The organism is Actinoplanes sp. NPDC023801, from assembly GCF_040639655.1.
GTDB lineage: Bacteria > Actinomycetota > Actinomycetes > Mycobacteriales > Micromonosporaceae > Actinoplanes.
Map to the genome: position 1 here is coordinate 1 of NZ_JBFAAI010000036.1, position 92042 is coordinate 92042.

The window sequence follows — 92042 nt, forward strand, 5'->3', positions numbered from 1 at the left end:
TGTCTGAGGTTCCTCCAGGACGGCCGCGCCGGGCCCGATCAACGGTCCCGCTCGCTCGCCCGTCTCCCTGGCGGCTCGGTAAACATTACTCGTCCCTCTCAGCAACGCCAAACCGGGGTCCCGCGACGCCCGTCACACCGAAATATCCGGCAAACTACTCAGATCAGGCGACTCAGAAGCCGCCCTGACCTGCCAGCCGTACCCCAGGAATAGCGGCCCAACTACCTGTTCCGGGTACGGTCGGCATCCCTCAGCCCCAGCCATCCTCACGCGTGGACGCGTGGACGCGTGGACGCGAGGACGCGAGGACGCGAGGACGCGAGGACGCGAGGACGCGAGGACGCGAGGACGCGAGGACGCGAGGAGGGGCTGCCGGGAGTGCGCCGAGGGCCTATAACGGACGCATGCGCACTGATGAGCTGGCCGACCTGATCAGCGAGATTCCCGGTACTCAGGTGAGCGCGGCTCCCGGTGTGGTGACGGTCCAGGTGCCGGCGATCGGGGACACCGCACGGATTCTGTTCCGGGACGTGCTCGACGCCTATGAGGTGATGGTGCCGACCGGGGCTCCCGCCGTGCAGGTCGACATCAAGCGCAAGCGCGAGTCACTGCCGCTCATCTTCACCGTCGATGACGTGGTCTTCGCGCCCGCGTACGCCGATGATCTGGTTGATCCGGAGGATGAGCTGCTGGTTCCGGCGATGCCGGGCATGATCGGGTACTCGGAGATGCACCGGGACGTCCGCGCGCTGGGCCGGGCCATCGACGATCCGCAGGTGGAGCTGGAACCGGAGATGCTGGCGGCCACTCTGCTCGCGCATCGTTGCTTCCTCGCCGGCGCGGTCCGGGTCGGTTTGTGGCCGGTGCGGGTGGCGGCCTGGTGGGAGTACACGTCGGCGCGGGCGGAGAAGAGCATCCGGCTGGCCCGGTTCCGCCCGGACGAGAAGTGGGATCAGTTGATGGCGGATGTGACGGAGGCCAGGCGCCGGACCGCCCCGGCCGAGCTGTGAACGGTATCGGACTCCGGGGCGTTTTCGACCTTGAGGCGGAGCGGTACGACCGGGCCCGCCCCGGCTACCCGTCCGCGATCTTCGACGATCTCGCCGCTGCGGGCGCGCTGCCTCCGGCGTCGGTGCTGGAGATCGGTCCGGGCACCGGCAAGGCGACTCTGCCGCTGGCAGAGCGCGGCTACCGGGTCACGGCCGTGGAACTGGGCCCTGCCCTGGCCGGGGTGGCCCGCCGCAACCTGACGTCGTTCCCGCGGGTCGAGGTGGTGACGGCGGTGTTCGAGGAGTGGCCGCTGCCGGCGGAACCGTTCGACGTGGTGTTCGCGGCGACGGCGTTCCACTGGGTCGATCCGGCGGTCCGGGTGTCCCGGTCGGCGGCGGCGCTGCGGCCCGGCGGACTGCTGGCCACGGTGTCGACCCATCATGTCGCGGGCGGCACCGGCGAGTTCTTCGTCCGGGCGCAGGAGCACTACGAGCGGTGGGATCCGTCGGCGCAGCCTGGGTTCCGGCAGCCGCGGGCCGAGGAGGTCCGCTCGACGACGCGAAGGTGCTGGCGTCGGCGGAGTTCGAGGCGCCGGTGTTCACCGGTATGAGTGGGACGCCACGTACCGCACGGCGGAGTACCTGGATCTGCTGCTCACCTACTCCTCGACCCGGTCGTTGCCGGCTGAGCCGAGAGAGCGGCTGCTGGACGCGATCGGCCGGTTGATCGACGACGGGTTCGGCGGCCGGATCGTCAAGCGGTACCTGTCGGAGCTGCGGCTGGCTCGCCGGCGACGGTGACCGGGCGGGGTACCCGCAGGGCACAGAGCAGGGCGCCGGCCAGGGCGGCGGCGTAGAGGAGCAACACGGTCACATAGGACGAATTGCCCGATGACCAGGTGAGCACCGAGCCGCCGACCGCGGTGCCGAGGCTGCCGCCGACCGTACGCATGACGGTGTTGACGGCGGCCGAGACACCGGTCTGTTCGCTCGGGACCGCCTCGACCACGAGGGCTCCGACGGCGCTGAAGGCGAGGCCGATGCCGGCGCCCATGACGAGGATGCCTAGGCAGACCTGCAGGAGCGTGTCGTGCCGGACGGCGAGGCCGAGGTAGGACAGTCCCGCGGCACCGATGCCGGCGGCGAGTGCGGCGCGCGGGCCCTGCCGGGCGGTGAGCCGCTGGTTCACCGGCATGACCAGCAGATTGCCGATGGCGGTGGGCAGCATCGCGAGGCCTACGACGGTGGGCGTGACCGCGAACCGGTCGACGATCAGCAGCGGGATCACCATCCACGAACCGAACATGCCGAAGCCGAGCAGGAGTGTGGCGGCGTTGGTGGCGCGGACCGTGGGCAGCGCGAGGGTGCGCAGGTCGATGAGCGGTTGCGCGGCGCGGCGCTGGCCACGCCACCAGAGCGGGGCGAGGACGGCGACGGCGATCAGGGGCCAGGACCAGCCGGTGCCGGGGAACCGGCTGATGGCGAGGAGCAGGAGTCCGAGCCAGGTGGAGAGCAGCGCGGCCCCGTACCAATCGATGGTGGTGTTGATGGCAGTGGGCCGCGGCGGCGGCAGGAGCAGAACCACCGGAATGATCGCGAGGGCGGAGACCAGCGCGGGGATCAGAAACAGCCAGCGCGAGGACAGCAGGGTGAGGACGGGGCCGGCCGTGATGGTTCCGGCGGCACCACCGACGCTCATCACAGTCGATATGACCACGAAGGCGCGCGGACGTCGTTCGGCTGGTAGATGGTCCCTGACCAGGGCGAAGCAGAGCGGGAAGACGGCGCCGCCGAGGCCCTGCACGACTCGTCCGGCGACCATGACGGGAAGGGTCGAGGCGATGGCGGAGGTGAGGGCGCCGAGACTCATCGCGGTCAGGGCGACGAGCAGGATGCGGCGTTTGCCGTAGGCGTCGGCGAGCCGGCCGAGCACCGGTGTGGAGATCGACGCGCTCAGCAGGAAGGCGGTGAGCAACCAGCCGGCGCCGGACGGTGTGGTGCCGAGTTCGCGCTGGAACACGCCGAGCGCCGGGACGACGAGCGACTGCAGGACCGAGTAGGCGGTGGTGGCGAGGCAGAGTCCGCCGAGCGCGGCCGTCCCGGGGCGATTCAAAAGATCAGGACCTTTCTTCCGGTACGAGCCACCACCACCACAACCGCACCCGCACAGTCCCGCGATGGCACCACCCGCCTGGCGTCCCGTGCTGCCCAACCCCGAACCCCCCGGCTGTCGCGGACGGCCGGGACCGACGGACGGCCGGGGTCTGCGGACAGGCGGGGGTCCGGGGGCCCGTTATGCGACGGGGACCGCGTCGCGGACCGTGTTGCGGTTGGCCGGGCGTGGCAGACCGTAGTGTTCGCGCAGCGTGCGGCCGGTGTACTCGGTGCGGAAGCGGCCGCGTTCCTGCAGGATCGGTACGACCTGGTCGACGAAGGCTTCGAGCCCGGACGGCAGAACCGGCGCCATGATGTTGAAGCCGTCAGCGGCGCCGCCGGAGTACCACTGCTCGATCGTGTCGGCGACCTGGACCGCGGTGCCGGTGAAGGTGAGGTGACCACGGCCGCCGCCGAGGCGCGCGATCAGCTCGCGGACCGTGAGGTTCTCCCGGCGGCCGAGGTTGACGACCAGGGTGCGCCGGCTCTTGGCGCCCTCGATCTGTGCCTCCTCCGGCAGGTTCGCCGGCAGCGGCGCGTCGAGCGACAGTTCCGACGCGTCGATGCCGAGGAGGTCGGCGAGATGGGCGAGCGCGTACTCGGGGCGGATCAGCCGCTCCAGTTCCGCCGCCAGCGCCTGCGCCTCGGCGACGGTCCGGCCGATGATCGGCACGATGCCCGGCAGGATCTTGATGTGGTCCGGGTCGCGGCCGAACTCGGCGGTCCGGCGCTTGAGGTCGTCGTAGAACTCCTGCGCGTCGGCGAGTGTCTGGTGGGCGGTGAAGACGGCTTCCGCGTACTTGGCGGCGAAGTTGCGGCCGTTCTCCGACGAGCCGGCCTGGACGAGCACGGGGTGACCCTGCTCGGAGCGCGGGACGTTGAGTGCCCCGGCGACCGAGTAGTAGTGCCCCTTGTGCCGCGGCGGGTAGATCCTGGTGTCGTCGCCCCAGACCCCGCTCTCCTTGTCGGCGACGATGACGTCGTCGTCCCAGGAGTCCCAGAGCTTGAGGGACACGTCGACGAACTCGGCGGCCCGCTCGTAGCGCTCCTTGTGGGCGGGCAGGTGGTCGAGGTTGAAGTTGCGGGCCGCGTCGAGCCCGGCCGTGGTGACGATGTTCCAGCCGGCCCGGCCACCGCTGATGATGTCCAGCGATCCGAAGCGGCGGGCCAGGTTGTACGGCTCGTTGTAGGTGGTCGACGCGGTGGCGATCAGCCCGATCCGTGACGTCGCCCCGGCCAGGGCGGTGAGCAGCAGGGTCGGTTCGAGCACGCCGGACGGGCGGCGGCCGACCTGGTCCCAGAGAACCGGCCCGTCGGCCAGGAAGAGAGAGTCGAGCTTGCCGCGCTCGGCGATCCGGGCGAGGTTCTTGAAGTGTTCGACGTCGAGGTCGGCGTACGGGTCGCTCTCCGGCAGCCGCCAGGAGGCCTCGTGGTGCCCGACGCTCATCAGGAACGCGTTGAGGTGCAGCTGCCCCGGCCGGTTTGTGAAAGAACCCATCACTGCACCTGCGGGGTGTAGTGGGTGGCCTCGTCGCCCTCGAGGATCCGCGACTTCTCGCCGCTGACACCGACCGGGACGTCGCCGGCGACGGTGACGCGGTGCAGTTTGCGGGCCAGGTCGCCGTAGTCGTCGGCGGCGTAGTGCTGGGTGGACCGGTTGTCCCAGACGACGATGTCACCGACCTGCCACTTGTGGCGCAGGGTGTTCTCCGGGCGGGTCACGTAATGCTGCAGCAGCCGCAGGATGTCGCGGCCCTCGGTCCTGGACAGGCCGATGATGCCGGTGACGAAGTTGCCGATGAACAGGTTCGGCACGCCCGAGTCGGGGTTGACGCGGACCACCGGGTGCGCGGTGCGGTAGCGGGTGGAGGCGAAGACCTTCTGGTACTCCTCGACCTCGGTGGAGCGGAACTGCGGGTGCTCGGCGTAGTCGTACTCGTTGGAGTGTTCGGCCCACAGCCGGTCGGCCAGGACGCGCAGGTGCTCGGGCAGGTCGGCGTAGGCGGCGGCGGTGTTGGAGAACAGGGTGTCGCCGCCGTACGGCGGGATGACGAGGCTGCGCAGCGTGGTGGCCTTGGGCGGCGCGACCACGAACGTGACGTCGGTGTGCCAGGCGTTGGCGCGGGCGCCCTCCCCGCCGGCCACCTCGAGCACGTTGGCCTGGCCGTCGACGGACGGGACGGTCGGGTGCGCCAGGGTGAGCGGGCCGAAGATCGACGCGAAGCGCTGGTGCTGCTCGTCGTCGAGGTGCTGGCCGCGGAAGACGAGCACCTTGTGCTCGACCAGTGCCTCGTGGATCTCCTTGGCGGTGACGTCGTCCACCGGGCCGCGAAGGTCGACGCCGGAGATCTCGGCTCCGATCCGGCCACCGATGCGCGTGATGTCGATGCTCATTTGTCGGTCCTCTCTAACGGAATCAGTTGGTGCGCCAGGTCGAGAAGCGGCGCTCGGTGACGATGAGGAGCTGGTTCACCAGCAGGCCGATCGCGGAGATCGTGATGATCCCGGCGTACATGTCGGGGACCGCGAAGTTGTACTGCGCGTAGTTGATGAGGTAGCCGAGGCCGGCCTTGGCGCCGACCATCTCGGCGGCGATCAGGATCAGGATCGAGGCGGCGCCGGCGAGCCGGATCCCGGTGAAGATGGTCGGCACCGCGGCGGGCAGGACGACCTTCTGGAAGAGCCGGAGCGGTCCCAGGCCCAGCGATCGGGCCGATTTGATCAGGAGCGGATCGACGGTACGGACGCCGCTCACCGTGTTCAGCAGGATCGGCCACGTGCAGCCGTACAGGATGATCGAGATCTTGGAGGTTTCGCCGAGTCCCAGGATCAGCACGAAGACCGGCAGGATGGCCAGGGCCGCGGTGTTGCGGAACACCTCGAGCAGCGGGTTCAGCAGGTTGGCGACCGGGCTGTACCAGCCGATCAGCAGGCCGAGCGGCACGGCGACGAGGATCGCGAGCCCGAAGCCGGCCGCCGAGCGGGTCAGGCTGGCCTCGGTGTGGCTCCACAGCTGACCGGAGATCGCCAGGTCCCACCAGGCGACCAGGACCTCGGACAGCGGCGGCAGGAAGGTCGCGTCGACCAGGCCGAGCCTCGGGAAGATCTCCCAGACGGCGGCCAGGATCCCGATGGCGACGGTACGGGTGGCGACCGCGCCCAGGATGTGGCCGGCCCGGCGGACCACGCCGGGTCCACGGACGGCGACGACCGGTTCCGCCCGGGTGGTCAGCAGCGGGGCAACGGCGGTGTTCTGCAGCTCGATCGTGCTAGACATTGATCTTCAACTCCTCATTGCGGGCGCGGTCGACCTCGTCGCGCAGCAGGCTCCAGATCTCATGCCGGTAATGGGTGAACTCCGGATCGGAACGCAGGTCCTCGGTGGCCGACCGGGCGTCGATCGGCACGTCCACGACCTGCTTGATCCGGCCGGGCCGGGAGGTCAGGACGGCGACCCGCTGGCCGAGGTAGACGGCCTCCTCGATGCCGTGGGTGATGAAGACGATCGTCTTGCCGGTCTTCTCCCAGATCCGCAGCAGTTCGTCCTGCAGGCCGTCGCGGGTCTGCGCGTCCAGTGCCGCGAACGGCTCGTCCATGAGCAGCACCTCCGGGTCGTACGCCAGGCTGCGGGCGATCGCCACGCGCTGCTTCATGCCGCCGGAGAGTTCGTGCGGGTAGCGGTCGTGGAAGCCGGTCAGTCCGACCAGGTCGAGGTATTCACGGGCCCTCTCGGTACGTTCGCGGCGGCCGACGCCCTTGGCTTCGAGACCGAACTCGACGTTGCCCTGGGCGGTGCGCCACGGCAGCAGCGCGTACTGCTGGAAGACGATGCCGCGGTCCAGGCCGGGGCCGGTGACCGGCTTGCCGTCGACCAGGATCCGGCCGCTGGAGATCTCGCTGAGACCGCCGAGCAGGTCGAGCAGGGTGGACTTGCCGCAGCCGCTGGGGCCGACGATGACCAGGAACTCGCCGTCGCGTACGTCCAGATTGATGTCCTGCAGCGCGACGACCGTACGGCCGCGGGCCTGGAAGGTCTTGCCGACGTTCTCGAAGCGGATCTTGGCGGTCATGCGGCACCGCCGGTGGCGTACGCGTTGTAGTCGTTGCTGTAGATGTCGCCGGCCTTGATGTCCTTCTTCAGCTCGCCGGACCGGTCCAGCCACTCGATCCAGGTGGTGAACTCGCGCTCCTCGATGACGCCGCCCTTGCCGTTGACGCCGTAGCTCTTCCAGAACTTGGTCTGGCTGTCGTCCTCGTCGCGGCCCCGCTTCTTGATGATCTCCTGGAGTTTTGCGATGACCTGCTCGCGCGGGGTGGTGCGGGACCATTCGATGGCCTTGCCGACGCCGGAGACGAAGGTCTTCACGGTGTCCGGGTTCTTCCTGATGAAGTCGTCGCGGAAGATGTAGCTGCCGGCGGTGAACTTTCCGAGCAGGTCGTAGTCGGTGTACAGCGGGTGGATGCCTCCGCGTTCGAGCGCCTTGTCGCGCAGTGTCCCGCCGAGGGCGGCGACGTCGATCTGGCCGGCCCGCAGGGACTGTTCGGTGTTGACCGGGGGTACGACGATCAGCTCGACCTGCTTGATCTCGTCGTCGGTGAGACCTGCCTTGGCCAGGTACGTCTTGGTGATGGCCTCGGAGTGGGCGCCGAGCGTGTTGACGCCGATCTTCTTGCCGATCAGGTCGCGGGCGCTCTTGATCGGGCTGTCGTCGAGGACGTAGAAGCCGTTGAAGTTGACGTCGTCGACGCCGTAGTAGCCGATCACCGCGGTGATCGGAGCACCCGAGGAGGCGAGCTTGACGATCGCGCCGTTGAACGCGCCGCCGAAGTCGGTGTCGCCGGTGGTGGCGGCCTGAATGTCCTGAGGGCCGCTGATCGTGTTGCCGATCCAGTCGAGTTTGAGGTCGCCGAGGTAGCCGAGGTCGGCGGCGAGCTCCGGCAGGCTCACCGCGCCGACGTTGCCCTGGTAGCGCAGCTCCTTGACCTGCTCGCCGGGTGCGGCCGGTTCGTCGGATCCACCGCAGGCGGCGAGCGTCGTGACGGCCAGGACCCCGGCCAGGGCGGCGGCTATGGCGGATCTGCGGGTTGTCATCTCGGAACTCCTCGGAGGATTCGGCCGCGGGGTGTGTGTCATCGGCCGGACGGCCGCGTTGGGCCGTCGGCGCTCTTAGGCAGGAATCAGTGCGCCGGCATGCGGGCCGGCGGATTCAGTCAGGGGTGCCTGGAAGGGCCGGGCGACGATGCCCGGCGGTGGCTGCTGGTGCGGGCGGCGGGCTTCGCCGTCGGACTCAACAGGCGCAGGTACACACCCGGAGGTAGTCGACGAAGCGGCGCCGCGTCAGACGCTTGCTCCGGTTCATGTCAGCAACGTAAGTCGCCGTGCACGCTACGTCAGCCACTTTGTGAGCCACGACACATACATTTCCCATAGAGTGAGTAGAGATTGGCGCACGAAAAAGGGCGAGAGCCGAAGCCCTCGCCCTTGTGAACTGCCTCTTTACTCGTCGAAGCCCTCGAAGGCGTCACCGATCTCGTCGATCGCCTCGCCCGCCACGTAACCGGCCGCCAAGCCGCCCGCGACGCCCATCGCCGCACCGCCCATTCCCGAGCCGTGGTGACCGCGCCGGTAGTGGCCGTGGTGACCGTATCCCTGCTGCGGATGACCGTAACCCGGCTGCGGGTGACCGTAACCCGGCTGCGGGTGGCCGAAGCCCGGCATCGACTTGCGCTTGTCCACCGCCTGGCGGACCCAGCCGTCGACGACCTGACGCCAGTCGGTGGTGTCGGCGTCGGCGTGCGAGACGGTGTAGCGGCTGTACGTGTCGTGGCCCTGGGTGAACAGACCGCCGCGCTTGTCGAACTCCAGCACCACCTCGACCTGGTGCGGGCTGGTCACGAAGGTCAGCTCGACCTCGTTGATGGCGCCGGCGTACTGCTGGGGCGGGAAGTACTCGATCTCCTGGTAGAACGGCAGCGTCTGGTGGACGCCGTAGATCTGGCCGTACTCCAGGTCGGCGGACTTGAAGCGGAAACCCAGCTGGGCGAACGCGTCGAGGATGCGCTGATGGATCGGCAGCGGGTGCACGTGCACCGCGTCGAGGTCGCCCTTGTCGATCGCCCGGGCGATGGCCAGCTCGGTGCGCACGCCCATCACCATGCCGCGCAGGGTCTGCCCGTAGACGGTGGTGATCGGCGTCTCCCACGGCATGTCGATGCGGAACGGGATCGACAGCTGCTGACCGGGGGCCAGACGCATCGGACCGGTGACCGGGACCCGCAGGAAGTCGGCGACGGCGGAGTAGTCACCGCCGCCACCCTCCACCTCCATCCGGGTCACGAGACCGAGGGTGACGTGCTCGATGTTCGCGTCCTGCGTGCCGCCGACGAGGTTGACATTGCCGGTCAGCGCAGCGCCCGGATAGGTGCTCGGGTTCGACAGCACAGTGTCGACGCTCGGCCCGCCCACGCCGAGGGCACCGAGCAACTTCTTGAAGACCACGATGTTCTCCCGCTAGATGATGTGCCTCGCGAAACTAGCAACGCCCGCTGTATGAACGCTGAGAAAGCGCTGGTCGCGCGCCATCCAACAACAGACGGTACGACGATCGTGCAAGGTCATGGAGGCGGTCGCGGGGTCTGTCGCGGGAATTCCGCCTGAACGAAGTCGCGCGGCCCGGACATTCCAGGGCCGCGACCGGCGGGAAGGTGCTCCCGGCCGTGGCCCGATGCCATCCACTCAGGACAGCGGCTCTTCCGCCGTGGTCCGCGCCGGGCATATTCTGCCGGGGCCATGGCCACCATCGCTCCGCCGTATCGGCCCTCCTCGCCCGGGTTCCCGCCGGTCGACACGTCGCGCCACAGCGACGGGTCGGCGATCGCGGTGACCCTGCGGTTCGCGCCGTTCGCGTTCATTCTCGGGCTCTGCACCCCGGTGCTGGAGATCGACGGCGAGAGCATCCCGGCGTACTGGGGCCGCGTCGTGCAGTCGGTCAACCTCGGCGAGCACCACGTGCACGTCCACCTGCCGTACCTGTTCCCGTCCCGGATCGGCGCCGCCGAGACCACCGTCGTGGCGGTGCCCGGCCGGACCGTCGAACTGGAGTACCGGGCTCCGCTGCTGTCGTTCCTGCCCGGAGCTCTCGGCACTCCGCCGCAGCGCTACCCGGGCGCCGTCGCGGCCGCCGCGCTGCTGGCGGTGGCGGTCACCCTGGTGATCTGCGGTTGCGTCGGATTCGTGCTGAACGCCGGCGGGTGAGCCGCTCCTACTGCAGCTCGTCGTGCAGGGCGCGCATCAGTTCGGCGCTGGTGAACGGCTTCTCCAGCAGGTGGACGTCGGCCGCGAGGGTGCCGTGCGTGGTGAGGACCGGCTGGGCGTACCCGGACATGAAAAGAACCTTGGTGCCGGGCCACCGGGACCGGACCGCGTCGGCAAGGTCCTTACCCAGCATGTTGGGCATGATCACGTCGGTGAGCAGCACGTCGACGGCATTCTCGGCGGCCAGCCGGAGAGCCTCCTCACCGCCGCCGGCGGCCAGTACGGTGTAGCCACCGCGCCGCAGGATCCGGGACGTCACCTCGCGCAGCGCGTCCTCGTCCTCGACCACCAGCACGGTCGCGCCGTGGCCGGTGAGGCCGGCCACCGAGTCCTCCGGCGCGTTCCGGTACTCCTCGACGTCGGTCGCCGGCAGCAGCAGCGTGAACGTGGTGCCGATGCCGGGCTCGGAGTAGATCTGCACAGTCCCGCCGGCCTGGGTGATGATGCCGTAGACGGTGGCCAGGCCCAGTCCGGTGCCCTGGCCGCTCGGTTTGGTGGTGAAGAACGGCTCGAACGCCTTGTCGATCACTTCCTTCGGCATTCCGGTGCCGGTGTCCGACACGCGCAGCCGCACGTAGCGGCCGAGCGGCAGGCCGGCCCGCCCCGCGGCGTGCTCGGCGTCGACCTTGACCGGCGCGGTGTCGATGGTGAGACGGCCGCCGGTGGGCATCGCGTCACGGGCGTTGACGGCCAGGTTGACCAGCACCTGTTCCAGCTGGCCGGGGTCGGCCATCACCGACGGCAGGCCGGCCGTGGTGCGCACCGTCAGCGTGATGTGCTCACCCAGCGACCGCTCCAGCATCTGGTGCACCTCGGTGACCACCGTGTTCAGGTTGAGCGGCCGGGGGCGGATCACCTCCCGGCGGGCGAAGGCGAGCAGTTGATGGGTCAGGTCGCTGCCGCGGCGGGCGGCGCGGGCGATCTGCTCGGCATCGGCGGCCGCCGGCGTCCCGGCGGCGTCCTCGACGATGAACGACGCGTAGTTCAGGATCACCGCGAGCAGGTTGTTGAAGTCGTGGGCGATTCCGCCGGCCAGCTGTCCCAGACTCTCCAGACGCTGCGCCTGCTGCATCCGGGCCTCCAGTCGTTGCTTGTCGGCCTCCTCGTGCAGCCGGCGGCGTTCCTCCTCGGCGGCCAGCCGCTCGGTGATGTCCCGGACCACCGCCACGATCACCACGCCGCTGTCGGTGTGCAGGGAACTGCACGCGATGTCGACCGAGATCTCGGCACCGCCCCGCCGGATCGCCCGGCGGGTGGCCCACCGCTGGTCGGCGCCGTCGGCGGTCCGCTCCGAGTCCAGCGGTGTGGTGTCGCCGCCGGTACGCAGCACGGCCGAGACCGCGGGCAGGCCGTCGGGCAGCAGCAGCCGCACCGGCATGTGCAGCAGGTCGTACCGGGGATGCCCGAACAGGCGCTCGGCCTCGGCGTTGACCAGCACCACCTCGCCGGACTCGGAGACGCCGAGCATCGCGTCCGGGGCGGCGTTGAGGATCGCCTGCACCCGTGCCTCGGCCCGTTCGCGGTCGCTGATGTCGCGGCAGATCGTGGTGGTGCCGACGATGCGGCCGCGCTCGTCCAGCAGTGGTGAGACCAGTGCGGAGACCGCGACGGTGTCGCCCTTGGCGTCGACCCGGATGCTGCGGTACCGGTCCACCCGGCCGCCGAGACGGACCAGCATGCGGACCTGCTCCTCGTCGGAACGCCGCTCGGGCGGGACGATCCCGTCGATGTGCCGGCCGATGATGTCCGAGGCCGGGTGGCCGAAGAGAGCCTCGGCACCGGGGTTCCAGGACAGCACCCGGCCGTCCAGGTCGGTGGTCATGATCGCGTCGTGCGAGGACTGCACGATCGAGGCGAGCAGGGAGCGGGTACGGGCGGCCTCCCGCTGGGCCGTGTCGTCGCGCAGGACCGCGGTCACGTACGTCTCGCCGTCCGGCGCGGCCGTCACGGCCAGCGAGATCTCGACCGGGAAGACGCTGCCGTCGCGGCGCAGGCCACGCAGCGGCAGGCGCCGGAGGGGCTGATGGATGCCGGAGAGGTAGGCCTCGCGGTGCCCCCGGTGCCGGTGGCGCACGTCCCCGGGTACCAGGTCGTCGACGGGCCGGCCGACCAGCTTTTCACCGGTGTATCCGAACATGTCGTGGGCACGGCGGTTGGCCACGGTGATGACGCCGTCCGACCGGCTCACGATGATCGCGTCCGGGGCGGAGTCGATCAGCAGCCCCGGGATCCCGGTTGACTCCACCTGTGCCTCCCACCCCTAAAGTACTTCTGTACCGATATTTCGGTATGAGGTTGGGAGATTCGGGAAAAGGGCGTGGCGTGAGTACCACCTACCCGCCGATCGACCCGAACCGGCCCAGCGCGGCCCGCATCTACGACGCCTACCTCGGCGGCACCCACAACTTCGACGCCGACCGAGCCGTTGCCGCCCGCGCCGTCGAGTTGGTGCCCGATACGCCGCTGATCGCCCGCGCCAATCGGGCCTTCCTGCGACGAGCCGTCCGGTACGCGACCGCCCGCGGTATCCGCCAGTTCCTTGACCTGGGCTCCGGTATCCCGACCGAGCAGAACGTGCACGAGGTGGCGCAGAGCGAGGCGCCGGACGCGCGGGTCGTCTACGTCGACGTGGACCCCACCGCCGTGCTCTACGGCCGGCACCTGATCGGTGACGACCCGCGCACCGCGGTGGTGCACGGCGATCTGCAGCAACCGGCGCTGGTCCTGGACGCTCCCGAGGTCCGCGACCTGCTCGACCTCAGCCGGCCGGTCGGGATCCTGATGATCGCGGTGCTGCACTTCCTGCCGGACGGGCCGGCCCTCGACGCGGCACTGGCCGCCTACCGGGACGCCGCGGCGCCCGGCAGCGTGCTGGCCGTCTCGCACCTGACCCCTAGCAGCGCGCCCGAGCAGGTGGAACGGGTGACCGACCTCTACAACCGCACCGGCACGCCTCTGGTGCCCCGCGACGCCGCCCGGGTGGCCGGGTTCTTCGACGGGTGGCGGCTGGTCGAGCCGGGCCTCGTCCACGGGCCGCAGTGGCGCCCGGACTCCGAGCCGGTCAGCGACCCGGCCCGATACCTGACCCTGGCCGGCGTCGGCGAGCGATAGCGATCCCGGAGTCCGCGGGCCGGTCGAAGCCGTCGCAGCTGTCCTCCGGCTCGACCTCGATCAGGTCCAGCAGATCCGGGCCGGAATGGCCGGTGTCTATCGTGCCGCCGATCAGTCCGAGAATGGCGGCACAGTTGCGCCCGTACCCCTGCACCATGCGCTCCACCCGCGTCGGGTGGCCGCAGCGGCGGCACGGGCGCATCCGCTCCGGTCGAGGCTCGCCCACCTGACCAGTATCCGGCCGGAGATCAGGATTCGCCGACCGCCTCCGCCAGTTCCTGCTTGCTCATCCGGGAACGCCCGGCGATGTCCTGCTCCTTGGCCTTCTCGTAGAGCTCCCGGCGGGTGGCCGCGTGGTCCGCCTCATCCGGCAGCGAGCCGGTGGTCGCCTCGGCGAACCGGCGGCCCATCTCCTCACGCTGCGCATCGTCGAGACGCTCGGCGAGGATCGGCAGGAGGTCTTCCTCCTCTTCCTGCACGTGGTGCCGCAGCTCTCCGGCGATCGCGGCGACCGTGCCGTCGTAGCCGGGGTCGTCCGGGTTGCCGCGCAGCAGGTTCTTCAGCATCTCCTCGACCTGGTGGTGCTCGACCACACCGTCCTTGACCTCGTCGCCCTCCTCGGCCGCCAGATCCCGGATCGCCGGGTAGACGAAGGCCTCCTCGGCCTCGGAGTGCGGCAGGAGCAGCCGGGCGACCTCCTCCATCAGGGACGCGAGGTCGTCACCACCCTCCTCGGCCCGGGCCAGCAGGTCTTCGACCTGGCGGTGCTGCTCTTTGATGATCTCCACGATGTCCGGCACGATTCCCCCTTGATCTTTCCGACATGGGGCGGGATACCCCAAAACGGGCGGATCATCCTTCAGGAAACGCACATCTTCCCGGCCGTACGCTGCGGGAGGACCATGTGAGGGGAGAGCCATGCGGGGTGAGAGCCATGCGGGGTGAGAGCACGGTGCAACCGTTCCGGATCTTCAGGATCACCGCGATCGCCGAGGCGTTCTCGTGGACCGGGCTGCTGGTCGGGATGTTCCTGAAGTACGTCACGGAGACCACCGAGGCGGGCGTGTGGCTGTTCGGCCGGCTGCACGGCGCCCTGTTCATCGCCTACCTGGCCGCGACGCTGTGGGTGGCGTGGGCGGAGCGCTGGTCGCTGTGGCGGACGCTGTTCGGGCTGGCCGCCTCCATCCCGCCGCTCACCACGCTGATCTTCGAACGCTGGGTGGCCAGGCGCCGTCCGGCGGCGGAACCGGCGGCCGCCACCGCTTGAGTTCCGCCGGTCGATGGGGGCGTGCCCACGGGTACGCCCCCATCGCTCATTTGACGGCGATCGGGTTGACCGGAGAACCGACCGCGCCGGTGATCGGCAGCGGGGCCGCGGTCAGCCAGAACTCGAAGACACCGTCCTTCGCGCAGTCCGCCGCCAGGGCGTCCAGGTCCCACATCTCGCCCAGGAACAACCCGATGTGCGGGATCGCCACCTGGTGCAGCGGCTGGAACGCGTCGTCGAACTCGTTGGGCCGCACCTCGAAACCCCAGGTGTCGGTGGCGATCGCGGCGATCTCGGTGCGGCGCAGCCAGTCGGCGGTGGTGAACGACAGCCCGGGAGCCGGTCCCCCGGCGTAGTCGCCCCACCCGTCGCGCCGGGCCCGGGCCAGCTGTCCCGTGCGGACCAGGACGATGTCGCCCCGGCCGATCTCGACGCCCTGCCGCGCGGCAAGCGTGACGAGATGCTCCTCGGTGATGGCGAAGCCGTCCGGCAGGTCCCCGAAGTCGAGCAGCACCCCGCGGCCGGCGATCACGTCGGCGACCGTCTCGATGCCGGTCACCGCGTCGCCGAGGCTGGTCACCACCTCCCCCGCGGGCCGGCCGTTCCAGGCCATCCCGTGGTCGAAGATGTGGCCCAGCCCGTCCCACTGGGTGGAGCACTGCAGCGGCATGGCGATGACGTCGTCGGCGCCGCCGATGCCGTGCGGGAAGCCCTGGATCCCGGCGGCCGCGTCGGTGCCGGTGTCCAGCATGGTGTGCACCGGGTTGGTCCGGCGGCGCCAGCCCTTCTGCGGGCCGTTCGCGTCGAACGACTGCGACAGCGAGAACGAGACTCCGCGCCGCACCAGCGATGCAGCCTGCCTCCGCTTGTCCGGGGTCAGGAAGTTCATGGTGCCGCGTACGTCGTCAGCACCCCACCGCCCCCAGTTGGAGCACCGCTTCGCGGCCGCGGCGATGGCACCCTCGGGGTCACTTCTGGAAAACATCGAGAACCCAGTCGGCGATGTACGCCTGGACGTGCGCGAAGTGGTCGAGCCCGATGTGCTCGGCCCCGCCCTCCTCCGCCGTGAAGATCCGCAGCTCGCGCCGGGGTGAGTTGACGGCCTGCTCGTAGGAGCGGTGCGCGTACCGCAGCGGGATCTGCCGGTCGTTCTCGCCGTGACAGATCAGGAACGGCACGGTGATCTGCTCGACGACGCCGTCGAGGTTGACCGCCTCGGCCTTCTTGATGAACGTGTCCAGGTCGTTCTCGCCCCACACCCAGAGCACGTGGTCCCAGTAGTGCGGCACCGGGTTCTCCCCCTCGCGCTCCAGCCGGCGCTTCTGCACCGCACCCCAGTCGTGGTTCGCTCCCCAGGCGACGCAGAGCGCGAGCCGCTTCTCGAACGCGGCCGCCCGGGGTGCGTAGTAGCCACCGAGCGACCAGCCGGTCAGCCCGATCTTCCCGGCGTCGACGTCGTCGCGGGTGAGCAGGTAGTCGACGCAGGCCGCGGCCCAGTCCTCGGTCTCGACCCGGGATCTGAGGTCGTGGAAGCGCAGCGCCTCCCCACTGCCGGGGCAGTCGACCATCAGCGTGTGGATACCGCGGGCTGCCAGCTCGTGCGCGAACCCGGAGGCGTACATGTGCTCCTTGGTGGAGTCGAGCCCGTTCCACAGGATGATCACCGGCGCCGGCCCGTCAACCGGTGCCTTCTTGAAGTACGCCGGCAGCAGCGCCCCTTCGAACGGGATCGCCACCCGCGTGGTCGCCGGGTCGATTCTGTCGAACGCCTTCTGCTGAAGGTCGAGGAGCCGCTGGTAGAACGCTTTCCGGTCGGGCGACTTGGCGCTCTGCATCCGCTCGGCCTGCGCCAGATAGTTGGTGGCCCGCTGATACTTCTGCCCGGCGGTGCGCGGGTGCCCGGCGGCCTCGTCGGCGGCCGCCTGGGATGCCAGGTCCTCCGCCACGGCGGCCCACGACGCCATGAACTCCCTGGTGCCGACGTCGGCACCCCGGGTGGCCAGTTCCCTGATCGGGCGGCACGCGCGGTCCACCTCGTCGATCAGGCCGCCGCTGTTCAGGGTGGCGACGACGCCCAGGTTCCAGACGTAGTTGCCCGGGAAGTACTCGAACATTCAGTGCTGCCTTTCTGCTCGCGCCCGTGCGGCGTCACGGCGCCGGACGCGGGGAAGATCGTCGGTGGGAGGTGCGGAGGTCACGCGGTTCTTCAGGCTGCCGATGCCCTCGACGGTCAGCGTCACCACGTCGCCGTCGCGGAGCGGCGGCGGAGTCCGCTCGCCGTTACGGCCCCACAGCTCGGCGAGACAGCCGCCGTTGCCGACGGTGCCGGATCCCAGCAGGTCACCGGGCTGCACCACGGAGTCCCGGGCGGCGTACGCGATCATCGTCTCGAACGTCCAGCCCATGTTGCCGAGCAGATCGCGGCCGACCTCCACGCCGTTGACCGCGGCCGTGCACCACAGGTCGAGGAAGCCGTCGGAGTCCTTGGCGTGCTCCAGTTCGTCGGCCGTGACGATCCACGGGCCGATGCTGCTCGCGAAGTCCTTGCCCTTGGCCGGGCCGAGCCGTACCTGCATCTCACGGCTCTGCAGGTCGCGGGCCGACCAGTCGTTGAAGACGGTGTAACCGAAGACGCTCCGGCCGGGACCGGCGACCGCGGCGACCTCCAGCTCGAAGTCGCGGGCCACCGACGCGGCCGGGAACGGGATGTCGTCGTCCGGGCCGTAGATCGCATGCGGGTTGGTGAAGTAGAAGGTGGGCGCGTCGTACCAGGCCTCCGGTACGCCGGCGGTGCCGTCCACGCTACGGCGGACACCGTCGACGTGTTCCTCGAACGCGACGAAGTCCCGGAACGAGGCCGGTCGGAGGGGCGCGAGCAGGCGCACCGCGGAGAGCGGCACGGCCGCCGCGGTCACGGTCTCCGCGCCGCCGATGATCTCCAGCATGGTGGGGTCACCGGTGAACGGATGCACCAGGTCCCCGTCGATCCGGCCCGTTCGTTCCCGGCCCTCGTGCCGGAACGTCGCCAGTCTCATACCGGCGGGGCGACGAAGATGCCGCGGTCGACGTCGTTGAACGACTGCTTGGCGACGAACTCGTTCATCGGGTTCGCCGTCCCCCACTGGTCACTCACCGTGGGGTCGGAGAAGTCGTACAGGTGCGGGTGCCAGGTGTCCTCGTCCAGCTCCTCGAGCTCGGTGGTGTACTCGACGGTGTTGCCGTGCGGGTCGAGGAAGTAACTGAAAGTGTTGTTCCCGGCCATGTGCCGGCCGGGGCCCCACACCTTCTCGATGCCGCCGCGCAGCAGCCGCCCGGTGCCCCGCATGTACTCGTCGATGCCGCGCATCTCGAACGACGCGTGGTGCAGCGAGACGTGCGGGCCGCGGGCGATCGCCAGGCTGTGGTGCCAGCGGTTGGTCCGCAGGAACCACATCATCGATCCCATCCGCGGGTGCATCAGGGTGTCCGAGAGCGCGAAGTTGAGGTGCTGGTCGTAGAAGGCGACGGTCGCCTCCGGGTTCGGCGAGTTGATCACCACGTGCGAGAGCTTGACCGGGACTGACTCTCCCTCCTCCAGCTTGCGGTGCTGCCGGACGGCCACGCCGGACGACACCTCGACGGTACGGCCGTCGATGTCGAAGAAGCGGAAGCCGTACCCGCCGCCCGGGGTCCGCAGTTGATCCGGCTCGTTGACGAGCGTGACCCCGGCGCGCCCGAGTCGTTCGGCCAGGGCGTTCACATCGGCCTCGTTCGCGGCGCCGAAGGCGATCAGGTCGAGCCGCTTCTCCGCCGCCTGACGGAGCCGTACCGAGTACTGCTCGGGCGAGCCGGCCGCGGCCAGGAACGCGAGGCCCTCGTCGGTGGTCTCGGCGTCCAGGCCCCACATGTTCGTGTAGAACTCCAGCTGCCGGTCGTAGTCCGGCACCGCCAGGTCGACGTGGCGCAGGTGGGTGATCAGTCGTTCGTCGTTCATGTCTCTTCCTTGTGCTCAGGCGGGCGCGGTGCTCAGGCGGGCGCGGCGCTCAGGCCGGTTCGGCGACGAGGTGCGCGATCCGCGCCATCAGGCCGGGAACGTCGCCGCGCTCGTGGGCGAGCTGCCAGCGGGCGAGTTGCAGGGAGGCCTCGACGACCGTCTTCGCACGGTCGAGGCGGCGGGCGGTGAACTCACCCCACAGGTCGTCGGTGAGCGCGTCCTCCCGCAGCAGGAGTTCGGCCAGTACCGACGCGTCCTCGAGCGCCTGGGCGGCACCCTGCGCGAGGGTCGGCGGGCAGCTGTGCGCGGCGTCGCCGATCAGCACGACGGCGCCGCGGTTCCAGGGGCCGTCGATGACGTGGCTCTCGAAGGCGGTGTAGTTGACCCGGGCCGGGTCGGTGAGCTGCTCGCGAATCTCGTCCCACGGCCCGTGGTACGCCCCGGCCAGCTCCCGCATCGTGGCGAGCGCCTCCTCGGGCGACAGGCCGGACCGGTCCCGCACATCCTCGACCAGATACGCGTAGAGGGTGTCCGCGCCGGTCGGGCAGTACCCGGCGATGTAGGCGGGCCCGCCGTAGTACAGGTCGGTCCGGGTCACGCTCGCCGGCCGCTTCGTGAACGTACGCCAGATGCCCATGCCGACCGGCTGCGGCTCGACGCCGATGCCGAGCCGGCGGCGCGTCCACGACCGGAGCCCGTCAGCGCCGATCACCAGGTCGTACGTGGCCGCCGAGCCGTCGTCGAAGGTGACGGTCGTGCCGTCCAGCGTCACCGGTGTCACCCCGAACCGGACCTTCGCGCCCACCGCGGTGGCCCGGTCGATCAGGATCCTCGCGAGTGCCGGCCGGTACATGCCCAGCGTGGCGGGCAGGTCCGGACCGCCGGTGCGGATGTCGGTGAGCTCGGCGATCAGCGTGCCGGCCGGGTCCGGGGCGCGCAGGCCGAGCGTGTCGAACTCGTAGCCCTCGGCCTTGACCCGCTCCCAGACCCCGAGTTGCCGCAGCACCCGCAGCGCGTTGCCCTGCAGCGTGATGCCGGAGCCGAGCGCCGCCACATCGGGTTTCAGGTCGACCAGGTCGACCGAGACACCGCCCTCGGCGAGCAGGATCGCCGTGGCGGCACCGGCGGCGCCGCCACCGACGACCAGAACATTACGAACTGCTGGCACGGCGGTTTCCTTCCTGTTTCCCTGTGACGGGTCCCACTGTCCCGTGCGGTAAGGCCATCAGGGAACCTCGACTTGGTGATCGGGGTCATAGGCGTGGCTTATAGTGACGCCCATGGCGGTCGACCGGGTGCTGGCTAACCTCGATCTCAATCTGCTGCTCACCCTGGACACCCTGCTCAGGGAACGGAACGTGACCCGCACCGCCGAACGGCTCGGGGTCAGCCAGCCCGCGGTGAGCGGGGCGCTCGGGCGGCTGCGCCGGCACTTCGGCGATCAGCTGCTGGTCCGGGTCGGCAACCGGTACGACCTGACTCCGCTCGCCACCCGGGTCGCCGCGCTCACCGGACCCGCCCTGGCCGGGGTACGCCGGGTCTTCGACGCCACCGCCGAGTTCGACCCGACCGGGCTGGACCGGGAGTTCACGATCGTCAGCTCCGACTACGCGGCGACGATCCTCGGGCCGCTGATCGCCCGGCGGTTCGCGGCCCAGGCACCCGGCGCCCGGCTGCGGCTGCAGCAGACGACGCCGTACGCGGTGGATCACGCCGCCGACACGCTGCGCAGCGCCGACGGGCTGATCATCCCGCACGGATTCGTCACCGGGCTGCCGTACCTGGACCTCTACAGCGACCGATGGGTGTGCGTGGTCTCCGGCGACCATCCCGACGTCGGTGACACGCTCACCATGGAACTGCTCGCCGAGCTGCCGTGGGTGGTCATCTTCGACCGGCCCACCGCGTTCGCCCCCGCCTCACGGCAGTTGCGGATGCTCGGCATCGAGGCCCGCGTCGAGGTCGTCGTCGACGGGTTCGCGCAGATGCCGTTCCTGGTCGCCGGCACCCGCCGGGTCGCGCTGCTGCAGGAACGCCTGGCCCGGCTGGTCGCCCCGGTCGCCGGCATCCGGATGCTCGACTGCCCGTTCGAGGTGGTGCCGGTCGCCGAGGCGTTCTGGTGGAACCCGCTGTACCGCAACGACCCGGCCCACATGTGGCTGCGCGACGTGCTCGTCTCCGCCGCCGCCGAACTGCGCCCCACCCACCGGCCGTAGCCCGGGCCGGTGATCCGGCGTGCGGAACGTGTGCGGCGTACGGCTCATCAGCCGCGGTTATGGCGGTCATCAGCGGAACCCTCTTCCGCTGATGACGGCCGTCCGCCCATAGTCAGGGCCACCGCGTGTGACCTGGACCACCGGCAACCCTGACTCATTCTCATGAAGGGCCCTCCATGCCCGAAGTTCTTACGCGACGAGCCGGACTACCGCAGCTCGTCCTGCTGCTCGCCGGCAGCTGCCTGTCCGTGCTCGGCGCCGTGCTGATCGCGCCCGTCCTCCCGCAGATGACCGACCACTTCGCCGGCGTACCCGGCGCCGACGTGCTGGTGCCGATCGTCCTCACCGTCCCGGCGCTGATCATCGGCCTCACGGCACCGTTCGCCGGATTCATCGCCGACCGGATCGACCGCAAGCGGGTGCTGATCATCGCGATGGCCGGGTACACGATCTTCGGGACCGCGCCGCTCTACCTCGACACCCTCGGATCGATCATCGGCAGCCGGGTCCTCGTCGGACTCTGCGAGGCAGCGATCATGACGTGCTGCACGACACTGATCGCCGACTACTGGTCCGGCCCGCAGCGCAGCCGCTACCTCGGCCTGCAGACGTTGCTCGCCTCCGTGTCGGCGACCGTGTTCCTCGGGCTCGGCGGGGCGCTCGGCTCGTCCGGGTGGCGTACGCCGTTCTGGCTCTATCTGGTGGCGGCCGTGCTAGCCGTACCGATGGCGCTGTTCATCTGGCAGCCGGCGTCCCCCGGCTCGCCGACGCGTGAACTCCCGCCCATCCCGTGGCGCCGGTTGCGGGTGCCGTGCCTGGTCACCCTGGCCGGGGGCGTGATCTTCTACGCTTTGATCGTCGAACTGTCGTTCGTTCTCGACGAGGCGGGCGTCACCGCCACGGCCACCATCGGCGCCCTGAGCGCCCTCATGTCACTGGCTACGGCGATCGCCGCGGGATCATTCGCGAAACTCTCCGGTCGTACGCCGCGCGAGCTCCTGCCGATCGCCTTCGGCCTGTCCGCCGCCGGATTCCTGATCATCTGGTCCAGCGGTTCCGTCGCCGTGATCACCGTGGGCGCGGTCGTCACCGGCGCCGGCACCGGCCTTCTGCTGCCCGTGCTGGTCACGTGGGCCACCAACGGGCTGACGTTCGCCGAACGCGGCCGGGGCACCGGACTCTGGACCGGGACCCTGTTCGTCGGCCAGTTCCTCTCACCGGTGCTGATCATGGGAATGGCCGGCGCGGTCGGTGGCCTGCGCCCGGCCCTCGGCGTTCTCGGCATCGTCGCCGCGATCCTGGCGGTCGGCTCGCTCGCCCTGGTCCCCCGCAGCGCCGCCCCGCTCAACATCACCCACGACTGACGGCACGCCACTCCGGCGTGGTGTCCCGCGGCCCGGACCGCGCCGCAGGTCACCACTCGACGAGGGTCAGGCCCGGGCCGCTGCCGCGGTCCGGGCGGAACCGTAGGAGGTGCCGGCCCGGTCGCGTTCGAGCCAGCCGGACTCGACAAGCATGCGGCGGACGGCGGCCACGTCGTCGGCGGCCGGCGCGATCCGCTGGTTGATCTCGGCCTCGGTGAGGACCCCGTCGACCGCGATGAAACGGGCGAACAGTTCGGCCATCTGCTGGGCGCGCTCGCTCAGTGTGGGCGGCAGGCTCACCAGGCGGCCGTGCGAGAAGTACGACTTGAGCTGCGGGAACTCCGCGAGCAGCGGGCTGATCGGCTGCACCCGGTCGAGGGCCTGGGCCGCCTCGCGCAGGACCCCGTCCCGGACCCGGTAGGTCCCGTTGCCGGTGCCGGTCGCCACTCCCGCGCCGACGAGCCGGCCGAGCAGTTCACCGACCTCGGGCTCTGGCAGGTCCAGGTGGAGCGACATCTCGAAGATGGTGGCGCCGTCCTTCCCGTGCCGGGCCAGCTCGGCGAAGGCCCGCAGACGGACCGGGTGGGACAGGAGCATCAGCAGGCCGGAGGCGTGCGCGGCTTCGACGGACATCCCCACACCGTAGGCGGCACCCCGGCCGGGAGCACCCGATTTTGTCATTGACTTCTCTCGATCAATGCGTGAGGGTGTGGGCAGCACTGCCGCCGGAGCCACGCGGCGCGCGCGAGCCTGGGCAGCTTGCGCGCAGTTCACCGCCGGCGGGCCGTCATGTCCTGATGACGACGGCCACAGCTCAGGAGTGCTGAGTTCACATGCTCAAACCCGTACGCATCAAGATTCTGATCTCCGGTGTGGTGGCGGCCCTCGCCGCGACCATCGCCGTCCTCGCCGTGCACACCGGCCCCGCTGCCGCGCACGGCAACGTCGTCGGCCCGGCCTCCCGCAACTACGGCTGCTTCGAGCGCTGGGGCTCCCGCTTCCAGGACCCGGCGATGCAGACCGAGGACCCGATGTGCTGGCAGGCCTGGCAGGCCAACCCGAACGCCATGTGGAACTGGAACGGCCTGTTCCGGGAAGGTGTGGCGGGCCGCCACGAGACTGCCATCCCGGACGGGCAGCTGTGCAGCGGCGGGCGTACCGAGACCGGCCGCTACAACGCCATGGACGCGATCGGTGACTGGAAGGCCACGTCGATCGGCAACTCGTTCACGGTCTCGCTCTTCGACGGCGCGCGGCACGGCGCCGACTACATCCGGGTCTACGTCACCAGGCCGGGCTTCAACCCGCTGACGACCGCGCTCAAGTGGTCGGACCTGGAACTGGTCAAGTCGGTGCCGAACACACCGGCGGCACAGTGGACCCGGCAGATGTCCAACGGTGTTCAGATCGACATCCCGGCGAGCGTGGCGGGCCGGTCCGGACGCGCCATGGTCTACACGATCTGGCAGGCCAGCCACGCCGACCAGTCCTACTACTTCTGCAGCGATGTGAACTTCGGCGGTACGACACAGCCGTCGCCGTCCACGTCGGCGTCCCCGTCCAGCCCCACGTCGCCGTCGGCGTCCGCCTCGGTCTCGCCGAGCACCTCGACGCCCCCGGTGACCGGCAACTGCGCCGCCACCCACACGGTGACGTCCCAGTGGCAGGGCGGCTACCAGGGTGAGGTGAAGGTGACCGCGGGCAGTGCCGCGATCAAGAGTTGGACGGTGACCCTCACCTACCCCGGCACACCGCCGGTCCAGCAGGCATGGAGTGCGAACCTGACCACGAACGGCAACTCGGTGCAGGCCACCAACGTGTCGTACAACGGCGGTCTCGCCGCGGGCGGGAACGCGACCTTCGGTTTCCTGGGCTCGGGCAGCCCGGTCGCGCCCACGCTCACCTGCGCGGCCGCCTGACCTTCCCCGGAGCCGTTCACCTTGTTACAGTGGCGTTAAGTGGGAGCGCTCCCAAGCTCCCTCGCCGTCCCCCATGCAGAAACGGAGGCAACCGCACCTCCGCGTGGCAAAGCTCCGGTCATGCAGTGCCGTTCGCTCCCGGAACGAGGCAGCCCCAGCCCGTTCCCCACCTCCGCTCCGCGGAGGCGCACCACCCCGGCCGTGGTCCCCGCCGCGGTTGAGAGCACCAACAGCGGCCCCGGGCTGTCGATCACGACAGCCGGGGCCGCTGCCCCGCCCCCACGTCAGGCTCCGCGTCAGCGATCGGGTTCCGCGTTGACGATCGGGCTCCGCGTCAGCGATCGGGCTCCGCGTCAACGATCGTCGGAGAGCCGGCCGTTCCGCGAACTTGCGGGACGGCGTGACAGGCGCTCGGTCCCTGAGAATGCGTCCATGCGAATCCACGGGGAGCTGAGGAACACGGCCGACGTCATCGCCCGATCCGGAACGCCGCCGCCGTCGCGGCGGGCCGTCCGGGCCGCCTGGGTCGCGGCGCTCGCCGCCACCGCCGGGTTCATGCCCCTGCACGTGGTGTGGGCGGCCGGGATTCCGCTGTTCGCCGACGCGCAGCGGTTCGAGGTGTGGCACGCCGACGGTGGCGGGACGTACCTCTGGGTGCTGAACGCGCTCGCCCTGCTGCCCGCGGTACTGGCGTTCGCGCTGATCAGCCCGTGGGGCCTCGAGTTCCCCCGATGGGTCCCGTGGGTCGCGGGCCGGCCGGTCCCCCGGCTGCTGCTTGTCGTCCCCGGATACGCGCTCGTGGTGGCGCTGTCCGCGTACACGATGCTGGCCGTGGTCCTGTCGGTGGCGCAGTGGAACTCGCCGGAGGTCATCTTCAGCCCCTGGACCGGCGTCTACGGTGTCGCGCAATTCGCCGTCTGGATCACCGCGCTGGCTCTGGCGACCCGTTCCTACGCGGTACGCACCCGCGGCTGACGGCACCGGCCGCCTCCGGGACGCCACCGGGCGCTCACCGCGGCCCGTGGTCGAGATCGGCGAGCACGCGCTGGGCGATCCGGAACGCGGTGTTGGCGGCCGGCACGCCGCAGTAGATCGCGGTCTGCAGGATGAGTTCCTTGATCTCGTCGTCGGTCAGGCCGTTGGTGCGGGCCGCCCGGACATGCATCGCCAGTTCCTCGTCGTGGCCGAGAGCGATCAGGGCGGTCAGGGTGATCAGGGACCGTTCGCGGCGCTGCAGGCCGGGACGGGTCCAGATCTCGCCCCAGGCGTACCGGGTGATCATGTCCTGGAAATCGCGGGTGAAGGCGGTGGTCCCGGCGATGGCCCGGTCGACGTGGGCGGGGCCGAGCACCTCGCGGCGGACCCGGATGCCGGCCGCCCGTGCCTCGTCGAGATGCTGGTCGAGCAGGAACGCCACCACCTCGGGATTCTCGGCGGGGGCCTGGTGACCGACGCCGTCGAGGACGACCAGGCGGCCGTCGCCCACGCCGCGGGCGATGGTTTCGAGGGCGGCGGGCGGAGTCGGCTTGTCGTCGGCGCCGGCGACGGCCAGGACCGGGGTGGTGATCGCGGCCAGCCGGTCACGGACATCGAATCCGGCCAACGCCTCGCAGGCTCGGGCGTAACTTTCCCCGTCGGTGGCGCGCAGTGCCGCGATCAGCGGTTCCGCCCCGGTGAAGCCCGGTGCGAACCAGCGTTCCAGCGAGCCGGCGACCACGGACTCGATGCCCTCGGCCCGGACCAGTTCCGCGCGGTCGTGCCACATCGGCGGGTCGCCGAATTTCGCCGCGGTGCAGAGCAGCACGGCCGCGGTCACCCGGTCCGGCGCGTCGAGCAGCAGCTGCAGGCCGACCGCGCCACCGATCGAGTCGCCGGCGTAGCCGAACGTCTCACCGGGCCGGATCCGGTCGGCCAGCGCCAGCACCTCGGCCGCCAGGCCGGCCACCGTGAACGGGCCGGCCGCCGGGGCGCTGCGGCCGTGTCCGGGAAGGTCCCAGCCGATCACGTGGTAACGGCCGCGCAGCCGGCTCGCGCAGTCAGTCCACAGCGTCTCGGCGCTGGTGCCGATCGACGGGCCGAGCAGCAGCAACGGCTGATCGGACGCCTCGATGAAGGTGGTGGGGGTCAGCACGGGGACTCTCCGGGACGAGCGAGCGATCGGGCGATGACGGCGTCGATGATCTGGTCGGTGGCACCGAGATAGGGCTCGCCGGGGGCGGCGTCCGGGGCGATCGAACGCTGCTCAGCGTCGATGCCGGGCCGGGCCGCCGCCAGGTTGGCGGTCATCCACGAGCGTTCCACCCGCAGCCCGGCCAGCAGTTCAGCGGTCTGTGCGCCGGCTGTCACGGTGCGGCGGGCCAGCGTACGCAGGGTGGCCCACTCGACGTGCCAGCCGCCGTCGGGGCGTTCGTCGACGGCGGCGGCCGCGCCCGCGTGCACGGTGGCGGCCAGGAACGGCGCGGCCAGGGCGGCCCGGCGGATCAGGATGGACAGAACCGGGTTCTGCTTGTTCGGCATGGCCGACGACCCGCCGCGGCCGGGCACCGTGCCCTCGGACAGCTCGTGCACCTCGGGCCGGGCGCCGACGAGCACGTCGTTGGCGATCCGGCCCCAGGCGTCGGTGCACGTCACCAGGGCGTCGGCGAGACCGGTGAGCGGGGCCCGGGCGGTGTGCCAGGGATCGCGGACCGGCAGGCCGAGGCTCGCCGCGGTGGTCTCGATCAGGTCGCGCACCACCGCCGGGGAACCGGTCAGCGCCACCGGGGCGGCCAGGCTGCCGGCGGCGCCGCCGACCTGCGCGGGCAGGGTCGCGGCGGTGTCGAGCCGGTCCCGGGCGTCCAGGACACCGGTCAGCCAGGAGGCGGCTTTGAGACCGAAGGTGATCGGTACGGCGTACTGCGTCAGAGTCCGGCCGGGCATCGCCGTCTGCCGGTGCTCCCCGGCCAGCCGGGCCAGCGCGGTGATCTGGGCGGCCAGGTCGGCGCGGATCCGGGCGGCCGTGTCCGACAGACACAGCACCAGACCGGTGTCGACGACGTCCTGGCTGGTCAGGCCTTGGTGCAGCCAGTGCGCGGCCGCCTCGTTGCGGTCCTGCAGGCGGGTACGCAGCAGCTTGAGCAGCGGGATGAGCGGGTTGCCGCCGGCCTCGGCACCGGCCGCCACGAACGGCACGTCGCCGGGACCGATCAGCCCGGCCAGGTCGTCGCGGGCCTCGGCGGGTGCGACAGCGTGCAGGACGAGCGCGTCCAGCCAGGCGGCCTCGACCCGGACCATCGCCGTGAGCACGGCCGCGTCGTTGAACAGGTCGCCGGCACGGTCGTCGCCGGGCCACAGGAGGTCACTCAACGCCGCTCAGGCCCATGCGTCGCGCAGGCGCGGGTAGGTGAGGAAGACCGTCTCGCCGTCACCTTGCAGACGCACGTCGAACACCAGGCCGCCGGGCTCGCGGGTGGTGATCAGTGTGGACCGGCGGGCCGGGTCGACCTGGCTCAGCAGCGTGTCGCCGGCCAGCACGTCCTCGTCGTCCGGCAGGTACGCGCGGGTGAACTGCCGGTCGAGCAGGCCCCGGGCGAAAACCGTGACGGCGAAGAACGGCGCCTTGCCGGTCTCGGTGGCACCCGGCTCCAGGGTGGCGAACTGGTAGTGGCCGTCCGGGTCGGTCGCGGCCCGGCCCCAGCCGGTGAAGGTCCAGCCGTCGCGCCGCAGCGAGCCGGGCCGGCGCGGGATGTGGCCCTGCGGGTCGGCCTGCCAGATCTCCAGGACGGCGTCCGGGACCGGGTGGCCGTCGCCGTCGCGGACGTGCCCGTGCAGACGGATCGCCTTCGGGTGGCTCGGCGGGACCAGCTCGTTCATGGCCGGGTATTCCAGGCCGAGGTGGAAGAAGGGGCCGACGGTCTGGCCGGGGACGGCGCTCATGGGTTCTCATCCTCGATATCGGCTTCGAGCGGGGTGCGGTGGGTGCCGGTGAGCACGATGTCCCAGCGGTAACCGGTGCTCCATTCCGGGGTGGTCACGTCGTGGTCGTACCGGGCGACCAGCAGGTCCCGCGCCTTCGGGTCGGTGATCGACTGGTAGATCGGGTCCAGCGGGAACAGCGGGTCGCCGGGAAAGTACATCTGGGTGACGACCCGCTGGGTGAAGTCGGTGCCGAAGACCGAGAAGTGGATGTGCGCGGGCCGCCACGCGTTGATGTGGTTCCGCCACGGGTACGGGCCCGGCTTGATCGTCTGGAAGCGGTACGTCCCGTCCGTTCCGGTGAGCATCCGGCCGACCCCGGTGAAGTTCGGGTCGTGCGGCGCCGGGTGCTGGTCCCGCTGGTGCCGGTACCGGCCCGCGGCGTTCGCCTGCCACACCTCGACCAGCTGATTCGCGACCGGGCGGCCGTCGCCGTCGAGGACCCGCCCGGTGACCACGATCCGCTCCCCGATCGGGGTGCCGGAGTGCTGGATGGTCAGGTCGGCCTCGTCGTCGGCGACGTCCCGGTGCCCGAAGACCGGCGCCCACAGCTCGACGGCCTCCGGGTCGATCAGGTGGGCCGGCTGCTTGGGATGCCGCAGCACGCTGCTGCGGTACGGGGCGTAGTCGATCCTCGGCTGCGGACCGCCGGGCTGCTGGGCGGCCGCCTCGATCTCCCGGTTGATGTCAGCTTGTGACAACTCCATGTTCACGCTCCGGACGCTAGGCGGTCGTACCGGCTTCGGCGATAAAGTTCTTCCACTGGATGGAAGGAGTCTCCGGTGGGCGCCACCGTCACCTCGCGTGCGCTGGACATTCTCGGTGCCTTCGACGGGGAGCATCGCAGCCTCTCCCTGACCGAACTGGCCCGCCGCGCCGGACTGCCGCTGGCGACCGCGCATCGCCTGGTCGGCGAACTGCAGCGGTGGGGCGCGCTGGCCCGCGAACCCGGCGGCGAATACGTGATCGGCCGCCGGATCTGGCAACTCGGCCTGCTCGCCCCGGTGCAGAGCGGCCTGCGCCAGGCCGCATCACCATTTTTGCATGATCTGTACGGGACCACGCTGGCCACGGTCCACCTGGCGGTGCGGGACGCGCTCGAGGTGCTGTACGTCGAACGCCTGGCCGGGCACGTGTCGGTGCCCGTGGTGAGCCGGGTCGGGTCACGGCTGCCGATGCACGCGACCGGGGTCGGGAAGGTGCTGCTCGCCTACGCCCCCGAGGAGGTTCGCCTGGAGGTCCTGCAGAACCTGACCAGGATCACCGCCTACACCGTCACGCAGCCGGCCCGCCTGCTCGAACAGCTGCGCCGGGTCCGGGCCGAGGGGTACGCCACCACCGGTGAGGAGATGAGCCTCGGCGCCTGCTCGGTGGCCGTGCCGGTCCGTAACGGCGACACCGTGGTGGCGGCCCTCGGGATGGTGGTGCCCGACCTGCGCCGGCAGCTGCCCCGCCTCGTCTCGGCGCTGCAGGTGGCCGCCCACGGGATCAGCCGCACCCTGGCCGGCCCCGCTTCCGTCCAGTGGAAATAGGGTCTTGTGTCCCGGCGGCCCCCTGCCCAAGTCTGAACGGCATGCGTACCCAGGTCGCCATCATCGGCGCCGGCCCGGCCGGTCTGCTTCTCTCCCACCTCCTCGCTCAGGGCGGGGTCGAGTCCGTCGTTCTGGAGACCCGCTCGGAGGAGTACGTCGCGGCACGGATCCGGGCCGGCATCCTGGAGCACTCGAGCGTCGAACTGCTCGCGGCGGCCGGACTCGGATCCCGGATCCGGGCCGAGGGTGACGAGCACCGGGGCATCTACCTGCAGTGGCCGGGCGAGCGGCACCACCTGGACTTCGTCGACCTGACCGGGCGCAGTGTGTGGGTGTACGGCCAGACCGAGGTGCAGAAGGATCTGATCGCGGCCCGTCGCGCGGGTGGCCAGGAGATTCATTACGAGGTCGCCGACGTGGCCCTGCACGACGTGGATTCCTCTCCCTACGTCACCTTCACCGACAGCGAAGGACATCATCGGCGGCTGGAGGCTGCCGCTGTCGCCGGGTGCGACGGCTCCTTCGGGCCCAGCCGGCACGCCGTCCCCGCCGATCAGGCCTTCGAGCGCGTGTACCCGTACTCCTGGTTCGGGATCCTTGCCGATGTCGCCCCGTCCACCGACGAGCTGATCTACGCCTGGCACCCGGACGGGTTCGCCCTGCACTCGATGCGCTCGGCCAGCGTGAGCCGCCTCTACCTGCAGGTTCCCAACGGCACCGATCCGCAGTCGTGGTCCGACGACCGAATCTGGGACGAACTCTCGAAGCGTCTCGGGCACGGGCAGAACGGCTGGAAGCTGAACCCCGGGCCGATCACCGACCGGAGCGTGCTGCCGATGCGCAGTTACGTGCGGACGCCGATGCGGCACGGCAACCTGTTCCTCGCCGGCGACGCCGCGCACATCGTGCCGCCGACCGGTGCCAAGGGCCTCAACCTCGCGATCGCCGACGTGGCACTGCTCAGCCGGGCACTGATCTCCAAGATCAAGGACCACGATCCGTCGTACGCCGACGCGTACTCCGGTGACGCGCAGCGCCGGGTCTGGCGGTGCACGCACTTCTCCTGGTGGATGACGACCATGCTGCACGCCTCGGGCGATCCGTTCGACGCCGAGCTGCAGCTCTCCCAGTTACGGTGGGTCGCCGGCAGCCGGGCGGGTGCCACCGGACTCGCCGAGAACTACGCCGGGCTGCCCATCGGGTACTGACGCCCCGTCCGGCGGGTTGGTGGCCTCGATCGTCGGAGGCGGCGGCCCGTGGTCGACCGCCTCCCGATAGGTGCCGGTCGGCAGGGTGGACGGGCTGGCGCCGGGCGGGACCTGACCGTTCGGCGCGGCCGGCTCCCGCGCCAGCAGACCCTTGGCAAGCGACGCGCCGGTCGCCAGGAAGGCGACGTTGAGGGCGCTCTCCCAGTCGAACGTGGTGACGTCGAAGGCTCCGGCCACCATCGAACCGGACAGCGACGCGAGGAAGGTCTTGGCCAGCCGGGTCAGCAGGTCGGGCCAGAACGCCAGGTTCGTCAGCCGGGAGAGGTACTGCACGGCGGTGAGCATCAGCGACGCGACGAACGCGCTGACCGCCAGGGTCAGCGAATACCGCCACGGCAGGTCGATGACCGAGCCGACACCGCCGGCCAGCAACGTCGCGAGGAACACCTGGCCGGCCGACCAGCCGGCCCGCTCCACGAAATCCAGGACGACCGCACGCCACTTCGGGACAACCTGCGCCATGCCATCGACGTTCCCCGTTCTGAAGATCATCGATAATCGCCCGAACGTATCAGTTCCCGGAGCGCGTCGCCGATCCCCGGCGGCACCTGGTAACGCTTGCTCAGCCAGGCGAACGTGAATCGGGCCGCCGCCACGTTCCCGGCGTACCCGGGGACCATCGAGGCGAGCGGCAGCACCTCCACCGGGTAGGCCCGTTCCACCCGCCGGGCCGGTTCGAACGGATCCCGGTACGGCGGCTCGCCGCCGCCCAGCCGGAGCAGCGCGATCACCCCGTCGACCGCGCGGTGCTGGATCATCCGGGTAGCGGCCAGCCGTTCGCCGCGCAGCTCCCGGTGCAGCCCGGAGTAGAGGCTGACCAGCGCGTCGTTGAGGTGGTACTCCTCGGTGTCGAACGGTGGCCGGGGCACCGGCGCGCCCGAGGTGGCCAGGTCGGCGGGCGCGTCCGGCCGGCGCCAGATCGTCCGGGCCCCGGCGAACGGCAACCTTGCCAGTTCGGCGGCGGTCAGGACCGTGTACTCGACGAACACGCCGTCGGCATAGAGGGCGCGCCGTCCACCGCGCCGGTGGGCGAACAGGTAGGTGACCGGCGCCGGTTCCTCGAGCCAATCGGTCCGGTCCAGGTAACGCCACGCCGCCCCGTCCTCGACGATCACGAAGAAGTCGAGGTCGGAGTGCTCGTCGAGGCGGGCCGGCTGGGCCCCGCACGAGCCGAGGCCGAGCAACGCCACCGTGTCGTCCCGGGCCTTGAGCACCTCGGCGAGTTCGTCCAGCCTGCGCATGACGGGTCTCATCGCACCTCCCCTCCCCTGAGCATCACCGATCCGGGCCCTCCACCCAAGACCCCGGGGCCGCCGGGTGCGAGGATCGGCCGGTGAGCCGGGTTCATGTCGTGTACGCGCATCCGTCGCCGCACAGCTTCACCCGCGAGGTGCTCGACGCTTTTCTGAGCGGCGTGGCGTCGTACACCCTGTCGGATCTGTATGCGTCGGGTTTCCCGGCGGTGATGACGGCGGCCGAGTACGCCCGCGCCCCGGACGATCCGGTTCCCGCCGACGTGGCCACCGAGCAGGCGTCCCTTGCGGCGGCCGAGGTGTGGGCGTTCGTCTACCCGGTGTGGTGGGCGGACTGCCCGGCCGTGCTCAAAGGCTGGTTCGACCGGGTGTGGACGACGGGGTGGGCGTACCGGCCGATGCGCCTGCGGCCGGTACGGCGGGCGATCGTGCTGTGCACCGCCGGTTACGAGATCGCCGACCTGGAGGCGACCGGCCACTACCAGGCGATGCGCGCGGTCATGCTCGGTGACCGCATCGGCGGGCGCGCCGAGTCCTCGGAGTTCGTGCTGCTCGGCGGCTCGGTGCTGGCCGGCACTGATCGGGACGGATGGGCCGCCCGTAAGGCCGCCCACCTGGAGCACGCCGCCGAACTCGGCCGTTCCACCCGCGCCGGCTAGGAACAGCCGGCGCCGGCGCGGGGGACGGTCGGCAGGATGGTCCGGCTGCGGCCTGGCCGTGGGTAGGCACTGGCAACGGAAGCCAGGCGGGCAACGGGGTCGCGCTGCTTCCGCCAGTGGCCGTAGAGGGCACCACGCCGCCAGAGCCGGTCAACCTCACGGATTGTCTCGGGATCGACGTCGCCGGGCGGAGCGTCCGCCAGGGGGTCGAGGACCGATCGCACGGTGCACATGTCGATCCCGTCCGGCGGCCGTCGGGCAGGTATCGTGGTCGGCACGAAGGGCTGTGGCCGGCTTCGGGAATCGCAGAGGGGGCACGGTGAGCGCTCAAGCCTCGGCGCGAAGATGCCGGCGCACGTGACCCTGGACGACGTCGCCAGCATGGCAGCTGCCGACGAGAACCACCGATACGAGCTGAGTCCCGAGGGAGTGCTTTCGATCAGGCCCCCCGCGGACCCGGAACACACGTTGCTGGTGATGCGCCTGATTCTCTGGCTCGCCGGTCACGGCTACGAAGCCGAACAGCTCGCCGCCGACTGCGGCATCGACGTCGGCGGTGGCCGCGTTCCCGACCTGACTGTGTGGGCCAAAGGCATGCCCCCGCGTCGCGCCCGCTCAAGCTACGCGGGCACGTCCGGGCTGCTCCTCGCCGTCGAAGTCGTCTCCGGCGGGTCCGAGGTCACTGACAGGATCATCAAGAAGGCCGAGTACGCCAAAGCCGGCATTCCACGCTACTGGGTCGTCGAGCGCGACGGTGGAGCGACCGTACACCGGCACGTTTTGAACGACGTCGGCGAGTACGAACCCGATCCTGCGGGGCCTCAGCCTCTCACCTGGCTCCTGACCTCCAGCCCTGACATGGAATGAATTGATTTTCGCTGCCGCGGAGCTGGTCTGTAGCCGCCGCGTGGGTCCGGTGCACCAAACCTCGCCGCCGAGTCCGTTTCGAATCATTTTGATCTAACTTCCCGGCCCGCGCGGCGGCAGGCCCGCGTTGAATTTGTCCTACTTGTGGCGAAGCCCGGGAAGTAGTGGAGATCGCGCTGCTTCGCCTTGCCTGTCCGCCTGTCGACACCTGGGCTCTCTCGCCGGAGCGCACCTCGTAGCCCGTGTCAGCCGCCTGCCCGGTCGGTCGGCCGGGCAGGCGGCTGGTGGCGGCTCGTCAGGACCGGTAGCGCAGGGTGAGCGAGAAGGTTCCCTCGCCGACGCCGGTGAGCGTGCGGGTGTACTGCCTCAGGTAGGTGTCGAGGAACGGCGACCGGTCACCCTGGGCCGGCACATCGAGCCGGGGGTCCTGCAGCGCGAGGTTCAGCCGGGCGCGGGTGATCTCGATCGTGTTGCCGCTCGGGGTGTCGCGCCAGCTCCCGCTGCCGATCGTTCCGATCTGCACACCCAGTTGGTGGCCCGCCTCGAGGGTCCAGTCCGTGGATTTCAGGTCGAACGCGACGCGGCCCGCTCGTTCGATCAGCGCCACGTTCTCGTCGAACATCACCGCGGTGCCGTCCGGGGCGACGTCCCACAGCCGCACCATGACGTTGCCCAGCGCGCTCGCGTGCAACGTGATCCGCGGGGTGGCAGTGATCCGCAGCCGGGACTCGACCGGCGTGGACCAGGTGAAAAAGCTGTGCGTGTCGGCGGCCGCCGGCGTCGGCGCGAGACCCTTGGCGGCAGGCGGAGCGGGATCCGTGTAGTGCTCCATGTCCCACTTCTGGCCGGCGGGCGCGGCCAGTGCCGAGGCGATGCCGTCGTCGACGTACTGTCCGTCGGCCAGGTTCGCGCTGGTGTAGGAGGACGGCGCCGGCCACGTCGGCTGTGCGCGCCACGCGCCGCTGTTGTCCTCGATGGCGTAGGCGGGGTCACGCACCGCCGGCCGGGCGCCCAGCAGGTAGCGGTCGTAGAAGCGCATGACCTCGTCGAAGAACCCGGCGCGGCCCATGAGCAGCTGGCCCTGATCGTTGGTCTCGTTGCCGCGGACGTGCTCCCACTGCCCCAGCCAGCCCCGCTCGACGCCGTGGTGGTTGTCGAGGAACTGCTGCATGTCCTCGGGCTTGGTGTTGTTCTCGATGAAGCCCTGCGTGACGAAGAGCGGGGTGTTCGTGCCCCTGGCCTGGGCGGCGAGGTTGCGGGCGCGCCAGTAGGGCGAGTCGAGATCGGGATTGTTGTTGTTCGTGAGGTTGTCGGCGAGGCACTCGGGGTGGCTCTGCTCGTACGCCGCGTTGGCCCGGTAGCGGCTGGTGTCGTCGGGCAGCGGCGCCATCGTGGCGATGCCGTTGTAGGCGTTCGGAGTACCGGTCACGTTGGGACGGGGAACCCCGTTGCTGAACAGGTAGTTGTACATGTTCCACACCGGCTCCTGCGCCACGACGGCTTTCAGGGCCGGCAGGCGCAGATTGTTGCCGATGAGCCCGGTGACGGCGTCGTACGACTTGCCGTACATGCCCACCTTGCCCGTCGACCATGGTCGGGTCGCGGCCCACTGGATCGCGGCCTTGACGTCGGCCTGCTCCCCCGGGCCCGCCCAGTCGAGGCAGCCGGTGCTTCCGCCGAAGCCACGCAGGTCGACCATGACGTAGGTGTAGCCGCGGGCGAAGAGGCCGGTGCCGCTGGTGAAGTCCGCGAACCGGCTGGACGGGCCGGTACGGGTCCACCCCTCCGGTCCGGTCTGGCCGGCGTGGCTGAAGTACGAGCCGACGGCGAGGATCACCGGCGTCCGGGCGCGCGACGGCAGGTGCGCCGGCCGCAGGACGTCGGCGTGGAGCTCGACGCCGCTGTTGTCGGCGGACGGGAAGTAGGCTTCCGTCCACACCGCGCCCTCCGGTACGCGGGGGTTCTCCTCGTGGGTGACCCCCGGCGGCGAGTCATGGGTGACCGCCGGTGGCGAGGCAGCGACGGCGGTCACCGGACTCCCTACCGCGAGAGCGGCAACCGTGATCAGTGCGCCGGCAGCGGCTGCCGCCCGTCTGCGTGAACTCATCCGACCTCCGAACATCGAACATCATCTGTGCCGCCCCTGACGCTAGCGTGCCGGCGTGCCGGATCGGCCCATTGAGAGGCGTCGATTCATTTGCCAGGATGGCGCCATGACGACGGCGCGACGGTTGTTCTCGGCACTGTCCGTAGCGGCACTTGTGGTGGCCGGCGCCTTCGACGCCGCACCGGCGACGGCCGCGCCGCCGCCCGGGGATCCGGACACGCCGTGGCGCATGCGGCACTGGCCGCAGACGCAGCCCTGGCAGCTCGACGAGGCCGTCACCCTGGGCGCCCCGGCCGGCACGCCGCAGCCGATCGATCCCCAGCGGTACGAGCTGCCGGACACGATGACCTGGGACGACTACCGGGCTGTGCCGGGCACTGACTGGGCCGACCCGGCGGTGCGCGGCTCGGAACGCACCTTCAACGGCGCGCTCGTACTGGTCGACTACTCGAACCAGCCGTTCGTGGTCACTCAGCCGGCGAACTCGACGATCTACGGGAACCCGTCCGGCGTACAGAATGTCGCCCGTTCCGAAGTGCCGGCGTTCTACCGGGACTTTCTGAACAAGCCGGGGACGCTCAACCGGGGCCACACCATCCACGAATATTGGATGGAGGACTCGAACGGGCGCTTCGGCATCGACCTGAGCGCGTTCGGTGTGTACCGGATGCCGCACGCGAGCCACGAGTACGGCATCGAGAACTCCATGCAGCGCGGACTGGGCTGCCCGGCCGACGACGTGTGCGGGCGTGACCTGCGTGCCGACGCACGCGCCGCCTGGATCGCGGCGGTCGGCGAGCAGGAGGCGGCCTCGTACGACTTCGTCTTCTTCCTCTCGGCCGGCCAGGACGAGTCGGCCACCTGGCAGGAGTTCGGCCCGATGAAGTTCACCACCAGACAGGACGTGAGCGAGGAGTTCGGCCCGCCGGACGAGTCGCTGCCGAACTGGAACGCGACCCGTTACGTCGAGTGGACCTCCTGGCAGGCCTCGGCGAACATCTGGCCGAACGCCACCCAGGGCAGCTCCCTGCAGGCCGAGAGCTCGGGCATGTCGACGTACGCGCACGAGTTCAGCCACATCCTCGGCATCGGCGACAACTACAACAACCCGTACTCCGTGCCGGCTCGCCGCGATTACAGCGGACCGTGGGAAATGCTGAGCCGCGGCACGTTCAACGGCCCTGGCGGACCGCACAGCCGGTGGCTGATCCCGGGAACCGCGGGCTCGTCGATGGGCGCGCAGCACATGCTGCGCAACAAGATGAAGCTCGGCATCGTCGACGACACCGCGGTGCTGAAGCTCTCTCGCGCAGGCTTGGCCGAGTCCGGTGTCGTGGTGACACGGGTGACGGCGCGCGCGGTCGATCCCGGCCCTCGCCGGCTGGCCGGCATCAACGTCACCCTGGACGGCGGCGACCGCAGCCCCGCCTGCAACACCGCGACGGACCCCTACTGCGACGGCGGCGGATACGACAACTACACCCTCGAAGTCGTCGACCGGATGGGCTTCGACTCGTTCACCCCGGACTCCGGCGTGCTGCTGGCCAAGACGAAGAACGCGGACTCCGCGCCGTTCATCTGGACCGTCGACGCCAATCCGCAGGACATCGACAAGGTCGACTTCGTGCTGCCGGACGGCACGCCGCAGAAGATGACGATCGGCGACTACCGGCAGCTCTCCGACGCGTTGTTCCACGCCGGCACCGGGTCGGGCAGCCTCTTCGAGTACGCGGACACGGCCAACCGGCTGCACTTCTACGTTCTGGACCGGAAGCGGGACCGGCATGGCGTGCTCTCGTACGAGGTCGCGGTCCGCTCCCTCGACGGCGCCGGGCCGTCGGTCCGCGGTGTGAAGGCGCAGCCGGACACCGCCCGCCCCGGGCCGTCCGGCTGGGCCCGGTGCACGATTCCGATCCGCAACACCGGCCGGGACGCCGACGTCTTCCGGATCTCCGCGCCGGGAGCGGTCCTGCCCCGGGCTGTCGTCGGGGTGGCCGGCCGTCAGTCGGCCACGGTCGAGGTCTACGTCAAGGGTGCGCCGGCGGTGACGGTCGAGGTCAGGTCGGAGAGCGACCCGGCGGCGGCCGCCGTGACCTCGTGCACCGGACGACGATGACGCCCTGGACATCGAGGCGGGCGGCGGCGGGCGTGTCGTAGGGTGACGACGATGTGGGGACTGGGAACCGCGTACGAGGCCTATGTGGGGCGCTGGAGCCGGCGGGTGGCCGAGGTCTTCGTGTCCTGGCTGGACGTGCCGCCGGACCGGGCGTGGCTCGACGCGGGCTCCGGCACCGGGGCGCTGACCTCGGCGATCGTGGCGGCCGCCAGACCTGTTTCGGTGACCGGTGTCGACCCTTCGGTTCCCTTCCTCACCGCGGCCCGCGCTGCCGGGCCGGCCCTGCTCTGCGCCGGTGACGCCGCCGCGCTGCCCCTGGCGAGTGGCAGCTTCCACGCCGTGGTCTCCGGGCTCGCGCTCAACTTCGTGCCCCGCCCCGAAGCCGCGGTCCGGGAGTTCGCCCGGGTGGCGGCGCCGGGCGGTGTGACGGCCGCCTACGTCTGGGACTACCGCAACGGCATGGCCATGATGCGCGAGTTCTGGACCGCGGCGGCCGACCTGGATCCGGCGGCCGCCGCCCTGGACGAGAGTCGTCGCTTCGCCTTCTGCCGGGAGGACGTGCTGGCCGGCTGGTGGGCCTCGGCCGGTTTCCGGGACGTGTCGACGCGCCGGATCGAGATCCCGACCGTGTTCACCGGCTTCGACGATTTCTGGCAGCCGTTCCTCGGCGGCCAGGGACCGGCGCCCGCCTACGTGGCGTCGCTGCCCGCCGAGCGCCGTGACGCGCTGCGCGAACTGCTCCGCGACCGCCTCCCGGCGGCCGCGGACGGGTCGATCGCCATGACCGCGGCGGCCTGGGCGGTCCGGGGCACCGCCTGACCGGTCAGTGCGGCGGGCGCCAGCCGGCGTAGCGGGCCATCGAACGCAGCGCCAGCCGGGGCGGGACCGCTCGGATCAGCGCGTTGCGGGCAGCGACCGCCACGGGGTTGTCCAGCTGCTGGCCGTACCGCCCCATCATCCGGGAGGCCCTGGCCACCTGCTGGCTGCGCGGCCGTCGCTGCCGGTCGTAGGCGGCCGGCCCGTCCGGCCGGCCGGCGACGGAGGCCAGGACGACGGCGTCCTCGAGCGCCTGGTTGGCGCCCTGGCCGAGGTGCGGCGTCATGGCGTGGGCGGCGTCGCCGAGGAGGACGACCCGGCCCCGGACGTACGTCGGCAGTGGCTCGTCGAGACAGGCGAGGTCGTCCTGCAGCACCGTGTCGGTCGCGGCGATCAGTTCCGGGATCGGGTCGTGCCAGCGCTGGAATCTGGGGTCGACCGGGGCGGGCGGTGCACCGGGTGCGGCGTTGACGGCGGCGTACCAGTAGACCCGGCCGTCGGCCAGCGGCACGATGCCGAACTCGGCGCCGCGGTCCCAGCTGATGGCCACGACCAGATCGCCGTGCCAGACCGGTGTCACCCCGCGCCAGGCGGTCACCCCGATGGGCGCCGCGCCGGAGGCTTCGGGCCACAGCTTCTTCCGTACGGTGCTGCGGATGCCGTCCGCGGCGACGACCAGGTCGGCCTCGGCATGTACGTCTCCGTCGTCGCCCCGGTGGACCACCTCGCCGTCGGTGGTCACGTCGATGACCTGGGCGCCGGTCCGCACGGTCACGTCGGCCGGGAGGGCGTCGAGAAGAATCTGGTGCAGGGCGGCGCGGTGGATGCCGTACGCCGGTGTGCCGAGCGTGCGCTCCAGCCGGCCGGCTTCGATGCGTGCCAGCCAGCGACCGTCGGCCCGGCGGGTGCCTCCGGACATGTCGGGCCGGCCGCCCTGCCGCACGGCGTCGCCGACGCCGAGTTCGTCGAGGCAGCGCAACCCGTTGGCCTGCAGCACCACGCCCGCCCCGACCGGACGGAACGCCGCGGCCCGTTCGAGCACGGTCACCCGCCAGCCCGCACGGCGCAGGCCGAGGGCCGCGCTCAGTCCACCGATGCCGCCGCCGACAACCACCGCACTGGGGGCCATCTCCACACTCCTTCTACAGATGTAGAAACCATACTACAGATGTAGAAAGAAGGTGATGCCACAGTGCCGGCCGACCGCTTCGCGCTGCTGACCGACGCCGCGATCGACGTCCTCGCCGAGGAGGGCATGCGCGGACTGACCCATCGGGCCGTCGACCGCCGGACCGGCCTGCCGGAGGGGACGACCTCCGCTTACTTCCGCACGCGCAAGACGCTCATCGAAGCTGTCGTACGGCGCATCGCCGACCTGGACCGGGCGGATCTACGGGCCGGCCAGCTGCCCGCCGACGCCGACAGCCCGGTAGCCGACCTCACCGACATCGCCACGATGGCAGCCGTCATGGCCCGGGTGCTCGACGGATGGATGAGCAGCGGGCGCAACCGCACGCTGGCTCGTTACGCCTGCCTGCTGGAAGCCACCCACCACCCGGAGATCCGGACGATCCTCGCGTACGGCGACGCGTCCCGCGCCCAGGCCCGCGCCATGCTCGCGGCCGCCGGTGCACCGAACCCCGAACAGGCCGGCGACCATCTCGTCGCCTGCGTCGACGGCCTCCTGTTCGACCGCCTGGCCGGCGCCGGCGCCCGGAGCGCCCCGCCGCCCGGCACCGAGGCCAACCGCGCCGACCTGACCGACGCCCTGACCGCAGTACTTCGCGGGTTCACCACGTAGACCCGCACGGCCGGGCCCGGGACGTGCCCACCGGCGCAGCGCCGGTCCACTGTAGATTCGATCTCTCCGATGCCGCGCCAAGGGGAGGCGACTCGTCATGGGTGAGGTCTCGATCCGGACACTCGAGGGAGAGCCGGACGCCGGCACACTTCGCAGGTTGTACGACACGGTATTCGCGCCGAGCTTCGCGCCGGCCGAACGCGAGCCCTTCGACAAGCTGCGGCGGGTGCTGGCGGCCGACGAGCTGCGCGGGGCGATCGCGGTGACGCCGGACGGCGAACCGGTGGGCGCGCTCTTCCTCGAATGGTTCGCCGACATCCGGGCCGCGCTGCTCTGCTATTTCGCCATCCGGCCCGACCTGCGCGGCCAGGGCATCGGCCGTCGGCTCGCCGCCGCCGCCACACCGCGATGGCGGACGGAGCTCAAGCCGCACGTCGTCTTCGCCGAGGCCGGTGATCCGCACCTGCACGGCACGGACGGGACCGGCGGGGGCGACTACGGCGACGGCGACGCGCGCCTGCGGCTCTACGGCGGCTTCGGTGCCCGCCGCCTGCCGATCCCCTACCTGATGCCCGAGCTGGCACCGGGTGCGGGACGCCTGCACAACCTGCTGCTGCTCGTGATGGAGGCCGACGAGACGGTGAGCCCGGCGCCGGACCGGATCCGCGCCGCGATCGTCGAGGACTTCCTGCTGCGCTACTTCGACCGGCAGGAGGGCGCGGTCCGCGACGACGACGGCCGGCTGGGACAGCTGCTGACCGCATGCCGCCGGACCGAATTCCTGCCGCTGCTGCCCCTGACCACCTGAACGCATCGCCGGTCAGCCGGCGGCCAGGCCCGCCTCACGGGCGAGAAGGCCGGCCTGCGTACGGTTCGCGCAGTCCAGTTTCACCAGCAGCCGGGACACGTGTCCCTTGACGGTGGCCTCGGTGAGACTCAGCCGCGAACCGATCCCCGCGTTCGACAGCCCCTCGCCGAGGCAGGTCAGGACCTCGACCTCGCGCGGGGTCAGTTCGCCGAGCAGACGGCGTGCCCGGTCCCGGCCGGCCTCCTCCCGGCTCGCGGCGCTCACCAGCCGCTGCGTCGCCTGCGGGGAGAGGACCGTGTGACCGTCGGCCGCGACGCGGACCAGGCCGATCAGGTCCTCCGGCCGGGTCGACTTGAGCAGGAAACCGGCGGCGCCGGCCCGTAGTGCGCGCAGCACGTACTCGTCGGCGTCGAAGGTGGTCAGCACCACGACGGCGGGGCGGTGGGCGAGCCGCGCGATCCGGCCCAGCGCGGTCAGCCCGTCGACGCCGGGCATGCGCAGGTCGAGCAGGACGACGTCGGGCCGGTGCCGGATGACCGCCTCGACTGCGGCGGCGCCGTCGAGCGCCTCGTCGACGACCCGCACGTCGTCGGCCGAGCCCAGGATCGTACGCAGGTGGGCGCAGACCATCGGCTCGTCGTCGGCCACCACGACCCGGATCACAGGGTTCCCTCCGTAGGTACGTACACCGGCAGGTTCGCGGCCACCCGGTAGCCGCCGCCGGGCCGCGGGCCGGTGGTCAGCTCGCCACGGACAAGCTCCACCCGCTGCCGCAGGCCGGTCAGGCCACTGCCGGAGCCCGTCGCCGCCAGCGCCGGATCGGTTGTCCCGGCCGGTCCGGTGTCGGTCACGCTCAGCCGGATCCGGTCGGCACTGTAGTGGAGTTCGACCACCACCGTCGCGCCCGGCGCGTGTTTGCGGACGTTGGTGAGCGCTTCCTGGACGAGCCGGTACGCGGTCCGCCCGACCACCGGGGAGACGGCCACCGGTACACCTTCCTCGACCATCTCCACGGCGACCCCGACCGACCGCGACTGTGCGAGCAGCTCCGAGAGGTCCGGAACCGCGACGGGAGCCGGCTCGGGGCGGGCCGTCGCGCGCTCACCGGCTGGGGCACGCAACACGCCGACCAGGTCGCGAAGCTCCTCGAGCGCCTGGCAGCCGGCAGTACGGAGCTCCTCGGCGATCTTGCGGGTGTCCTCGTCGACGGCCGACATCCCGAGGGCGCCGGCCTGCAGCACCATCAGCGTCACCCGGTGGGTCACCACATCGTGCATCTCGCGGGCCAGCCCGGCCCGTTCCTCGGCGCGGGCCTGCGCGGCCAGCAGGTGCCGTTCCCGTTCGGCGCGTTCGGCGCGTTCGGCCAGGGCGAGCAGAAGCCGCTGGCGGCCGGCCGCCCACAGGCCGAGCAACGCCGGCATCACGGTCATCAGGATTCCGAGGGTCACCACGGTGACGTGCGGCTGCCAGGGCCGGACCGCCAGCAAGGTGACGGCGGCTATCAGCGCCCAGCCGAGCCGCGGGCGGCGCCCGTAGACGACGGTGGCATAGATGGCGTACGGGCTGGCCAGTGGCGCGACGACCCAGATCGGATCGACGTCGGGTGCCCAGATGAGGCCGGGCACGAGCAGTTGCGGCACCAGTTGCAGCAGCGCCACCACGCCGAGGGCGCCGAGCAACGCCTCCGGGGCCCGGCGGCGCAGAACCAGTCCGAGCTGGACAACCGTCTGCACCACCAGCAGAGTCCAGCCGTACGTGGTGTCGAGGTGCCAGTGCCGTACCGCGAGCCACGTGTCCGCCGCCGCCACGCTCACCGCGAGCACGGCGTCCAGGGCCAGGTGACGCGACGATCTCACGGGCAGGGACGGCATGGTCCACACGGTAGCGACACGGTGGATCGCGCCGGGACCGACCAAAGTAGGGACCGGGGCCGCGCGGCACTACTTTCGTCGCCCCGGCGCCGACGTTCCGGGCTTACGCGGCGGAGCACCTCCGGGATGGGATGCCGGGCATGACCGTTCTCTCGGAGGCAGCCGGCACCACGCCCACGGCCGGCAGCCGCATTCAGCTGCTGGACGTACTGCGCGGGGTGGCGATCCTCGGCACTCTCGGCACCAACATCTGGATCTTCACCGATCCACGCGGCCCGGCCGGGGCTCTGGTTCCGCCCGGCGGCGCCGGTGTGGTGGAGGTGCTGTTGCGAATGCTCAGCAACGGCAAGTTCCTCGCCCTGCTCACGCTGTTGTTCGGGGTGGGGCTGGAGCTGCAGTACCGCTCGGCGGTCCGCCGCGGCCGGCGCTGGCCCGGCTGGTACCTGTGGCGGGCGGTGCTGCTGCTGGCCGAGGGGGCACTGCATTACCTGCTCATCTTCGAGTGGGACGTGCTCATGGCGTACGCCCTGGTCTCCCTTCTGGTGGCCGGCATGGTGGGACGCAGCGACCGGGCGGTCCGCGCCTGCATGGCCGTCGCGGCGATCCTGCACGTGGCCATGATCGGCCTGCTCACCGCGGCCGGCGTCGGCACTACGGCCGTGACGCCGGGCGGTGCGGACCTGTATCGCACCGGGAGCTACCCGGAGCAGGTGGCGGCCCGCATCGACGGGCTCGGGCTGTACCGGTCGGAGTCCGTCCTGATCATTCCGCTGACGGTCCTGCTCTTCCTGGCCGGTTCGCGACTGATGCGCGCCGGCGTCTTCGAAGCCGGTCCGGCCGGGCGGGTGCTGCGCCGGCGGCTGGCCCTGCTCGGGCTCGGCGCAGGACTGCCGCTGAACCTGCTCACCTCGTTCGCCGGGCCGCGCTGGTACTTCGTCGACCGCTATCTGTGCGGTCCGCTCGTGGCGATCGGCCTGATGGCCGTGGTCACCGGTCTGCTGCTGCGGACGACCGGTGGCGCCGGACGGCGGCGGCTCGCCGGGGTGGGCCGGACGGCGTTGTCCTGCTACGTCCTGCAGAACCTGATCTGTGCGGTGCTCTGCTACGGCTGGGGGCTGGGCCTGGCGGCACGTCTCGACGGCCTGCGTCCGTGGTGGCCGCCGGTGGCCTGGGTCGTGGTGTCGGCCACGCTGATCGTTACGGCCGGGTGGTGGCTGCGGCGGTTCGATCGCGGACCGCTCGAGATCGCCTGGCACTGGGCCTGGCAGCTGCCCCAGCGGGGGCCGCGGCGACGGCGACCGGCATGACCCGCCGGTTGGCGTCGACTAGCTGCCGGGTCCCGCCCAGAAAATCTGTGCTCGAGGACCTAGACTTCCTGCCGAGGGTCGGATAGAGTTCCGGACGTCGAATGAAGAGATCGTTGAAGACGCCGACGAACTCCGCCGAGTACAAAGCAGGGCCCGGAATTCTCGTGGCTCACTCGGCGACGCGGTGAAGACCTACGAAACCGCACCCGCGTAAGCAGTCAGCAACACAAGACCTTGACGTAATTCCAGGTCAGGGCAGCCAGCCGTACGTGCCGGGGCCATGAGATTCGACGAGGGCCGCGACACCGGCAGGCAGAACCAGAGGAAAAGCAGGCAGAGGAAAGGGAGGATCGAACACCGTTGGATCGCCCGCTGTCAGGCCGCACTACCGGGCCCCGGGCGGACACCGCAGTTACCTTGAACGAAAGGTGGTCTCCGGTCACGCTTATGCGATCCCCGCACTTCCCGCCCTCGACGGCGGCCGGTGCGGATATTGATCTCCGACGACTTCGTCGGTAAATGGTGTTTCGATCCTGCGAACCCTGGGCCCCGGCGCAAAAGCGCCGGGGCCCTCAGCACGGAGGTGCCAGTGGCCCAACCCGACGACATATTCGGCGATGACGACTACCCGGCCTACACGATGGGCCGCGCCGCGGAAATCGTCGGCGCTTCCCAGGAGTTCTTACGCCGGCTGGACGAGCAAAAACTGATCTCCCCGTTCCGCTCGACCGGCGGCCACCGACGCTACTCCCGGTATCAGCTACGACTCGCCGCGCGAGCGCGGGAGATGGTCGATCAGGGCACCGCACTGGAGGCGGCTTGCCGGATCATCATCCTCGAGGACCAGCTCGAGGAGGCCCTCCAGCTGAACCGGAAGCTCAAGCAGCAAGAACCCACAGACATGACCTGAACCCCGCGGTCCTCCTCGTCTCGAGAGGGACCGTTTCTGTATTCACGGTGATCACCGCGATTCCCGCGGGACGCCGGCAGCATCCCGGTCAACGGACCGTTCATGAACTGCGCTGGGCCAAGCGGGCTGACGTACTCCCACGAGGGTGGACGGCCGGCCCGGCAGCGACAAGTAGGCTGAGCCGGTGGCCAGGGAAGGCAGCTCCATCGACAAGACGCTGGCGGTGCTCGAGGCGCTCGCCGAGCACCACCGCGTCACCGACATCGCGGCGGCCACGGGGTTCTCCAAGTCGACCGTCCACCGGATCCTGCAGGCACTGGTCACGTGGGGCTTCGCCCGGCCGGACGGTCTGGGCAGCTACGAACCCGGCCCGCGCATCCTGACGCTGGCCGGCCGGGTGATGCAACGCTTCGACCCGGCCCGGCAGGCGTCCGGCGCGCTGCACGCGCTGTGTGAGGCCACCGGCTTCACCACGCACTTCGCCATCCGCAGCGTCGACGAGGCGGTCTACGTCGACAAGCACGAGGGGCGCCGGCCGTACCAGATGCTCTCCCGGGTCGGGATGAGCCTCACGCTGCACAGCACGGCCATCGGCAAGGCGATCCTGGCCCACCTCAGCGACGCCGAGGTGCAGGCGATCTGCCGGCGCGCCGGCCTGCCACAGCGCACGCCCAACACGCTCACCAGCGAGGAGGACCTGCTCACCGACCTGGCACGGGTCCGTGCGCTCGGGTACGCCGTCGACGACGAGGAGAACGAGCCGGGCATCCGGTGCGTGGGCGCCGCCGTGTTCGACCACACCGGCCGGGTGCTGGGCGGTATCTCGGTCTCCACCCTGGCGCTCGACATGGACATGGCCGGACTCGAGGCCCGTGCGCCCGAGGTCATCGCCGCGGCACGTGACGTGTCGGCCGCGCTCGGGGCGGCCGCTCCCCTGGCTAACTGAACGACAGTCTCTCCAGTCCGTTTTGGGCGACACACCGCATTTGCCGGTCTTCGGTGATTTGTGATCATTCTGGGATGATCAGTTCACCAGGACGGGAAGGCGGAATCCGAGTGCCGCAGCAGGATGGAGACCTCGACGAAGCCGCGCCAGGCGGCCTGCGGGTGACCATGGGGGCCATTGCCGGGTTGTGCGCGGCCGTGGCGACGGCCCACATGACCCTCGTGTTCCTGCACGTGGCGCCCTCCAATCCGGTCTCCCAGCGCCTCCAGCAGCCGATCCACGCCTGGGTCAACCCCTTGTTCGAGCAGAACTGGCTGCTCTTCGCCCCGAATCCGAACGCCGTGAACACGCAGATCTTCGCGCGGGCCGGATGGATGACCGAGACCGGCGAAGGACAGACGAGCGACTGGATCGACATCAGCTCGGTCGACACGGCCGACACGAAACACAACCCCTACCCCAGCCGTACGACGATCGCCATGCTCCGGCGGGCCTGGGTCTCCTACATGACCTCGCACGGTGAGGACGAGGTGTCCCGCGGCGAATGGGCGCTCATGCTGGCCGAGTACCTGCGCAACATCGCTGTGCAGCGGATCTCCGAACACGTCGGGCATCCCTTCCAGACCGTCCGGATCAAGGTCGTCACCTATCCGATCGCGCCCCCGGACACCGGCGGTACCGCCCAGACCGTCCGGCCCGAGCCCTATACCAGGACCCTGCCCTGGTGGAATGCGACCTCCGATGGCAGTTGACCAGACCTCCCCCGCGTATCCCGCACCCGAGAAGGCGGATGTCGCGCCGGAGGGCATCACCCCCGCGGGACGGCTGAGGAACCGGTTCGACGATGTCTACCGCCTGCTGACGCGGCAGCCTCTGTCGCTGTACGCCACAGCCGTCATGCGGATCGGGTTCGGCCTGCTCTACACGATCATGCTGGTACGCGAGTTCCCGTACCGCCACCAGATCTGGGGGCCGGAGTCGCCGTGGTCCCCGGACCTGGCCCGCCGGATGTTCGACGAGTACGGCCTGTTCAGCGTCCTGAACCTGTCGGACGATCCGCGGTATTTCGAGGCCTGCTACGCCTTTGCGCTGATCACCGCGGTGGTGTTCATGCTCGGCTGGCGGACCCGGGTGGTGTCGCTGGTGTTCGCGCTGGTGATGTTCTCGTTCTACAGCCGGGGCGTGTTCATGACCGACGGCGGGGACAACCTGGCCGTCCTCATGTCCGTATACCTCTGCTTCACCGCGTGCGGCCGGGTCTGGTCGCTCGACGCGCGCCGGCATCGGCGGCACGACGACGGCAGCCGGCCGGAGAAGCCCGGCGGGATCCGGATCCTGCGCCGCTTCACGGTCACCGTCATGCACAACTGCGCGCTGGTGGTCATGATGGCGCAGATGTGCGTCCTGTACGGAGCGGCCGGCCTCTACAAGGTCCAGGGCAACCTGTGGAACGACGGCACGGCCCTGCACTACGTACTGAAGACCGACTCGTTCCGCCCGTGGCCCGCACTGTCCGACTTCGTCGACGGCCACCAGGTCCTGATCGGCATCTCCTGCTACCTCACCGTGCTGGTCCAGGTCGCCTTCCCGTTCTCCCTGTTCAGCAAGCTGAAGTATGTCCTGCTGCCGATCCTGGTCGGGATGCACGTGGGCATCGCCGTCCTGATGGCACTGCCGCTCTTCTCCGCCGTGATGATCCTGTCGGACGCGGTGTTCCTGCCCGACCGGTTCTACCGGGCCGTCGCCCGCAAGGGCTCGGCGCTGATCGCCGCCGTCTCTCCCCGGCGGGCCGCTACTCGTCCTCACTGAACACGGTCTCGCGCCGCCGCCGGATCATCGGCAGGGCGGCAACCGCGAGGATCAGCACGGTCAGCACCAGCAGCGACGCGGAGATCGGCCGGGTCAGGAAGACCGTGGCGTCGCCGCGCGAAATGATCAGGGCGCGGCGCAGGTTCTCCTCGAGCAGCGGCCCGAGCACGAAGCCGAGCAGCAGCGGCGCCGGCTCGCAACCGCACTTGATCAGCACGTAGCCGAGGAGCCCGAAGCCGGCGATCGCGTAGACGTCGTACTCGTTGAGCCCCAGCGAGTAGGCGCCGATCACCGCGAACAGCACGATCATCGGGAACAGCACCTGATAGGGGATGCGCAGGATCCGGACCCAGATTCCGATCAACGGCAGATTCAGCAGTACGAGCAGCACGTTGCCGATCCACATGGAGGCGATCAGGCCCCAGAACAGGGCCGGTTCGTCGGTGATCACGTTCGGGCCGGGGGTGATGCCGTGCACGATGAACGCGCCGACCATCAGCGCCATCACCGGATGGGCGGGCAGTCCCAGGGTGAGCAGCGGGATGAACGACGTCTGGGCGGCCGCGTTGTTCGCCGACTCGGGTCCGGCGACACCCTCGATCGCGCCGTGCCCGAACTCCCCCCGCCGCTTCGAGATCCGCTTCTCCACGGCGTACGAGGTGAACGAGGCGAGCACGTGGCCGCCGCCGGGCAGCACACCGAGGGCCGCGCCGAGGCCGGTGCCCCGCGCGATCGGCCCGGCGATGCGGCGCCGGTCCTCAGCCGTCGGCCAGAGGTTCGTGACGCCGCCGAGCAGGGCCGGGCGGTCCCACTCGTTCTCCAGGTTGCGCAGGATCTCAGCGATGCCGAACATGCCGACCGCCACCGAGACGAAGTCGATGCCGCCGTACAGTTCCCGCTGCCCGAGGACGAATCGCGGCGTGCCGGTGTAGATGTCCTGCCCGACCGTGCCGAGCAGGATGCCGAGCGCGATCATCGCCAATGCCTTGAGCGCGGAGCCGCGGGCCAGCGCGATCGACACGACCAGCCCGAACAGCACGAGCGCGAAGTAGTCGGCGGGGCCGAACCGCAGCGCGACGTCGGCCAGCGGCGGTGCCGCGACGGCCAGCACGACCGTCGCCGCCGTACCCGCGATGAAGGACCCGATCGCGGCGGCCGCCAGGGCCGGCCCGGCTCTGCCCTGGCGGGCCATCGCGTGGCCGTCGAGGGCGGTGACCGCCGCGGACGACTCGCCGGGCAGGTTGATCAGGATGGCCGTCGTCGAGCCGCCGTACTGCGCGCCGTAGTAGATGCCGGCCAGCATGATCAGCGCGGTGACCGGCTCGAAGTTGAAGGTGATCGGCAGCAGTAGCGCCACCGTGGCGGTCGGGCCGATGCCCGGCAGCACGCCGACGGCCGTGCCGAGCAGCACGCCCAGGAAGCAGTAGAGGACGTTCTCGATCAGCAGTGCGGTCGAGAAGCCGAGCACCAGGTTGTCGAGGAGGTCCACGTCAGAATCCCGGCCCCACCAGCGGGATCCGCAGCTGCAGGCCCACCACGAAGATGAGGGTGGCCGCCACGGTGAGCCCGGCGGCCACGGCGACCGCGGTCAGCGGCCGCACCCGCCGGCTGGCCAGTGTGGTGAGCAGTGCGGTGACCGCCGACGCCGGCACGAACCCGAGGTACCCGACGAAGAACCCGAAGAACAGCACCGCCGCCGTGATGAGGGCGAGCGCGCGCCACGGAACTCTCCCGAACGGGATCTCCTCGCCGGCGACCAGCCCTTTGACGACGATCGCCAGGCCCAGGACGACCACGACCGCGCCGACCAGGAGCGGGAAGTAGCCGGGGCCCATCCGCAGCGGGGTCCCCCGGTCGTAACCGAGCGCCCCCACCACGAACACGCCGCCGATCAGCACGAAGATCCCCCCGGCGAGCACGTCGGGGAGAGACCGGCGAGCCCGCATCTACGAGGCCTGGACGCCGGCGTCAGCGATGACCTTGGCCCACGCCGTGAGCTGCTCCTCCAGGTGCGCCCGGTGCGCGTCCGGGGTGGCGTCGGCGGCTGCGACCGGTGCGGTGCCCAGCTTGGCCATCTGATCGATCACCGCCTGGTCGGCAAGTGCCGTCTGCAGCGCCGTGGACAGCTTGCCGACCACGTCCGGCGGGGTGCCGGCCGGGACGTACAGGCCGTGCCAGACGCTGACCTGCAGTTGCGGCAGGCCGGCCTCGGTCGTGGTGGGCACGTCGGGCAGGCTCTTCACCCGCTCCGGCGTGGTGACCGCGTACGCCTTGACCTTGCCGGCCGAGATCTGGCCGCTGGTGTTGGTGGTCTGGTCGCACATGAAGTCGACCTGACCGCCGACCAGGTCGGTCAGTGCCGGACCGGTGCCCTGGTACGGGACCTCCTGGAGCTTGACGCCGGTGGCCGACTGGAACAGCAGGCCACACAGGTGGGAGGCGGCGCCGATACCGGCGTTGGCCAGGGTGACCTTGGCCGGGTTCGCCTTCACGTACGCCGTCAGGTCGGTCAGGGTCGCGGGCGGGAAGTCCTTGCGGGCCACCACGGTCATCGGCACCTCGGTGACCAGGCCGACGGTCGCGAAGTCCTCGAGCGGCTGATAGCCGAGGTTCTTGTAGAGGGCCGGGGCGGTCGACATGCCGATGTGGTGCATGAGGACCGTGTATCCGTCCGGCTTGTCCTGCGCGACCTCGCCGGCCCCAACCGTGCCGCCGGCGCCCTCGACGTTCTTGACGACGATCTTCCCGCCGAGCGCCTTCGCCATCGGCTCGGCGATCATCCGGGTGACCGTGTCGGTCGGGCCGCCCGCACTGAACGGCACGACGATGGTGATGTTCCGGTCCGGGTACCCGCCACCGCCCCCGGCTTCGCCGCCCTCGGAACAGGCGGCGACGAGGGAGACGGCGGCGAGCGTGGCGATCATCCGTGACCTGCTGCTCGTGCCCATGTCCTGACCTCCTTGCCGGGACCACCGGCATTCATCTGCGTTAACCGGTCACCGTATTGACAATCGACGATGATCACTAGAGTTAGGCTGGCGGCGTGCAGCAGCGCACGTTCCTCGCGGCCCGTGCCGCCCGCTGGGCCCGGCAGCGGCCGGGCCGGCTCGACGCCCTGAGCGCCGCGCTGACGTGGACGGTCCTGGGTCCGCTGAGCGTCCTGGTCGCCGGTGTCACCGGCCTGGTCCTGGCCACCGTCACGATCGCCCCGCTGGCCGTCCGGCGCCGGTTCCCGGCCGTGGTGCTCGGCTGCACCACTGCGGCGTTCGCCCTGCAGCTGCTGCTGGTGCCGATCCCGCTCCCGGCCAACGCCGCCCAGGCGATCGTCGTCTACACCGTGGCCGCGCATGTCGCCGCGACGGGCGTACGGCTGACGGCCCTCGCTCTTGCGGTGACCGGCTGCCTGGCCGGCGCCTTCCGGTGGAGCACCCCGCCGCAGCAGACCCGCAACGCACTGGTGATCGGCGTGACGCTGGCGATCTGCTCGGTCCTCATCTGGGTGATCGGGGAGCTGGTGCGCGGCGCCCGCGCCAACACGGCGGCCCTGCACGACGCCCGGCTGCAGCTGGCACGGCAGCGGCGGGTCTCGGCGGCCGCGGAGATCCACGACATCGTGGCCCACTCGCTCACCGTGGTGATCGTGCAGGCCGACGCCGGGGCCTACGCGGCCGGGAGCTCCGGGTCCTGGCGGGCCGCGGACGCCGCGGCGACCCTCACCACCATCGCGGGTACGGCCCGGACGGCGCTCGCCGAGGTACGCGGGGTCATCGAGATGCTGCAGGAGCCGGGGCCCGCCGAACCGGCCGGCGCGGAGGTGGGCCGCGACGACGTGCGGCGCCTGATCGACTCGGTGCGCACCGCCGGGCTGCCCGTGCGGGCGGACGTCCCCGACTGGTTCGACGAGCTGCCGGCCGCGGTCCGGCTCGCCGTGCTCCGCTCCGTCCGGGAGGCACTGACCAACGTGCTCAAGCACACCGGCGCCGGCGTCACCGCCCGGCTGGCCGTCGAACGTGAGGGCGACGCGATCCGCCTGCGCGTCGAGGACGACGGCCCGGCCCGGCCCGCACCGGGTGGCTCGCCACCGCCGTCCGGCCACGGCCTGGCCGGGTTGCGCGAGCGGCTGCGCGGCCTGGACGGGGTACTGACCGCCGGTCCCCTGCCGGAGGGCGGGTTCCGGGTGGCGGTCACGATCCCCCGCGCGCGGGGAGGCGAACGTTGACCGGGCAGATCCGGGTGTTCCTGGTCGACGACCAGGAGCTGGTCCGCACCGGTTTCGAGCTGATCCTGCGTACGACGCCGGATCTGGTGGTGGCCGGGTCGGCCGGGGACGCGCGGGCCGCGATCGACCACCTGCGCTCCCCCGGCCCGCGGGTGGACGTCGTACTGATGGACATCCGCATGCCTGGGATGGACGGCGTCGAGGCCACCCGGCACCTGATGGCTCTCCCGGATCCGCCCCGGGTGGTCATGCTGACCACCTTCGACGCGGACGACCTGGTGGTTGCCGCGCTCCGGGCCGGTGCGGCCGGTTACCTGCTCAAGGACGCGGGTGCCGCCGAACTGGTCGCCGCGGTCCGGGCCGCCGCCGCGGGCGACGCTCCGGTGGCGCCCCGGCTGGTGCGCCGGCTGATCGACTCGTTCCTGCTTGCCGCACCGCCGCGGGAACCGGCACCGCGGCCGGCGCCACCGGGACTGGACCGGCTCACCGTGCGGGAGCGGGAGATCCTCGCCGCGGTCGGACTGGGACTGACCAATGCGGAGGTCGCGGCGCGGCTCTGCGTGGCCGAGTCGACCGTCAAGACACATCTGGGATCGGTGCTGCGCAAACTCGAGCTGCGCGACCGGGTGCAGGCGGTCATCGTGGCGCAGTCGCTGCCGCGGCCGGAGTCCTGACCGCGAGCAGTGCGGCGCAGCCGGCGGTGCCGAGCAGCACCAGGAGCCCGGTGTCGCCGGTCAGGTACTCGTTGACCAGCACCGGGCGGTCGGTGCGGACGACGTACGTGGCGAGCATGGCGAACGTGATGTTGTGCGCGCAGTGGGCAACCACCGCCGGCCAGACGCTGCCGGACATCGCCCGCAGCCGTCCGATCAGGAACGAGAAGGCGATCACCGACGCGGTGAACAGCGGAAGGACGAGCCATCGCGACCCGCCGTCGTGATAGTGCGGTGTGAACACGATGTACGGCACGTGCCAGGCCGCCCAGACCAGGCCGACGACGAGCATCGCGCCCCGTTCCCCGAGGAATTCGAGTCGCGGCTGCAGATAGCCGCGCCAGCCGAGCTCCTCGGCGAGGGCCAGCACCGGCCCGGTCACGGACAGCACGAGCAGGTCGCGCCACCATCCGCCGCCCGGCGGGGTGAGGCGCGCGAGCCCGGAAGCGGCCACGAGCACCACCGCCAGCAGGCAGACACCGGCGGTGGTGAGTACCGCGAGCGGCCAGAACCGCAGCCCTAGCCGGTGGAGGCCGAGACGGCGCCAGCCGCCCCGCGAGTACCCCTCCCGGGTCAGCACGAGCATCAGCAGCAACGTCACGAGTGCCGGGGACAGGGCCAGCACGAGCCCTCCGGCGACCGTCGCCGTGCCGGCGGAGACCGCGAGGACGACGGCGATGAAGGTGATCGCGGCGGCGCGATCGGAGAGGTGCGTGAACAAGTGGGACCTTCCTTCCGGGACGGTCCGCCCAGTGTTCGCGGCACGGGTCGCCCGGACCTCCACCGGTGATCGGAACTTCCCCGGTCGGCTCCACCGCTGGGACTAGTACCGCGGGGCAGCGCGATCCCGCCGTGAACTTCACATTGAATGAGGCGAATGGGCCGGCGCACCGCACCGGTTTCACGGGTTGTGACTGAAACCGCTCCCATGTGACGCGGCGTAGACGAGTCCTATGCGGATTCTCGTTGCCTCAGCGTAAATTTCGGCTCGCCCTGTTGACCATCAAGGACGAAAAGAAGATTCTGTTGCGGCGATCACGGAAGATCAGATCCTTTCCCGTGGACGCGATTCGCGCTGCCCCCGCTCCCCCCTTGTTAAAGAAACCTTTCAGTTGTCGTGGTGAATCGATTGACCGGCCGTGTCCGCACCCGCGCCGGCAGAGGAGCTGATCGCTTGTCCGTCCAAGCCGAGGACGCCGAGCAGTCCCAGCCGGACGGCGCCCACGTCGGCGCGAAACGGGCCCGCCGCTCCCGATTCGGCGGCACGATCCGCCGGCGGGTGGTCCGGACCCTGGCCCTGCCGGTGGCGACCACCCTGGTGCTGCTCACCGTCGTGGCCGTCGGCGAGGTCGACAACTACCGCACGGCCGCCGCGACGGCCCGTGCCGTCACCATCGAACTCGCCGTCCAGGAACTGGTCCAGGACCTGCAGACCGAACGTGGGCTGACCGCCGGCCTGCTCGGTGGCAACGAGAAGTTCCGCACCGAGCTGCTGCCCGTCCGCGACCAGGTCGACCTGCGGCGCGAGCAGGTGGAGAGCCTGATCTCCGACGGCGACGGAGTGGACAGCCGGGTCGCCGCGGCGGTCCGGCTGCTCGACGGCCTGGAAGGGGTCCGGGCCGGCACCGACACCGGCTCCGGCGAACGGGCCGCCTCCTTCGCCTTCTACACCGAGCGCATCGCCGAGATGAGCGACCTCGACCTCGAGATGGACAACTCGGTCGACGACGAACTGCGCCGCGGGGCGGCCGTCCTCGACGCGCTCGCCGACATCAAGGAGGCCACCGCCCAGGAACGGGCCTTCCTCAACGGCGTCTTCTCCGCCGGCGGCTTCGAACAGGGCGAGTTCCTCCAGTTCGCGACCATGCGCGCCACCAAGGAAGCGGCCCTGGAGTCCTTCGAGCGCTACGCCAACGACACCGAGCGGGCGGCCGCCGCGTACCTGCTCGACACCGGCGCGGCACGCGAGGCCGCCCACTTCGCACAGGTCGCACTGCAGTCCGCCGACGGACGTACCCTGCAGGTCAACCCGCAGTCCTGGTGGTCCGCGCTGACCACCGTGCTGGACGACATGCTGCAGCTGGAACACCACGTCGGCTCGGTCATCTCGGCCCGCGCCGCGTCGCTCGAGAACACCGCCTCGAGCCGGATGGCCGTGCTGCTCGGTGCCGTGCTGCTCTGCCTGGCCGGCTCGATCTGGCTGGCCACGGTCGCGTCCCGGTCGGTGGCGCGGCCACTGGCCCTACTGGCCTCCGAAGCCAACCAGCTGGCCATCGTGCAGCTGCCCGAAGCCGTCCATCGCGCGTCGGCCGGCGACAGCACCACCCCACCGACACCGGTACGCGTGCCACCCGGCGCCAGTGTCGAGGTCCAGCTGGTGGCCGACGCGTTCGACCGGGTGCAGGCCACCGCGTACACGCTCGCCACCGACCAGGCGGTGCTGCGGCGCACCACCGCCGAGTCGCTGGCAAACCTGGGCCGGCGCAACCAGAACCTGCTCCGCCGCCAGCTCGGCTTCATCACCAAGCTGGAACGGGAGGAGTCCAGCCCGACCGGCCTGGCGAATCTCTTCGAACTCGACCACCTGGCCACCCGCATGCGCCGGAACGCGGAGAGCCTGCTGGTACTGGTCGGTGCGGCCAGCCCCCGGCAGCTCTCCGACCCGCTCAACGTCAACGACGTGATCCGCGCCGCGGTGTCCGAGGTCGAGGAGTACCGCCGGGTCGCGCTGCGCCGGGTCGACGACGTGCTAGTGGCCGGCTCCACGGTCAGCGGTGTCGCGCACATGCTGGCCGAGCTGATCGAGAACGGGCTGTCGTTCTCCCCGCCGGACGTGGAGGTGGAGATCCACGGGCGACGGATCGGCGGCACCTACCTGATCGCCGTCACCGACCAGGGCATCGGCATGACCCCCGCCGACATGGAACGGGCCAACCAGCGCCTGCGCGGCGAGGGCGACTTCATCACCGCACCGGCCCGGTTCCTCGGCCACTACGTGGTGGGCCGCCTGGCGCAGCAGATGGGCGTACAGGTACAGCTCACCCCCTCCCCGGTGACCGGTGTGACGGCACGGATCACGCTGCCCGCCGCGATCCTGGCCGACCAGCAGACCGTCACGGCGCCGTCCCGGCCCACCCCTGCGACGGCGCCCCGGCCCGCCCCGACGACGGCGCCCCGGCGGGTCACCGCCACGGTCGAGCAGCCCGAGCCCGCCCCGGCCCGCGAGGCGCCGCTGCGTCTTCCGCCGGCCGAGGTCGCCCCGTCCCGGCCACTGCATCCGGAGGCGATCGAGTACGTCGTGGTCGACGACCGCAACGTGCTCAGCGCCTCCGCGGACGGCGGGCCCCGTACCGTCAACGGCCTGCGCAAACGCATCCCCCGCGCACGCCGCGCCCCGGCCGGGCCGACGGAACCGGTCACCACACCGGCCGACAAACCGGCACCGGTCCGGGACACCCCGGAGGCGGTACGGGACCGGCTCAACGCGCTGCGTGGCGGGATCAAGCGCGGTAGTGCCGAAACAGCGGGGTCGAAGTGACGGGAAACCCCAGATGGCCCCTTGGCAGCAACCTGGAAAGAAGAAAAATGAGCGTTGACACGTCGGCGGACCGGCACCAATTCAACTGGCTGCTCGGCAACTTCGTGCACCAGACGGACGGCGTACGCGACGCGGTCGCGGTGTCCTCGGACGGACTGCTGATCGCCAGCTCGGACGGCCTGAACCGGGCCGAGGCCGACCAGCTGGCAGCCATCGTCTCCAGCCTGGCCAGCCTGGCCCGCAGCGCGTCACGCCGGTACGACTTCGACGGTCTCAAGCTCATCATGATCGAAATGCATCGGGGCTTCCTGCTCGTCTCGGTCATCGCGGGCGGCAGTTGCCTGGGAGTGGTGGCCGGCGGTGACTGCGACCTCGGGCTGGTCGGCTACGAGATCTCGCTCCTCACCGAACGGTTCGGTGATCTGCTGACCCCGGCCCTGATCGCAGAGTCCCGGCAACACCTGCCCCGATGACCGGCCCGTCGTGGGGCACCGAGCCCGAGATGATCCCGTACGCCGGCTCGCACCGGCCGTCGTCCGGGCCGCATTACACGGACCCGGACGAGGATCCGGTGGTACGCCCGTTCATGCTCACCGGCGGGCGCACCCAGCCGCTGCAGGACGGCCTGCGGATCGAGACCCAGCTCCGCGCCGCCCCGGCCGCGCTGTCGGCACCCCTGCGCTTCGAGTCCCGGCGCATCGTCGAACTCGCCCAGACGCCGAAATCGATCGCGGACCTGTCGGCGGCGCTGCACGCGCCGCTCGCCGTGGTCCGCGTCATCGTCGCCGACCTGATCACGCAGGGCTACCTCTCGGTGGAGGACCAGCCCAGCGAGCTCTCCACCAGTTTGATCGAAAGGATCAGGGATCGTGTCCGGGCGCTCTAGGGACCCGTCGGCAGCGCACCCCATCGCTGTCAAGATCGTCATCAGTGGCGGTTTCGGCGTCGGCAAGACCACCTTCGTCGGGGCCATCTCGGAGATCGAGCCGCTGGTCACCGAGGCCGAGATGACCGAGAAGTCGATCGGCATCGACGACACTTCCGCGGTGTCCGGCAAGACCACCACCACGGTCGCCCTCGACTTCGGCCGGATCACCCTCGACGACGCGCTGCTGCTCTACCTGTTCGGCACCCCCGGCCAGGACCGGTTCGCGTTCCTCTGGGACGACCTGGTCGACGGCGCCCTGGGCGCCATCGTGCTGGTCGACACCCGGCGGATCGAGGACTCCTTCCCGGCGATCGACTACTTCGAGGAGCACGAGATCCCGTTCATCATCGGCGTCAACCGCTTCAACGGCGCCCAGCGTTTCGTTCTGGACGAGGTACGCGACGCCCTCGGCGTGGGGACCGGCGTACCGCTGATCGAATGCGACGCGCGGAACCGCGAATCGGTCAAGAGCGTCCTGGTGGCGCTCACCGAAGAGGTCATCGCCAAACGGACCGGCCGGGAACGGGCGGGATCGACGTGGTGAGGCGCCGGCTCGCACAGGCGCTCGTCGCACTGAGCCTCGCCACCGCGGCCGGTTGCGCCGGCCCCGGGACGGCGATCGTCGCGCCGCCCGGCGTACCCGAACAGACCGGCTGCGACACCGTCAACATCGCCGCCAACCCCTGGTCCGGGTACTCCGCGAACGTCGCCGTCGTCGGATACCTGCTCGAGGAGGAACTCGACTGCGAGGTGGTCACCCACGAGTTGAGCGAAACCGCCTCGTGGGCCGGCCTCAACGACGGCACCGTCGACGTGATCCTGGAGAACTGGGGACACGACGACCTGAAGAAGAAGTACATCGACGGCCAGAAGGTCGCCGTCGAACTCGGCCTCACCGGCAACAAGGGCATCATCGGCTGGTACGTGCCGCCGTGGATGGTCAAGACGTACCCCGGCATCACCGACTGGAAGAGGCTCAACGAGTACGCCGACCTCTTCAAGACCAAGAACTCCGGCAGCAAGGGGCAGTTCCTCGCCGGCGACCCGTCGTTCGTCACCAACGACGCGGCCCTGATCAAGAACCTCAAGCTCGACTACACCGTGGTCTACGCGGGCAGCGAGGACAAACTGATCGCCGCTTTCCGGCGCGCCCAGGCCGACAGGACGCCGCTGCTCGGCTACTTCTACGAACCGCAGTGGCTGCTGTCGGACGTCAAACTCGTACACATCCCGCTGCCGCCCTACACCCCCGGCTGCGACGCCGACGCCAACAAGATCGCCTGCGACTACCAGCCGTACGACCTGGACAAGATCGGCCGGAAGGCGTTCGTCGACTCGGGCAGCCCGGCGGCGACCTTCATCAGGAACTGGACGTGGACCAACGCCGACCAGAACGAGGTCGCCAAGAACATGACCCAGAACGGTCTCTCCGCCGAGCAGGCGGCCCGCAAATGGGCCGACGCGCACCGCGACGTCTGGGAGAAGTGGCTGCCCTGAGACTCGATCCGCGCCGGGGGCACGGGCCCGGCGCGGCTATTCGCCGCCGGCCCAGGTGCCGTCGTCGCGGACCCGGTAGGTGCGCTTGCCCAGGGTGAGAGTCTCCAGCGCCTCGAGGTAGGAATCGGCGACGAACCATTCGCCGGCCTGGTCGAGATCGAAGACGCGACCGTGCTCGTCGATCGCCAGGACCGACTCGGAGTTGACGCGGCCGAGCGGGAAGAGCCGCGCCCCGATGACCTCACCGAACTCGTGGAGCAGATCAGCGGTGTATGCGGCGTGGATCGGGAAGATCTCGAAGAACCTGGAGCGCTGCTCGAGACCCGGTGCCCGCCGATGGATACCCAGCGAGCCGGTGTGACCGTACGCCTGCGCCACCGCGGGGAACATCTCGTGGCGGAACTCCCGGCCCCTGACCGCTACTACGTCTTCGGCCACCAGCTCCGCCATCAGGCGGTTGTCCTCGTAGGACAGCTCGGTCGTCCACCCGGCATGTACCAGCTCCGCGCCGAGGATGTCGGAGAACCGTGCTGGGTCGGGGTTCGGCAGATCCGGGGCGACGCTCGGATAGAGGCCTCCAGTCTTTCCCCACGGCATCAGCGCCAGCTGGGTGAGGACGTAGGTGCAGGTCTCACAGGGGTCACTGGGCTTGCCGGCGGCCGGGTCGCCCGGCGCGTGAATCTGGAACGTCTCGAACTCCGAGGCGGCCAGAAGCTGCCGGGCCTCGTCGAGGGTCAGCGGGGGCAGGCCGTTCAGAGCGCGCCGACGGTCCACGTCGAAGAGCGCGTCGGAGCAGGCGATCAGCTCGGCGTGCCGCTCGCAGCCGCGGACCGTCTCCTGCGGTGTCTGTTCGGCCAGCCGCTCCAGGACCAGACGATGGTGGCTGAGCTTCTGGTCGCCCTTGGCGCCGCGGGCGACGTACACACGTCCCTCGACGGTGGCGTGGGCGGCGACGCTCGGGGCGACCGAGCGACGGATCTCGCGGCGCAGCTGCACCTCGGGGTCGGAGGCCCGGGGCGGATCGGCGATGTCGCCACGTTTCTCCCGGTAGATCTTGTGCAGGGTGTCGGCCGGCCAGTTGGGCCATGTCGACGTCCGCCCGGTCGCCCGGTCGATCACCAGGACACCGGCGCCGACCTCGGACGGGGAGAAGAGCCTCCGCACCGAGACGGTCTTCACCGTGAAGCCGAGGTCGAACTCGTCGACGACGGCCCGGTGTTCCCGCCCCTTGGCAAGGGACTCGGCACGCGCCAGAGCCGCGCCGACGGCGTCGGCCTCCGCACGGGTGATCATCGCTGGTCTCCTTCCGCCGGTGCGGTCCAGGTGCCGTCGTCGTGGACCCGGGCGGCCGGCAGGCCGGTGGCCAGCGCGACGATCGCCTGATCGAGGGTCTCACCGACGAACCATTCGCCGCCCTGGTCGAGGGAGAACACCCGGCCCCGCTCGTCGATCGCGAGGATCGCCTCGGTGAAACCCTCCCGGCCGAGTGGGAACATCCGGGCTCCGACCACCTCGCCGAACTCGTGCAACGGGTCGGCGAGGTGGTACAGCCCGCCGCTGCCGAGCTGGAACCAGCGGACCCGCTGGGCGGCGCCGGGCCCGTTGATCGCCAGCCCGATGTCGTAAAACTCGGTGAACGCGGCTCGTGCGGCCGGGAACGACTCGAGGGTGAACTCACCGCCCGGCGAACGCTCGATCCGCTGGATCGCCCACCGGCCGTCCCGTTCCCGCTTCGGTGCTGTCGCCGGCCCCCAGCCGTCGGCGGCGAGCGCCCCGGCGATCTCCGGAGGGAACCGGCCGGGCTGCGGATCAGTGCCCGCCTCCGGCCGGCCGATCCTCGGGTGGGCCCGGTCCGCGTCCGCGACGACCGTGAGGTCGAACAGGATGTCGGCGCAGGTGGCGCAGAACGTGGCGGGGCGCCCGCCGAGCGGGTCGCCGCTCTCCCGGATGTGGAAGGTCTCGAATCGGCCCTGTCCCAGCAGGGTCCGGGCTTCGTCGAGGGTGAGCGGTGCGAGGCCCGCCACGGCCCGGGCCCGGTCGGCCTCGTACAGCACGTCCGAGACGACAAGCAGCTCGGCGTGCCGCTCGGCGCCGCGGACGGTGTTCTCCCGCGGGACCGCGGCCAGTCGATCCGCGACGATCCCGTGGTGACGCAGGTCCTGGTCGCCCTTGGCACCGTGGGCCTGGAACAGCCGGCCGCCGAGGGTTAGGTGGGCCGCCACCGACGGGGTGACCCGGCGGTACGCCTCACGGCGCAGCTCGGCGATCGGGTCGGAGGTGCGATGTGATCCGACGGCGGCTTCCCGTCGCTCGGTGTACCGGCGGTCGAGTTCGGAGGCCGGGGCGGGTGGCCAGTGCGAGAGCCGGCCGGTCGCACGGTCGATGACGGTGGTCACGTCAGCGCCCGGCTCGGTGCGCACGTCCGGCGGCAGGAGCATCGACACCGCGTACCCGAGCGTCAGCTCTTCGACGGACGGGACGCAAGGATAACCGCGCCGGATCGACTGACGATGAGCCCATCCGGTGGCGATGTGTTCCGCCTCGGTCAGCGTGATCATCTCGGGCCACCCCTCCGATCCCCCGGATTGCGAGCTTAGAGCCATCGGACATCGTCACTCGGCGGCGGCCCCTGATCGGCGCCCGCGGCTGGTAGGTTCGTCCCGTCAAAATCGCGAGTCCTGGGGAGACAACCGTGAGCGGACAGGCCGACCGCGACGCGAACCATGCGCTTCGCGCTCGCTTCGACGACGTGGTGTCGCAGTACCAGCGCCTGCGTCACGGCCTGGACGACATCCAGGATCGACTGTCCCGGATGGCCGTCACGGCCGAATCCGCCGACGGTACGGTCCGCGCCACCGTCGGCGCCCGTGGCCAGCTGATCGATCTGCGACTCGACCGGGAGATCTACCGTCGCGGCGACCCGGAGGAACTGGCCCGCACGATCCTGCGCACCGTCGAGCAGGCCGTCGCGAAGACGACCGGCCAGGTGCAGGAGATGGTCGGCGAGTACCTTCCACCGGGCTCGGCCGCGGCCGGATTCGTACGGGACGGGAACTTCGGCAATCTGCTGGCCCGCCAGGACCGCATCATGCGAGAGGCGGGTGACGGCGATGACCGGTGAGCTCTACCTGGACGCGCCGCGCGCCACCGCCGCCGGCCGGGACCTGTCCGCGGCGGGTTCGCAGCTGGTCGGCCTGAGCACCGGCCCGGTCGCCGAGGTCGCCGCGATGAGCCAGGACCAGCCATGGGGCCGGGACGAGATCGGGGCCGCGTTCCAGAAGGACTACGGACCGCTGCTGCAGAAGTTCACCGAGGCGTTCGGAAACGTCGCCGGCTACGTCGAGGGTCTCGGCCAGGCCGCGGTGCAGTCGGTGGCCGACAACACCGCCGCCGACTCGCGGGCATCGTCCACCGTCGCCAAGTCGTATCGGGCCTGATGCATGACGATCCTGCCGAGCCCGATCCCGCATCCGCTCGACTTCTCCCCCTGGGATCTTCCCGGCTGGGCCTACGAGGCCCTGGAATGGGTGGTCGGCTTCGACTGGCCGGAAGGCAACGAGAAGACCACCTGGGACGTCGCCGACCAGTGGTATGAGCTGGTCAGCGCCATGGCCGCGCCCCGGGAGGACGCCGCCGACGCGGCCGCCCGGTTCGTCGCGGCCTACGGCGGCAGCGGCACCACGATCGACGCCTTCGTCAACGCGTGGAAGGCGGTCGCCGACGGCGACGAGGCCCCGCTCAACGCGCTGGTGACGTTCGCCGCCGAGATGGGCAAGGTCGTCGACGAGTGCGCCCAGGACATCGAGGCGGCGAAACTCGAGGCCTGGATCGAACTGGGCCTGTTCGTCATCGAGCTGATCGGCCTGGCGGTCACCGTCGCGCTCACGCTCGGTGCCGCCTCCCCCGCCGCGGCGGGCATCATCGCCGCGACCCGGATGGCCATCCAGCAGATCTTCAAACGGTTGATCGCGCAGCTCTCCCGCAAGGCGATCAAGCAGGCGCTCAAGGACGCCGGCCAACGGGTCGCCAAGGACGTACTCACCAAGAAGGGCCTCACGAGGCTCGGCAAGCAGGCCCTCGGCGAGGCCAAGGACGAGGCCCGCGAGGAGTTCCTGACCAACCTCAGCATTCAGGCGTATCAGGCCGGTGTCGGCCACTCCGACGGCATCGACCTCGGCGACCTGGGCAGATCGACCCTGGCCGGCGCGGCCGGTGGCGCCTCGGCCACCGTCGCCGGGATCGGCGCGGGCAACAGGAGCGGCATGTTCCGTGGCGCCGCCGCCGAGGTCTTCGGTGAGATGGGCGGCGCCGCCGTCATGGGCGATCTGCCCGGCTTCGACGACCTCGCCAAGGCCGGCACGTCCGGCGCCGCCGGCTCCGCGATCAGCAACACCCGCCAATCCTTCCAGGACATGGGCGCCGGCCTGGACACCGGCGGCCTGGACCTCAACGACCTCCCGCCAAGTTCGACATCAACTTCATCCTCGGGTACGGACGTGAGCTCCGCCTACACCGGCCCGTCCAGCGGGAACGCAGCATCGTCCGGCGGTTCCGCCGACAGCGGCGGGTCGTCCGGCGGTTCCACGAGCGGCGGCGGGTCATCCGGCGGTTCCGCCGACAGCGGCGTCTCGTCCAGCGGCGGCGAGTCTTCTGCCGCTTCGGTCAACGGCGGCGTCTCTTCCGGGGGTTCCGTCAACGGCGGCGTCTCGTCCGGCGGTTCGGTCAACGGCGGCGGGTCATCCGGCGGGACGTCGCACGGTGGCGATTCGTCCGGTAGCGGCTCGTCCACGGTCTCCTCCTTCGTGTCGTCTCCGGCGGACACCTCCGTGACCGCTTCGGCGGCGTCTTCCAGCGGGTCCACCGGCGGCTCTTCCAGCGGCCATTCCGGCGGGCAATCCGCCGCCTCGGCGCCGCCGGCAACCGCCCCCTCCGCCGCACCGATGTCCTCCGAGGCCACGGCACCGGTGTCGCCGTCGCCGAGCGCCCATCAGCCGGATGTCACCCGGTCGTCTGCCGCCGATGTCACGTTGTCCTCGGTCGCGCCGCCCGCGGAGGCCCCGGCACACGCCGGGACCAGCACCGGCGTACCGGCATCCACCGGCATACCGGCATCGTCCCCAGCCCCGACCCCCGCGAACGTCGCACCGGCCGCGAACACGGTGACCAACGCTGCGGTCGCATTCGCCCCGGCCACCGGCAACACCGGTCCGGCCGGCTCACCGTCGATCACACCCGGCCCCACGTCGTTCAGCTCGCCGAACCCGAGCGTCTCCCTCACCGGCGGCGGCCCGGCCACCGCGACCCCGTCCGTGCCCACCACCGGCACGCCTACGAGCGGACCGACGGTCACCGCACCCTCGACCACCCCCACCGGCACGTCGACCACCGTGACGGCCCCGCAGGCGCTGGACACCGGCGGCGCGCGTTCCACCGGCCCCACGACATCCCCGGCGACGAACGCGCCCGGCCCGTCGCTCACCTCACCCGCCGCCACCACGTCGCCCGTCAGCGCCACACCGACGGCGACTGCCCCGGCACCGTCCCCCCCGTCCTCACCCGCACCGACACAGCCGGCGCCGAATGATCAACGGCCGGGGCAGGCAAGCCAGCCGCGGCAGGACATCGCGAACAACGATCTTCCGGTACCCGGAGGCGTCCACGCGGCTCCGCACCTGACGTCCCGTACTCCTGAGCAGGCACGCCACGAACAGGCGTACTTCGACCAGTACGACCGCAACAAGCAGGTAGTAATAGACGATCTTCGCGCAAAGGCGGTCGCACCGTGGGACGCGGCAATCCTCCGCGCCCAGCAGAATCAGCAGATCGCCCGGCGAGGCGCCTTGAAGGCCACGCTCACGCTCAACATCCCCCTCCGCAGATATCACCAGCGGATGGAGGCCATCCACCAGGCGACTGAGGTTCACGCGCTTGCCCAGCGTGCATCCGCCCTGAATGCTCCGCTTGCCGATATCGACCTGCCGAGGAGTCAGTACTACGGCACGGCCAATACCGAGTACGCGCAGCTGACTCGATCCGATCAGCCGGTCTGGAGCAACGATCGGTCCGCACTGACCGGGAGCGGCAACCCGCTGAACTCCCGGACCGGGCGCCCCTACAACCTGCCGGGCGGGCTTCGTGAGCCGCTCAGATTGCACCAGGCCGATCTGGAACTGGCAGTCCCGCGGGGTCAGAACAATCTGCCGGTCCGTACACCGGACCCCCGGGGACCCTTCCTGCGACTGATCAACGACGGTGGGCCTGGCGCGGATCCCACACGTGGCTTCAACTGCCTCGACTGTTCGCTGTCGTTCTTCGAGACGTATGTGCACGGCCGGCCGACGGTGGCCGCGCCCCGGACCGTCGACGGCTACAGCTTCGGCCGGCCCGACATGCACGGCGGCGAAGCCGGCGGACCCGATCGGGCGGAGCTGGCCACCGGCAGCGCCTTCACCATGGTGACGCCGTGGGTTCCGGGTCAATCACCCGCCGCGGTCAAGGCGGACGTCGACCGCGGCTTCGACAAGATCATCGACGCTCTTCAGCGGGGTGGCCACGGTTCGACGGCCATCATCATCAACGTCTGGCAGGACAGCACCTCCCACGCCTGGAACGCGGTGAACCACAACGGTTCCATCCTGTTCCTCGATCCGCAGACCGGCGAACACGCCGACGCGACCAACTTCGTGCCCGGCTCGCCGGGATTCCCGACCCTCTACGGCCACACCGGCGTCTCGAACGGTTCGAACGTGGTGGAGCTCCACACGCTCATGGTCGACGGTCAGGGCAATCCGATGGCCGTCGAGAACACGCCGCACTCCGGGTTCAACAACGGCGCCACGCCGGTCCCGCCGCCGCCCCCGCCCGTCCAGCAGCAGGCCGCGCCCCCACAGCAGCTGCCGCCCTCACCGCCGCTGAACCTCTCGCCGCAGCCCCCGACCCCCGCACCGCCCGCGCCACCGGCACCCGCACCTCCGACACCGCCGGCGCCACCGGCACCCGCGCCGCCCCTCAATTCTCAGCCGCCGGGTCCGCCTGTCAGCACCCAGCCGCAGCCGCAGCCGCCAGGTCCGCCTGTCAGCACCCAGCCGCAGCCGCCGGCTCCGCCCGTCACTAGCCAGCCGGCGCCGAGTCCCACGCTGCCCGTCGACAGCCAGCCCGTGCCGAGTCCGGCGCCGCCGGTGCATGCCGCGCCGCAGCCGGTGGCCGACACCCGGCCGGAGCCGGGGCCGGCGGTGGACGTCGTGCCTCAGCAGCGGGTGCCCTTCGAGTCACAGGACGCGTCGCAGACGGCGCCGCCGACTGTGCGGGTGGTCGAAGAACACCGGGACGAGAACGGTCCTTCGTCGACCGCGACGCCGGTGGACGACTCCGGACGTACGACATCGGAGGAAGCGTCTCCCCGGACGGAGCCGGCACCCTATCGGCAGGTTGCCGACCCGCTCGCGGTGCTCGATCCGGTCTCGTCGAACGGACCGGCGGACCGGGACCCACTCGCGGCGCTGGACCCGAGCAATGATCCGCGACTCGCCGAGGCACCGGCGGTCGGCGATCGGGCCGCGGCCGAACGGCAGGCGCGGGAGGACTACCACTACGAGAACGACCGGACGCGCCGCGAATTCGACGCCGAGTACCGGCAGCGCCTGGCGCTGGAACTGCGGAGACAGGCCGAGGGCCGGTTCGAGCAGGCGGAACGCGCGCAGGATGCGCTGCGCAACGCCTACGGGCGCGGCGATCCGGCGGAGACCGCCCGCTACGAGCACGAGTGCAACCGGCTCCTGGCCGAGGCCGAGGATCTCCGGGACCGGGCGCGGCACGTCGACGGTGGCGGTGGCCTCGGCGATGTCGAGCTGACCGGAAACGATTGGGAGCGGGTCAACGACAACTGGAGCGAGCTGGCGCCCGGCCCGGTCGAGACCGGCGACCGGTCCGCACTGACCGGCGACGACCGGCCCCGATCCATCGACACGACCCGCCGGTACAACCATCGGGGCGGCCTGCGCCCGCCGCTGCGGATCCACCAGACCGACCTGGAACGTGCCATGCCGCGCGACGCGGAAGGCAACGTGATCCGGCAGGCCGACCCGCGGGACGGCGAGTGGTTCGGCCTGGTCAACGACGGTGGCCCGGAGGCCGACCCGACCCGTTCGATCAACTGCGGTGACAGTGTGCTGTCGCTGTTCGAGACGTACATGCACGGACGCCCGAGGGTGTCGGCGCCGCGCACGTTCGACGGCTACCACAACGGCGACCCGACCCGCCCGATCGGCGCCGAGCAGGGCGTCACGGACCGGATCGAGACGACGACCGGCGGACGGTTCGAAGGGCTCACCGACGTGGGCGGGCTCGATCCCGATGACGCCCGCGTCGAGGTGCGGATGGCCGAGATCCGGCTACGCACCCACCTGACCGGGCTCGGTCACGGTTCGTTCGCCTTCGTCACGACCCAGGACCAGGCCGGGCGTACGCATGCGTTCGCCGCGGTGAACCAGAACGGCACGATCCTCTACCTGGATCCGCAGACCCGCCAGGTCAGCCCGTCCACTCCGATCCGCACGCATTCGGGGCTGGGCGCCCCGTGCGACGTGCTCCGGATGGACGCCCTCGTCGTCGACGGCCAGAGCAACCCACGCCCTTTGACAGCCGGCGCCGACTCGTTCGTCGCGGCCGACCCCGCGGGCGCCCCGGGTGGATCCGGTTCGGGCCCGTCGGCGTCCGGCAGCGCCGACCTCGACCTCGATGAGGTCATGCGCCGATACGAGTTGCTCGGTGAGATCGCGCCGAGGTTCGATCTGGTGACCAATGACCAGCGATACCTTGATCAGGGTGCTCACACCATCGAGCGGCACGGCCCGGACGTCCCCTTGGAAAGAGATGCGAACCATCAGACCTCGGGGATCAGAACAATTGAGGGCCGCATCTTCGGCGACGCTCCCTGGCGGCGGACCGAGAACAAGTCGTTCAAGTGGATCGATCATGCAACCATGAAGAACGAGATCAACAATTATCTCCAACAGAATTGGGAAACGATCCGCAGCGATCTGGCATTGAAGGGCGAGCACCTCGCCGAATACAATGCCGGCCATCTCGTCGGCCACGGCTATCACAACAAGGGAATGTACGGGGTAGGCGATCGCGAATCTGAGTACGGCTACGCCAGCAAAGTAGGCATACGAATAAAGTTGGTGGAGGGAACCGACCCTCCTGAATTCTTCCTCATCACGGCATTTCCCTACCGCTAGGGTGACAGCATGGACCTCTCCAGGCTTCCTGAGCCGCTTCGCGCGCGCGCCGAAGAGTTGACCGCCCGGCCGCCGATCGACAAAGTGCGCGATCTGCTCCGCTCCCACGTCGAACCCGCAGAGGATCTCGATGAGGTCGGGCGGAGCTTCCGATCAGCGGCACGGAACAACATCTTCTTTCTGAAACAGAATCTCGCTGCCCTGGAGGAGATCCTCTCCAGCCCGCAGGAGCCCGGCACACTGCTACGACTGGTGGAATGGGACGCCAACTGGGCGATCGATCACGATCAGACGGACAGCGGCGCGGGCCGGTTCCTGAGCGAGATCGCGCAGATGCTCCGCGAAGCAATCGAGCAACAGGATCGATGACCGCTGAGTCTGAGAGAACAGAAGTGGCCAGGCACGCGAACTGGGACCTTGCTGAGCATCTCTTGAAAGTGATGCTTCCCGGCGCGTCAGGGTTCTCCATCAACGGCCTGGGTGACACTCGGGACGAGAACTGGCAGTTCTTCGACATCGAAGGGCGGAAAGCCGAGGAGGGAGCCCGTGACCTGGTGTCACGATGCTCGCATCTGAGGCCGGCCGGCGTTCGCCCTCACCCCCCAGTATTCGGAGGGGCTGGGATGATCGACGGATCGGACGGTGGCGGTCACGTCGCAGCGCCGCAGCCGCAGCCGCAACGAAATCCGGCGGGATCTGCGCCACCGGCAAGCTGAACAGCGGGAGAACGATGGCCGGTTACCTGTTCCTGATGCTGCACGATGTTGAGCGGCCGGTCCTCGCCGCGGCATTGGCCGGCGTGCTCTCGCTCCCGGTGGAGGCGGTGGACGTCGGTGATGACGGGCAGGACGACCGGCAATGGGACCGGGCGATCAGTTGCACCGTCACACCGCTGGACGGGGACTTGCGGCTGCACCTGGACGTCTACTTCGCTGACAGCATTTCGTCTCCGTCCCTCGCGGATGCCGCCGGGCTCCTCGCTCGCCGGGTAGGCACGCTGGTCGCGTACAAGTCGGAGGAGTTCCCGCCCAGCGCCCACTGGCTGGTCGGGCCGGAGGGCCGGCATGTCCGCGCCCGGCTCGTCGACGAGGACGAGGACGGGAACCTTCTGGAGTCGGGATATCGGATCGGCGCTGTCGAGACTCCGGTGGAACGGCTGCCGAGGGTCGCGGTCGACCCGCTGCCCGTGAGCTGTCTCCTCTGGCTCCACGACGAACCGACTCGAGCACGGCTCGCCACCGCGCTCGCCGACCTGTTCTCGCTGCCCATCGAATCGGTGGATGTCGACACCAACGAAAGCGACGACCGGAACTGGGAGGCACCGATCCTGTGCACGGTCACCCGTATCGGTGGTGATCTGCGGCAGCACCTCGACATTCATGCGGCCGACGAGATGTCCGAACGGCCTTCGCAGGAGGCCGCCGCCGCTTGGCTGGCCGGGAAGCTCGGAACGGCCGGCGCCTACCAGGCGCTGTCGATTCCGCCCGACGCCTTCTGGCTCGTGGGTCCGGACGGCCGGAGAGCCCGTGCCAGGATCGAGGACGACGAATCGGATGGCGATCTGACCCTGTACCGCATCGACGCGGTGGAACATCGATTGGCCGGGGCAGGGGAGCTCACCGTCGCCGCCGTGCCGGAAGTGATCCGGCACTACCGGTTACCCACGCCGCTGGTCGACGATCTCCGTTCGCGGTTCGGTATGTCGTCGACTACCGCCGATTCTGCCCGGCATGCGACCTCGTACCTCGCAGTCTGGGAAGGACTCGTCGCCCGGCTCGTGGCGGGCTGGTATCCGGACGGGTGGTATCCGCCCGAGTACTACCGGGAGGATCTGGAAACCCGTGACCTGCTGACCGACGCTGCCGAGGCCCTGCCCGAGCCGGTCCGGGTGGCGTTCGCGCAGGCGCTGGCCACGATCGACGAACGCTTCGCCGCGGCGACCGTGGACGACGGTGGCGAAGCGCTCGCATCCCGTACCGGCTCGGTGCCGGACCGGTGGTGGTGGCATCGGATCACCCGCCCTGTTCCGTGGCGGAACATGCCCGGCGCATCGCCGTAAATCCGGCGCCCCGACGCTGAGCGACAGGATTTGATCGGGCCCCGCATTGGGACAGGCCATGGGCAGTGGGGATTGCCGGCACTCCACCTGGAACGCGGTCCGGCGGCTGAGAGGCGGCTGGGAGGGGCGGTCAGGCCGGGAGGGTGGCCGGCGCCCGGGTGATCGGGTCGGGAGCCGGGCGGCCGAAGTAGTACCCCTGGGCGTAGTGGTAGCCGAGGTCGCGCAGGTAGCCGGCCTGTTCGGCGGTTTCCACGCCCTCGGCCACGGCGAGCAGGCCCAGTCCGGTGCACACGTGGATCAGGGCGTCGACGATCACGGCCCGGCGACCGGGTTCGATGATCTCGTCCACGAAGGACTTGTCGACCTTGATGACGTCCACCGGGACGGTACGGAGAAGGCCCAGCGACGAATGGCCGGTGCCGAAGTCGTCGAGGGCTATCCGGATGCCGGAACGGTGCAGGGTCTCGACCGCATCGATGGCGGTGCCACCGCCGAAGATGGCCGTCTCGGTGACCTCGACCAGGAGCGCGGCCGGTTCGATGCCGGTCTCGGCCAGGATGGTCATGACCACGTCGGGGAAGCCGGGTTCGCTGAGCTGGCGGGCCGAGACGTTGACGCTGATGTAACGCGGGGCGCGGTCACCGAGTGTGCGGCGCCATTCGGCGAGCTGCCGGCAGGAGGTTCGCATGATCCACTCGCCCAGTTCGACGATCAGGCCGTTGTCCTCGGCGATCGGGATGAAGGCGGCGGGGCTGACCGGGCCCCGTACCGGATGGGTCCATCGCACCAGCGCCTCGACGGCGACCGTGCGGGCGTCGCGGAGGTCGACGATCGGCTGGTAGTGAACCTGGAGGTCGCCGTCGTCGAGACTGTGCCTCAGGTCGGCGCCGAGGCGTTCCGCGGCCTCGGCGCGCTCGTCCAGTTCGGGCGTGTACTCCACTAGCTGACCGCCGGCGGCCTTGGCCGCGTAGCGGGCGGTGTCCGCCCGGCGCACCAGCTCGGCGGCGGAGATCCCGGCCGAACCCGCCGCGGAAAAGCCGGAGACGCCGGCCGCGGAGGATCCGGAAACCCCGGCCACGCCGGACGCGGAAGAACCGGAGGTCCCGGCGGAAGCGCCCGAGGGACCGGGTGGCGAGGAGGAGGCCACGCCGAGGCGGGCGTTGAGGAGCAGCTCGTGCTCGCCGGCGTGGATGGGGTGACGCAGTACCTCGGCCAGGCGTCCGGCGACGGTCCGGCCGTCGCCGTCGAGGGTGTCGGGGACCAGGACGGCGAACTCGTCGGCGCCCATCCGGGCGACCACGTCGCCGTCGCGGAGGCTCTGCCGGAGCAGTTCGGCCACGGCGATCAGGGCCTGGTCGCCGGCGGCCCGCCCGAGACGGTCGTTGACGTGTTTGAAGCCGGCCAGATCGATCATGATCAGGTGGCACGGTGCGGCGGCCACCGCGGCGGCGGCGCGCTGCTCGAAGTCGCGGCGGTTGGGCAGGCCGGTCAGGTCGTCGCGCATGGCGAGGTGGCGCAGTTGCCGGGCCTGGCTGTCGACGCGGGAGATGTAGCCGTTCATCCGGGTGGCCACCAGCAGGAACAGGGCGGTCGAGCCGATGGCCACGGCGGCCCAGCTGACCCGGCCGCCGCCGCGTTCGCCCTGGACCAGCAGGACGGCGGGGACCAGCAGGGTGGAGGCGGTGAGTACGAGCAGACGGCTGCGGCCGAGGCTGTCGCGGTCGCCGGTGACCGGCTGCGCCATCGACGGGTGCGCGGCCGCGGCGGCCCAGCAGGCGTAGGCGAGCAGGTATCCGGCGTACAGGGTGGTGGCCGGGAGCAGGCCGGGCAGCAGGGTGTAGACGACGTTGCCGGCCAGGGTGATCGCGCTGCCCGCGGTGAGCAGCCACAGGCTGGGGCTGCGGCGGCCGCGGCGCAGCAGGATCGGGGTGATGACAGCGCAGAGCAGCACGCCGGCGGCGGGATATCCGGCGGTGACGGCGCGGGTGAGGACCGGGACGCCGGTGTCGACGACCACCGGCTCGATCATGAAGGTCCAGTAGACGATGCCGATACCGACGCCGATGATCGCCGAGTCGATCAGGTTGCCGGAGAGGTAGCGGCCACCGGGCAGGCGTTCCCGGGTGAGCCGGAACAACGCGACCGTCAGCATCGGGTAGGCGCCCAGGTACAGGGCGTCGGCCCAGGACGGGTAGGCGATCGTGCCGGTGAGCAGGATGTGTGACGCGTAGACGATGTCGCCGAGGACCCAGGTGGCGACGCCCGCGGCGAACAGGTACCAGTTGCCGGCGGCTGCGGGGCGGTGGCGGCGGGCGCCGGCCACCATCACGGCGCACGAGGCCGTCGAGACGAGGGTGGAGACGACCACGGAGGCCCATCCGTACGACAGCAAGCTGTACACCACGGCCGCGCCCAGCCCGCAGACAAGCCAGACCAGCCACCCGGTCGAACGTGGAGAACTCGGCACATCAAACAGGTTCGGTCGGCTGACCTTGAATGTGAGTACTCAGGTCACTCCGGCCTCGGCCGATCTGGTTCGCAAGGACGTGCGGGAGCGGGAGCGAGTGAACAAGTACAGCCGAATGTGCCTGGTGGCTCTCACCGTGTCTGCGGTGTGGTTCGCCGTCACGGTGATGGCACCGGTCGGTCCGGCCTGGCTGTTGTGGGTGCCGATTCCGGTGTGCGGGCTGGTGGTGTCGGCCGCTTTCCGGTCGGTGTCCCGTAATCGGGGCCTGCCGGGGCCGACGGTCGCGTTCTGGAGGCGGCTGACCCCGGTGCCGATGGTGGTCACCGCGGGGCAGACGGTGCAGGCGGTGGATGTCCTGACGCATCCCGGCGCGCGTACCTCGTACACCCATCCCCTGATGTTGATCTTCGGGGCCCTGGCCCTGCTTGCGGTGATCCATGCGTTGATCCGGCTGCCGGGCGGCGGACGGCCGGGCTCGGGCGCGCTGATCGCTCTGGACGCCGGGTCGGTGGCGCTGGCCGCGGCGGTGTTCGGCTGGCATTTCGGGACCCGCGCCGCGTTGCGGGCCGGGACGACCCCGGAGGTGCTTGTCTCGCTGGCGCTCACGGTGCTGACCAGCCTGACGGTGTTCGCGCTGGCCAAGGCGGTCATGTCGGAACATTCGCCGATCGACAAGCGTGGGCTGCGGTTGCTGGCGCTGGCCGCTACGGTCGGCGCGCTGGCCCCGATGCTGCAGCCGGTCGTGGCGGCGGCCGGGGATCGGCTGTTCGTGGCTCAGCTGGAGATTCCGCTGGTGATGTGGTTCGCCGCGAAGGCGGCCGAGGCGCAGTGGCAGGCGGTGCCCCGTGCGACGGTCCGCAAGCGTCCGTACAGCGTGCTGCCGTACGTGGCGGTCGCCGCGGTGGACGTGCTGCTGCTGGTGAACGCGTGGCAGGGTTCGGACGACATGGTGGCGGTGGCGTTCACCGCGGTAGCGCTGACCGGCATTGTCGCCTACCGGCAGATGACGGCGCTGCGGGAGAACTCCCGGCTGGTCGAACGGCTGGATCACGCGGCGTCGCATGACGCGCTGACCGGGCTGGCGAACCGGGCGCTGTTCCAGCGGCGGCTGGAGGAGTCGCTGCGCGGCCCGGGGACCACCCATGTGGCGCTGCTCGACCTGGACGGGTTCAAGGAGATCAACGACACCTACGGCCACGAGGCGGGTGACCTGCTGCTGACCCGTGTGGGGGCGGCCCTGGCCGCGGCGACCGGGCCGGGCGGCACCGCGGCACGGCTGGGCGGGGACGAGTTCGTGCTGGTGCTGCCCGATTCGACGTGTGCTGAGGCGGCCGCGGTGGCCGAGCGGGTGCTGGCCGGGCTGCGCGAGCCGGTGCCGGTGGGCGGCCGGTCGCTGTGCATCCGGGCGAGCATCGGCATCGCCGGCGGCACGACGGGCGACGACCCGGCGGAGCTGCTGCGGACGGCGGACACCACGATGTACGCCGCCAAACGCGTCCCGGGCTCCGCCTATCTGCACCACGAGTACGACAGCGCCGTGGTGGCCTGAGACGTCACCCCGCGGAACGCCGGGACGCGATCCGCAGGTCGGCCTCGATGGCGGCGGTGGCGGCGAGCAGGGGCGGCAGGATGCGGTCGCGGATCTCCTCGACGGTGGCGCGGGCGGCGTGCACCGAGACGTTGACGGCCCCGGTGACGGTGCCGCCGCGGTCCCGGATGGGCGCGGCGATGGCCCGCAGGCCCTCCTCGAGTTCCTGGTCGACGACCGAGTGCCCCTGCAGCCGGACCTGGGTGAGTTCGGCGCGCAGCGCTTCCGGCGTGCAGAGGGTCCGGTCGGTGAGCTGTTCGAGCCGGGCCCGGCACAGGTAGGACTCGAGTTCGGGCTCCGGCAGCCAGGCGAGCATCACCCGGCCCATCGAGGTGGCATATGCCGGGAAGCGAGTGCCCACGTTGATCGCGACGCGCATGATCCTACTTGTCGGGACACGGGCGACATACACAATATCGTCACCGTCGAGCACCGACATGGACGACGATTCGCGGACCTCGGCCACCAGGCGTTCCAGGTGGGGTTCGGCGACCTCGGGCAGCGAGATGCTGGACAGATACGAGTACCCGAGCTCGAGCACGCGCGGTGCCAGCGAGAACAGCCGGCCGTCGGTGCGGACGTAGCCGAGGTCGGTGAGCGTGAGCAGGAAGCGCCGGGCGGCGGCACGGGTGAGACCGCAGAGCCGGGCGACGTCACTGAGCGTGAGGTCGGCGTGCTGAGCGTCGAACGCGCGTATGACGGCGAGTCCCCGTTCCAGCGACTGAACGTAGTACGGTTCGCGCGGCATCAGATGATCGAACCCCGTCGTTGACGTGACACGGGACACATCATAGCGTTCTCCATGAGAACTCACGTTCGTCATGCGCACAGATTTCGAAGGAGTAAATATGCGGCGTCTTCTCGCGGGGCTCGCGGCGGCCATGCTCGCCGGCTCCCTGGTGGCCTGCGGTTCCGAGTCCGGCGGCGGGGGCTCGACCGCGGAGGGCGGGGTCGACAAGGTCAAGGTCGGTGTCATTCCGATCGTCGACGTGGCCCCGATCTACCTGGGCCAGCAGAAGGGCTTCTTCAAGAACCGGAACATCGAGCTGACCCTGGAGGTCGCGGCGGGCGGCGCGGCGATCGTGCCGGGCGTGACGAACAACCAGACCCAGTTCGGCTTCAGCAACTTCACGTCGCTGCTGATCGCCCAGACCAAGGGCCTGCCGATCAAGGTCGTCGCCGCGGGCGTCGCGTCGACCGGCGAGGCCGGCAAGGACTTCGGTGCCGTGGTGGTCAAGGGTGACAGCCCGATCAAGACGGCCAAGGACCTGGCCGGCAAGAAGGTCTCGGTCAACACCCTGAAGAACATCGGCGACACCGCCACCCGTGAGTCGATCCGCAAGGTCGGTGGCGACCCGTCGACGGTGAGCTTCGTCGAGATGCCGTTCCCGAACATGCCGGCCGCGCTGGACAAGGGCGAGGTCGAAGCCGCGTGGGTGGTCGAGCCGCAGCTGTCCACCATCAAGGCGGCCGGTGGCCGTGAGGTCGCCTCTACCTACGTCGACGTCGCGCCGAACCTGACGGTGGCCGCGTACTTCACCTCGCAGAAGCTGATCGCCGAGGACCCCGACCTGGTCAAGCGCTTCACCGAGGCGATGAACGAGTCGCTGACCTACGCCGACGCCCACCCGGACGAGGTACGCACGATCCTCGGCACCTACACCAAGATCGACGAGAAGGTCCGCGCGTCGCTCGTGCTGCCGAAGTGGCCGGCCCAGATCAACGAGGCGTCGCTGCAGACCCTGATCGCCCTCGGCGAGAAGGACGGCATCTTCAGCGGCACCCCGGACCTGGCGAAGCTCCTGCCGTGACAACGGCCCGCCGTGGCTCCCCGGCCCAGGCCGGCAACCCCGCTCTGCTGGGGGTCGCCGGCCTGGCCGGGTTGCTCCTCATCCTCGAACTGGTGCCGCGCCTGGGCCTGGTGGACGAGAAGTACCTGCCGCCGGCCAGCACGATCGCGGCCGCGCTGGCTGACGAGGCCGCCGACCCGGCGTTCTGGACCGCGCTGTCGGACACCCTGGTCGCCTGGGCCCTGGGCCTGGCCATCGCGGTCGGCGCCGGGGTGCTGGCCGGTCTGGTGATCGGCTCGGTGCCGCTCCTGCGGGCGCTGACCGCCTCGACGATCGAGTTCCTGCGGCCGATCCCGTCGGTGGCACTCATCCCGCTCGCCGTGCTGATGTACGGCACCGCGATCGAGTCGACTCTGCTGCTGGTCTGCTACGCGTCGTTCTGGCAGGTGCTGGTCCAGGTCCTGTACGGCGTGGCCGACGTGGACCCGGTCGCCTTCGAGACCGCCCGCAGTTTCCGGTTCTCCGCGTGGGCCCGGATCCGGCACGTGCTCTGGCCGACGGCCCTGCCGTACGTGTTCACCGGGATCCGGCTGGCCGCCTCGGTGGCCCTCGTCCTGGCGATCACGGCCGAGCTGGTGATCGGCTCGCCCGGGCTGGGCCAGGCCATCGCGGTCGCCCAGTCGTCGGACGCGGTGCCCACCATGTACGCCCTGGTCGTCGTCACCGGCGTGCTCGGTGTCCTGATCAACCTGCTGGCTCGTACCGGCGAGCGCCGCCTGCTCGCCTGGCACCAGTCCGTGCGGGGAGAGGTGCCGGCATGACCGGGCGCACCGCGGCGGAGCAGGGGCCGCGAGGGCATACCCGAGGAGACACAGCGTGATGATCAACATGATCAGGAGGGCAGGACTGGCGGTCGCGCTGCCGATCGCCCTGTTCGCCGGCTGGTACGTGCTCAGCGCCGGCAGCGAGAACTTCTACGCACCGCCGCTCAGCAAGATCCTGACCGCGTTCGGCGACACCTGGACCGCCGACCGGCTGCGGGCGGACGTGGCGCCGAGCCTGCTGCGCCTGGTCGCCGGCTACCTGCTGGCCGCCCTGATCGGGGTCGGCGCCGGCGTGGCGATCGGGCTCAGCCGCCGGTTGCGCGCCACGACGGAGCCGGTCCTGGAGTTCTTCCGGGCCATCCCGCCGCCGGTGCTGGTCCCGGTGATCATGCTGTTCGCCGGCATCGGGAACGGCATGAAGGTGACCGTCATCGTGTTCGGGTGCGTCTGGCCGATCCTGCTCAACACGGTCGAGGGCGTCCGCGCGGTGGACGGCGTGGTGCTGGACACCGCACGCTCGTACGGGGTGAACGGCACCGCCCGGATCACGCACGTGGTGCTGCCGGCGGCCGGCCCGCAGATCGCGGCCGGACTGCGCCAGGCGCTGTCCATCGCGATCATCCTGATGGTGATCAGCGAGATGTTCGCGGCAAGCAACGGTCTCGGCTTCACCATCGTGCAGTTCCAGCGCAGCTTCGCGATCCCCGAGATGTGGAGCGGGATCATCCTGCTCGGCCTGCTCGGATTCCTGCTGTCGCTGCTTTTCCGGCTCGCCGAACGGCGGGTGCTGCGGTGGTACGAGGGCCTGCGCGCGGCGCAGCGCGCCGGCTAGGGGGCGATGATGCTCGAGGTCAAGGGCCTGCGGAAGGTCTACAAGTCAGGTACCCGTGAGGTGGAGGCGCTGCGCGACCTCACGTTCACCGTGGAGAACGGCGACCTGGTCTGCCTGGTCGGCCCGTCCGGCTGCGGCAAGACGACACTGCTGCGCTGCGTCTCCGGCCTGCTCGACCCGACAGCCGGGGACGTGCGGGTCGACGGCAAGGCGGTCGACGGCCCGCCGCCGGGCATGGCGGTGGTCTTCCAGGAGTACGGGCGCAGCCTGTTCCCGTGGATGAGCGTGCGCGCCAACGTGGAGCTGCCGCTCAAGCAGAAGAAGGTGGCGAAGGCGCGGCGCGCCGAGCTGGTGGAGCAGTCGCTGGACGCGGTCGGCCTGACCGGCTCCGAGTCGGCGTACCCGTGGCAGCTCTCCGGCGGCATGCAGCAGCGCGTCGCGATCGCGCGGGCGATCGCCTACGAGCCGCAGACGCTGCTCATGGACGAGCCGTTCGCGGCGGTCGACGCGCAGACCCGCGCCGACCTGGAGGACCTGGTCCGGCAACTGTGGAAGCGGCTCGGCGTGACCATCCTGTTCGTCACCCATGACATCGACGAGTCGGTGTACCTGGGGCAGCGGGTGGTGATGCTGTCGTCCTCGCCGACCGTGGTGCAGGACGAGCTGATCATCGACCTGCCGGACGAACGGGACCAGCTGACGACCCGGGCCGACGCCCGGTTCATCGAGCTGCGGACCAAGGTCTACGAGCAGATCCAGGCGGCCAAGAGGAACGCTGGACAATAGAACCGAAGACGAAGGGCCCGGTCATCTCGTACGGATGACCGGGCCCTTCGGTCTTGATCAGCGAACGCCGATCGCCTCGCGAAGCTCAGTCCTCGCGTCGGCGGCCGTCCTGGCGGAGAACGCCGTGGCGGCGGCCGGGTCCGGCTGCGGGACGGGGTCGCACCGCTTGTCGGACCGGTTGCCGCGGACCCGGTCCGGCAGCTCACCGGTGGCCAGGTAGGCGGCGATGGTGTCGTCGGTGCAGGCGATCCCGCTCAGCGATCCCGAGTGGGTGGTGCCGCCGACGCCCTCGATCAGCACCGAGCGCGGGAACCGCTTGCGGACCTCGAGGGCCCCCGAGTACGGCGTGGCCGCGTCGTTGGTCTCGGAGATCAGCAGGATCGGCGGGGCCTTCTTGCCGTTCACCTCGACCGGCTTGCCGGCCTTGGCACCCCAGTTCAGGCAGGGCGCGTTGTACCAGGCGTTGTTCCAGGTGATGAACGGGTGCTTGGCGTAGATCGCCCAGTTGTCCCGCTTCCACTTGGACCAGTTCTGCGGCCACTGCACATCGGTGCACTGGACGCCCAGGTAGACCGCGTAGCCGTTGTCGGAGCCGGGTGCGCCGGGCTCGGCGTACAGGTTGAGAAGCGGCGCCGGGTCCTTCTCGTTCACCCATGCGGCGAACGCCTCGGCGACCTCCTGCCAGCCGAAGACGTAGTAGCCGGCCGAGACGAACACGTCGTTCCACTCGTCCGGGCCGATCTTGCCGGCCGCCGGGTTCCTGATCAGTGAGTACAGCGTCGCGTAGTACTTCTGCTTCACCGCCTTGGCGCTGGTGCCCAGGTGGTAGGTCGCGTCGTTCTTCGCGATCCAGCCGAAGTAGACGTCCATGTTCTTGTCGAACTGGATGTCCTGGTCCAGGTTCGCGGCGTACCAGACCCGTTCCGGGTTGACCACGCCGTCGAAGACGAACCGGCGGACCCGCTCCGGGTGCAGCGTCGCGTAGACCTGGCCGAGGTAGGTGCCGTACGAGAAGCCGTAGTAATTGATCTTCGAGACGCCGAGGGCCTTGCGCAGGCTCTCCATGTCGGCGACCGTGTCGGTGGTCTTGAGGTGGTCGAGCAGCGCGCCGCCGGCGGCGTCGCACGCCTTCGCGTACTGCTTCGCCTTGGCCAGCCAGGTCTTCTCCAGCTGACGGGTGACCGGGACGTAGAACGGCCGGTTGTAGCCGGCGTAGTCCGGGTCGCAGGTGAGGGCCGGAACGCTCGAGCCGACGCCGCGCGGGTCGAAGCCGATCCAGTCGTAGAGGCCGCCGGCACCGTTCGGCACGTACTCGCCGAGAACCGGCAGGCCGAGGCCGGAGCCGCCCGGACCGCCCGGGTTGGTGAGCATGACGCCCTGGTAGTCGGCGTCACTCGACTTGTGCTTGATCCGCGACACCGCAATCTTGATCTTGGCGCCGGACGGCTTGCGGTAGTCGAGCGGAACGATCAGGAAACCGCACTGCGCGCCACGCGACTGCAGACTCGGGCGCGTACACGTACCCCAGTCGATGGCCGGCGGGGTGTAACCGGGAGTCTTCGCGGTGGTGGCCTTCGCGGTGGCCGCGACCGGGATCGTCCCGGCGCCGATCAGAAGACCGACGGAGGCGGCGATGGTGGCCGCCAGGATTTTTCGCATCCCTTGCCTTCCGTTGTGGAGCCGCCCGCCGAGACCGATCCGGCCAGGGGCGGTTCCCGCAGCCTAGCCATTGGAAGATGCACATGTGTGAGGACCGAAAGTAGGTATTGATTGGTATGAACGCCCGAGGGCCTCCCGGTGCGATGCTCGCCACGTCCGTTCCCCTCAGTACACGGAGGACCACCCCGTGCGAGTACTCGCGATAGTTGGCGCGGCCGGGCTGATCGCCGGCGGCCTCGCCGTCGCCACACCGGCACAGGCCGCGGCGGCGCCGGACATCCCGGTCGCCAACGTGAAGGCGCACCTCAGCCAGTTCCAGAGCATCGCCACCGCCAACGGCGGCAACCGCGCCCACGGCCGGCCCGGCTACCTGGCCTCGGTCACCTACGTGAAGAACCTGCTCGACGCGGCCGGCTTCACGACCACGCAGCAGTCGTTCACCTACAACGGCACGACCGGGTACAACCTCATCGCGGACTGGCCCGGTGGCGACACCACCGACACCCTGATGATCGGCGGCCACCTGGACAGCGTCGCCTCGGGGGCCGGCATCAACGACAACGGGACCGGCTCGGCCGGCATCCTCGAGGTCGCACTGCAGGTGGCCCGCTCGAACTTCCAGCCCGACCGGCACCTGCGGTTCGCCTGGTGGGGCGCGGAGGAGCTGGGCCTGCGGGGATCGACGTACTACGTCAACTCGCTGACGTCCGCACAGCGGGCGAACATCGGCGGCTACCTGAACTTCGACATGATCGGCTCGCCGAACCCCGGGTACTTCCTCTACGACGGCGACAACTCCGACGGCACCGGCAGCGGCCCCGGCCCGGCCGGCTCGGCGCAGATCGAGGCCACCCTCGCCGCGTACTTCACCTCGATCGGCGTGCCCACCCGCGGCACCGACTTCGACGGGCGTAGCGACTACGGCCCGTTCATCGCCAACGGCATCCCGGCCGGCGGCATCTTCACCGGCGCGGAGGGCAGCAAGACCTCCGCCCAGGTCGCGCTCTGGGGCGGCACCACCGGGCGCTTCGACCCCTGCTACCACTCCTCGTGCGACACCATCACGAACGTCAACGACACCGCGCTGGACCGCAACTCCGACGCCATCGCGTACGCCGTGTGGACGCTCGCCGACGGCGGCACCACCACCCCGCCCGGCACCACCGTCTGGTCCGACGGCCTGGAGACCGCCACCGGCTGGACCCAGGGCACCACCGACACCGCCACCGCCGGACGGCTCGAACGCGGGGACCCGGCCGCCACCACCAGCTCCGGCGTCACCACCCAGCTCGGCACCGCCGCGAGCGGCACGTACGCACTGGTGACCGGCGCCACGGCGGGTGCCAGCGCGGGCGCCAACGACCTCGACGGCGGGATCAGCACCATCACCTCCCCGTCGATCACGCTGCCCACCGGCACGCTGACGCTCAGCCTGTCCTGGTACCTGGCCCATCTCAACAACGCCACCAGCGCCGACTACCTGCGGGTCCGTGTCGTCTCCGGCACCACCACGACGACCGTGCTCACCCAGTCGGCGACCGCGGCGAACAAGGCGGCCGCCTGGACGAACGCCACGGCGAACCTCTCGTCGTACGCCGGGCAGACGATCCGCCTGCAGGTCGAGGCAGCCGACGCCGGCACCGCCTCACTGGTCGAGGCCGCCGTCGACAACCTGGTGATCACCCGCTCCTGAGCCGGACTCCCGCCCGCCGGTCACATCCGGCGGGCGGGAAACCTTCAGAACCGCTCCGGGGACGCCGATGAGGCACCACAGCCCCCGTCGCGGCCAGAGAAGGAGCACCGCCCATGACGCAGTCCGCCGGATGGTATGCCGATCCGAGCGGTTTGCCGGCGCAACGCTGGTGGGACGGCCGGCAGTGGACCGACCACGTCCAGCCCGGCGGGTCACCGATGCCACCGCCGAACGGATACTTCCCACCCGTGCCGCCGAGCGGACCCGCGGCACCCGGACCGCACACGGTCCCGCCGGATGATCCCGAGCAGGTACCGCTCTACGCCACCCAGCCGGCCGCGCGTTCGCAGCACAGCGGGCCGCACGCCCTGCCGGAGAACCGGCCGGCCGCTCCCCCGGCACATCCCGAGGCCCCGGCGGTCGCGTACTCGATGCCTCCGGTCGACGCGGTCGCCCGGCAGCCCGATCACTCGATCGCGGTCGCGCCGGCATCCGGCGGCGAAGAGGTCGCGGGGTGGCGGCGAGTGGCCGGACCGGTCGCGCTCGCCCTCATCGCCGCGCTGGTGCTGGCCCTGGTCGCCATCATTCTGATCGGTCCGGGAGCGTTCTGAGGGTCCGGAAGCGTTCCGAGAGTGATGTGAGAGCGCCGGCCGCCATGCTTGTTCCACCGGGCGGGGTTCACGCCCCAAGCTGCAGCCCCGCCCGGCCCGGAGATCAGTCGCCGGCCAGATCCCGGTGGATCGCCCAGACCGCCACCGGGACCGCCGCCGCCGTCCAGGCGAGCAGGAACAGCAGCGCCTTGGTGTTGCCGGCCGAGGCCAGCGCGAACGCGGCGAACGGCAGCCCGTTCTCCATCCGGTTGATCAGGCCCTCGGCGAACAGCAGCCAGGCGAAGAGCCCGCCCAGCAGCCACATCGGGTGCCGGACCACGGTCGTGCACAGCGCACCGAACACCGCCATCACCGGGGCCACCAGCACCGTCGAGGCGTAATGTGCGGCGCTCTCGTCCAGCAGGACGGGCAGGCCACTGACCGCGGCAAGCGTCGTGCCGAGCACCGCCGCCACCAGGCACTGCGCGATCAGGACCCGCCAGCGGTGCGGCTGGCTCAGGAACACCAGCACGGCGGTCCGGTGCTGATAGTGCTGCGCGGTCACGGTCACGGCGATGCCGAACGCACCGATGCCGGCGAACAGTGACCACGCCTCCTTGCTGAACCAGCCGAACAGCGCGGCCATGAACGCGAAACCGATCAGCGCCAGCCAGGACGAGCGGATGCTCACGCTGCGGTAGAGGTCGCTGCGGAGGACGGCGATCATCGGACCTCCGCCACGTTCGCGTTCATGAAGATGTCCTCCAGGTGCTCGGCCTCGGCCACCAGCTCGTAGATCGGGACCTGAATCTCCAGCGCGATGTCGCCGGCCTGCTCGGGCGTCAGACCCGAGACGAACAGAAGGTGCTCGTACGGTACGACCGCGGCGCCCGCCTTCTCGTACGCCCCGGCGAGCCGCACCGGATCACCGCCGCGGACCCGCAGACGTGCCGTGCCGGCCAGCTCGGCCAGCGGCCCGGCCGCCAGGATCCGTCCCTGGCCGATGATCACCACGTCGTCGACGACCTGCTCCAGCTCGGCCAGCAGGTGGCTGGAGATCAGCACGGTGCCGCCGGCCTCGGCCCGCGCCCGCAGCAGCTCCCGCAGCCAGGCCATGCCGGGCGGGTCCAGCCCGTTCGCCGGCTCGTCGAGGACCAGCACGTTCGGCTCGCCGAGCAGAGCCGTCGCGACTGCCAGCCGCTGCCGCATGCCGAGCGAGTAGTCACCGGTCCGCTTCGCGGCGGCCTCCTCCAGGCCCACGAACTCGAGCAGCGGCCCGACCCGGCTCCGGTCGATGCCGCCGAGCAGCGCCTGGGTGACCAGATGCGCGTAACCGGACTGTCCCGGATGGCTCAGGCCCTGTTCCAGGACCGCACCGACGTGCCGTAGCGGCTGGTCCAGGTCCCGGTAGCGCTTGCCGTTGACCAGGGCGGTGCCCCTGGTCGGCCGGGTCAGGCCGAGCAGGATCCGCAACGTGGTGCTCTTGCCGGAGCCGTTGAGCCCGAGCAGGCCGGTGACCCGGCCGGGAGCGGCGGTGAACGTCACGTCACGGACGGCGTCCACCCTCCCGTAGGTCTTCGTCAGATCCCGGATCTCGATCATGGCGGGCATTCTCGCGCCCACTGTCAAGCCCGCGGCTGCACACCACCGCTGCCTCAAGGCGCTCGAGACAGCGGCATGCCACAGCCGGGGGTTTGTGGGTGCTGTCCGTCCGAAGTGACCGATCACGGATAGACAGCTGCCCGATCGGGAACAGGAACGCTAGCGTGGCCCACCACGCGGTCCGGCCCTCCTGCGGAAGGACGCCATGTCCGGAAACGGCACTCCATCACACCGCGCATCGGGTTCGGTGCAGCGCAACCGGGCGATCGCCGTCGGCGCCGGGCTGCTTCTGGCGCTCATCCTGCTCTTTTCCACGCTGGCGTTGTGCAGCGGCCGCGGCGGCGACACGCCCCCGGCCGCGGGGCCCACGACCAGCGCGAACCCAGCGCAGTCCGGGCCCGTCCGCTCGGCTCCTCCACCACCCGGGGCGGCACAGCCGGGAGCATCAGGTCCGGGCGAGGGCGCACCGGGCGGGACATCGAGCGGGACGCCCGACGGGACAACCGGCGACACGACGCCTGAGCCGGCCACCACCACGGAGCCGGACGCGGAGCCGTCCGATGACGCCGAGGAGCCGCCCACGCCGCAGGGTGGCGTGGACACCGGTGGTGGCGGCCTGGTTCCGGGGCGGCGGCTCACCCTCCTCGTGACGGGCGGGTTCCTGCTGCTCGCGGCGGCCGCCGCGGGCGCGTACGCCCTCCGCCGGCCCCTGCACCACCGCTGACCGGGACATGCCGCACATCCGTGACGGGCGGGCGGCGGCCTTCGCCGCCGTCCTGGCCGTTCTGGGAACCGGGACCGTGATCCTGGGGCTGCGCACGGAGGACGGCCTGCCACCACCGGTCGACGCGGCCGGTCCCGCCTCCCTCGCCCCCGTGCCGGCCGTTCCGTCCGCCGCGTCTCCGGCGAACGGGCCGACCGCGACAGGACCCGCGGGCGACGTGCCACCCCCGCCGGCGGGGCAAGGATTGGCGGGCAAGGGACCGGCGGGGCAAGGACCGGCGGGCGAGGGCTCACCGGCGAAGGGGATGAGGGCGTCGGTTCCGGTGCGCCTGCAGATTCCGGCGATCAGGGTGGACACCGGGGTCATGGAGCTGGGGCTGCGACGCGACGGCACCCTCGAGGTGCCGCCGCTGCGTGGTGACGCGCCGGCCGGCTGGTACCGGCACTCGCCGACGCCGGGTGAGCCCGGCGCGTCGGTGCTCGCCGGGCACGTGGACACGGCACGGGACGGCCCGGCGGTCTTCTTCCGGTTGCGTGAGCTCAAGGCAGGCGATCCCATCGCGGTACGGCGTAAGGACGGCACCGTGGCGAAGTTCGTGGTGTCCCGGGTCGCCACCTACTCGAAACGGGACTTTCCGAGCCGCGAGGTGTACGCCCCCCTGGCTTCTCCGGGACTGCGGCTGATCACCTGTGGCGGGGTCTTCGACCGCGGCGAGGGAAGCTACCGGAGCAACGTCGTGGTGTACGCGGACCCGGTTACGTAACCGGTTCCGACCCTCTTTTCGGCCAGTTTGGTTCCGGAACCCGGGGGGTTCATGCCGATCGAACCGGTATGCCGGATCGGTCTGCTTGACATGGGGCGACAGCGGTTGGTTCTGTGACGGGCATCATTGCGATCTTGTTTCGGAAGGAACCCCTCCGCATGACGAGACCCCGCCCGATCCGCCGCGCCGCCGCGGTGGCGCTCACCTTCGGGCTCGCCCTCACCGTCTCGCCGGCACTGCCGGCCTCCGCGCACACCGGATGGGTCGCCGGCACCCAGAACCTCGGCCCGAACGTCACCGTCTTCGACCCCAGCACGCCGGTCGCCGAGATCCAGGCCACGCTGGACGCGACCTACGCCAAGCAGGTCGACAACGAGATGGGTACGGCACGGTACGCGTACCTCTTCAAGCCCGGCACGTACGGCACCGCCGAGCAGCCGCTCCAGATCAAGGTCGGCTACTACACCGAGATCAGCGGTCTCGGTGCCAAGCCCGGCGACGTGGTGATCAACGGCAAGGTCGAGGCGTACAACCGCTGCCTCAGCTCCGACCCCGCGAACCCGAACTGCATCGCGCTCGTCAACTTCTGGCGCACGCTGTCCAACCTGACCGTCAACATCAACGGCGCCGGCCAGGACGGCTGCCGCCAGACGGCCAACTTCTGGGCCGTGTCGCAGGCCGTCTCGCTGCGCCGCACCCAGTTCAACGGCGGCACGCTGTCGCTGATGGACTACTGCACCGCCGGCCCGCAGTACGCCAGCGGCGGCTTCATCGCCGACTCCAAGCTGCCGGCCACCACCAACGGCTCGCAGCAGCAGTGGCTCACCCGCAACAGCGAGGTGGCGAGCTGGTCCAACGCCGTCTGGAACCAGGTGTTCTCCGGTGTGACCGGGGCGCCCGACGACGCGGCGTTCCCGGACCCGCCGTACACCACCCTCGACAAGACCCCGGTCAGCCGGGAGAAGCCGTTCCTGTTCGTCGACGCCAAGGGCAAGTACCAGGTTCGCGTGCCCGCGGCCAAGCGCAACACGGCCGGCTCCTCGTGGGACGACACCTCGGGCCGTACCCTCCCGCTCTCCGACTTCTACGTCGCGAAGCCGGGTGACTCGGTCCAGAAGATCAACCTGGCCCTCGCGGTCGGCAAGCACCTCCTGCTGACCCCGGGCGTCTACGACATCGCCCGCAGCATCGAGGTCCGCCGCCCGAACACCGTGGTGCTCGGCCTCGGCCACGCCACGCTGACCGCCGTCAACGGGTCGATCCCGCTCGACGTGGCCGGCGTTCCGGGCGTCGTCGTCGCCGGCGTCACCATCGATGCCGGCCTCAAGGAGTCGCCGGTCCTGCTGCGCGTCGGCAAGAAGCACGGCCTCCAGTTCAGCTCGGCGGCCAACCCGACGACGCTGAACGACGTGTACTTCCGCGTCGGCGGCCCGCACATCGGCAAGGCCGACATCGCGCTCGAGGTGAACAGCGACAACGTGCTGATCGACCACACCTGGGTGTGGCGCGGCGACCACGGCGTCGAGGGCTTCACCAACGGCGTGAACGGTGACACCGACCGCTGGAGGACCAACACCGGCCGCTACGGCGCCGTCATCAACGGCGACGACGTCACGGCGACCGGCCTGTTCGTCGAGCACTTCCAGAAGTACAACACCGTCTGGAACGGCGAGCGCGGCACCACCGTCCTGTACCAGAACGAGCTCCCGTACGACCCGCCCACCCAGGCCGACTGGATGAACGGTTCCGTCGAGGGCTACGCCGGTTACAAGGTCGGCAACAAGGTCAAGAAGCACCAGCTGTACGGCGGCGGCGTCTACGTCTTCAACCAGAACAACCCGTCGATCCACACCGAGAACGGTTTCGAGGTGCCGCAGACGCCCGGCGTCAAGCTGCACCACATCATGACCGTCAACCTCAGCGCCGGCACCATCGACCACGTGGTCAACGGCGTCGGCGAGGCCGCGGACATGACGAAGGTCGGGCAGCCGGTCTTCGTGACCGACTACCCCGCGGTCCCGTAACACCGGTCCGGCAGAGTGCTGGTGGTCACCCCGATACGGGACGGGTGACCACCAGCACCGGACGGCCCGCCTTCTCGATCAGGGTCAGCGGCACACTGCCCAGCAGCCGCTGCGCCACCCGCGGGCGTACGCTCGAACCGGCCACGACCAGGTCGGCGCGCTGCTCCCCGGCGAACCGGATGATCTGCTCGGCCGGGCGGCCCGGCAGGACCGTACGCGTCGCCTCGATCCCGGCCGCCGCCAGCCGCGTGGCCGCCGCCTCCGCCGCCTTCTGCGCACGCTCCGCGTAGACGCTGCGCGGCATCGGTGCCAGATGTTCGGCCTCCAGCTCGTCCACCGCGACGACCGCAACCGACGCACCGGTCTGCCGGACCAGGTCGGTGACCGCGTCGGTCACCCACGGCTGTTCCTCCGCAGGGTTTACGGCAAGCACGATATGCATGTCACCCAAGGTACGGGTAACGTCACGTATCCGCAGTGGACCTTTTCTGGGAGCACTCATGGCGGATGTGACCTCGTCCGAGGCTGAGCAGCCAACACTCAACCGGGTGATCGGCCCGGCTCTTTTGCTGCTCTTCGTCATCGGCGACATTCTCGGAACCGGCGTGTACGCGCTGACCGGCAAGGTGGCCAACGAGGTGGGCGGTGCCGTGTGGCTGCCGTTCCTGCTGGCCTTCGTGGTCGCGCTGCTCACCGCCTTCAGCTATCTGGAACTGGTCACCAAGTACCCACGGGCCGCCGGAGCGGCGCTCTACACGCACAAGGCGTTCGGGCTGCACTTCCTCACGTTCATGGTGACCTTCGCGGTGATGTGCTCCGGGCTGACCTCGGCGTCCAGCGCGTCCAAGGCGTTCGCGGGCAACTTCGCCGAGGCGTTCGACCTGTCGCTCGGCGACGGCATCGCCCTCACCGCGGTGGCACTCGGCTTCATCACCCTGGTCGCTGCTATCAACTTCCGGGGCGTCGGCGAGAGCGTCAAGGCCAACGTGGTGCTCACCTGCGTCGAGCTGACCGGTCTGCTGATCGTCATCGGGATCGGCGCGTGGGCGCTCGGCGGGGGCAACGGCGACCTGTCCCGGCTCACCGAGTTCAACACACCGCCGGGCGAGAGCGTCCTGCTGTCGGTCACGGCCGGCACGGCACTCGCGTTCTTCGCCATGGTCGGTTTCGAGGACTCGGTCAACATGGCCGAGGAGACCCGCGACCCGGTCCGGATCTTCCCGAAGGTGATGCTGATCGGGCTCTGCTTCACCGGGGTCATCTACGTGCTCGTGGCGATCTCGGCGGTGGCGCTGGTCGCACCCAGTGATCTCGGCGCCGGCGACACGCCGCTGCTCAAGGTGGTCGAGGCCGGGGCTCCCGCCTTCCCGCTGTCGATCTTCGCGTTCATCACCATGTTCGCGGTGGCCAACTCGGCGCTGATCAACATGATGATGGCGAGCCGCCTGCTGTACGGGATGGCGAACGAACGGGTCCTGCCGACGGTCCTGGGGCGCGTCCACCGGCGCCGCCGTACCCCGTGGGTGGGCATCGTGTTCACCACCCTCATCGCGTTCGGGCTCATCTGGTTCGCCGACCTGGCGGCGCTCGGCGGCACCACCGCGCTGCTGCTGCTCTGCGTGTTCACCGTCGTCAACGTGGCGGTGCTGGTCCTGCGGCGTAACCCGGTCGAGCACAAGCACTTCCGGGCGCCGACCGTGATCCCCGTCATCGGCGCGGTGGCGTGCGCGTTCCTGGCCAGCCCGCTGTCCGGACGGGCCGGGGCCGACTACCGGGTCGCCGGAGTACTGCTTGTCATCGGCGTGATCCTCTGGGTGATCACTTATCTGTCCAACCGATACATTCCGGGCGCGATCTCCCGTACCTGATCGGGCTCGTGGGTCGTTGGAACTTTGTCCCGCCTGACGCGTTCCCCCAAAGGGAGCGAAACCCCCGGACGTCGCAGGTAGGTAGCTGTTCGACACTGGTCGACACCCTCGTCGTGGCAGCTCATCGGGATGTGCGAAGCTGCCCGCTACCACAAACACCCTCCTCTCCTGTCCGGAGGCCCGATATGGCATCATTCCTCTACTTTGTTGCCGGGCTCGTGATCGGCGTGGTAGGCGGATGGCTGGTCTGGGGACGCCGCGTCGGCGCCACCACCCCGGCCCCCTCCACCGCACCGGCCACCGAGACCACCCCGGCTGTCGCCGTGCCCCAGACCGCCGACGACGATGACGCCGCGGCTACCGCCTCCCCGTCCCCCGCCGACGCATCCGCGCCGGCCGAGCTCTCCCCGGCATCGTCCGTCCTGGCCGGGTCCGGCGCGACCCCGGCCACCGCGAACGGGTCGATCGCTGCCGCCGAGAAGCCGGCCGAGGACGCTCCCGGTGCCGAGAAGAGCGCGCTGATCGCCGAGCCCGTCGCCGCTGAGCCCGTCATCGCCGAGCCCGTCGCCGCTGAGCCCGTCATCACTGAGCCCGTCGCCGCGCCTGAAAGGGACGCCGACGACGAGCCGACCGTGAAGCTGCCGATTCGGGAGTCGGCCGTGGACGAGCCCGTTGCCACGCCGGAGCCCGTCGCGACCCCTGAGCCGGTCGCCGAGGCCGAGCCCGTACCCGCACCCGAGCCGGTCGCCGCCCCCGAGCCCGTCGCCGCCCCGGAGCCGGTCGCCGCACCCGAGCCGGTCGCCGCCCCCGAGCCCGTCGCCGCCCCGGAGCCGGTCGCCGCGCCCGAGCCGGTCGTTCCGGCCCAGGCCGTCATCACCGCCGAGCCGGACCTCGTGGGCACGCCCGCCCCGGTCGCCCAGCCCGACGACCTCACCAGGATCCCCGGCATCGGCCCCAAGGTCGCGATGGCACTGGCCGCCGCCGGTATCACCACCTACGCCAAGCTGGCCGAATCCGATGTGACCAGCCTCAAGCAGGCCATCAACGCGGCCGGCATGCGCGGTTCCGCGAGCCTGGCCACCTGGCCGGACAAGGCCCGCGAACGGGTCGGCGTGAACAGCTGAACACGACCGCCGCCCCGGTCTGACCGCGGCGACCATACGGCAGGGCGTGAGCCGGTGAACCGAGAGGCACCGGGTCACGCCCTGCCGGCTTTCCAGGACCGCTCGCCGGGGACCACCTTGTGACTCCTCGCCCGGGGGCACCTTCCGGCTCCTCGCTGAAGCTCTTGCGGGGATCGCTTGCCAGGCACATCCTCGCGCGGGCCGGGGCGCCCGCCGGCCGTACCGGAGCCGGGTGATCGCAGCCTGGAAGGCTGCCACGCCGCGCCGAACCTGTCTTCGCCGGCCCGCGGAGGCAGGTTGCAGCAAGGTTGTTGCTCAGCTCACTGGAAGAAGTTGCAGGACGGGAGTGCGCCGGACGATGTATCCGGCTGCCCAGCGAGCACCGCAACCGAAGAGCAACAAACCCGGCGGGCAGAGCAACGGGCGAACAGAGCAACCGGCGAACACGACAGCCCCGGAGCGCAACGGAGGAACCACCATGAAGGTCAGTGCCGCTTTCCCCTCGGCCTACGACAGTTCGGCCGCCTACAGCCGGCTGCAGAGCGCCCGCACCAAGCTGGTCACCGACCAGATGCCGACCGCCGCCGGGCCCGCCGTCATCACGGCCGACCGGGCCGCCGTCGTCACGGCTGAGGCCGAGGTGGCGCGCATCGAGGCGGAACGCTCGGCCGCGGTGGCCCAGTTCCAGCGCAGTGGCCGGTTCCTCGACGTCTTCGGCTGACGACCGCCGCCCGGCTCCCCCGCCGTACCGGATCGGGGGGTGCGGCCCCGGCGCGATACGAATCGGCCGGGATTCGCCGGCCCTTAGTGCTCGAGTCCGTAGATCCTTCGGGGGTTATGCGGCCAGGGCGAGTGCGGGAGGCTGGTGATCGCAGCCGGCGGGTTGCTGGAGGTTCTGCTCTTTCTGTTCGTGTCGCTCGATCCGGGCCATGAGGTCCTCGAGGTCGGCCGGAGTGAACTTCCATCTGAACGGCCGGGCGGTCTGGTTGTAGCGCTGCTCGAAGGCGGTGAGTCGGCCTTCGACCTGGTCAAGGCTGGTGAAGTCGTTGGGTGTGAGGACTTTGCGCTGGATGATCGAGAAGTAGATCTCGATCTGGTTGAGCCAGGAGGCGTGGATCGGGGTGTGGATCATGACCGCGTTCGGGAACCGCTGCGCGAGACGGTCGATCGCGGCTTGACCGCG

84 protein-coding genes and 2 pseudogenes are annotated in these 92042 nt (G+C 70.5%); 47 read left to right on the plus strand and 39 right to left on the minus strand.

The features are described 5' to 3' along the window. The first annotated feature begins 404 nt into the window (after positions 1–404). Both AB0G04_RS38690 and AB0G04_RS38695 read left to right on the plus strand, forming a co-directional pair. Positions 405–1010: a hypothetical protein gene (locus AB0G04_RS38690; RefSeq protein ID WP_360993834.1), complete on the plus strand. Its 606-nt coding sequence runs from the start codon at positions 405–407 to the stop codon at positions 1008–1010. Next, on the plus strand, positions 1007–1600 hold the full coding sequence (locus AB0G04_RS38695; protein ID WP_360993837.1) for a class I SAM-dependent methyltransferase: 594 nt from the start codon (positions 1007–1009) through the stop codon (positions 1598–1600). The genes AB0G04_RS38690 and AB0G04_RS38695 overlap by 4 nt, the downstream gene beginning before the upstream one ends. 143 nt (positions 1601–1743) lie before the next feature. Here the strand turns inward: AB0G04_RS38695 and AB0G04_RS38700 are convergent, their stop codons facing one another. The 7 genes from AB0G04_RS38700 to AB0G04_RS38730 all read right to left on the minus strand — a co-directional run bounded on the left by AB0G04_RS38700 (position 1744) and on the right by AB0G04_RS38730 (position 9642). Beyond that, positions 1744–3102 (minus strand): MFS transporter, encoded by a 1359-nt coding sequence (locus AB0G04_RS38700; protein ID WP_360993840.1) that lies wholly within the window; start codon positions 3100–3102, stop codon positions 1744–1746. A 180-nt stretch (positions 3103–3282) separates the two neighbouring features. Continuing rightward, complete coding sequence (locus AB0G04_RS38705) at positions 3283–4641, minus strand: LLM class flavin-dependent oxidoreductase (RefSeq protein ID WP_360993843.1); 1359 nt, start codon at positions 4639–4641, stop codon at positions 3283–3285. After that, positions 4641–5537: a TauD/TfdA family dioxygenase gene (locus tag AB0G04_RS38710; RefSeq protein ID WP_360993846.1), complete on the minus strand. Its 897-nt coding sequence runs from the start codon at positions 5535–5537 to the stop codon at positions 4641–4643. Before AB0G04_RS38710 ends, AB0G04_RS38705 begins: the two co-directional genes overlap by 1 nt. Positions 5538–5559: 22 nt before the next feature. Next, a complete protein-coding gene (locus tag AB0G04_RS38715; RefSeq protein WP_360993849.1) occupies positions 5560–6420 on the minus strand; it encodes an ABC transporter permease in 861 nt (286 codons plus the stop codon). Continuing rightward, positions 6413–7213, minus strand: a complete 801-nt coding sequence (locus AB0G04_RS38720; protein WP_360993852.1) for an ABC transporter ATP-binding protein — start codon at positions 7211–7213, stop codon at positions 6413–6415. The genes AB0G04_RS38715 and AB0G04_RS38720 overlap by 8 nt, the downstream gene beginning before the upstream one ends. Continuing rightward, positions 7210–8235 (minus strand): ABC transporter substrate-binding protein, encoded by a 1026-nt coding sequence (locus tag AB0G04_RS38725; RefSeq protein ID WP_360993855.1) that lies wholly within the window; start codon positions 8233–8235, stop codon positions 7210–7212. The genes AB0G04_RS38720 and AB0G04_RS38725 overlap by 4 nt, the downstream gene beginning before the upstream one ends. Before the next feature lie 405 nt (positions 8236–8640). Further along, complete coding sequence (locus AB0G04_RS38730) at positions 8641–9642, minus strand: sporulation protein (RefSeq protein WP_360993858.1); 1002 nt, start codon at positions 9640–9642, stop codon at positions 8641–8643. Between the two features lie 291 nt (positions 9643–9933). Between AB0G04_RS38730 and AB0G04_RS38735 the strand changes: the two genes are divergently transcribed. Further along, positions 9934–10398 (plus strand): hypothetical protein, encoded by a 465-nt coding sequence (locus tag AB0G04_RS38735; protein WP_360993861.1) that lies wholly within the window; start codon positions 9934–9936, stop codon positions 10396–10398. Between the two features lie 7 nt (positions 10399–10405). Here AB0G04_RS38735 and AB0G04_RS38740 read toward each other — a convergent pair whose 3' ends face one another. After that, positions 10406–12703: a PAS domain S-box protein gene (locus AB0G04_RS38740; RefSeq protein ID WP_360993863.1), complete on the minus strand. Its 2298-nt coding sequence runs from the start codon at positions 12701–12703 to the stop codon at positions 10406–10408. 77 nt (positions 12704–12780) lie between these two features. On the opposite strand from AB0G04_RS38740, the gene AB0G04_RS38745 reads away from it, so the two are divergent. Continuing rightward, the gene (locus AB0G04_RS38745; RefSeq protein ID WP_360993865.1) at positions 12781–13569 is read left to right on the plus strand and encodes an SAM-dependent methyltransferase; all 789 of its coding nucleotides are present in this window, start codon (positions 12781–12783) and stop codon (positions 13567–13569) included. 248 nt (positions 13570–13817) lie between these two features. On the opposite strand, the gene AB0G04_RS38750 is transcribed toward AB0G04_RS38745, so the two are convergent. Beyond that, a complete protein-coding gene (locus AB0G04_RS38750; RefSeq protein WP_360993867.1) occupies positions 13818–14369 on the minus strand; it encodes a hemerythrin domain-containing protein in 552 nt (183 codons plus the stop codon). Between the two features lie 134 nt (positions 14370–14503). Between AB0G04_RS38750 and AB0G04_RS38755 the strand changes: the two genes are divergently transcribed. Next, the gene (locus tag AB0G04_RS38755) at positions 14504–14836 is read left to right on the plus strand and encodes a DUF3817 domain-containing protein (RefSeq protein WP_360993870.1); all 333 of its coding nucleotides are present in this window, start codon (positions 14504–14506) and stop codon (positions 14834–14836) included. 46 nt (positions 14837–14882) lie between these two features. On the opposite strand, the gene AB0G04_RS38760 is transcribed toward AB0G04_RS38755, so the two are convergent. The 5 genes from AB0G04_RS38760 to AB0G04_RS38780 are packed head-to-tail and all read right to left on the minus strand — an operon-like array spanning position 14883 to position 19977. After that, complete coding sequence (locus tag AB0G04_RS38760; protein WP_360993872.1) at positions 14883–15821, minus strand: cyclase family protein; 939 nt, start codon at positions 15819–15821, stop codon at positions 14883–14885. Continuing rightward, positions 15805–16950 (minus strand): alpha/beta fold hydrolase, encoded by a 1146-nt coding sequence (locus AB0G04_RS38765; RefSeq protein WP_360993875.1) that lies wholly within the window; start codon positions 16948–16950, stop codon positions 15805–15807. The genes AB0G04_RS38760 and AB0G04_RS38765 overlap by 17 nt, the downstream gene beginning before the upstream one ends. Continuing rightward, positions 16951–17871 (minus strand): fumarylacetoacetate hydrolase family protein, encoded by a 921-nt coding sequence (locus AB0G04_RS38770; RefSeq protein ID WP_360993877.1) that lies wholly within the window; start codon positions 17869–17871, stop codon positions 16951–16953. It lies immediately after the preceding gene. After that, positions 17868–18809, minus strand: a complete 942-nt coding sequence (locus tag AB0G04_RS38775) for a VOC family protein (RefSeq protein WP_360993880.1) — start codon at positions 18807–18809, stop codon at positions 17868–17870. Before AB0G04_RS38775 ends, AB0G04_RS38770 begins: the two co-directional genes overlap by 4 nt. Positions 18810–18858: 49 nt before the next feature. Further along, entirely contained in the window at positions 18859–19977 is a 1119-nt protein-coding gene (locus tag AB0G04_RS38780) for an FAD-dependent monooxygenase (protein ID WP_360993883.1), read from the minus strand. A gap of 112 nt (positions 19978–20089) precedes the next feature. Between AB0G04_RS38780 and AB0G04_RS38785 the strand changes: the two genes are divergently transcribed. Both AB0G04_RS38785 and AB0G04_RS38790 read left to right on the plus strand, forming a co-directional pair. Further along, entirely contained in the window at positions 20090–21025 is a 936-nt protein-coding gene (locus AB0G04_RS38785) for a LysR family transcriptional regulator (RefSeq protein ID WP_360993886.1), read from the plus strand. 176 nt (positions 21026–21201) lie between these two features. After that, complete coding sequence (locus tag AB0G04_RS38790) at positions 21202–22389, plus strand: MFS transporter (RefSeq protein ID WP_360993889.1); 1188 nt, start codon at positions 21202–21204, stop codon at positions 22387–22389. Between the two features lie 66 nt (positions 22390–22455). Here the strand turns inward: AB0G04_RS38790 and AB0G04_RS38795 are convergent, their stop codons facing one another. After that, a complete protein-coding gene (locus tag AB0G04_RS38795) occupies positions 22456–23022 on the minus strand; it encodes a DUF2087 domain-containing protein (RefSeq protein WP_360993891.1) in 567 nt (188 codons plus the stop codon). A gap of 200 nt (positions 23023–23222) precedes the next feature. On the opposite strand from AB0G04_RS38795, the gene AB0G04_RS38800 reads away from it, so the two are divergent. Then, positions 23223–24308, plus strand: a complete 1086-nt coding sequence (locus tag AB0G04_RS38800) for a lytic polysaccharide monooxygenase (RefSeq protein WP_360993893.1) — start codon at positions 23223–23225, stop codon at positions 24306–24308. Positions 24309–24740: 432 nt separating this feature from the next. Then, on the plus strand, positions 24741–25283 hold the full coding sequence (locus tag AB0G04_RS38805) for a hypothetical protein (protein ID WP_360993896.1): 543 nt from the start codon (positions 24741–24743) through the stop codon (positions 25281–25283). A 34-nt stretch (positions 25284–25317) separates the two neighbouring features. On the opposite strand, the gene pcaC is transcribed toward AB0G04_RS38805, so the two are convergent. From pcaC to pcaH, 5 genes and pseudogenes are all read right to left on the minus strand, one after another. Next, positions 25318–25716: a 4-carboxymuconolactone decarboxylase gene (gene pcaC / locus AB0G04_RS38810; protein ID WP_360994051.1), complete on the minus strand. Its 399-nt coding sequence runs from the start codon at positions 25714–25716 to the stop codon at positions 25318–25320. Between the two features lie 15 nt (positions 25717–25731). After that, positions 25732–26439, minus strand: a pseudogene (locus tag AB0G04_RS38815) (alpha/beta fold hydrolase); the annotation flags it as partial. Continuing rightward, positions 26433–27653 carry a lyase family protein gene (locus AB0G04_RS38820; RefSeq protein ID WP_360993898.1) on the minus strand — a complete coding sequence of 407 codons (1221 nt, stop codon included), beginning with the start codon at positions 27651–27653 and terminating at the stop codon, positions 26433–26435. The pseudogene AB0G04_RS38815 and the gene AB0G04_RS38820, both read right to left, overlap by 7 nt. 6 nt (positions 27654–27659) lie before the next feature. Beyond that, positions 27660–28223: a protocatechuate 3,4-dioxygenase subunit alpha gene (gene pcaG / locus AB0G04_RS38825; RefSeq protein ID WP_360993901.1), complete on the minus strand. Its 564-nt coding sequence runs from the start codon at positions 28221–28223 to the stop codon at positions 27660–27662. Further along, on the minus strand, positions 28220–28969 hold the full coding sequence (pcaH, locus tag AB0G04_RS38830; RefSeq protein WP_360994054.1) for a protocatechuate 3,4-dioxygenase subunit beta: 750 nt from the start codon (positions 28967–28969) through the stop codon (positions 28220–28222). The genes pcaG and pcaH overlap by 4 nt, the downstream gene beginning before the upstream one ends. 75 nt (positions 28970–29044) lie before the next feature. Between pcaH and AB0G04_RS38835 the strand changes: the two genes are divergently transcribed. Both AB0G04_RS38835 and AB0G04_RS38840 read left to right on the plus strand, forming a co-directional pair. After that, a complete protein-coding gene (locus tag AB0G04_RS38835; RefSeq protein ID WP_360993904.1) occupies positions 29045–29794 on the plus strand; it encodes an IclR family transcriptional regulator in 750 nt (249 codons plus the stop codon). Positions 29795–29835: 41 nt separating this feature from the next. Next, complete coding sequence (locus AB0G04_RS38840; RefSeq protein WP_360993907.1) at positions 29836–31002, plus strand: 4-hydroxybenzoate 3-monooxygenase; 1167 nt, start codon at positions 29836–29838, stop codon at positions 31000–31002. Here the strand turns inward: AB0G04_RS38840 and AB0G04_RS38845 are convergent. After that, a complete protein-coding gene (locus AB0G04_RS38845; RefSeq protein ID WP_360993909.1) occupies positions 30925–31524 on the minus strand; it encodes a hypothetical protein in 600 nt (199 codons plus the stop codon). The two genes, AB0G04_RS38840 and AB0G04_RS38845, sit on opposite strands and share 78 nt — an antisense overlap. Before the next feature lie 26 nt (positions 31525–31550). Continuing rightward, on the minus strand, positions 31551–32315 hold the full coding sequence (locus AB0G04_RS38850; protein WP_360993912.1) for a hypothetical protein: 765 nt from the start codon (positions 32313–32315) through the stop codon (positions 31551–31553). An 80-nt stretch (positions 32316–32395) separates the two neighbouring features. Between AB0G04_RS38850 and AB0G04_RS38855 the strand changes: the two genes are divergently transcribed. After that, complete coding sequence (locus AB0G04_RS38855; RefSeq protein WP_360993915.1) at positions 32396–32974, plus strand: NAD(P)H-dependent oxidoreductase; 579 nt, start codon at positions 32396–32398, stop codon at positions 32972–32974. Positions 32975–33331: 357 nt separating this feature from the next. Then, the gene (locus tag AB0G04_RS38860) at positions 33332–33841 is read left to right on the plus strand and encodes a Uma2 family endonuclease (protein WP_360993918.1); all 510 of its coding nucleotides are present in this window, start codon (positions 33332–33334) and stop codon (positions 33839–33841) included. A gap of 295 nt (positions 33842–34136) precedes the next feature. Here the strand turns inward: AB0G04_RS38860 and AB0G04_RS38865 are convergent, their stop codons facing one another. Continuing rightward, entirely contained in the window at positions 34137–35948 is a 1812-nt protein-coding gene (locus tag AB0G04_RS38865; RefSeq protein WP_360993921.1) for a CocE/NonD family hydrolase, read from the minus strand. A gap of 106 nt (positions 35949–36054) precedes the next feature. Here AB0G04_RS38865 and AB0G04_RS38870 point away from each other — a divergent pair, with 106 nt between their 5' ends. Beyond that, complete coding sequence (locus tag AB0G04_RS38870; protein ID WP_360993924.1) at positions 36055–38064, plus strand: M6 family metalloprotease domain-containing protein; 2010 nt, start codon at positions 36055–36057, stop codon at positions 38062–38064. Positions 38065–38115: 51 nt separating this feature from the next. Next, the gene (locus tag AB0G04_RS38875) at positions 38116–38883 is read left to right on the plus strand and encodes a class I SAM-dependent methyltransferase (RefSeq protein WP_360993927.1); all 768 of its coding nucleotides are present in this window, start codon (positions 38116–38118) and stop codon (positions 38881–38883) included. Between the two features lie 4 nt (positions 38884–38887). On the opposite strand, the gene AB0G04_RS38880 is transcribed toward AB0G04_RS38875, so the two are convergent. Next, positions 38888–40009, minus strand: a complete 1122-nt coding sequence (locus AB0G04_RS38880) for an FAD-dependent monooxygenase (protein ID WP_360993930.1) — start codon at positions 40007–40009, stop codon at positions 38888–38890. A 63-nt stretch (positions 40010–40072) separates the two neighbouring features. On the opposite strand from AB0G04_RS38880, the gene AB0G04_RS38885 reads away from it, so the two are divergent. Both AB0G04_RS38885 and AB0G04_RS38890 read left to right on the plus strand, forming a co-directional pair. After that, complete coding sequence (locus tag AB0G04_RS38885; RefSeq protein WP_360993933.1) at positions 40073–40681, plus strand: TetR family transcriptional regulator; 609 nt, start codon at positions 40073–40075, stop codon at positions 40679–40681. 97 nt (positions 40682–40778) lie between these two features. Further along, complete coding sequence (locus AB0G04_RS38890; RefSeq protein ID WP_360993936.1) at positions 40779–41489, plus strand: GNAT family N-acetyltransferase; 711 nt, start codon at positions 40779–40781, stop codon at positions 41487–41489. Between the two features lie 12 nt (positions 41490–41501). On the opposite strand, the gene AB0G04_RS38895 is transcribed toward AB0G04_RS38890, so the two are convergent. Together AB0G04_RS38895 and AB0G04_RS38900 are read right to left on the minus strand one after the other, a co-directional pair. Further along, the gene (locus AB0G04_RS38895; RefSeq protein ID WP_360993938.1) at positions 41502–42152 is read right to left on the minus strand and encodes a response regulator transcription factor; all 651 of its coding nucleotides are present in this window, start codon (positions 42150–42152) and stop codon (positions 41502–41504) included. After that, positions 42149–43360: a histidine kinase gene (locus AB0G04_RS38900; RefSeq protein WP_360993941.1), complete on the minus strand. Its 1212-nt coding sequence runs from the start codon at positions 43358–43360 to the stop codon at positions 42149–42151. Before AB0G04_RS38900 ends, AB0G04_RS38895 begins: the two co-directional genes overlap by 4 nt. A 140-nt stretch (positions 43361–43500) precedes the next feature. On the opposite strand from AB0G04_RS38900, the gene AB0G04_RS38905 reads away from it, so the two are divergent. The 5 genes from AB0G04_RS38905 to AB0G04_RS38925 all read left to right on the plus strand — a co-directional run bounded on the left by AB0G04_RS38905 (position 43501) and on the right by AB0G04_RS38925 (position 48332). Further along, positions 43501–44667 (plus strand): DUF418 domain-containing protein, encoded by a 1167-nt coding sequence (locus AB0G04_RS38905; RefSeq protein ID WP_360993944.1) that lies wholly within the window; start codon positions 43501–43503, stop codon positions 44665–44667. Between the two features lie 589 nt (positions 44668–45256). Then, positions 45257–45577, plus strand: coding sequence for a MerR family transcriptional regulator (locus tag AB0G04_RS38910; RefSeq protein ID WP_360993947.1), 321 nt, complete (start codon positions 45257–45259; stop codon positions 45575–45577). Positions 45578–45761: 184 nt separating this feature from the next. Continuing rightward, entirely contained in the window at positions 45762–46523 is a 762-nt protein-coding gene (locus AB0G04_RS38915) for an IclR family transcriptional regulator (protein WP_360993949.1), read from the plus strand. A 110-nt stretch (positions 46524–46633) separates the two neighbouring features. After that, positions 46634–47275, plus strand: a complete 642-nt coding sequence (locus AB0G04_RS38920) for a DUF5819 family protein (RefSeq protein WP_360993952.1) — start codon at positions 46634–46636, stop codon at positions 47273–47275. Further along, complete coding sequence (locus AB0G04_RS38925; protein WP_360993955.1) at positions 47265–48332, plus strand: HTTM domain-containing protein; 1068 nt, start codon at positions 47265–47267, stop codon at positions 48330–48332. Before AB0G04_RS38920 ends, AB0G04_RS38925 begins: the two co-directional genes overlap by 11 nt. Here AB0G04_RS38925 and AB0G04_RS38930 read toward each other — a convergent pair. Genes AB0G04_RS38930 through AB0G04_RS38940 form a run of 3 tightly spaced genes read right to left on the minus strand, consistent with a single transcriptional unit; the run spans position 48316 to position 51280 of the window. Further along, the gene (locus AB0G04_RS38930) at positions 48316–49821 is read right to left on the minus strand and encodes a tripartite tricarboxylate transporter permease (RefSeq protein WP_360993958.1); all 1506 of its coding nucleotides are present in this window, start codon (positions 49819–49821) and stop codon (positions 48316–48318) included. The genes AB0G04_RS38925 and AB0G04_RS38930 overlap by 17 nt on opposite strands. A gap of 1 nt (position 49822) precedes the next feature. Next, positions 49823–50278 carry a tripartite tricarboxylate transporter TctB family protein gene (locus tag AB0G04_RS38935; RefSeq protein ID WP_360993960.1) on the minus strand — a complete coding sequence of 152 codons (456 nt, stop codon included), beginning with the start codon at positions 50276–50278 and terminating at the stop codon, positions 49823–49825. Next, complete coding sequence (locus AB0G04_RS38940) at positions 50279–51280, minus strand: tripartite tricarboxylate transporter substrate-binding protein (protein WP_360993963.1); 1002 nt, start codon at positions 51278–51280, stop codon at positions 50279–50281. Positions 51281–51375: 95 nt separating this feature from the next. On the opposite strand from AB0G04_RS38940, the gene AB0G04_RS38945 reads away from it, so the two are divergent. Both AB0G04_RS38945 and AB0G04_RS38950 read left to right on the plus strand, forming a co-directional pair. Further along, positions 51376–52551, plus strand: coding sequence for a histidine kinase (locus tag AB0G04_RS38945; RefSeq protein WP_360993966.1), 1176 nt, complete (start codon positions 51376–51378; stop codon positions 52549–52551). Beyond that, positions 52548–53225, plus strand: a complete 678-nt coding sequence (locus AB0G04_RS38950; protein ID WP_360993969.1) for a response regulator transcription factor — start codon at positions 52548–52550, stop codon at positions 53223–53225. The genes AB0G04_RS38945 and AB0G04_RS38950 overlap by 4 nt, the downstream gene beginning before the upstream one ends. On the opposite strand, the gene AB0G04_RS38955 is transcribed toward AB0G04_RS38950, so the two are convergent. Then, complete coding sequence (locus AB0G04_RS38955; RefSeq protein ID WP_360993972.1) at positions 53188–53985, minus strand: CPBP family intramembrane glutamic endopeptidase; 798 nt, start codon at positions 53983–53985, stop codon at positions 53188–53190. The genes AB0G04_RS38950 and AB0G04_RS38955 overlap by 38 nt on opposite strands. A 453-nt stretch (positions 53986–54438) precedes the next feature. Between AB0G04_RS38955 and AB0G04_RS38960 the strand changes: the two genes are divergently transcribed. From AB0G04_RS38960 to AB0G04_RS38980, 5 genes are read left to right on the plus strand one after another with little or no spacing between them, the layout of a single operon-like run. Further along, positions 54439–56802 (plus strand): nitrate- and nitrite sensing domain-containing protein, encoded by a 2364-nt coding sequence (locus tag AB0G04_RS38960; RefSeq protein WP_360993975.1) that lies wholly within the window; start codon positions 54439–54441, stop codon positions 56800–56802. A gap of 47 nt (positions 56803–56849) precedes the next feature. After that, entirely contained in the window at positions 56850–57275 is a 426-nt protein-coding gene (locus AB0G04_RS38965) for a roadblock/LC7 domain-containing protein (protein ID WP_360993978.1), read from the plus strand. A gap of 29 nt (positions 57276–57304) precedes the next feature. Then, positions 57305–57688: a DUF742 domain-containing protein gene (locus tag AB0G04_RS38970; protein ID WP_360994057.1), complete on the plus strand. Its 384-nt coding sequence runs from the start codon at positions 57305–57307 to the stop codon at positions 57686–57688. Then, positions 57669–58274, plus strand: coding sequence for an ATP/GTP-binding protein (locus AB0G04_RS38975; RefSeq protein WP_360994060.1), 606 nt, complete (start codon positions 57669–57671; stop codon positions 58272–58274). The genes AB0G04_RS38970 and AB0G04_RS38975 overlap by 20 nt, the downstream gene beginning before the upstream one ends. Next, entirely contained in the window at positions 58271–59227 is a 957-nt protein-coding gene (locus tag AB0G04_RS38980; protein ID WP_360993980.1) for an ABC transporter substrate-binding protein, read from the plus strand. Before AB0G04_RS38975 ends, AB0G04_RS38980 begins: the two co-directional genes overlap by 4 nt. Positions 59228–59263: 36 nt before the next feature. Here AB0G04_RS38980 and AB0G04_RS38985 read toward each other — a convergent pair whose 3' ends face one another. Together AB0G04_RS38985 and AB0G04_RS38990 are read right to left on the minus strand one after the other, a co-directional pair. Continuing rightward, positions 59264–60520, minus strand: a complete 1257-nt coding sequence (locus tag AB0G04_RS38985; RefSeq protein ID WP_360993983.1) for an SUKH-3 domain-containing protein — start codon at positions 60518–60520, stop codon at positions 59264–59266. Next, positions 60517–61785: an SUKH-3 domain-containing protein gene (locus AB0G04_RS38990; RefSeq protein ID WP_360993986.1), complete on the minus strand. Its 1269-nt coding sequence runs from the start codon at positions 61783–61785 to the stop codon at positions 60517–60519. The genes AB0G04_RS38985 and AB0G04_RS38990 overlap by 4 nt, the downstream gene beginning before the upstream one ends. A 134-nt stretch (positions 61786–61919) precedes the next feature. On the opposite strand from AB0G04_RS38990, the gene AB0G04_RS38995 reads away from it, so the two are divergent. From AB0G04_RS38995 to AB0G04_RS39015, 5 genes are all read left to right on the plus strand, one after another. Continuing rightward, positions 61920–62348, plus strand: coding sequence for a YbaB/EbfC family nucleoid-associated protein (locus AB0G04_RS38995; protein ID WP_360993988.1), 429 nt, complete (start codon positions 61920–61922; stop codon positions 62346–62348). Continuing rightward, on the plus strand, positions 62338–62664 hold the full coding sequence (locus AB0G04_RS39000) for a hypothetical protein (RefSeq protein ID WP_360993991.1): 327 nt from the start codon (positions 62338–62340) through the stop codon (positions 62662–62664). The genes AB0G04_RS38995 and AB0G04_RS39000 overlap by 11 nt, the downstream gene beginning before the upstream one ends. A gap of 3 nt (positions 62665–62667) precedes the next feature. Continuing rightward, complete coding sequence (locus tag AB0G04_RS39005) at positions 62668–68466, plus strand: toxin glutamine deamidase domain-containing protein (protein ID WP_360993994.1); 5799 nt, start codon at positions 62668–62670, stop codon at positions 68464–68466. A 9-nt stretch (positions 68467–68475) separates the two neighbouring features. Then, positions 68476–68835 carry a hypothetical protein gene (locus tag AB0G04_RS39010; RefSeq protein WP_360993996.1) on the plus strand — a complete coding sequence of 120 codons (360 nt, stop codon included), beginning with the start codon at positions 68476–68478 and terminating at the stop codon, positions 68833–68835. 361 nt (positions 68836–69196) lie between these two features. Next, positions 69197–70525: a hypothetical protein gene (locus AB0G04_RS39015; RefSeq protein WP_360993999.1), complete on the plus strand. Its 1329-nt coding sequence runs from the start codon at positions 69197–69199 to the stop codon at positions 70523–70525. Positions 70526–70655: 130 nt separating this feature from the next. On the opposite strand, the gene AB0G04_RS39020 is transcribed toward AB0G04_RS39015, so the two are convergent. Continuing rightward, the gene (locus AB0G04_RS39020) at positions 70656–72992 is read right to left on the minus strand and encodes an EAL domain-containing protein (protein ID WP_360994002.1); all 2337 of its coding nucleotides are present in this window, start codon (positions 72990–72992) and stop codon (positions 70656–70658) included. 31 nt (positions 72993–73023) lie between these two features. On the opposite strand from AB0G04_RS39020, the gene AB0G04_RS39025 reads away from it, so the two are divergent. Beyond that, entirely contained in the window at positions 73024–74541 is a 1518-nt protein-coding gene (locus AB0G04_RS39025) for a GGDEF domain-containing protein (protein ID WP_360994005.1), read from the plus strand. A gap of 4 nt (positions 74542–74545) precedes the next feature. Here the strand turns inward: AB0G04_RS39025 and AB0G04_RS39030 are convergent, their stop codons facing one another. After that, entirely contained in the window at positions 74546–75328 is a 783-nt protein-coding gene (locus AB0G04_RS39030) for an IclR family transcriptional regulator C-terminal domain-containing protein (protein WP_360994008.1), read from the minus strand. 100 nt (positions 75329–75428) lie between these two features. Between AB0G04_RS39030 and AB0G04_RS39035 the strand changes: the two genes are divergently transcribed. Genes AB0G04_RS39035 through AB0G04_RS39050 form a run of 4 tightly spaced genes read left to right on the plus strand, consistent with a single transcriptional unit; the run spans position 75429 to position 78812 of the window. Continuing rightward, the gene (locus AB0G04_RS39035) at positions 75429–76391 is read left to right on the plus strand and encodes an ABC transporter substrate-binding protein (protein WP_360994011.1); all 963 of its coding nucleotides are present in this window, start codon (positions 75429–75431) and stop codon (positions 76389–76391) included. Further along, a complete protein-coding gene (locus AB0G04_RS39040; protein WP_360994014.1) occupies positions 76388–77191 on the plus strand; it encodes an ABC transporter permease subunit in 804 nt (267 codons plus the stop codon). The genes AB0G04_RS39035 and AB0G04_RS39040 overlap by 4 nt, the downstream gene beginning before the upstream one ends. A gap of 58 nt (positions 77192–77249) precedes the next feature. Continuing rightward, on the plus strand, positions 77250–78026 hold the full coding sequence (locus tag AB0G04_RS39045; RefSeq protein ID WP_360994063.1) for an ABC transporter permease: 777 nt from the start codon (positions 77250–77252) through the stop codon (positions 78024–78026). Between the two features lie 9 nt (positions 78027–78035). After that, on the plus strand, positions 78036–78812 hold the full coding sequence (locus AB0G04_RS39050) for an ABC transporter ATP-binding protein (protein WP_360994017.1): 777 nt from the start codon (positions 78036–78038) through the stop codon (positions 78810–78812). A 57-nt stretch (positions 78813–78869) separates the two neighbouring features. Here the strand turns inward: AB0G04_RS39050 and AB0G04_RS39055 are convergent, their stop codons facing one another. After that, a complete protein-coding gene (locus AB0G04_RS39055) occupies positions 78870–80471 on the minus strand; it encodes an alpha/beta hydrolase (protein ID WP_360994020.1) in 1602 nt (533 codons plus the stop codon). A 220-nt stretch (positions 80472–80691) separates the two neighbouring features. Here AB0G04_RS39055 and AB0G04_RS39060 point away from each other — a divergent pair, with 220 nt between their 5' ends. After that, positions 80692–82164, plus strand: coding sequence for a M28 family metallopeptidase (locus AB0G04_RS39060; protein ID WP_360994066.1), 1473 nt, complete (start codon positions 80692–80694; stop codon positions 82162–82164). Between the two features lie 113 nt (positions 82165–82277). After that, positions 82278–82775: a DUF2510 domain-containing protein gene (locus AB0G04_RS39065; RefSeq protein WP_360994023.1), complete on the plus strand. Its 498-nt coding sequence runs from the start codon at positions 82278–82280 to the stop codon at positions 82773–82775. 103 nt (positions 82776–82878) lie between these two features. On the opposite strand, the gene AB0G04_RS39070 is transcribed toward AB0G04_RS39065, so the two are convergent. Beyond that, positions 82879–83481, minus strand: coding sequence for a hypothetical protein (locus AB0G04_RS39070; protein WP_360994026.1), 603 nt, complete (start codon positions 83479–83481; stop codon positions 82879–82881). Beyond that, the gene (locus tag AB0G04_RS39075) at positions 83478–84356 is read right to left on the minus strand and encodes an ATP-binding cassette domain-containing protein (RefSeq protein ID WP_360994029.1); all 879 of its coding nucleotides are present in this window, start codon (positions 84354–84356) and stop codon (positions 83478–83480) included. The genes AB0G04_RS39070 and AB0G04_RS39075 overlap by 4 nt, the downstream gene beginning before the upstream one ends. 205 nt (positions 84357–84561) lie before the next feature. Here AB0G04_RS39075 and AB0G04_RS39080 point away from each other — a divergent pair, with 205 nt between their 5' ends. The 3 genes from AB0G04_RS39080 (at position 84562) to AB0G04_RS39090 (ending at position 87867) form a co-directional block, all read left to right on the plus strand. Then, the gene (locus tag AB0G04_RS39080) at positions 84562–85080 is read left to right on the plus strand and encodes a hypothetical protein (protein ID WP_360994031.1); all 519 of its coding nucleotides are present in this window, start codon (positions 84562–84564) and stop codon (positions 85078–85080) included. 7 nt (positions 85081–85087) lie between these two features. Next, a complete protein-coding gene (locus AB0G04_RS39085) occupies positions 85088–85843 on the plus strand; it encodes a class F sortase (RefSeq protein ID WP_360994034.1) in 756 nt (251 codons plus the stop codon). Positions 85844–86001: 158 nt separating this feature from the next. Then, entirely contained in the window at positions 86002–87867 is a 1866-nt protein-coding gene (locus AB0G04_RS39090; RefSeq protein ID WP_360994037.1) for a glycosyl hydrolase family 28-related protein, read from the plus strand. A gap of 25 nt (positions 87868–87892) precedes the next feature. Here AB0G04_RS39090 and AB0G04_RS39095 read toward each other — a convergent pair whose 3' ends face one another. After that, complete coding sequence (locus AB0G04_RS39095) at positions 87893–88309, minus strand: universal stress protein (RefSeq protein ID WP_360994040.1); 417 nt, start codon at positions 88307–88309, stop codon at positions 87893–87895. A gap of 58 nt (positions 88310–88367) precedes the next feature. Here AB0G04_RS39095 and AB0G04_RS39100 point away from each other — a divergent pair, with 58 nt between their 5' ends. From AB0G04_RS39100 to AB0G04_RS39110, 3 genes are all read left to right on the plus strand, one after another. Then, positions 88368–89735 (plus strand): APC family permease, encoded by a 1368-nt coding sequence (locus tag AB0G04_RS39100; protein ID WP_360994042.1) that lies wholly within the window; start codon positions 88368–88370, stop codon positions 89733–89735. 185 nt (positions 89736–89920) lie between these two features. Continuing rightward, positions 89921–90859 (plus strand): DUF4332 domain-containing protein, encoded by a 939-nt coding sequence (locus tag AB0G04_RS39105; protein WP_360994045.1) that lies wholly within the window; start codon positions 89921–89923, stop codon positions 90857–90859. Between the two features lie 478 nt (positions 90860–91337). Beyond that, positions 91338–91580: a hypothetical protein gene (locus tag AB0G04_RS39110; RefSeq protein ID WP_360994048.1), complete on the plus strand. Its 243-nt coding sequence runs from the start codon at positions 91338–91340 to the stop codon at positions 91578–91580. A 114-nt stretch (positions 91581–91694) separates the two neighbouring features. Here the strand turns inward: AB0G04_RS39110 and AB0G04_RS39115 are convergent. Then, positions 91695–92042: pseudogene (locus AB0G04_RS39115) on the minus strand (hypothetical protein); the annotation flags it as partial.

What these genes read in the sequence shown, in the direction of transcription:
- AB0G04_RS38690 (WP_360993834.1), top strand. Translation starts at nt 405, where the DNA reads ATGCGCACTGATGAGCTGGCCGACCTGATCAGCGAGATTCCCGGTACT.
- AB0G04_RS38705 (WP_360993843.1), bottom strand. Translation starts at nt 4,641, where the DNA reads ATGGGTTCTTTCACAAACCGGCCGGGGCAGCTGCACCTCAACGCGTTC.
- AB0G04_RS38710 (WP_360993846.1), bottom strand. Translation starts at nt 5,537, where the DNA reads ATGAGCATCGACATCACGCGCATCGGTGGCCGGATCGGAGCCGAGATC.
- AB0G04_RS38715 (WP_360993849.1), bottom strand. Translation starts at nt 6,420, where the DNA reads ATGTCTAGCACGATCGAGCTGCAGAACACCGCCGTTGCCCCGCTGCTG.
- AB0G04_RS38720 (WP_360993852.1), bottom strand. Translation starts at nt 7,213, where the DNA reads ATGACCGCCAAGATCCGCTTCGAGAACGTCGGCAAGACCTTCCAGGCC.
- AB0G04_RS38725 (WP_360993855.1), bottom strand. Translation starts at nt 8,235, where the DNA reads ATGACAACCCGCAGATCCGCCATAGCCGCCGCCCTGGCCGGGGTCCTG.
- AB0G04_RS38735 (WP_360993861.1), top strand. Translation starts at nt 9,934, where the DNA reads ATGGCCACCATCGCTCCGCCGTATCGGCCCTCCTCGCCCGGGTTCCCG.
- AB0G04_RS38755 (WP_360993870.1), top strand. Translation starts at nt 14,504, where the DNA reads ATGCGGGGTGAGAGCACGGTGCAACCGTTCCGGATCTTCAGGATCACC.
- AB0G04_RS38760 (WP_360993872.1), bottom strand. Translation starts at nt 15,821, where the DNA reads ATGTTTTCCAGAAGTGACCCCGAGGGTGCCATCGCCGCGGCCGCGAAG.
- AB0G04_RS38765 (WP_360993875.1), bottom strand. Translation starts at nt 16,950, where the DNA reads ATGTTCGAGTACTTCCCGGGCAACTACGTCTGGAACCTGGGCGTCGTC.
- AB0G04_RS38770 (WP_360993877.1), bottom strand. Translation starts at nt 17,871, where the DNA reads ATGAGACTGGCGACGTTCCGGCACGAGGGCCGGGAACGAACGGGCCGG.
- AB0G04_RS38775 (WP_360993880.1), bottom strand. Translation starts at nt 18,809, where the DNA reads ATGAACGACGAACGACTGATCACCCACCTGCGCCACGTCGACCTGGCG.
- AB0G04_RS38785 (WP_360993886.1), top strand. Translation starts at nt 20,090, where the DNA reads ATGGCGGTCGACCGGGTGCTGGCTAACCTCGATCTCAATCTGCTGCTC.
- AB0G04_RS38790 (WP_360993889.1), top strand. Translation starts at nt 21,202, where the DNA reads ATGCCCGAAGTTCTTACGCGACGAGCCGGACTACCGCAGCTCGTCCTG.
- AB0G04_RS38795 (WP_360993891.1), bottom strand. Translation starts at nt 23,022, where the DNA reads ATGTCCGTCGAAGCCGCGCACGCCTCCGGCCTGCTGATGCTCCTGTCC.
- AB0G04_RS38800 (WP_360993893.1), top strand. Translation starts at nt 23,223, where the DNA reads ATGCTCAAACCCGTACGCATCAAGATTCTGATCTCCGGTGTGGTGGCG.
- AB0G04_RS38805 (WP_360993896.1), top strand. Translation starts at nt 24,741, where the DNA reads ATGCGAATCCACGGGGAGCTGAGGAACACGGCCGACGTCATCGCCCGA.
- pcaG (WP_360993901.1), bottom strand. Translation starts at nt 28,223, where the DNA reads ATGAGCGCCGTCCCCGGCCAGACCGTCGGCCCCTTCTTCCACCTCGGC.
- pcaH (WP_360994054.1), bottom strand. Translation starts at nt 28,969, where the DNA reads ATGGAGTTGTCACAAGCTGACATCAACCGGGAGATCGAGGCGGCCGCC.
- AB0G04_RS38840 (WP_360993907.1), top strand. Translation starts at nt 29,836, where the DNA reads ATGCGTACCCAGGTCGCCATCATCGGCGCCGGCCCGGCCGGTCTGCTT.
- AB0G04_RS38845 (WP_360993909.1), bottom strand. Translation starts at nt 31,524, where the DNA reads ATGGCGCAGGTTGTCCCGAAGTGGCGTGCGGTCGTCCTGGATTTCGTG.
- AB0G04_RS38850 (WP_360993912.1), bottom strand. Translation starts at nt 32,315, where the DNA reads ATGAGACCCGTCATGCGCAGGCTGGACGAACTCGCCGAGGTGCTCAAG.
- AB0G04_RS38865 (WP_360993921.1), bottom strand. Translation starts at nt 35,948, where the DNA reads ATGAGTTCACGCAGACGGGCGGCAGCCGCTGCCGGCGCACTGATCACG.
- AB0G04_RS38870 (WP_360993924.1), top strand. Translation starts at nt 36,055, where the DNA reads ATGACGACGGCGCGACGGTTGTTCTCGGCACTGTCCGTAGCGGCACTT.
- AB0G04_RS38875 (WP_360993927.1), top strand. Translation starts at nt 38,116, where the DNA reads ATGTGGGGACTGGGAACCGCGTACGAGGCCTATGTGGGGCGCTGGAGC.
- AB0G04_RS38880 (WP_360993930.1), bottom strand. Translation starts at nt 40,009, where the DNA reads ATGGCCCCCAGTGCGGTGGTTGTCGGCGGCGGCATCGGTGGACTGAGC.
- AB0G04_RS38890 (WP_360993936.1), top strand. Translation starts at nt 40,779, where the DNA reads ATGGGTGAGGTCTCGATCCGGACACTCGAGGGAGAGCCGGACGCCGGC.
- AB0G04_RS38900 (WP_360993941.1), bottom strand. Translation starts at nt 43,360, where the DNA reads ATGCCGTCCCTGCCCGTGAGATCGTCGCGTCACCTGGCCCTGGACGCC.
- AB0G04_RS38905 (WP_360993944.1), top strand. Translation starts at nt 43,501, where the DNA reads ATGACCGTTCTCTCGGAGGCAGCCGGCACCACGCCCACGGCCGGCAGC.
- AB0G04_RS38925 (WP_360993955.1), top strand. Translation starts at nt 47,265, where the DNA reads ATGGCAGTTGACCAGACCTCCCCCGCGTATCCCGCACCCGAGAAGGCG.
- AB0G04_RS38935 (WP_360993960.1), bottom strand. Translation starts at nt 50,278, where the DNA reads ATGCGGGCTCGCCGGTCTCTCCCCGACGTGCTCGCCGGGGGGATCTTC.
- AB0G04_RS38940 (WP_360993963.1), bottom strand. Translation starts at nt 51,280, where the DNA reads ATGGGCACGAGCAGCAGGTCACGGATGATCGCCACGCTCGCCGCCGTC.
- AB0G04_RS38965 (WP_360993978.1), top strand. Translation starts at nt 56,850, where the DNA reads ATGAGCGTTGACACGTCGGCGGACCGGCACCAATTCAACTGGCTGCTC.
- AB0G04_RS38970 (WP_360994057.1), top strand. Translation starts at nt 57,305, where the DNA reads ATGATCCCGTACGCCGGCTCGCACCGGCCGTCGTCCGGGCCGCATTAC.
- AB0G04_RS38985 (WP_360993983.1), bottom strand. Translation starts at nt 60,520, where the DNA reads ATGATCACCCGTGCGGAGGCCGACGCCGTCGGCGCGGCTCTGGCGCGT.
- AB0G04_RS38990 (WP_360993986.1), bottom strand. Translation starts at nt 61,785, where the DNA reads ATGATCACGCTGACCGAGGCGGAACACATCGCCACCGGATGGGCTCAT.
- AB0G04_RS39000 (WP_360993991.1), top strand. Translation starts at nt 62,338, where the DNA reads ATGACCGGTGAGCTCTACCTGGACGCGCCGCGCGCCACCGCCGCCGGC.
- AB0G04_RS39005 (WP_360993994.1), top strand. Translation starts at nt 62,668, where the DNA reads ATGACGATCCTGCCGAGCCCGATCCCGCATCCGCTCGACTTCTCCCCC.
- AB0G04_RS39010 (WP_360993996.1), top strand. Translation starts at nt 68,476, where the DNA reads ATGGACCTCTCCAGGCTTCCTGAGCCGCTTCGCGCGCGCGCCGAAGAG.
- AB0G04_RS39015 (WP_360993999.1), top strand. Translation starts at nt 69,197, where the DNA reads ATGGCCGGTTACCTGTTCCTGATGCTGCACGATGTTGAGCGGCCGGTC.
- AB0G04_RS39030 (WP_360994008.1), bottom strand. Translation starts at nt 75,328, where the DNA reads ATGCCGCGCGAACCGTACTACGTTCAGTCGCTGGAACGGGGACTCGCC.
- AB0G04_RS39035 (WP_360994011.1), top strand. Translation starts at nt 75,429, where the DNA reads ATGCGGCGTCTTCTCGCGGGGCTCGCGGCGGCCATGCTCGCCGGCTCC.
- AB0G04_RS39045 (WP_360994063.1), top strand. Translation starts at nt 77,250, where the DNA reads ATGATCAACATGATCAGGAGGGCAGGACTGGCGGTCGCGCTGCCGATC.
- AB0G04_RS39050 (WP_360994017.1), top strand. Translation starts at nt 78,036, where the DNA reads ATGCTCGAGGTCAAGGGCCTGCGGAAGGTCTACAAGTCAGGTACCCGT.
- AB0G04_RS39055 (WP_360994020.1), bottom strand. Translation starts at nt 80,471, where the DNA reads ATGCGAAAAATCCTGGCGGCCACCATCGCCGCCTCCGTCGGTCTTCTG.
- AB0G04_RS39065 (WP_360994023.1), top strand. Translation starts at nt 82,278, where the DNA reads ATGACGCAGTCCGCCGGATGGTATGCCGATCCGAGCGGTTTGCCGGCG.
- AB0G04_RS39070 (WP_360994026.1), bottom strand. Translation starts at nt 83,481, where the DNA reads ATGATCGCCGTCCTCCGCAGCGACCTCTACCGCAGCGTGAGCATCCGC.
- AB0G04_RS39075 (WP_360994029.1), bottom strand. Translation starts at nt 84,356, where the DNA reads ATGATCGAGATCCGGGATCTGACGAAGACCTACGGGAGGGTGGACGCC.
- AB0G04_RS39080 (WP_360994031.1), top strand. Translation starts at nt 84,562, where the DNA reads ATGTCCGGAAACGGCACTCCATCACACCGCGCATCGGGTTCGGTGCAG.
- AB0G04_RS39085 (WP_360994034.1), top strand. Translation starts at nt 85,088, where the DNA reads ATGCCGCACATCCGTGACGGGCGGGCGGCGGCCTTCGCCGCCGTCCTG.
- AB0G04_RS39090 (WP_360994037.1), top strand. Translation starts at nt 86,002, where the DNA reads ATGACGAGACCCCGCCCGATCCGCCGCGCCGCCGCGGTGGCGCTCACC.
- AB0G04_RS39095 (WP_360994040.1), bottom strand. Translation starts at nt 88,309, where the DNA reads ATGCATATCGTGCTTGCCGTAAACCCTGCGGAGGAACAGCCGTGGGTG.
- AB0G04_RS39100 (WP_360994042.1), top strand. Translation starts at nt 88,368, where the DNA reads ATGGCGGATGTGACCTCGTCCGAGGCTGAGCAGCCAACACTCAACCGG.
- AB0G04_RS39105 (WP_360994045.1), top strand. Translation starts at nt 89,921, where the DNA reads ATGGCATCATTCCTCTACTTTGTTGCCGGGCTCGTGATCGGCGTGGTA.
- AB0G04_RS39110 (WP_360994048.1), top strand. Translation starts at nt 91,338, where the DNA reads ATGAAGGTCAGTGCCGCTTTCCCCTCGGCCTACGACAGTTCGGCCGCC.